Here is a 112861-nt window from a genome sequence, read left to right on the forward strand (position 1 = left end):
TGAAGCGTCTGTGAAAGCCTTTGCTACGCAATCCGATGGCTGTGCATCTCCACCCAACACTCATACTTCGAAAATCGGGTGCCGCTCACAGAGTCCGGGAGCGGGTTATCGATTATCGCGATTCCCCAGCGGGGGCACGCATCATGTCTTCAAGGCTTGTTTCGGGGCTTCTGCTACTGAGAGAAGCTCCGTCGGACGGCCTCACGTCCTCGAACAGTGCTAAGTCGGGAATGGCGGTTTCGCTGGCATCCCTCGACTTGGCCGCTTTTGGCGGCGTTTGGACTATAACAGCAATGTTTCGGTGCTTCAAATAACGGAAAATTGCTATCATCCGCGGATGACCAATACCCCCTCTCAGACCTCCGGCGTGCAGCTGCTCGAGGTCTCGCCGGAGCTTGCCGGCCAGCGCATCGACAATTTCCTCCGTACTCAGCTCAAGGGTGTGCCCAAGACGCTGATTTACCGCATCCTGCGCAAAGGCGAGGTACGTGTGAACAAGGGGCGGATCAAGCCCGAATACAAACTCCAGGCAGGTGACGTCGTTCGCGTGCCGCCGCTTCGGCTGGCGGAGCGGGACGAGCCGGTTCCGCTGGCGCAGGGACTGCTCGAGCGGCTGGAAACGGCGATCGTCTACGAAGACAAGGCACTGATCGTGCTGAACAAGCCTGCGGGGATCGCGGTGCATGGTGGCAGCGGTCTCAGCTTTGGTGTCATCGAAGCGCTGCGCCAGCTGCGCCCGGACGCAAAAGAGCTGGAATTGGTGCATCGCCTGGATCGGGATACGTCTGGGCTGCTGATGATTGCCAAGAAACGCAGCATGTTGCGCCATTTGCATCAGGCGCTGCGCGGAGACGGTGTCGACAAGCGCTACATGGCGCTGGTGCGTGGCCGCTGGGATACCGGCAAGAAGCAGGTAAATGCACCGCTGCTGAAAAATACCCTGCGCTCAGGCGAGCGGATGGTTGAGGTCACCGAGGAGGGCAAGGAGGCGCTGACGCTTTTCCGTGTGCTACGTCGTTTCGGTGACTTTGCCACGCTGGTCGAGGCTAAGCCGGTGACGGGACGTACTCATCAAATCCGTGTGCACGCGCGTCATGCCGGTCATGGCATCGCTGGCGACAGCAAATATGGCGATGAAGAATTCTCCAGAGTCATCCGTGAGCTGGGCGGCAAGCGTTTGTTTCTGCATGCTTATGCTTTGACGGTGCCCCTGCCGGGCGGCGGCGAACTGAGCCTGGAAGCGCCGGTCGATGATGCCTGGGTGCGAACGCTGGAGAGGCTTGGTGAATAGATACGATCTGTTGATCTTCGACTTGGATGGGACCTTGGTGGACTCGATCGGGCGTATCGTCGAGTCGATTTCCGTCGCTGCGGCGAACTGTAGCCTGCCCGCCCTCGTCGAAGACCTTATTAAGGGCATCATCGGACTCGGTTTGCCCGAGGCGATCGCTGCGCTGTATCCGCATGTGACGGATGCGAAGATTGTCGAGGCGTTTCGTCGTGCCTATGCCGATCATTATCTTCTACTGGAAGCTGAGCCATCGGTACTCTATCCGGGAGTCGCGCTGGCGTTGCAGCAGTTGCGCGAGCAAGGGCACCTGCTTGCCGTTGCGACTGGAAAAGGGCGGCGCGGGCTGGATAGGGTGCTAGCAGCTCAGGGTTGGAGCGATTTTTTCGATGTGACCCGCTGCGCGGACGAGACCGCGAGCAAGCCTGATCCGTTGATGACTCATGAGATTTTGGCGCACTGCGGCGTCCGTCCTGAGCGGGCCTTGATGATTGGGGACTCGTTGTTCGATCTCGAGATGGCCAGACGGGCAGGGGTAGACAGTGTCGCTGTTTCCTATGGCGCGCAAACCCTTGAGGTGTTGCAGACCTGTGCGCCGTGCATGTCCATTAATCATTTTTCGGAGCTCGGTGACTGGTTGCGCTCCACTGATACGGCTCTAGAGGTAGTTGAATATGTCGGATGAATGGAGAGCACCCGTGACCGAGGCTAAGGAACAGGAAGAGCGCAACAGCTGGAAGGTGCTGGAAAGGACGTTGCTTGCTGGTGTGCAGGAGCAGCGGCGGGCTCGACGCTGGGGGATATTCTTCAAGCTGTTGACCTTCACCTATTTATTTGGCGCGCTTTTGCTGTTCTCACCGTTGTTAAAGGTCGGTGACAGCAAGGGTGCGAGTGGTAGTCATACTGCGGTGATCAATGTGCGAGGAATGATTGCCGATGAGGAATCGGCGAGTGCGGACAATATTGTCGGGGCGCTGAGAGCGGCCTTCGAAGATTCCAGCACCAGAGGTGTAGTGTTGCGGATCAATAGCCCGGGCGGTAGTCCAGTGCAGTCTGGCTACATCTACGACGAGATTCGCCGGTTGCGTGGCGAATATCCTGCCGTCAAGGTCTATGCGGTGATTACCGATCTGGGCGCGTCGGGCGCCTACTACATCGCTAGCGCCGCGGATGAGATCTATGCGGACAAGTCGAGCCTGGTCGGCTCTATAGGAGTCACGGCGGCTACCTTCGGATTCGTCGAAACGATGAATAAGCTTGGAGTGGAGCGCCGGGTCTATACCTCGGGTGAGCACAAGGCATTTCTGGATCCATTCCAGCCTGAAAAGCCGGAGGAAACCGAGTTCTGGCGAGGTGTGCTGGGAACCACGCATCGCCAGTTCATCGAAAGCGTCAAGCGGGGGCGCGGAGATCGTTTGCAGGTCGATGAGCATCCCGAGCTGTTTTCAGGACTTATCTGGTCCGGTGAGCAGGCGCTGGAGCTGGGCCTGATCGATGGGCTTGGAAGCGCCAGCTACGTTGCGCGCGAGGTGATCGGCGAGGAGGAGCTGTTGGATTTCACCGTCAAGGATTCCGCTCTGGACCGTTTTACCAAGAAGCTGGGTGCCAGCGTCGGTTCACAGTTGGCCTTGTGGATGGGTTTCCAAGGCCCACAGCTGCGCTAACTGTCAGGGCACCTCTATTCCGGCCTTGTTGAGCATGTCGACCAGCCGGATCAGCGGAAGTCCGATTAGACTCGTGGCGTCGGGACCTTTCGTGGCTCTGAACAGGCTAACCCCCAGTCCTTCAGCCTTGAAGCTGCCTGCGCAGTCAAAAGGCTGTTCGGCTTGCAGGTAGCGCTCGATCCGTTGATCATTGAGCTCTCTGAAGTGCACCGTAAACGGCGTGCAGTCGACCTGGATGGCTCCGCTTCGGCTGTCCAATAGTGCCAATCCTGTCAAAAAGCTTACGCTTTTGCCGCTGCAGGCTCGCAGTTGCTGCTTTGCTCGTTCGAATGTGTGAGGTTTGCCAAGGATGCGTTGTTCCAGCACCGCGACCTGGTCGGAGCCGATGATCAAATGATCCGGGTAGGTGGCTGCCAAGGCTCGAGCCTTTTCACTGGCCAGCCGGCGCACCAGATGTTCGGGTAGCTCGCTTGGGTGTGCGGTTTCATCTATTTGCGGGGCGCTGCAGTCGAAAGTCAGCCGCAATCGTGAAAGCAGTTCGCGTCGATAGGGCGAGCTGGAGGCGAGAAGCAGGCGGCGCATTTTTCTTCCTTTATATGGGTGTCTGGTTGCCGGTCGGCTACGCTCGATTGTGGGATTGAATTCCTTTGACAGTCGAGGGGTGCATCCCTAGAATGCCGCGCTTATGTTGAAAGGACCAATACCACCGCACGTTGAACCGCGCAAGCTCGCTGACCGAGCGGCCACTCTGAAGGGTGAGCTGAAATTGTCGGAGCTGAAGCGGCTCGTCGATCCTCTCGAGGATGACAAAGGTGTGGTGCGCGCCAGTTTAGATTTCGGGCGCGACGAGCAGCACACAGTGGTGATTCACAGTGCGCTGGATGTTGAGGTCACGATGATTTGCCAGCGTTGTCTGGAGCCGGTTGTTCTGCCTATTCACAGCGAATGCGTCTACGCCGTGGTGAATGAAGGCGCGAGCAGTCAGCACCTGCCCAAGGGCTATGACGTGCTGGAAGTGGGAGAAGATCCTTTGGATCTGCTGGCGCTGGTTGAAGAGGAGCTTCTGCTTGCTCTTCCGATTGTTCCACTCCATGACCAAGAAGTTTGCCAGCCGCCGGTTGGGCCTGATGAGCCCGAGCCGAATGAGGACGAGGTATCGCGGTCCAACCCGTTCAGCGTACTGGCGCAGTTAAAGCGTGACCCAAACGTTTAGGAGTTGATCCAATGGCTGTTCAGCAGAACAAAAAATCTCGTTCCGCCCGTGACATGCGTCGCTCGCACGACGCGCTCGTGCCGAACGCCCTGTCCGTGGAAAAGAGCACCGGTGAAGTTCACCTGCGTCACCACGTTTCCCCGGAAGGTTTCTACCGTGGTCGTAAAGTGATCGACAAGGGCGCTGACGAGTAAATCTTGTCTGCTCCGATCATAGCGATCGATGCAATGGGTGGGGACTTCGGTCCCCACTGCATTGTTCCGGCCAGCCTCCAGTGCCTGGCTGAAATCCCCTCGCTGCACCTGGCCCTGGTTGGCCAATCTCCCGTTCTTGAAGAAATCATCGCTCGGCATCCGGCTGTGGATAGCGCTCGTCTGACGATTGTCAGCGCAGAAGAGGTGATTGGCATGGATGAACGCCCGACGCAGGCGTTGCGTGCCAAGCCGCGCTCTTCCATGCGTGTTGCGCTGGAGTTAGTGCGTGACGGTCATGCTCAGGCCTGTGTCAGCGCTGGCAATACGGGTGCGCTGATGGCGCTCGCCCGTCACGTATTGAAAACGCTGCCTGGTGTCGATCGTCCGGCCATGATGGCCGCGATACCCACGATCGAGGGTGTCTGCTTGTTGCTTGATCTTGGCGCGAATGTGGATTGCTCTGCCGAGCAGCTTTACCAGTTCGCGGTGATGGGGTCGGTTGCGGCAGAGGGTCTCGGTATTGAGCGTCCGCGGGTTTCGTTACTCAATGTCGGCACCGAAGACATCAAGGGCAACCAGCAGGTCAAAGCGGCTGCTGGGCTTCTGCAGCAAGCTGGCGATATCAACTATCGAGGCTTCATCGAGGGCGACGGGCTGTTTCGTGGAGAAACCGACGTGGCGGTGTGCGATGGCTTTGTTGGAAATATCCTGCTCAAGTCCAGCGAAGGATTGGCTCATATGGTTGCCTTGCGTGTTGAAGCGCTTTTCCGCCGCTCGTTGGTGTCACGTGCGGTGGGAGCGTTGGTGTTGCCATTGTTGCGGCAGTTGCGCGCCGATCTACGGCCGGCGCAGTACAACGGTGCAAGCTTTCTCGGGCTTCAAGGTATCGTGGTCAAGAGCCACGGTAGCGCGGGTGCGGAGGGATTCCGGTCGGCGATCCTGCGCGCGGCTCGGGACGTTCAGCATAATTTGCCGGAGCAGTTGCATAGTCGACTCGAGCACCTGCTCGTGACCAATCGGTCAATAAACGGCACTGGTGATGTGACCGCTGCCGGCAGCTCGCCATCCAACTGAAAATTCGGTGCGTCCCCGCGGCGTATTCATTCTGACGAACAACCACAAGAGAGCCGTTTTCATGTCCGCATCACTTGCATTCGTCTTTCCAGGCCAGGGATCTCAGGCCCTCGGTATGCTCGCCGAGCACGGCGCACAGCAGTCCCTGATCATCGATACCTTTGCCGAGGCCTCTTCGGTGCTTGGTTACGACCTCTGGGCGCTTTCTCAGCAGGGCCCGGAAGAGCATCTGAATCAGACCGACAAGACTCAGCCGGCCATTCTCACTGCCTCGATTGCCCTTTGGCGCTTGTGGTTGGCTGAGGGCGGCGCGAAGCCGGCATTCGTCGCCGGGCACAGTCTTGGCGAGTATTCAGCGTTGGTCGCGGCAGGTAGTTTGCCCTTCTCTGATGCGGTGAAACTCGTAGAGCTGCGCGGTCAGTTCATGCAGCAGGCTGTTCCGGCTGGCACCGGTGGTATGGCGGCGATACTTGGCCTGGAAGACGCGGATGTCCTGTCGGCTTGCAGCGAAGCTGCGCAGGGCGAGGTTGTTAGTGCGGTCAATTTCAATGCGCCGGGCCAGGTCGTGATCGCCGGCAGCGCCGCGGCTGTCGAGCGTGCTATTGACGCCTGCAAGACCAAAGGCGCTAAACGAGCGATGCCATTGCCGGTCAGCGTGCCGTCGCATTGCGACTTGATGCGTCCGGCAGCAGAGCGTTTTGCCGATTCCGTCACTGGGGCGGCCTGGCGGGCTCCGGAGATTCCATTGGTCCAGAATGTCAGCGCGGCGGTCGTTTCGGATCTCGATACGCTCAAGCGTGACCTGCTGGCCCAGCTCTACAGTCCGGTTCGCTGGGTCGAGACCGTTGTTGCGTTGAATGCGCAGGGCGTGACCGAGTTGGTCGAATGCGGCCCGGGCAAGGTGCTCTCCGGTCTTAACAAGCGGTGCGTCAAAGGCATCAATACTTACAATCTGGACACCCCGGAGGCTTTTGTTGCCGCTCGTGGCGCTCTGGTCTGAATAAGGAGACATCTATGAATCTGCAAGGCAAGGTTGCCCTGGTAACGGGCGCCAGTCGTGGTATCGGTCAGGCCATCGCGTTGGAGCTAGGTCGTCAGGGCGCTATCGTGATTGGCACGGCGACTTCTTCTGCCGGAGCTGAGCGCATCGCCGAGACGCTCAAGGAGAACGGCATCGAAGGTACCGGTCTGGTGCTGGATGTTTCCAGTGACGAGTCGGTTGCGGCCACGCTGGAGCATATCCAGCAGCATCTCGGTCAGCCGGCTATCCTGGTAAACAACGCCGGCATTACTCGTGACAATTTGATGCTGCGGATGAAAGACGATGAATGGCACGATGTCATCGATACGAATCTCAGCAGTCTCTATCGCCTGACCAAGGGGGTTTTGCGCGGTATGACCAAGGCGCGCTGGGGACGGATCATCAGTATTGGTTCCGTAGTAGGTGCGATGGGTAACGCCGGACAGGTAAACTACGCCGCGGCCAAGGCCGGACTCGAAGGTTTTAGTCGGGCACTGGCTCGTGAAGTCGGCTCGCGTGGCATCACGGTTAATGCCGTGGCGCCAGGTTTCATCGATACAGACATGACGCGTGAGCTGCCAGACGCTCAGCGTGACGCTTTGCTGGGGCAGATCCCGCTGGGTCGCCTTGGGCAGGCGGAAGAGATTGCCAAGGTCGTCGCTTTCCTTGCTTCTGACGGCGCTGCCTACGTTACCGGGGCCACGGTTCCGGTGAATGGCGGCATGTACATGAGCTAATGTGACGTCTAACGCAAGCATGCAGTCATAACGGTTGATTCGTTTCGTTATAAACTGCGGTTAGCTTATAGACAGAAGGTTGAAAGCAGGTTCATGCTTGCCCGCTTTCAGCTTGAAATGCGGAAAACGCTTTCTATACACTACCGCGCAGATCAGCTGCCTGATTTTTCCATAGGAGTGAAAACAAGGTATGAGCACCATCGAAGAACGCGTCAAGAAAATCGTTGCCGAGCAGCTTGGCGTCAAGGAAGAGGAAGTCACCAACAGCGCTTCCTTCGTCGAAGACCTGGGTGCCGACTCCCTTGATACCGTTGAGCTGGTCATGGCTCTGGAAGAGGAATTCGAGACCGAAATCCCGGACGAGCAAGCCGAGAAGATCACCACTGTTCAAGAAGCTATCGATTACATCAACGCCCACGCGCAGTAAGTTGTAATCCTGCTTCGAACCAGTAAGCCGCACTGCCTCTGAACGGGGCAGTGCGGCTTTTGTTTGAGATAGTTAAAATCGGCTGGTCGTGCACCTGTGCGATGCCTGATGGTTCGTCTTTCGTCCGTTGCGAACGTTGAAGAGCGGAGCGAGCCAAATATAGACGTAAGGAGAATTGCTGTGTCGCGTAGACGCGTCGTAATCACCGGGATGGGGATGCTATCACCGCTGGGTAACGATGTGCCAAGCAGCTGGCAGGGGATTCTCGCCGGCCGCAGTGGCATCGGCCCAATAGAACATATGGACCTTTCTGCCTATTCCACACGTTTTGGTGGATCGGTCAAGAACTTCGATGTCGAACAGTATCTGCCTGCAAAAGAAGCGCGCAAGCTCGACCTGTTCATCCAGTACGGTTTGGCAGCCAGCTTTCAAGCTGTACGTGATTCCGGACTGGAAGTTACCGATGCCAACCGTGAGCGCATCGGAGTTGCCATGGGCTCGGGAATCGGCGGCCTGACCAATATCGAAAACAGCTGCAAGGCCCTGTTTGAACAAGGCCCGCGACGAATTTCCCCATTTTTCGTGCCTGGCTCGATCATCAATATGGTTTCGGGTTTCCTATCGATCCATCTGGGTCTGCAGGGGCCCAATTATGCGATCGCCACGGCTTGCACTACCGGTTCGCATTGCATTGGCATGGCTGCACGCAATATCGCTTACGGCGAAGCCGACGTCATGGTTGCCGGTGGCTCGGAAATGGCCACCAGCGGTCTCGGCATTGGCGGATTCGCCGCAGCACGCGCGCTGTCCACTCGCAACGATGATCCGGCCGCAGCCAGTCGACCATGGGACAAGGACCGTGATGGCTTCGTATTGTCCGACGGCGCCGGCGCACTGGTGCTGGAAGAACTCGAACATGCCAAGGCACGCGGCGCGAAGATCTACGCCGAGCTGATCGGTTTCGGTATGAGCGCTGATGCCTTCCACATGACCTCGCCGCCGGATGATGGCGCTGGTGCTGCTCGCTGCATCCGAAACGCTATCCAGGATGCTCGGATCGATGCGGCTCAGGTGGACTACATTAACGCCCACGGCACTTCCACGCCGGCTGGCGACAAGGCCGAAGCCGCGGCGATCAAAACCGTGTTCGGCAGCCATGCTTATGAACTTTCGGTCAGTTCGACGAAATCAATGGTCGGTCATTTGCTAGGTGCCGCGGGCGCTGTCGAGGCGATTTTCAGCGTGCTCGCCCTTCGCGACCAGGTTGCGCCGCCAACCATCAACCTCGAAGAGCCAGATGACGGCTGCGACCTGGATTTCGTACCTCACGAAGCGAAGCAGAGAGCGATCGATATCGCTGTCTCCAACTCCTTTGGATTCGGTGGCACCAACGGCTCTCTGGTTTTCCGCCGGTTCGCCGAGTGACATTGAGCTGGGTAGACGGACAGCCTGCCAACGGGCTGCCCGTTCATGACCGCGGATTCGCATACGGTGACGGCCTGTTCGAAACCATAAAGGTAGTGAACGGGCGACCGGAGCTGCTCGATCGCCATCTGAATCGCCTCGGTCTCGGTTGCCAGCGTTTCGCTATCCCTCTTGATGTAGATGCTCTGCGTTCGCAGATCATGGCGTTCAGCGCCGTGCTGGAGACGGGTGTAGCCAAGCTGATTCTGACGCGCGGCGATGGTCAGCGGGGCTATGGTCCGCCGTTAGCCTGTCGGCCCCGGACAGTTCTGACAGGCGCGCCGCTGCCAGCCTACGCGCCAGAACACTCTACGGTGGGCGTGCGCCTGTATCCTTGTAAAACGCGTCTTGCCGAGCAGCCTGCTCTCGCTGGGCTGAAACATCTGAATCGCCTGGAGCAGGTACTGGCGCGCGCCGAATGGCATGACCCAGCTTTCGCCGAAGGATTGATGCGCGATACCTCTGGACGTATCGTCGAGGCTGTCTTCAGTAACCTGTTCATCGTTAAAACCGGCGTACTGCTGACGCCGTCGCTCGAGCGGTGTGGCGTGGCTGGCGTGATGCGTGAAGAGATTCTCGATCGAGCGCGACAGGCCGGAATGCCCCATCAAATCTGCGATCTCTCGCTCGAGCGACTGCTCGGTGCCGACGAAGTCTTCGTGTGCAACAGCCTGTATGGCATCTGGCCGGTGCGGCAGTTGGAAGCGAGCGTCTGGCCGGTAGGTCCGCTCACACGTAAACTTCAACGCCTGGTTGATGATCTGTCGAGTAATACGTGATTCGAAAACTGACTTTCGCATTCTTGGGCGCTGTGCTGGTCGCCGCGCTGGCGCTCGGCCTGGCTGCCTGGAAACTTCACGCCGCATTGGAGCAGCCATTGCAGCTCAGCGAAGCTCATACGCTGGAGGTCCGATCCGGTGATACGCCCAGTGGCTTGTTCCAAAGGCTGGAGCGAGAGGGAACGCTGAGCGACTCGTTCTGGCTGAGGCTGTACTGGCGGCTGAATCTTGCCGGGCAAACATTGCATAGCGGCGAGTATCGATTGCAATCAGCGATGACCGCGCGCGACATGATCGGACTGTGGCAGCGCGGCGAGGTTGTTCAATACGCCATGACGATCGTCGAGGGTTGGAGCTTCCGCCAGGTTCGCGTGGCGCTGGAGACAATGCCTACGATCCAACAAACGATCACAGGTCTGTCCGATGACGAAGTCATGGAGCGGCTCGGTCATCCCGGTATGCATCCTGAAGGACGCTTCTTCCCGGATACTTACAGTTTCACCCGTGGCGTAACCGACCTCGATTTGCTTAAGCGGGCCTTTACGCGCCTGGAAACCGTTCTGGCGCAAGAGTGGCAGCAGCGCAGCGAAGGTTTGCCTTATCAGGATCCGTACGAAGCATTGATCATGGCTTCGATCATCGAAAAGGAAACCGGTGTGCCATCGGAGCGCGGCGAGATTGCCGGTGTCTTCGTGCGCAGGCTGGAACGGGGTATGTTGCTGCAGACCGATCCTACCGTCATCTACGGTATGGGCGAGCGGTACAAAGGTCGGATTACCCGTAACGATCTGCGTAGGCCGACGCCTTATAACACCTATACCAACAGCGGGTTGCCGCCTACGCCGATTGCGATGGTCGGGCGCGAGGCCATTCATGCTGCGTTGCATCCGGTAGACGGCAAAAGTCTATATTTTGTCGCGCGTGGCGACGGTAGCCATGTTTTCAGCGAGTCGTTGAGCGAGCACAACCGTGCGGTGCGTGAATATCAGCTCAAGCGCCGCGCCGACTATCGCTCCAGTCCACCGCCGCAGCAAGCTCCGGCACCGACCGAGACTAACCAGTGACAGGACTCTTTATTACCCTGGAAGGGCCGGAAGGTGCGGGCAAGAGCACCAACCGTGACTATCTCGCTCAGTGTCTTCGCGAGCGTGGCCTCGATGTCGTACTGACCCGAGAACCCGGCGGGACGCCGCTGGCCGAGCGAATCCGGGACCTCCTTTTGACGCCTGCGGATGAGCAGATGTCCAGCGACACGGAGTTGCTTTTGGTGTTCGCGGCGCGAGCGCAGCATCTGGCTCAAGTCATTCGACCTGCGTTGGCGCGGGGCGCCATCGTGCTATGCGATCGGTTCACCGATGCCACCTATGCCTATCAAGGTGGAGGGCGTGGCCAGTCGGTTCAGCGCATCGAGCAGCTCGAGTATTTCGTGCAGGGCGATATGCGTCCGGACCTGACGTTGATCTTCGATCTACCTGTGGAGGTTGGGTTGAGCCGCGCCGCCGCGCGTGGGCGTCTCGATCGGTTCGAGCAGGAAGGGCTGGAGTTCTTCGAGGCCGTGCGTAGCGCTTATCTCGATCGCGCTCGCCAGGCTCCGCAACGCTATCGCGTGATCGATGCGGGGCAGCCATTATCCGCAGTGCAGCAGGATCTGGACGCACTGTTGCCTGAGCTGTTCGAGCGTGCCCGTGGCTGACGGCATCCTTCCCTGGCAGGCCGATCTGTGGCGCTTGCTCGCAGGCCGCCGGCAACATGCCCATGCTTACCTGTTGCACGGTCCGGCCGGCATCGGCAAGCGCGCACTGGCCGAACGCCTGATGGCACTCTTGCTGTGTCAACAGCCGGCGCCGAGCGGAGCCTGTGGACAGTGTAAGAGCTGCATGCTACTTGCCGCTCAAACCCATCCCGATCATTACATTCTGGAACCGGAGGAAGCTGACAAGGCGATTCGTGTCGATCAGGTCCGTCAACTGGTCGGATTTGTCAGCCAGACCGCGCAGCTCGGAGGGCGTAAGGTGGTGCTGCTCGAACCGGCCGAGGCGATGAATCTCAACGCTGCCAATGCGCTCCTCAAGAGTCTCGAAGAACCAGCAGGCAATACCGTGTTGCTGTTGATCAGTCATCAGCCCAGTCGATTGCTGCCGACGATCAAAAGTCGCTGCGTACAGCAGAGCTGCCCCTTGCCGGTCCGTCAGCAAAGCCTGGATTGGCTTGCAGGCAAGCTTCCGGAGCTGTCGGCGGCACAGCGCGAGGAGCTGTTGACGCTTGCGGCGGATTCGCCCCTGGCGGCGCTCAAGCTACACGCTGTAGGCGTGCTGGAGATGCGTGTGCAGGTGGTAGATGGGGTGAAGAAGCTGCTCAAACGGCAACAATCGCCCAGTCAGTTGGCCGAAGCCTGGAACCCGCTATCGCTGATCCTGTTGTTCGACTGGTTCTGTGAATGGGCCCACCTGATTCTGCGTTTTCAGATGACCGGCGATGAAGAAGAGCTTGGCGCCGCCGATATGCAGAAGGTCATTCAGTACCTGGCTCAGAAAACCGCACCCACCAAGCTGCTAGCATTGCAGGACTGGCTATTGGCCCATCGACAGAAAGTGCTAGGTAAAGCCAACCTCAACCGTGTCTTGCTTCTCGAAGCGCTCTTAGTGCAGTGGGCAAGCTTGTCCGGGCCAAGCTAGAATCCTTTGGAATAGTCGTTAGGGAATACCGCATGAGTCTGCCTGCAAACCTTGGTCCGCGTAACGGCATTCTGTCTCTGACGATCAAGGACAAGTCGGTGCTCTATGCCGCGTTCATGCCATTCATCAAGCATGGCGGGCTGTTCATCCCCTCCAACAAATCCTACAAGCTCGGCGACGAAGTGTTCATGCTGCTGAGTCTGATGGATGAGCCAGAAAAGATTCCGGTCGCCGGTAAGGTCGTGTGGATCACCCCCAAAGGCGCGCAGGGCAACCGGGCAGCCGGTATCGGCGTGCAATTCAACGAAGGTGATTCCACCGCTCGTAACAAGATCGAAACCTATCTGGCCGGCGCGATGAAGTCCGACCGACCGACACATACTATGTAAGCGAGCTCCAGCGCAGCCCTCTCTGAACGCTTGCAGCTTCTTTTCTTCTACAATGCACGCCGGTCATGGCTCGATGAGTAGCGTGTTCAATGCTGGTAGATTCCCACTGTCATCTCGATCGTCTCGATCTCACTGCGCATCAAGGCTCGCTTGATGCGGCCCTAGTCGCTGCGCGTGAGCGTGGCGTTGGCCACTTTCTCTGCATTGGCGTCAGTGCCGACAATACGGCGGCTGTAAAGGCTTTGGCAGAGCGTTACGGCGATGTCGACTGCTCGGTCGGTGTACATCCGCTGGACCTCGAGCCGGGTGCAGAGCCCGCGCTTGAATGGCTGCTGCACGAACTGGAGCACCCTCATGTCGTGGCCATCGGCGAGACCGGTCTGGATTATCACTACGAACCGGAAGCCGCTGCGCTCCAACGACAATCCTTTCGTCTTCACCTGGACGCGGCGAAGGCGAGCGGTAAGCCGGTGATCGTTCACACCCGTTCTGCCCGTGCCGACACACTGGTTCTGCTTGGCGAAGCGGCGTTGCCGCAAGCTGGTGTACTGCACTGCTTCACGGAGGACTGGGAGATGGCGAAGGCCGCGCTGGACCTTGGGTTCTATATCTCGCTGTCCGGGATCGTCACCTTCCGAAATGCCGATGCACTTCGCGACGTCGCTCGCCGCGTTCCCGCGGATCGCTTGCTGGTTGAGACGGACTCGCCTTATCTGGCTCCGATTCCCTACCGTGGTAAACCGAACCTTCCGCAGTACGTTCGCGAGGTTGCAGAGTTTCTCGCGCAGTTGCGTGGCGTCGATTTCGATGTCCTGGCCGAGCAGACCACGAGCAACTTCAAGCGGTTGTTTCCCTTGGCTCGAGTTCGGGGCTGACTAACGCCTATCAGGCGAAGCGATGCGCTTGTTTGAATCTCTCTATCTATGATGCCGTGTACAATTCGCGCCGCTTCGGTGCGCATGCCCATAGTCGGCATGCGGGCACGATGGTTCCGCTTGGCTCCGTAGCTCCACTCATCACGGGCCGCGCCGTTTCTCGTCACAGACCCAACAAGGTGACGCCATGTCCAGCGATTCGCTGCATACCGGGCCGCTTCAGCGCGGCCTAAAAAACCGGCACATCCAGCTCATCGCGCTTGGCGGCGCTATCGGCACGGGGCTTTTTCTGGGTTCGGCAGGCGTGCTTCGCAGTGCCGGTCCGTCGATGATTCTCGGCTACGCCATCGCTGGATTGATCGCCTTTCTGATCATGCGGCAGCTGGGCGAAATGATCGTCGAGGAGCCGGTCGCCGGGTCCTTCAGCCACTTTGCGCATAAGTATTGGGCACCCTACGCAGGCTTTCTTTCGGGCTGGAATTACTGGGTGCTCTATGTGCTGGTGGGGATGGCTGAGCTAACCGCGGTCGGTAAGTACGTGCAGTTCTGGTGGCCGGAAGTGCCGACCTGGGCCACGGCGGCGGCATTCTTCGTGCTGATCAACCTTATCAACCTGGTGAACGTGAAGGCCTTCGGTGAAACCGAGTTCTGGTTCGCGATCATCAAAGTCGGCGCCATCGTCGGCATGATTGCGCTGGGCCTCTATCTGTTGCTGAGCGGCAAAGGCGGCGAGCAGGCCAGCTTCAGCAACCTGTGGAGCCATGGCGGATTCTTTCCCAACGGCATCAGCGGCATGGTCATGGCGCTGGCGATCATCATGTTTTCCTTCGGCGGGCTTGAACTGGTCGGGATCACCGCTGCTGAAGCCTCGGATCCGAAAACCGTCATTCCCAAGGCCATCAATCAGGTTGTTTACCGCATCCTGATTTTCTACATCGGAGCGCTGAGTGTGCTGCTGGCGCTGTATCCCTGGGACAGCCTGCTAGAAACGCTGGGGGCCGCTGGCGATCCTTACAGCGGTAGCCCCTTCGTGCAGATCTTCTCGCTGATAGGTAGCGATACCGCCGCACATGTTCTCAATTTCGTGGTGCTGACAGCGGCGCTTTCGGTCTACAACAGCGGCGTCTACTGCAACAGCCGGATGCTTTATGGCCTGGCCGAGCAGGGCGATGCGCCCAAAGTGTTGATGACGGTGAATCGTCGTGGGGTGCCGGTGCTGGCGATCGCCTTCTCGGCGGCAGTGACCATGCTCTGCGTGTTGGTGAACTACTTGCTTCCCCAGAATGCGCTCGAACTGTTGATGTCGCTTGTGGTTGCGGCGCTGCTGATCAACTGGGCGATGATCAGTCTTGCCCATCTGAAATTCCGCAAGGCGATGACGGAGCAGGGCGTTCAGCCTTCGTTCAGGGCGTTCTGGTACCCGTTCAGCAACTACCTTTGTCTGGCGTTCGTCGCTCTGATCGCAGTCATCATGCTCTCGATGCCGGGGCTCCGTACGTCGATTATCGCCATTCCATTCTGGGCGCTATTCATCTGGGTCTGCTTTCAGCTTCGGCTTGTCAGTCGGCGCGCCAGGCATGGCTGAAGAAAGCCGTTCAGCTGACTATGCAAAAAAAACCCGGCCTCAAAAGGAGCCGGGTCAAGACCATTAGGAGTATGAGGTCACGTTCCTCGCTCCCTCAGCTGGCCGAGCATTGGGGGATTGCGCGGCCAGTGCTTGAAGTATTGGCCCTGATCGGCAACTTTGCAGGCGCGATTGATACCGTTCTTAAACGGATTTGGAATAGCTGCCTGTACCTTGATTGCGCTCACTTTGCGAGCAGGCCACGAATCACTGCCAGCGACTGCTCGATGACCTCCGGGCGCGTGTAGAAGTGTGGCGAAAGCCGTATCCCTCCGCCACGAAGCGCACAGACGATCTGCTCCGTCTTTAGGCGTTCGAACAACGCTTGATTGCCCCAACCATCGATTCTGAACGTCATGATGCCGGCGCGCCTTGCCGGATCGGCAGGACTCAGCAGCTCGATGCCAGGCATGGCCGAGAGCTCGTGCTGCAAATGGTCGATGCGTTCTGCTAGCGCCAAGCCCACTTCGTTCATACCGACTTCTTCGAGCAGGGACAGGCTGGCGTCCAGCGCCATGGCCCCCAGCAGGTTCGGGCTGCCGCATTCGAAGCGACGTGCGCTGCGGGCTGGCTGCCAATCGTTGCGCTCGTAGTCGCCAGCGTGTTCGAGCATGTGCCAGCCGTATTCATGAAGTTTCAGCTTGGCGCGCAGATCGCTGCGGCAGTAAAAGACGCCGAGCCCCTCGGGACCCAGAAGCCATTTGTGGCCATCGGCCATGGCGAAAGCGCAACGGTATTGCTGAACGTCGAACGGTAGGGCACCCAACTGTTGGATCGCATCGATACAGAACAGGACCCCGCGTTGCTCGCAGCCTTCGCCAAGGCGCGGCAAGTCAAGCCGCAATCCGCTGGCGTACTGCACGGCACTGATCGCCATCAGGCGCACCTTCGGACCGCAGGCGGCCAACAGGTCAGCCTCTGGATCGTCGCCCTTCAGGTTTACCTGGAGCACTTCGACACCCTGAGGTTTCAATGCCTCCCAGACCACGCGGTTGGATGGGAACTCTTCGTCACTGATAACGATCTGGTCGCCTGCCTTCCAGTCCAGACCGAATGCCACGAATGAAAGCGCCTCGGACGTGTTCTTGACCAACGCGATATCAGCCGATGACGGAGCGTTGAGCAACCTGGCCAGACGACCGCGCAGGCTGGTTTCGACCGCAAGCCATTGCGGATAGTCGCGCGCGCCCAGCGTTATGTTTTGTTGGGCGAAGGCGGTTACTGCATCGGCGGCTCGGCGTGGCCAGGGTGCGACAGCTGCATGATTCAGGTACCGCAAGCCTTCGATCTGAGGAAATTCGTCACTCAATGTGCTCATGGGAATGTTCCGTGCATTTTCTGACTGGATAGGCATAATCGTCTTCTTCTACTCTGAGCGGCAGCTTCTTATGCAAACTGAACCCCGGAAGGTCCGCGAATTCCGCCGTCGCGAGCAAGAGATTCTCGATACTGCGCTCCAGCTGTTCTTGGAGCAGGGAGAGGACAGCGTTACCGTCGAGATGATCGCCGACATGGTTGGCATCGGCAAAGGCACCATCTACAAGCATTTCAAATCCAAGGCCGAGATTTACCTGCGGCTTATGCTCGATTATGAGCGGGATCTGAATGAGCTTCTGCATGCGCCCAACCTGGATCAGGACAAAGAGGCGCTGTCGCGTGCCTATTTCGAGTTCCGCATGGGTGATCCGCAGCGTTATCGCTTGTTCGACCGCCTCGAGGAGAAAGTCGTCAAGGGTAATCAGGTTCCGGATATGGTCGAGGAGCTCCATCGCATTCGCGCCTCCAACTTCGAGCATCTGACCCAGCTGATCAAGGGGCGCATTTCCGAAGGCAAGCTGGAAGATGTGCCTCCTTATTTTCACTATTGCGCCGCCTGGGCGTTGGTGCATGGTGCGGTAGCGCTTTATCACTCGCCGTTCTGGAGCAATGTGCTGGAAGATCAGGAAGGTTTCTTCCAGTTCCTAATGGATATTGGTGTGCGTATGGGTAATAAGCGCAAGCGCGATTAGCCCACCGCGTCAGGTGAAAAGGCGGCCGGGCAAACAGAGCTGTAACCCGTTGAGCGCATCCCCATCCGCGATATCAAGTCGGTCGTTCCGGTTGAGGTGCGCTCTCCGAATGGCAGGCTTGCAACAAGCCTCTATCCCAACGACCGCAATCTAAACGCGGCGCGCTATTCGAGTGAAACCAGATATTCGACCAGCGTTCTAGCGCACGCTTCCATGCTCTCTTGCAAGATGACCTCGTAGCCGTGCGTGTTCTCGGTTGGAATCGCCAGGCAAGCGGCGCGGGGTGAGGATCCCGAACCGAGCACGGCACTGGCATCCGACGCGAACCCGGGCATTAAGGCAGGCTGTGGACAGTAACCGCAGCGTTCAGCCGCTTTAAGCAGGCCATCCGATACCTGCTTGGAGTAGTAGCCCTTCTCATCACCGGTCAGCACGATGGGGTCGAGCGCCAGGCGCGTATCGTACTCGGCGGCTATCGGCCCAACCTCAAGCGCGATGCACACCGAGCCAGGCAAGGTCCGGGCCGCATACTGCGCCCCGGAGTTGGTTTCTTCTTCATTGGTCGTCAGGACAATTAGCACGTCGCCGCGCAACTCATCTCGTCGCTCTGCCAGGCGTCTGGCGGCTACGAGCGCCGCAACGACAGGCGCTTGATCATCGAGGAAGTGAGCTGCAACGCAATCTCGTATTAGGAATGGCTTGCGCCAATGCTGGCTCAGTACCACCCGCGTGCCGGCGCGCACGCCCAGCTCGCCGAGTTCCGCCTTGCTGTAACGGGTAATCACATGCACGTCGGACCATTGCACGTCACCCTTGAGCACGTGCATCGACTGGCTCGATTCGCTCGTCCCGTGCATGGTGCCGAAGGACAGTGCGCCGGCAACCGTTTGTGTGTCTGCAAGAATATCCACCGGGCACATACCGAAGTTGACTGGAAACGCCCCGCCCAGCGCCACAACTCTCAAGCGACCGTCAGCGTCTATGCGTTTGACGACCATCGCAATCATCATCCTGATGCGCCATCACGCGCGTTGAAAGGCGCTCCGCTTCATCATGCTGAACGCCGACAGCCTTGATGCGGCCGATGAGGTTTGCTGCCGGATCCTGCCAGACCTCGTCGCAGCATTGTTCCAATTCGCGCCGGCAGATTTCCCTGACTTCTTCCTCCTGGCCTGCGGGGCCACGCGCAAGCAAGAGCTCCTCAAGCAGGGCCAGTTGTTCTTGATTGGTCATTAAGCCTCCCGATCCGTTTCGTCAGGCTTATGACTCGATCATTCGCCAGCCGTGCGATGGACTCGCCGCGCGCGGTTGATCGAGCCGCTTAACCCCATTGCAGTCTTTAAGCAATGGAACAGGTTACCGGGACGACCGCTGCGACTTTGACTCGACCGCAGCCGGCGTACTTGACTACGCTTGTTGCAGTTTCCCGGTGGGGCGCGGCTGTCGTCAGAACGACGTATAGCAAGCGCTCTTCGTTGAACTCGGGTTTTATAGTTGTTGCAATGCATTCGTTGTTTCGCTGCGGATATCGTCCGCCATCGAGCGCCAAGGGAGCATTTTCGACCGGGCAAGGCGATACTGTCGGCGCAAACCACAGCACCATGGCAAATCCGCTGCGCTATGCGTGGCGGGGTTGCCTTAGCTCTTGGTGGAACTGGCTCGTTTGCTGCATCGCTTTGCTATCCGCCGGTTTCCCGTCAGAGGCAGCAACGATGATGAAAATGTGGAGCCTTATCGCAGCCGTGTTCATATTGAGCGGATGCATGAAGGTCAGCGACATGGCCGAAGGTACTCGCTATCAACTGCGAGACGCAGGCATTCTCGATCACAGTAAAACGGTGAGGTCGGCATCTTGGCGTCTGCAGCCCGATTCGTTCATCTATATCGCTCAAGGACACTTCGTCCCGCCGGGCGATGCCTATCCACGGCCGAATGTGGTGGCCGAGGAAGCGTTCAAGGGCTTCGTCGAGTATTTCCCGCTTGTCCGTCGTGCCCCTGAACCTGCCGGGTTGGAAGAAGCGTTGAACCAGGCGGCCGCCGCAGGTGCCCATTACTTGCTATACACACGTTTTGCTGCTGCAGACGACCGCATCGGTAGTTTTGATGAGTTCAACGATCAGCGCGCTCTGGATCGTCTGGGTGTGGACACCAGCGTGATTCAGCTGATGCTCATCGAGACCGGCACTAGATACCTGGTCGATACGGCGCGTATTCGAAGTCGTGGCGGATTGTTGAACATTTATGACGCGACGCCACAGGTGCTGTTGGGGCCGCCTTTGCGCGACTATGCCCGGCGCCTGACAGGCCTTAGTCGCTGAGGAGTCGCTTATGAGCAATTCTGGGAAAGCTGCGGATCTGCTGGGCCAGATTCCGAAGGCCGAGAACAAGGGCCTGCCGCCGGTGCACCTGTGGAACCCGCCGTTCTGTGGCGACCTGGACATGCGAATAGCCCGTGACGGCAGCTGGTTCTACATGGGCACGCCGATCGGCAGGCCCGCGATGGTACGGCTGTTTTCCACAGTCATCCGGCGCGACGGCGATGATTACTTTCTGGTGACGCCGGTAGAAAAGGTTGGCATCAAGGTGGACGATGCGCCTTTCGTGGCGGTTGGGCTGGAAGTGGAGGGGAGTGGCGAGGCGCAGGTGCTTCGCTTCGTCACCAATGTCGGCGATGAAGCCGAAGCTGGGCCGGAGCATCCCATGCGCGTCGAACTTGACCCAGCGAGTCAAGAGCCGGCGCCTTATGTGCATGTGCGCGCCAATCTCGAAGCGCTGATTCATCGCAACGTCTTCTACCAGCTGGTGGAGCTGGCTGTGCAGCAAGAGATCGATGGTGCCGGTTGGCTGGGTGTCTGGAGTAGAGGTCAATTTTTCCCGATTGGTCGCGCAGAATAGTCAACGCGATCCTTAGGATTCACGCTTCGATCAGGCGAAGCAGCAGATACGAAAAAGGCTCCCGCGGGAGCCTTTCTTGTTTTTACATGTTGGGGTAGTTGGGCCCCCCGGTCCCTTCCGGCGCTACCCAGGTAATGTTCTGAGCAGGATCCTTGATGTCGCAGGTCTTGCAGTGCACGCAGTTCTGCGCATTGATCTGGAAGCGCTTGCTGCCATCGTCGTTGGCCACCACTTCATATACGCCTGCCGGGCAGTAGCGCTGCGCCGGTTCGTCGTACAGCGGCAGGTTCTTCTCGATCGGAATGCTCGGGTCGGTCAGCTTGAGGTGAACCGGCTGCTCCTCTTCATGGTTGGTGTTGGAGAGGAACACCGAGCTGAGCTTGTCAAAGCTGAGTTTGCCGTCTGGCTTGGGGTATTCGATCTTCTTCGATTCTGCTGCGGTCTTCAGGCATGCGTAATCCGGCTTGGTGTCATGCAGCGTGAACGGAATCTTGCCGCTGAAGATGTTCTGGTCGATGAAGTTGAACGCGCCGCCCTTGACTGCGCCCCACTTGTGAATCGCGGCGCCGAAGTTGCGGCTGGCGTACAGCTCCTGGTAGAGCCAGCTGGCCTTGAAGCCTTCTTCGTAGCCGGTCAGCTCGTCACCACCCTCGCGACCCGCGAACAAGGCGTCAGCTACCGCTTCTGCGGCCAGCATGCCGGACTTCATTGCGGTGTGGCTGCCCTTGATCTTGGCGAAGTTCAGTGTGCCGGCGTCGCAGCCGATCAGCGCGCCGCCGTTGAAGACCATCTTCGGCAAGCTGTTGATGCCGCCCTTGGCGATGGCGCGCGCACCATAGGAAACGCGTTTGCCGCCTTCGAGATACTGTTTGATGACCGGATGGTGCTTGTAGCGCTGAAATTCATCGAACGGGGAAAGGAATGGGTTGCTGTACGACAGGTCGACGATTAGGCCGACCACCACCTGGTTGTTTTCCAGGTGATAGAGGAAGGAGCCGCCAGTGTTCTCGTCGTCGAGCGGCCACCCTGCGGTATGCACGACCAGGCCCTGTTCGTGCTTGGCCGGGTCGATGTCCCACAGCTCCTTGATGCCGATTCCGTAATGTTGCGGATCGACATTGGCATTGAGCTGGAAACGATTGATCAGCTGTTTGCCGATGTGACCGCGGCAGCCTTCGGCAAACAGCGTGTATTTCGCGCGCAGTTCCATGCCGGGTGTATACATGCCTTCCTTCGGGTTGCCTTCACGGTCCACGCCGAGGTCACCGGTAAGAATGCCGCGAACCACGCCCTGTTCGTCGATGAGTGCTTCCTGGGCGGCAAAGCCTGGGTAGATTTCGACACCCAGATTCTCTGCCTGCTGGGCCAGCCAGCGGCAAAGGTTGCCGAGCGAAATGATGTAGTTGCCCTCGTTATGCATGGTCTTGGGGACCAATGCATTGGGCAGCTTGCGAGCCGCTTCGGCGCTCTTGAGCAGATAGATATCGTCGCGCTTGACCGGGGTGTTGAGCGGCGCTTCGAGTTCTTTCCAGTTAGGGAACAGTTCATTCAGTGCGCGCGGTTCGAACACGGCGCCAGACAGAATGTGGGCGCCTACTTCGGAACCCTTCTCGACGACGCAAACGCTGATTTCCTTTCCGGCATCAGCGGCTCGTTGTTTCAGTCGGCAGGCAGCGGACAGGCCCGCGGGGCCGGCACCGACGATGACTACGTCGAATTCCATGTATTCGCGTTCCATTGGCTATCTCCTACTCAAGGCTTGATTGTTCTATAGATGGAGGGCTGGATCGTGTCCCTGATCAAGCCGAGCTGGCGCATTATATATAGCCGCCGTAAAGGGTCCAATACAAACGTTTGTTTGAATTTTTCCCGAGCCTGTTTAGTATGGCGAAACTGAGGTTTATAGCTGGGTATATGCGTTATTGACCCCGGCTGTTGCCTGCAGTCAAGATACGGGCAGTTTGCGCTCGCCGAACAGTCCGATGGCCGATCGATGGCCCGGATCTCGAGCACGGCTCGGTTCGCCTCGGCGAAATTCTATTCACCGGAGAGTAACGAGGAATCCATGAAGATTCTTGTAGCTGTCAAACGAGTGGTCGATTACAACGTCAAGGTTCGCGTCAAGGCGGACAACTCCGGCGTCGACCTCGCCAACGTCAAGATGTCGATGAACCCCTTCTGCGAAATCGCCGTGGAAGAAGCCGTGCGCCTGAAAGAAAAGGGCGTGGCGAGCGAAATCGTCGTGGTTTCCATTGGTCCGACCGCTGCCCAGGAGCAGCTGCGCACCGCACTGGCACTGGGTGCCGATCGCGCTGTGCTGGTCGAGTCGACCGAAGAACTCAACTCCCTGGCCGTGGCCAAGCTGCTGAAAGCCGTCGTCGACAAGGAACAGCCGCAGCTGGTCATCCTTGGCAAGCAGGCTATCGACAGCGACAACAACCAGACCGGCCAGATGCTCGGCGCGCTGACGGGCTACGCCCAGGGCACCTTCGCCTCTAAGGTCGAAGTGGAAGGCGACAAGGTCAAGGTCGAGCGCGAAATCGATGGCGGCGCACAGACCGTTGCGCTGAACCTGCCGGCGATCGTCACCACCGACCTTCGCCTGAACGAGCCGCGCTACGCGTCGCTGCCGAACATCATGAAGGCCAAGAAGAAGCCGTTGGAAGTTCTGACTCCAGACGCGCTGGGTGTCGCTACCACCTCCACCGTGAAAACCCTGAAAGTCGAAGCGCCAGCTGCTCGTAGCGCGGGCATCAAGGTCAAGTCCGTGGCTGAACTGGTCGAGAAACTGAAGAACGAGGCGAAGGTAATCTAAATGACTATCCTGGTTATCGCTGAACACAACAACGCCGTTCTGGCTGCCGCGACCCTCAACACCGTTGCTGCTGCGAAAGCCATCGGTGGCGACATTCACGTACTGGTCGCGGGCTCAGGCTGTGGCGCCATCGGCGAAGCAGCTGCCAAAATCGAAGGCGTATCCAAGGTACTGGTCGCCGACGATGCGGCCTACGCCAATCAGCTGCCGGAAAACGTCGCGCCGCTGATCGCCGGTCTGGCAACCAATTACAGCCACGTCCTGGCTGCCGCCACCACCAACGGCAAGAACTTCCTGCCGCGTGTGGCCGCCCAGCTGGACGTCGATCAGATCTCGGAGATCATTGCCGTCGAGAGCGCCGATACCTTCAAGCGCCCGATCTATGCCGGTAACGCGATCGCCACCGTCCAGTCCAGCGCGCCGATCAAGGTGATCACCGTGCGTGCCACCGGTTTCGATCCGGTCAATGCCGAAGGTGGCTCCGCTGCCATCGAGCAGGTATCCGGCACTGGCGACAAGGGCATCTCCGCATTCGTGGGTGAAGAGCTGGCCAAGTCCGACCGTCCCGAGCTGACCGCCGCCAAGATCGTCGTTTCCGGCGGTCGCGGCATGGGCAACGGCGACAACTTCAAGCACCTGTACTCGCTGGCCGACAAGCTCGGCGCTGCCGTTGGCGCTTCGCGCGCAGCGGTCGATGCGGGTTTCGTGCCGAACGACATGCAGGTCGGCCAGACCGGCAAGATCGTCGCGCCGCAGCTGTACATCGCCGTGGGTATCTCCGGTGCCATTCAGCACCTGGCCGGTATGAAGGACTCCAAGGTGATCGTCGCGATCAACAAAGACGAAGAAGCGCCAATCTTCCAGGTCGCCGATTACGGCCTGGTGGGTGACTTGTTCGAGATCGTGCCGGAGCTCGAGCAGCTCGTTTAATCGAGCCGCCTCAAAAAAACCCGCTCTCGCAGCGGGTTTTTTGTGGGCGCTCGGCTGCGGCGGCCAGTGGTAACATCCGGCTTGGCGCCGGTGGCGCCTGTCCGAATTCGAATGACGAGGTTCTCCATGCGCTGTGCCGTTCAGTCCGCTTTGATCGCCTTGCTGCTGGCAGCGCCCTTTGCAGCGGGCGCGGCGGCTTCGAAGTGCGACCGGCTAATCGCGACCGGTGGCGCGGATAACCCGCCATTCCTGTGGCGCGACCCACAGAACCCCAAGCGTCTAGTGGGTGCGAACGCCGAGCTGCTGAAGAAGATCACCGACTCGCTCGATCTTAAACTCGAGGTTCTTTACACCGGCGATAGCGGCAAGGCGCTCGAGGAGGTTCGCAGCGGCCGCGTAGACCTGCTGGCCGATGCGGTGCTCAGTACGAAGGAACTGGCGCACCTGGACTTCATTTATCCCTCCATCACCGCCTTGGAAATGGCCGCTTGGGTACGCAACGAGCCGGGCTTTTTTTATTCCAGTCGTGAAGAGCTGAAGGGCCGGCCAGGTGCTTACGCCGCGACGACTCGCTTCGGTGGGGAATTCGAGTCGTATGCGAAAAACAACTTTCGCTTGAGTTCAGCTCCCAACCTGGCCGCAGCTGTAAAAAGGCTGTTGGCTGGCCAGGTCGATTACATATTGCATGAGCGCTACAGTGCCGTCGCACAAGCCGGGTCGCAGGGAATGCTGGACGACATGCAGCGGCTTGAGCCACCAGTCGACCGCCGCGGTATGCACTTCGCTGTAGCGCACGATTCGGCTTGCAACAGCCCTTGGCTGCGCGGACAGCTGGCGATAAAAATGACAGAATTGCGCGCCGCCGGAGTGCCGCAGCAGCTACTGGTAGAGAATCTCGAGCGGTGGAAGCAACGGCAACCGGCACCGTCAGGCGATTCGCAACGCTAGGAACGCTACTTTGACAAGATTTCTTCCATGCACGTTGGTGCTGTCGATGATGATCGGCTGTGCCAGCGATCCCGCACCCACCGAACAGCTGCGCCTGACCGAGCAAGCGTTGACCCAGGCCCGTTCAGTTGGCGCCTCGCAGGCGACTCCGGAATTCGTATTGGCCGAACAGTCACTGGCGGCTGCCGTCGCTGCGATGAAAGACGAAGATTATCGGGGAGCACGCCTGCACGCCGAAAAAGCTGAACTCGATGCTCGGCTGGCTGAGGCAAAGGTGCTTAACGATAAAAGCAAGCAAGAGCTGGTAGAGGTAAGCCGTCGTATCGAACGGCTACGTGAGCAGCTGAGGGCATCGCAGTGAAGCCTATTTTCCTCGCGCCTGTATTGTTGGCGTCCCTCGTCGGGCTCCAGGGTTGTGCCACGCAAGAATCGCAACAGCAGCTGGAGCAAGCGGCTGCCGCGTTCCAAAGCGTCAGTGAGGATCAACAAGTGCTTCAAGATGCTCCCAAAGACGTTATGCGCGCGGCCGAGTCGCTGGACAGAGCCAAGCGCTTTGCCGACTACTGGGGTAGCGCGGAGGATGTTAGCCACTACGCTTATCTCGCCGAGCGCTACAGCGAGATTGCTCGGCAGCACAGCGAGCAGTTGCAGCATCAGCGGCTCGCTACCCAGCAGGCCTTGGCATTAGAGCGTCTGCGCCAGGCTCTCCAGGAGGCTAAGCTGCTGGACCTGCAACAACAGGGTCGCTGGCTCGAAGATCAGATGTTCAGCCTGGCGACCGCCGAAACCGAGCGCGGCCTGGTAATGACCTTGGGCGATGTGCTGTTTAGGGCTAACAGTGCCGAGCTGGGTCCGTCGGCCAATCGTACCTTGCTTAAGGTCGTGCACTTTCTGCAGCTCAATCCCAAGCGCAAGATTCGAATCGAGGGATACACTGATAACAGGGGCGGTGCGGCTGAGAACCTCGCCTTGTCACAGGCACGCGCCCAATCAGTGGGTAATTTTCTACAGAGCCTGGGGATCGACGCAGCGCGCATGGAAATGGTCGGCTACGGCGAGCAGTATCGCGTCGCTGAGAACGCGTCGGCGCGCGGGCGGGCTCAGAACCGGCGTGTCGAGATCCTATTTTCGGACGAACAAGGGCAGCTGGGCCGCGCTCGTTGATCAATGGACGGCAAACGTAACTGACTGTGTCGGCGAGTTCGCCGGTAACTGTATTGGTTTCGCATAACAGTGTTGTACTACTGTTATGGTTCAGTTGCCGGAGCCGGACGAAATGACCAATCTGTTGCTTTATCAGCGCATCGCGCATCAGCTTGCCGAAGACATTCGGCGCGGTGTCTATCGCCCGGGCGAGCGCGTGCCCTCGGTGCGCAAGATGAGCATGCAGCTGAATGTCAGCCATGCGACGGTCCTGCAGGCCTATGCCAATCTTGAAGATCAGGGAATGATCCGGGCGCGTCCGCAATCAGGCTTCTACGTTCACCACACGCCGGCGCTGACCGCACCCACACCGGACATCGCGCAGGTCGAGCGGCCAACTCTGGTCACGCGCAGCAGCATCATCAATCAGGTTCTCAGCGAATCACGCCGCGACGGGCTTATTCCGCTGGGCGCCGCCGTGCCTCACGTGGACTACTTGCCGGCTCGCGCCCTGCATCAACAGCTCGCCAAGGTCACTCGCTTTCAGAGCCAGCGGGCGTTCAGCTATATGTTCAGCCCTGGTTACGAGCCGTTGCGCCGGCAAGTGGCTATTCGCATGCGCGACGCCGGCGTGGTCGTCGGGCCGGACGAAGTGGTGATCACCCACGGTTGTGTCGACGCGCTGCAGATGTCGTTGCGGGTGCTGACCAAACCGGGCGACCTGATCGCCGCCGAGTCGCCCAGCTATTACGGTTTGCTGCAGTTAGCCGACCTGCTCGGGCTCAAGGTCATCGAAATTCCCTGCGATCCAGATACCGGTCTCAGCCTGGAAGCGCTGCAGCTGGCCGCCAGCCAATGGCCAATCAAAGCCCTAGTCTTGACGGCGCGCCTGAGCAATCCGCTGGGAGGCAGCGTACCCGACGCGCGGCAGAAGCAATTGCTGAAACTGGCAGCGAGTTTCGACATCCAAATCGTTGAGGACGATATCTACGGCGAGCTGCTGTTTGATGCGGGATCGATCAAGGCGCTCAAATCCAATGATCGAGAGGGGCGAGTGATCTACTGCTCAAGCTTCTCCAAGACGATCTCGCCAGGTGTGCGCATCGGCTGGATCGTTCCCGGTCGTTATCGAGAAGAAATACAGCGCCTGCAGACGTTCAGCACGCATTCGGCCTGCAGCGTCACACAGATGGCGGTTTCGGCGTATCTGGAAAACGGTGGGTACGATCGCCATCTGCGATACATCCGCCATGAGTATCGTAAGAACCTGAGTGCCGTTCAGTTGGCGGTGCAGCGTTACTTTCCAGAGGGCACGCAAATGACGCGGCCAACCGGGGGGTTCATCCTTTGGGTCAGCCTGCCGGCTCGGGTCAATGCCAAGGAATTGCATCAGCAGGCTCTAAGGCGCGGAATCAGCATCGCGCCCGGCCTTATTTTCAGTAACACCGAGCAGTTCAATCACTGTGTGAGGCTCAATTGCGCATTGCCGTTGACGACCGAAGCGGAGCGGGCATTGAAGACCCTTGGCGAGCTGGCAGGGGAGCTATGTCGGCAGGTCAATGAACCGAACGGGTAGGGCGGGAACCTAGAGCAAGGCACGGCAAACCGGTGAGCTGTCGTGCACGCGTGTTTAACTGCGATAAATCGGTTGGTCGAGTGCCGTGGTTTTCACATCGTCTGGAAGGAGGACGTTGGCAGATGAAATGGTCGAGTTTGCTGCTTGCGCTGCTTTTTCTGGGCGCCTGCGATGGAGACGATCTACCGTCCCAGCCTGGTCCGCCGGCTGCGCCTGAGGTCCAGCCTTCGGTCGATCGGAGCGCCGCAACCGCGCCCGTGCAACGAGAAACTGATACCCCACCGAAAATCGAGATCGAACTCGAGCCTGTTACTGCGGGAGATCCCGAAGAGTTGCCATCCGAGCGAGTCGTGCCGGCAGCCGAATCGAAGCCCGTTTCGGCCGCGCCGAAGAAAAAGGTCGCGGTCGAGCAGATCGAGTTGCCCGAGCCGGAGCTGGATTTGAGTCTTCCCGAGGATTGGGCCGAGGAGCTCGAACCTGCCCAGGACGCAGAGGCCTTGAAGCTACTGCCGCCATTGTTCGAACCAGGCGAGGACTCACGCTCGGTGCAAATGAGCGGCAGTCTGTTGCCGGGGCTGGAACGCGACGACGCGCTGATCGACGGGGCCCAGATCAATTTCGAGCTCAAGCGCTGACCGGTCGGGCACCGTTACGCAGGGTTCCGACCTAGGGGCTCGGTCTCAACGCCGCTCAGCAGGGCACGGAAGTCCGTGGTCATGAGCGGATGGCTCATGTAGAAACCCTGCATTTCGCTGCACCCATTGGCGAGAAGTCGTTTCAATTGTTCCGAGGTTTCAACGCCTTCGGCCGTGACGCGCATGCGCAAGCCATGCCCGAGTTCGATGAGCGCCTTGACGATGGAATGATCCTCGATGGAGTGCTCCATGCCGGAAACGAAGCTGCCATCGATCTTGATGGTGTCGAACGGGTAGTTGCGCAGGTTGCTGAGCGAGGAATAGCCAGTACCGAAGTCATCCATGGCAAGCCTTACGCCAAGTGCTTTCAGCTCGCTGAGCACTGCCAGTGTGCGCTGGCTTTCCTGGAGCAGCGCTGTTTCGGTTACTTCGAGTTCGAGGCGATTGGCCGCAAGCCCGCTCTGCTCCAGCGCCGCTTGCACCACCTCAACCAGCTCTTCGTTGCGTAACTGTAAGGGCGACAGGTTGACTGAAACCATGATGTCGCCTGTCCAGCTCGCCGCTTCGATGCAGGCCTGACGCAGCACCCATTCACCAAGCGGATCTATCAGCCCGGTTTCTTCGGCCAGCGGAATGAAATGCTCGGGCAGCAGCAGGCCGTGAGCGGGATGCCTCCAGCGCAGCAGGGCCTCGGCGCCGATGATGCGCATGCCGTCGCCGAAATACCTAGGTTGGTAATGAACCTCGAACTGATCTTCGGAAATCGCCTGGCGAAGTTCGTCTTCCTGTCGGCGTCGCTCCAGCAATCGTTTATCCATCTCGCTTCCGTAGAACCGCCAGGTTCCTCGGCCACCCGCCTTGGCCTGATACAACGCGATATCCGCACAGCGCAGCAGCTCATTGGCTTGCGTCGCATCGGTAGGTGCTATCGCGATACCGATGCTGGCACCGATATGGATTTGTGTACGTTCATAGAAAAAGGGTTCGCTGATCGCATCGACGACGCGCGCGCAAAGCTGCTCGATGTCTTCGTTGTGCTGCAGGCGACTCATCACCATGACGAACTCGTCGCCGCCCAGGCGCGCGACCAGGTCGTCTGCCCTGATGCACTGCGTCAGGCGGCTGGATACGCCGGTCAGTACTTCGTCACCAGCGCTATGGCCCAATGTGTCGTTCACCGGTTTGAAGCGGTCCAGATCGATGTACAGGACGGTCAGTCGGGATGCGCTGGTGAGCGAAGCGAGTTTAGTATCCAGATAGTCGCGCAAGTGGTTTCGATTGGGCAGGCCGGTCAGTGCGTCGTGCTGCGAAAGGTACTGAACGCGTGCCTGAGCCCGGGTTTCCTCGGTGACATCACTGGCGGTGCCTCGGTAGCCCAACAGCTCGTCGTTTCGGTAGATCCCACGGGCGGATAGCCGGCAGTGGCGCTCGCAGGCATTCGCCGCCTGGTAACTGCAGCGCAATGGTGTCTTGTGCGGAGCGGCCAGCCAATCCTGCAGCGCCGCGTGATCAGTGATCAGAAGGTCGATCAAGGGTCGGCCAATCCAGGCGGCCGGATCGTGGCCGGTAATCTCCTCGAAACGCCGGGAAAGATACGTCAGACGGGCGTTCTGGTCGGTTTCCCAGATCCAGTCCGATGCAGCTTCCGCTACGTCGCGGAAGCGCTCTTCGCTGGCGGCCAGTGCGCTACGGCTTCTTGCAAGGCGCTCGTAGTTGGCGTCCATCATCCGTACGGTTTTCATCGCCTGACGCAGCAGCAACCAGGCAAGCAGACCAAGGCCAAGGGTGACCGCCGCGATCACCGGCAGGGTCATCCACAGCAGATACCGGCCAGGCCGGGATAGCGTCCACGTAAATGACAGGGGCGATCCATCAAGCGTCCGCAGGGCAAGCACTTCATCCTTGCTCCGGGCGGTTTTGCCGTTCAGGCGCAGGCCGTTGATCGCATAAGCCTGACCCAAGTCGAGCAATCTGTTTGGCTCCAACACATCGGCGAAAACCAGGATCGAGGCGGGATCGTCCATCTCCTCGACGTCGCTATCGCCGGATGTCATCACGGCGGCAGCCACCATGGCCGGGTGGCCTTCCGCCGATAGCATGCCAACGGCGGTCTCTTCCTGTTCCAGCGCTTCGCGGGCCTGGGCGAGCAACGCGTCGAGTCCGTTGCCTAGCCAGGCGCGCGCATCGATCCGCACCAGCTCTCCGCGAATGACCGAATAGGTCGTTTCACCGCTGGCGTCGATCACCAACACCGCCTCATAGCCGAAATCGTCGTACAGCGAAGGGCCGAGGTTTGCCTGCTCGTAGGCCCAGTTCAGATTGACCTCTTTGCTCAGGTTGGCGTAGGCGTCGCCCCAGAATCCATTGTCGGCGACATGGCGGGACATGCCATTCATCTGCGCCTCGAATGCTTTGCCAGCGAGAAAATGTTCCAGAGCCAGGGCGTCGTGATCGATGGTGCGGGCGATGTGTATCACCGCGATTGCTGCGGCTAGCAGGGCTGTGGCCAGCAGGCAGGCGATGCCGGGCAGAATCCGTCGGGAAAGCGACCTGCGCCTTCGGGCCGCCGGCTCCGAACGAAGAGAAAACTGATGCCATCGATGCTTCCTTCAAAGGAGGCAGACGGATTACTTGGATGAAGGCCTAAAGCCCCCTTTGACTGCCGGGCCAGTCGGCGTGATGGGTCGGGTGGGACATGACCGGCGGTTGGCTGTCGAGCAGGCGCTACCTGTTTCGCGCGTCTTCGGCATCCGCTTCGGCGTTGCGTTGGGCAATTCGTTGTTTCTGCTCTTCGGTGAGCGGGATCTTGCGGGCGCCGGCGCGCAGCATCAACAGCCCGCCAACGATCGTACCGAGCACCAGGGCCAGCAATAACCAGATATACCAAGGCATGTTCTACTCCTGAGACTACGAGGTTCATTTCACCTTACGTCACGAACCGTAGCTGCGCCATTGTGTGTATGAACTGCGCACCGAAGGCGGTCCGCTCGCGGCGCCTGGACGATGTTTTTTCTGCGACAATGCGCGCCGAAAATTTGCCGAGGAATCGCCATGACTTGCCAGACTCCCATCATCGTTGCGCTCGATTTTCCGTCCCGTGATGCTGCGCTGGCGCTGGCCGGCCAACTCGATCCGGCGCTTTGTCGCGTCAAGGTCGGCAAGGAGCTGTTCACCCGTTGTGGTCCACAAATAGTCGAAGCGCTGCAGACACAAGGATTCGAGGTGTTTCTCGATCTGAAATTCCATGACATCCCCAACACCACGGCGATGGCAGTCAAGGCGGCGGCGGAGCTGGGCGTGTGGATGGTCAATGTGCACTGTTCGGGTGGCCTGCGGATGATGGCGGCTTGCCGCGAAACCCTCGATAAGACGAAGGGGCGTGCGCCGTTGCTGATTGGCGTCACGGTACTAACCAGCATGGAACAGGCGGACCTCGCCGACATCGGCCTCGATCTGGCACCGCAGCAGCAGGTGTTGCGTCTGGCTGGTTTGGCGGCGGAGGCCGGGTTGGACGGGCTGGTATGTTCGGCTCAGGAAGCGCAGCCGCTCAAGGCGCGATTTGCCGGGTTGCAGCTGGTAACGCCTGGGATTCGTCCCGCTGGCAGCGCGGCGGACGATCAGCGACGCATTCTGACCCCCGCCGAGGCGATGGCAGCCGGCTCCGACTATCTGGTGATCGGCCGTCCTATTGCGCAGGCAGCCGATCCGGCCCAGGCGCTGGCCGCGGTGGTCGCCGAGCTGGCGTGACGATGAGCTGGCCGCCTAGCGCGGCCAGCCCATACGGCTTAGCTGACTTTCAGTACCAGCTTGCCGAAGTTGCCGCCGGTGAAAAGCTTCATCAGGGTGTCGGGGAAGGTTTCCAGACCCTCGACGATGTCTTCCTTGCTCTTCAGCTCACCGCTCTGCATCCAGCCCGCCATGTCCTGCATAGCCTCGGGATAACGCGACACGTAGTCCATCACCACCATGCCCTGCATGCGCGCACGGTTGACCAGCAAGGACAGGTAGTTGGCTGGTCCCTTGACCGCTTCCTTGTTGTTGTACTGGCTGATGGCGCCGCAAATCACGATGCGGGCGCCAACGGTGATACGCGTCAGCACCGCGTCGAGAATATTGCCGCCAACGTTGTCGAAGAATACGTCGACGCCCTTCGGGCAGGTGCGTTTCAGGCCAGCGGCGACGTCTTCACTCTTGTAGTCGATGGCGGCATCGAAACCGAGCTCCTCGGTAAGGAAGCGGCACTTATCGGCGCCGCCAGCGATGCCAACCACGTGACAACCTTTTATCTTCGCGATCTGCCCGGCCACGCTGCCCACCGCACCGGCGGCACCGGACAGCACCACGGTCTCGCCGGCTTTCGGTTCGCCCACCGCCAGCAGGCCGAAGTAAGCGGTCATGCCAGTCATGCCCAGCGCCGACAAGTAGCGCGGCAGCGGTGCCTGTTCCGGATCGACCTTGTAGAAACCTTTCGGCTCGCCCAGGAAGTAGTCCTGCACGCCCAGCGCGCCATTGACGTAATCGCCTTCGGCGAAATCTGGATGCTGCGAGGCGATCACCTTGCCCACGCCAAGCGCGCGCATCACTTCACCGATGCCGACCGGCGGAATATAGGATTTGGCATCGTTCATCCAGCCGCGCATGGCCGGGTCCAGCGACAGGTATTCCACCTTGACTAGAATTTGGTTCGCGCCGGGCTCGCTCACTGGCTTTTCAACGAATTCGAAGGTGTCGCGGGTTGGGGCGCCGATCGGGCGCTTGGCCAAGAGGAACTGGCGATTGGTCGTGTCCATGTAAACCTCGGTCTATGCAAAACCTTGGTTTAGCCCGCCGAGGCCGGCCGCGCAAGCAAGGCGGGAATCTTGGAATGCAGCGGCATCCGCCCGAGTGATATCGCCCTTGAGCGCTTAACCCGTATCTCGGATGGCGGTATAACCATGACCCGCGTTTGGCTTGCAGTCACTTTTGGACTCGGCACTTTATTTCAATCGAGCAAGGTATCTAGCATGAGCATGTCATTTTCCGGGCAGGTCGCTTTGGTAACCGGGGGTGCGGCAGGCATTGGCCGCGCGACGGCGCTGGCGTTCGCCGAGCAGGGGCTGAAGGTAGTGGTGGCGGATTTGGATGAGGTCGGCGGTGCGGCATGCGCCGAAGCCATTCGCGAAGCAGGCGGCGAGGCGGTATTCGTGCAGTGCGATGTCACTCGCGACGAGCAGGTCAAGGCGATGGTCGAGCAGGCAGTCACGATCTTCGGGCGCATCGACTATGCCTTCAACAACGCCGGGATCGAGATCGAGAAGGGCCGCCTGGCTGAAGGCAGCGAAGCCGAGTTCGACGCCATCATGGGCGTCAACGTCAAGGGCGTCTGGTTGTGCATGAAGCACCAGCTGCCGGTGATGTTGGCGCAGGGAGGTGGTGCCATCGTCAACACCGCATCGGTCGCCGGACTGGGCGCGGCGCCTAAGATGAGTATCTACGCGGCCTCTAAGCATGCGGTCATCGGACTGACGAAATCGGCGGCGATCGAGTATGCGAAGAAGCAGATCAGGGTCAACGCGGTCTGCCCGGCGGTGATCGATACCGATATGTTCCGTCGTGCCTACGAGGCGGACCCGCGCAAGGCGGAATTCGCGGCGGCGATGCATCCGGTTGGGCGGGTTGGCAAGGTTGAGGAAATTGCTGCGGCGGTACTTTATCTCTGCAGCGATGGTGCGGCGTTCACTACTGGCCATGCGTTGGCGGTGGATGGTGGGGCGACGGCTATCTAGGTTGTTGGTATCCGGGGTAGATGATGTGGGCTATTGATGCTGGGCTGGCGAGCACCCTGTGCTTGGATGAATGAAGGTTCAGGCGTTTAACGAGTTGCTTGATGGCTTGGTTTCGCCCTGCTGGGCGAGTCACTTTTTTCAGTCGCGAAAAAAGTAACCAAAAACGCTTGCCCCTGCATCCGGCCCTGCGCTTCGCTCCGGGTCCGTTCGCTCCATCGCTGCTCCAGGGGCCGGCTTACAAGGGCCATCCATGGCCCTTTAAGCCTTTCGCGGCATCCATGCCGCTCACCCCTTACGCAGCGATTGCGCTCACCCTCCTGACGGGGCGTTTGGTGTTGCCTGTGGTTCGTACTTAAAAAATCGAAGCCAAGGCGAGTTCGAGTCGAGTCTTAATCATCAAATTCAATCTCAACACCTCAGGCCCGTTTGTTAAGAATCACCAACGTCAGCCCCCCCGCAATCAACCCCCACAGCGCCGAGCCAATGCCGAACAGCGTCAGCCCCGACGCGGTGACCATGAAGGTAATCAGCGCCGCCTCGCGCTCGTGGGGCGTCTGCATGGCCTGAGCCAGACCACTGCCGATCGAGCCGAGCAACGCCAGCGCCGCGATCGACAGGACAAGGGCTGCCGGGAACGCCGCGAACAGCGCCGCCAGCGTAGCGCCGAACGTTCCGGCAATCCCGTAAAACACACCGCACCAGACAGCCGCTGTGTAGCGCCGTGACGGCTCTGGGTGCGCTTCCGGTCCGCTGCAGATCGCCATGGTGATGGCCGCTAGATGGACACCATGCGAGCCGAACGGGGCGAGCAGGACCGACGCGATACCCGTCACCGAAATCAGCGGCGAGGCCGGCACCTGATAACCCTCGGCACGCAGCACGGCTAGCCCCGGCATGTTCTGCGATGCCATGGCGATCACGAACAGCGGTATGCCGATGCTGAAAATGGCCGCGAAGGACAGTGTCGGCGTGGTCCACACCGGTACCGCGATTTCCAGGCTCAGATCGCTGAAGTCCAGCAGGCCCAGCACGCCGGCGAGCGCGCAGCCGACGATCAGCGCCGAGAGCACGGCGTAGCGCGGCACCAGACGTTTGGCCAGGAGGTAACTGAAGAACATGCTCAGCACCAGCGCAGGCTGAACGTTCACGGCGCGGAAGATTTCGCTGCCTATGTTGAACAGCACGCCGGCTAGCAACGCCGCTGCGAGCGAGGCGGGTACCTTGCGCATCAGCCGTTCGAAGCTGCCGGTGAGCCCACACAGCGCGATCAGCATCGACGCAAAGATGAAGGCACCAATCGCCTCGCTATAGGGAACGCCGGGCAGGCTGCTGATCAACAGCGCCGCGCCGGGTGTCGACCAGGCGACGACCACTGGCGTGCGATAGCGCAGCGACAGACCGACGCTGCATATCGCCATCCCGATCGACAGCGCCCAGATCCACGAGGAGATCTCCGCCCCGCTGAGCCCTGCTGCCTGCCCGGCCTGGAACATCAGGACCAGCGAACTGGTATAGCCGGTAAGCATGGCGATGAATCCCGCCACGACGGTTGAAGCCGAACTGTCGGCGAATGGGCGCGGTAGCGTGCGGGCAGCGTCCGGCATGGTTGCTCCTGTTGAAATGCATGAATTGCCTAGCCTATGGGCCTCGGTGATGCGCGTCACCGTACAGCCGGCAGGACGATCGGCGTTACAGATACAAGCCGATAAAAGCAGCCGCAAGCTGTAAGCCACAAGCTGCAAGAAAATAGCTTAACGAGCATGGGGTCGATGCTTCACTGGTTCGCTTGCAGCTTGCAGCTGCCCAAGCTGGCACCGATGTTGCTATTACCTCTGTACTTGCTGCGAAGCGTCAAAAACGCGGCTGTTGGAGGAATGATGAGTCAGGGTATCGAATTCAATCGCTTGATGCTGGAAATGCGGGCCATGCAGACCGATGCAATGGCGCGCTCCAAGCCCGTGACCGCTGCCCCTGAGGTTGGCGCTCCGAGCTTTTCCGACATGCTCGGCCAAGCCGTCAATAAAGTGAACGAAACCCAGCAAGCCTCCAGCCAGCTGGCCACTGCTTTCGAGATGGGGCAGGGCGGGATCGATCTGACTGAGGTCATGATCGCGTCGCAGAAAGCCAGTGTTTCCTTTCAGGCGATGACTCAGGTGCGTAACAAGCTGGTCCAGGCGTATCAAGACATCATGCAGATGCCGGTTTAAGGAAGGGTTTGAATAATGGCTGAAGTGCTTAGCAAGGTTCCGGTACCGGTCGATTCGGATGCTCCGAAGAAGCCGCTGCTTGGCCTGTCGTTCTTGGAAAACCTTTCCGACATGTCGATGTTGCGGCAGATCGGCCTGTTGGTCGGGCTGGCTGCGAGCGTCGCCATTGGTTTTGCCGTGGTGCTCTGGTCGCAGCAGCCGGACTACCGTCCGTTGCTCGGTAGCCTCGCCGGGATGGATGCCAACCAGGTGATGGAAACCCTCGCTGCCGCCGACATTGCCTACACCGTCGAGCCCAACTCCGGCGCCTTGCTGGTCAAGGCTGACGATCTCGCCCGCGCGCGGCTGAAGCTCGCTAGCGCTGGCGTTGCACCGACCGATAGCAATATCGGCTTCGAGATTCTCGACAAAGAACAGGGCCTCGGTACCAGCCAGTTCATGGAAGCCACACGCTACCGTCGTGGTCTGGAAGGCGAGCTGGCTCGCACCGTCTCCAGCCTGAACAACGTTAAAGCGGCGCGCGTGCACCTGGCGATTCCGAAGAGTTCGGTATTCGTGCGCGACGAGCGCAAGCCGAGCGCTTCCGTGCTGGTCGAACTCTATCCGGGCCGCAACCTCGAACCGAGTCAGGTGATGGCCATCATCAACCTCGTCGCTACCAGCGTGCCAGAGCTGACCAAGTCGCAAATTACCGTGGTGGATCAGAAGGGCAACCTGCTGTCCGACCAGCAGGGGCTGACCGAGCTGAGCATGGCCGGCAAGCAGTTCGACTACAGCCGTCGGATGGAAAGCCTCTACACCCAGCGCGTGCACAACATTCTGCAACCGGTGCTGGGCAGCGGTCGCTACAAGGCCGAAGTGTCTGCCGATGTCGATTTCAGTGCCGTCGAGTCGACGTCCGAAACCTTCAACCCGGACCAACCGGCGCTGCGCAGCGAGCAGAGCGTCACCGAACAGCGCCAGAGCAGCGTCGGACCGCAAGGCGTTCCGGGAGCACTGAGCAATCAACCGCCGGGCCCTGCCACCGCGCCGGAAAATGCCATGGCCGGACAGGCCGCAGCAGGTGCGGTGGCTCCAGGGCAACCTCTGCTGGACGCCAATGGTCAGCAGATCATGGACCCGGCGACCGGCCAGCCGATGCTGGCGCCGTATCCGGCGGACAAGCGCGAGCAAGCGACCCGCAACTACGAGCTGGACCGGTCCATCAGTTACACCAAGCAGCAGCAAGGTCGCCTGCGCCGCCTGTCGGTTGCGGTGGTACTCGACGACCAAGTAATGGTCACTGCTGAAGGGCAGGCTACTCGCGTGCCGCGGACCGCCGAAGAATTGGCGCGCTTCACTCGCCTGGTGCAGGACGCTGTTGGATTCGATGCCAGCCGTGGCGACAGCGTAAGCGTGATCAACGCACCCTTCGCTGCCGACTCGCTCGAAGAGACCTTCATCGACGTCCCGTTCTACTCGCAGCCGTGGTTCTGGGACATCGTCAAGCAAGTGCTTGGAGTACTGTTCATCCTGGTGCTGGTGTTCGGTGTGCTGCGGCCCGTACTGAACAACCTGACCAATGCTGGAAAGGGCAAGGAGCTTCAGCCTGTCGGTAGTGACGGCGAACTGGCTGACATGGACGGTCTGGATGGTGCGCTGAGCAATGATCGGGTCAGCCTGAGCGGGCCGCAGAGCATCATGCTGCCGAGCCCGACCGAGGGGTACGATGCGCAACTGAATGCCATCAAGAATCTGGTAGCAGAGGATCCGGGCCGGGTGGCTCAGGTCGTCAAAGAGTGGATCAACGAAGATGAGTGATGCTCGAGTTCCAGCCAAGCTGAACAAGGTCGATAAAGCCGCGATTCTGTTGCTCTCTCTGGGTGAAGCCGATGCCGCGCAGGTTCTGCGCCATCTCGGTCCTAAAGAGGTACAGAAGGTCGGCACCGCCATGGCGCAATTGCGCAACGTCCAGAAAAACCAGATAGAACAGGTGATGGGTGAGTTCGTCGAGATCGTTGGCGACCAGACCAGCCTGGGCGTCGGCTCCGACGGTTACATCCGCAAGATGCTCACCCAGGCGTTGGGCGAGGACAAGGCGGGCGGCCTGATCGATCGCATTCTGCTGGGCGGCAACACCAGTGGCCTGGACAGCCTGAAGTGGATGGAACCGCGCGCGGTCGCCGACGTGATCCGCTACGAGCACCCGCAGATCCAGGCGATCGTGGTGGCTTATCTTGACCCCGATCAGGCGGGCGAGGTGCTGTCGCATTTCGATCACAAGGTGCGGCTCGATATCGTCCTGCGCGTGTCGTCGCTCAACACTGTCCAGCCGGCGGCGCTGAAGGAGCTCAATCTGATTCTGGAGAAGCAGTTCTCCGGCAACTCCAACACCACCCGCGCGACGCTGGGCGGCGTCAAGCGCGCGGCGGACATCATGAACTACCTCGACAGCTCGGTCGAAGGCCAGCTGATGGACGCCATCCGCGATGTAGACGAAGATCTGTCGTCGCAGATCGAAGACCTGATGTTCGTCTTCGACAACCTGGCGGATGTCGATGACCGGGGCATCCAGGCGCTCATGCGTGAAGTATCCTCCGATGTGCTGGTCATGGCGCTCAAGGGCGCAGACGAAGCGATCAAGGAGAAGATCTTCAAGAACATGTCCAAGCGCGCGGGCGAACTGCTGCGCGACGACCTGGAGGCCAAGGGGCCGGTGCGCATCAGCGAAGTCGAGGGCGCCCAGAAGGAAATTCTCACCATTGCCCGCCGCATGGCCGAAGCCGGGGAAATCGTTCTCGGCGGCAAGGGCGGCGAAGAAATGATCTAGGTCTAAGCGAGCCGTATGTCCAAGGAAAATCCCAGCGATGTGATCCGCGCGAAGGACGTCAACCTCTTCGATCGCTGGGCCTTGCCGAGCTTCGATCCGCTAGGCAGTGAACCGGCGGAGCCGGAGGCGCTCGAGGAATCGGGTGCGGACCAGGACCTGTCGCACAGTGAGGACGTCCCGGTCGAGGAAGTCAAACCGCTGACGCTCGACGAACTTGAAGCGATTCGCCAGGAGGCCTACAACGAGGGCTTCAGCACGGGCGAGAAGGACGGCTTTCATGCCGGACAACTCAAGGCCCGGCAGGAAGCCGACGCGGCGTTGGCGCCCAAACTCGCCAGCCTAGAGCAGGTAATGGCGCAATTGCTCGAGCCCATCGCCGATCAGGATCGCAACCTCGAACACGCCATGGTCACGCTGATTTGTCAGCTGACGCGTGAGGTGATTCAGCGCGACCTGCTGATCGATTCCAGCCAGATTCGCCAAGTGCTTCGCGATGCGCTGAAGCTGCTGCCGATGGGCGCCAGCAACGTGCGTATCCACATCAATCCGCAGGACTTCGAGCTGGTCAAGGCGCTGCGCGAGCGCCACGAGGAAACCTGGCGGATCGTCGAAGACAGCGATCTGTTGCCCGGTGGTTGCCGGATCGAAACCGAGCAGAGCCGCATCGATGCCAGCGTCGAAACGCGGCTGAGCCAGGCGATCAAGCAGCTGTTCGAGCAGCAGCGGGAAAACGCCACCAGCCCGCCCGAAGCGGATCTGCACCTGGATCTGGACAGTTCAGATGCGCCTTGAACGAACCAGTTTCGCCAAACGCTTCGAGACCTACAGCGAAGCGATCAAGCTACCCAGCCAGCCGATCCTCGAGGGTCGGCTGTTGCGTATGGTCGGCCTGACGCTGGAGGCCGAAGGCCTGCGTGCCGCTGTTGGCAGCCGCTGTCTGGTGATCAACGATGACAGCTACCATCCGACCCAGGTCGAAGCCGAGGTCATGGGCTTTTCCGCCGGCAAACTCTATCTGATGCCGGTTGGCAGCCTGGCCGGCATCGCGCCTGGTGCGCGTGTCGTGCCGCTGGCCAATACCGGACGCCTGCCGATGGGCACTTCGATGCTGGGGCGCGTGCTCGATGGCGCCGGTCGCGCATTGGATGGCAAGGGCGGGATGAAGGCCGAGGACTGGGTGCCGATGGACGGCCCGGTGATCAACCCGCTCAAGCGCCACCCGATCAGCGAGCCGCTGGATGTCGGCATCCGCTGTATCAATGGCCTTTTGACGGTCGGGCGTGGGCAACGCCTTGGCTTGTTCGCCGGTACCGGTGTCGGTAAATCTGTGCTGCTGGGCATGATGACCCGCTTCACCGAGGCCGACATCATCGTCGTCGGCCTGATCGGCGAACGGGGCCGCGAGGTCAAGGAATTCATCGAGAACATCCTCACCGAAGAAAGCATCAAGCGCTCCGTGGTCGTCGCTTCGCCAGCGGATGACGCGCCGCTGATGCGCCTGCGCGCGGCCATGTATTGCACGCGCATCGCCGAATATTTCCGCGACAAGGGCAAGAACGTCCTGCTGCTGATGGATTCGCTGACCCGCTTCGCCCAGGCCCAACGGGAAATCGCGCTGGCTATCGGCGAGCCTCCAGCGACCAAGGGTTACCCGCCCTCGGTGTTCGCCAAACTGCCGAGTCTGGTGGAGCGCGCCGGGAACGCCGAGGCCGGCGGCGGTTCGATCACGGCGTTCTATACCGTGCTGTCCGAGGGTGATGACCAGCAGGACCCCATCGCCGACTCCGCGCGGGGCGTGCTCGATGGCCATATCGTGTTGTCGCGGCGGCTGGCCGAAGAGGGCCATTACCCGGCGATTGACATCGAAGCCTCCATCAGCCGGGTAATGCCGCAAGTGGTCAGCGCCGAACATGTGCGCAGTTCGCAGCGGTTCAAGCAATTGTGGTCGCGCTATCAGCAGAGCCGCGATCTGATCAGCGTGGGCGCGTACGTACCGGGCGGCGATCCGGAAACCGACCTGGCCATCGCGCGGCAGGCGGAGATGGTCCGCTATCTCCGGCAGGGCCTGGATGAGGCCGAACCTCTGGCGCAGAGTGAGGCAGCCCTGGTCAACGTCTTCAATCCCAAGGCCGCAGGCTAAATCTTGGCGACGAGTCGTGCCGCGCGGCTGGCGCCCGTGATCGACATGGCCGAACGGGCCGAGCGCGACGCCGCGGGGCAATTCGGCCATGGGCAGACCCAGCTGTCCCAGGCCGAAGCGAAGTTAGGCGAACTGCGCCAGTATTTCAGCGACTACCAACAGCAATGGATGAGCCAGGGTAGCCAGGGCGTATCCGGGCAATGGCTGGTCAATTATCAGCGGTTCCTTTCACAGCTCGAATCGGCGATTGCCCAGCAACAGCGCAGTGTCGACTGGCATCGCAACAATCTCGACAAGCTCCGCGAGCAGTGGCAGCAGCGACGTGCGCGGCTCGATGGGCTGCGCAAACTGGTCGATCGCTATATTCAGGAGGCGAGAACGGCGGCCGACAAGCGCGAGCAAAAGCTGCTCGACGAATTCTCGCAGCGGCTGGCAAGTCGACCCAGACAGCATTGACGCTTGCTGTGCCGGGGTTTGGGTGCTAAATCTTCATCAGTTTGTTTTCTGCAGTACGGCCAGCCCTAAAAGGCGCCGACGGATGCGCCTCGTTCGTCCGGCAAAAACACGGCTGCCACGTTTCCGCTTGGATCAGGAGTGCTACATGACCATCAGTTCACAGCTATCGGCAGATGGACAGGAGCTGACGATTACCATCCAGGGGCGCTTCGATTTCAACGCTCATCAAGCATTCCGCGATGCCTATCAGCGTGCTGATTGCACGCCCAAACGCTACGTGATCGACCTCGCTGGTGCGACCTACCTCGACAGTTCGGCCCTCGGGATGTTGCTGCTGCTGCGCGATCACGCCGGCAGCGATAAGGCCGATATCCGCCTGATCAACTGCAACCCAGATGTGCGAAAGGTCCTTTCGGTATCCAATTTCGAACAACTGTTCGCGATAGCGTGATGCCTCGCCGGCTTTCCATACTCATCGCCGAGGATGGCGCGGCCGATCGTATGCTGCTGGCCGCCATCGTCGGTCGTCAGGGGCATCGTGTAACTACGGCGTCCAACGGTGCCGAAGCGGTCCGACTGTTCGAGAGCGAACGGCCACAACTGGTACTGATGGACGCGCTGATGCCCGTGATGGACGGCTTCGAGGCTGCGCGGCAGATCAAACAGCTGGCCGGCAACGAGCTGGTGCCGATCATCTTCCTCACTTCGCTTACCGAGCATGAAGCGCTGGTGCGCTGCCTCGAAGCGGGGGGCGACGATTTTCTCGCCAAGCCCTACAACCCGGTCATCCTCGAAGCGAAGATCCAGGCCATGCACCGCCTGCGCAGGCTGCAGGCGACGGTGCTGGAGCAGCGCGATCTCATCGCGCGACGCAATCAGCAATTGCTCGACGAGCAACGCGCCGCCAAGGCGATCTTCGACAAGGTGGCGCATGCCGGTTGCCTGAGCGCACCCAATATCCGTTACCGACAGTCTCCGCGCGCGCTCTTCAATGGCGACCTGCTGCTCGCGGCGCATGCGCCTGCCGGCAGGATGTTCGTGTTGCTGGGCGACTTCACCGGACATGGTCTACCGGCCGCCATCGGTGCCATGCCGCTGGCCGAGACCTTTTACGGGATGACCGCCAAGGGCTATTCCAGTGGCGAAATTCTGTGCGAGCTCAACGCCAAGTTGAAGCTGATCCTGCCGGTGGAAATGTTCTGTTGTGCCGCCTTGCTGGATATCAACCTCAAGCAGGGCATGTTGCGCGTCTGGAACGGCGGGCTGCCGGATGGTTATCTGCTCAGGGCAGCGGAGGGCGAGCGGCTGCCGCTGCGCTCCAGGCATTTGCCGCTTGGCGTACTCGATGCGCTCCAATTCGATGACAGTTTCGAGACCTTGCCGCTGACGATCGGTGATCGTCTGCTGCTGATGTCCGATGGTGTGCTGGAGAGCACCAGCGCCGATGATGAATTGTTCGGCGAGCAGCGGCTGTTGGCGGTCATGGATGCCAACACCGAGCCCTCGGCCTTGTTGGATGAAATTCAGGCCGCGCTGCATGATTTCCACGGTCAAATACTTGACGACCTGAGCCTCGTCGAAGTGAACATGATCGAGGCGGAGGATGCCGTTGCGGCGCAATCGCCGGCTGTTTTCCCACTCGGCGCGCCAGAGTTGCGTGCGAGGGATTGGTCCGCCAGTTTCGAACTGCGCCCCAGCAGCTTGCGCGAGTACAACCCGCTGCCAATGACCATGCAGCTGCTGTTGCAGATATCACCCCTGCGTCACCGTGCCGGCACGATTTACACGGTGCTGACCGAGCTTTATGCCAATGCGCTGGAGCATGGCGTGCTGCTGCTCGATTCGTCCATGAAGTGCGACGCCGATGGTTTTGCCAACTACTATCAGGAACGCCAGCGGCGGCTGGGTGAGCTGACCGAAGGCTCGGTGTCCATCGAGCTGAGCGTCAAGTCCGAAGAGACCCGAGGCTATCTGCGCATTGCAGTGCGCGACAGCGGACCGGGATTCGATGTGCAGCGAGCGCTGGACCAGCAGTACTGTGCCGGATGTCTGGGCGGCCGAGGGCTGCGGATGATTCGTCAGATGAGTGAATGCTTCTACTGGGAGCCGGACGGCAAGGTTCTGAATGTCGAGTTCCATTGGGCCGCTCATGCATAATTCGCTGCTTTCCAGCCAGGAGCCTATCGATGGTCGATCATCTCGACACTAGCGTGCTGGCGACCCTTCAGGAGGTGATGGAGGCGGAATATCCGGTGCTACTGGATACCTTTCTGGTCGATTCGGAAGAGCGGCTGCGGTTGCTTCAGCAGGCCTGCCGCAGCGGTCAGGCGGAAAACCTGCGTCAGGCTGCCCACAGCTTCAAGGGCAGTTGCAGCAACATGGGCGCAGCGTTACTGGCGGATCTTTGTCGCCAGTTGGAAGAAGCGGCGCGGCTCGAACAGATCGATGAAAGCCCGCACTTGATCGAACGCATCGAGCGTGAATTCGCCATCGTACGGATTCTCTACCGAGCCGAACGCCAGCGCTACGGCGGGCTCGGCTGACTGGCGGGTTGCATTGGCGTGCACCTTCGGTGGCCGGGCTACCGATGTAGGCGCTTACAAAGCTTATGGCCTGGACTTTGCTTGAATAAACGCAATGTCATCATCCTGAGCGGAAGACCCATGGCCGTTTCCCCCGATCTATTGCTCAACATCAAGGCTCCCACGGCTGTCGCAAAGGCAGCGGGCGCGTCCCCTCAGGCCGCCCGCCAGCCCAGTCGGGACGAGCCTTCCAGCTTCGCCAACGTCTACGCCAAGGAGCGCCAGCCCAAGCCGATCGAACGTCAGGACTCTTCGGCAAAACCTGTCCGGGACAAGCCGGCTGGCGACAAGCCGAGTCAGGAAACCGCCGAAGCTGGCGGCAGCGAAAAGCCGACCGTGGCCGAAGCCGGCAACGAATTGCCTGCTGACGCCGAGATGGCCGATGACGCCCCGCAAGACGGCGAGGCCGAGCTTGATCCGTTGCTGTTGTTCGGCATGGGCGGGCAGGTGCCAGTCAGTGACGAATCGCTGGCCACGCAGCCGCCGACCGGCAGCGAGTTTCTGGCTGGGCTGGGGCTGGCTCAGGCCGGCGTAGAGTCCGCTGAAGCAGAGGCCGAGCCGGCTATGGTGGGCACGCGTGCCCTGGATATCCAGTCCGCTGCTCAGAAGAGTCCGTTCGCCAACGCCTTGATGCCGAATGAAGCCTCCGAGCAAACCCAGGAAACGCTCTCGGCGAGTCTGTTGGTGGGCGAGGAACTGACGGAAGAGTCCGACGAGCTCTCGCTGGAGGAAAGCTTCAGTGATCTGCTGGACAAGCTGGATGCGCCGAGGGAGAACCGCACGAGCGCCACCGATATGGCGGCCAACCGGCTCAACCCGCTGACCCAAGCGATTGCACAGCAGACCCAGGCTCAGCAGGCGCAGCGGCTGACGATGGTGCCAGGCCAGCCGGTGCAGATGCAGCAGTCAGGCTGGAGCGAAGCGGTGGTCGACAGGGTGATGTGGCTGTCGAGTCAGAACCTGAAGTCCGCTGAGATTCAGCTCGATCCCGCCGAGTTGGGTCGTATGGAGATCCGTATCGACATGAATAAGGATCAGACTCAGACACAGGTCACGTTCCTCAGCCCTCACGCTGGCGTGCGCGACGCATTGGAAGGACAGATGCAGCGCCTGCGGGATATGTTCGCGCAGCAAGGCATGACCATGGATGTGAATGTTTCCGACCAATCCAAGGGCTGGCAGGGCGACGGCGGCGATTCGCGCGGCCGGAGCGTAGCTGGCGTATCGGCTACCGGGGACGAGGAAATCGTTGGCGGCACGCTTGAAGTCAGCACGAGCCGTTCCGGTGGCGATCGCGGTCTGGTGGATTACTACGCCTGAGTGCGCAGTGATTGACCTAGGGAGCCGGGCTTCACGTCCGGCCCAAGACGTTGAACGCAAACGCTTCGCCCCGAGGTCGGACCCTCCCATAAAAACATGCTGCCCAGCCTCGCGCCAAACGCGGACTCCACGCTAACTATTCGTCTGCAAATTGACGAGGTCTTGTCGCAATCGTTTACGGCCCCCGCGTCCCTGTTCGATACTGGCACAGCAGTTGCTCGTAGCGCTTCGTTGCGAGTGAAATCACCTTGTGATGACGGATATTTGGCATGGCTAAGAAACAGGGACCCCCAGACGTACCGAGCCCGGCTTCGACCGGCGGCAAGGGAAAGCTCAAGCTGATTGTCCTGATCGTGCTCGGCCTGCTGCTGGCGGTCGGATTGTCGATCGGCGGTACCTTCTACTTCATGAGTCGGGGCGATACTGAAGCACAGCCGGAAGCCGCTTCGGATACGCCGACTGCACCGCTGCGTCAGCCAGCGATCTACGAAGTGTTGGCGCCGGCATTCATCGTCAATTTTTCCAACACCGGTGGCCGGCAGCGTTACATGCAGGTTAGCGTGGCGCTGATGTCGCGTGATCAGGCGGCACTCGACGCGCTGAAGGAACACATGCCGCTGTTGCGCAATCAACTGGTCATGCTGTTTTCCAGTCAGGAGTTCGCCAGCCTGGCTACACCGGTCGGGCAGGAGATGCTCCGGCAGCAGGCCACGGCCAGCGTCCAGGAGCTGGCACAGAAGGAAATCGGCAAACTTGCCATCGAGCAAGTGCTGTTCACCAACTTCGTATTGCAATAGGGGTCGTTGTAGATGGCTGTTCAAGACCTGCTTTCGCAAGACGAGATCGATGCGCTCCTGCATGGAGTCGACGACGGTCTGGTCGATACCGAAAGCGATTCCGAACCGGGCAGCATCAAGAGTTACGACCTGACCAGCCAGGATCGCATCGTCCGCGGGCGTATGCCCACGCTGGAGATGGTCAACGAGCGTTTTGCCCGCTACACCCGTATCAGCATGTTCAACCTGCTGCGCCGCTCGGCCGATGTGTCGGTCGGTGGCGTGCAGGTAATGAAATTCGGCGAGTACGTGCATTCGCTGTACGTACCGACCAGCCTCAATCTAGTGAAGATCAAGCCGTTGCGCGGCACCTCGCTGTTCATCCTCGACGCCAAGCTGGTGTTCAAGCTGGTGGACAACTTCTTCGGCGGCGACGGTCGCCACGCCAAGATCGAGGGTCGCGAATTCACGCCGACCGAGCTGCGCGTCGTGCGCATGGTGCTGGATCAGGCCTTTGTCGATCTGAAGGAAGCCTGGCATGCGGTGCTCGACGTCAACTTCGAATACGTGCATTCGGAGGTGAATCCAGCGCTGGCCAACATCGTCAGCCCGAGCGAAGTGGTGGTGGTGTCGACCTTCCACATCGAGCTCGAAAGCGGCGGTGGCGACTTCCATGTGACCATGCCGTACTCGATGATTGAACCGATCCGCGAAATGCTCGATGCCGGTTTTCAGTCGGATGTCAGCGATCAGGACGAGCGCTGGGTCAACGCCTTGCGCGAAGACGTTCTCGACGTGAACGTGCCGCTCAGCGCGACGGTGGTGCGGCGTCAGCTGAAGCTGCGCGACATTCTCAACATGCAACCGGGCGATGTGATTCCGGTGGAAATGCCCGAAGACATGATCATGCGCGCCAACGGGATGCCCGCCTTCAAGGTCAAGCTCGGCGCGCACAAGGGCAATCTGGCGCTGCAGGTGCTCGAGTCCGTCATGCGGCCCCGTTGATTAGCCTTGCAGGTATTTTTCAATAGCCCTGCTAAACATTTACCAGCCGGTCGAGGACTAACGATGGCAGACGAACACGAAAACACTTCCGCAGAAGAGCAGGCGCTTGCCGATGAATGGGCATCAGCGCTGGCCGAGGCGGGCGATGCCAATCAGGACGATATCGATGCGCTGCTGAATCAGGGGCCGGCCAAGGCTCCGGCACCGCCGCGCGCACCGCTCGAAGAGTTTGGCAGCGCTCCGAAGTCGGCCGCGACGGCAGGTCTCGATGGTCCGAACCTGGACGTAATCCTCGATATTCCGGTCTCCATATCCATGGAAGTCGGCAGCACCGAGATCAGCATTCGCAATCTGCTGCAGCTCAACCAGGGCTCGGTGGTGGAGCTCGACCGCCTGGCCGGTGAGCCGCTGGACGTGCTGGTCAACGGCACGCTGATCGCCCACGGCGAAGTAGTGGTGGTGAACGAGAAATTCGGCATTCGGCTTACGGACGTCATCAGTCCAAGCGAACGCATCAAGAAGTTGCGCTGAGATGAAAGCCCTGGTTTTCCTTTCGCTCGCGCTGGCATTGCCGGCAATGGCCGCCGAACCCGCGGCAAGCATGAGCAGCACGGGAATGGGCATGCAGATGACCAAGCTGCTGTTCGGCCTGTTGCTGGTGATCGGGCTGATTTTTCTGCTTGCCTGGCTGCTGCGACGGATGCAGCAGATCAATCCGCGCAGCAACCAAGCCATCAAGCTGATCTCCAGCCACGCCCTTGGGCCGCGTGAGCGCCTGGTGCTGGTACAGGTCGGTAGCGAGCAGGTCCTGCTCGGCCTGAGTGCCGGGCGCATCACGCCGCTGCATGTGCTGGAAGAACCGGTTCATCTGCCGGATGCCGAGCCGGCAAACCCCGAATTTGCCCAGCGCCTGATGGAATTGCTTGGCCGGGATCAGAAGGACAAACCCTGATGCTTCGATTGTTGCTGGCGGTCCTGCTGGTATTGGCCGCTCCTTTTGCTGTGGGGCAGGATGCCGGCGGCCTGATCACCCAGGGTGACAACCCGCTGTCGATCCCAGCCATCACACTGAGCACCGACGCCGAGGGGCAGCAGGAATATTCGGTCAGCCTGCAGATTCTGCTGATCATGACGGCGCTGAGCTTCATTCCGGCGTTCGTTATGCTGATGACCAGCTTCACGCGGATCATCATCGTCTTTTCCATCCTGCGCCAGGCGCTGGGCCTGCAACAGACGCCCTCGAACCAGATCCTCGTCGGTCTGACGATCTTTTTGACGCTGTTCATCATGGCGCCGGTATTCGAGCGGATAAACAACGAGGCGGTACAGCCTTATCTGAACGAGCAATTATCCGCACAGGATGCGATCGCACGGGCTGAGGTGCCGTTGAAGAACTTCATGCTGGCGCAGACTCGCGAAAGCGATCTGGAGCTGTTCGTACGGCTCTCGCGGCGCACCGACATCCAGTCACCGGATGCCGCTCCCCTGACGATTCTGGTACCGGCATTCGTGACTTCCGAGCTGAAAACCGCGTTCCAGATCGGCTTCATGATCTTCATTCCGTTTTTGATCATCGACATGGTAGTGGCCAGTGTGCTTATGGCGATGGGCATGATGATGCTGTCGCCACTGATTATCTCGTTGCCGTTCAAGATCATGCTGTTTGTGCTGATCGACGGCTGGGGTTTGATCATCGGCACGCTCGCCGGCAGTTTCGGCACGCTCTAGCGCGAGGAAAACGCCCATGACACCCGAAGTTGCGGTGGACCTGTTTCGCGAAGGCTTGTGGATGACGGCCATGATCGTCGGTGTGCTGGTGGTCCCGAGCTTGCTGGTGGGGCTGGTAGTGGCGATGTTCCAAGCCGCCACGCAGATCAACGAACAGACCCTGAGCTTCCTGCCGCGTCTATTGGTGATGCTGCTGACGCTCATCTGGGCTGGGCCGTGGCTGGTCAGGGAGCTGATGGAGTACACCCAAGGCCTGATCCAGAACATTCCGCTGATCATCGGCTAGTCGTGATGATTTCCGCCTGCGGGGTGCGCCCCGGTGCTTGAGCTCAGCGATGCGCAGATCGGCGCCTGGGTCGGGCAATTCCTGCTACCGCTGTTTCGCATCGCGGCGCTGCTGATGAGCATGCCGATCATCGGTACCCAACTGGTGCCGATGCGGGTGCGGCTTTACCTGGCGCTCGCCATTTCGATCGTGTTGGTTCCCGGGCTGCCGCCAGTGCCGGTGGTGGAGGCGCTGAGCGCGCAGGCATTGGTGCTGATTGCCGAACAGATTTTGATCGGGGTGATGCTGGGCTTCGTGCTGCAGCTGTTTTTTCAGCTGTTCATCGTCTCGGGGCAGCTGCTCGCCATGCAGATGGGGCTGGGTTTCGCGTCGATGGTTGACCCGGCCAATGGTGTTTCGGTGCCGGTGATCGGCCAATTCTTCAACATGCTGGTGATCCTGCTGTTCCTGGCGATGAACGGCCATCTGGTCGTGCTGGAAATCCTCACCGAAAGCTTCACCACTCTGCCGATCGGCGGCTGGCTGGTCGGCACCAATCATTTCTGGGAAGTGGCGGGCAAACTGGGCTGGGTGCTGGGGGCCGGACTGCTGCTGGTGCTGCCGGCGATCACCGCGCTGCTGGTGGTGAACCTGGCCTTCGGCCTGATGACCCGAGCGGCGCCGCAGTTGAACATCTTTTCGATCGGTTTCCCGCTGACTCTGGTGCTCGGCCTGATCGTGGTCTGGATCGGCATGGCCGATATCCTTGCGCAGTACCAGACCTTCGTCAGCGAGGCGTTGGGAATGCTTCGCGAACTGATCGGGCTACGCTGATGCCAATGTCTTGTTCACAGCTGCCGGAGGCCGCGCATGGCTGAGAGCGAAAGCGGTGCCGATAAAAGCGAGGAACCCACGGAGAAACGCCTCCGTGAATCCCGCGAAAAAGGTCAGCTTGCCCGTTCCCGTGAACTGAGCACCGTGGCGGTGACGCTGGGTGGCATCGGCGGTTTGCTGGCCTCTGGCGGCAGCCTGGCCGGTAGCCTGATGGCCATGATGCAAAGCAATTTCGAGCTCAGCCGCGAAACGCTGCTGGATGAGAGCGCCATGGTGCAACTGCTGATGAGCAGCGGGATGATTGCGCTGGAGGCCATCATGCCGCTGCTGATCGTGCTGCTGATCGTCTCCATCATTGGGCCGATCTCGTTGGGCGGCTGGTTGTTCTCGGGTAAGGCGATGGCGCCCAAGTTCAGCCGCATGAACCCCGGCCCCGGTCTAAAGCGGATGTTCTCGACCAAGGCGCTGGTCGAGCTGCTGAAGGCGCTGGGCAAGTTTCTCGTGGTGTTGCTGGTGGCGCTGGCGGTGCTCAACGCCTATCAGGACGACCTGCTGTCCATCGCCAAGCAGCCGCTGGATCTGGCCATCATGCACAGCGCCGAGGTGGTGGGCTGGTGCGCGCTGTGGATGGCTTGCGGTCTGATCCTGATCGCCGCGGTGGACGTGCCTTTTCAGCTCTGGGACAACAAGCAGAAGCTGATGATGACCAAGCAGGAAGTGCGCGACGAGTACAAAGACAGCGAAGGCAAACCCGAAGTCAAATCGCGGATACGCCAGCTGCAGCGCGATGCCGCTCAGCGCCGAATGATGCAGGCGGTGCCGGAAGCCGATGTGGTCATCACCAACCCGACCCACTTCGCCGTGGCGCTGAAATATGACGGCGACAAGGGCGGGGCGCCGATGTTGGTGGCCAAAGGCGGCGATTTCGTGGCCTTGAAGATTCGCGAGATCGCCAACGAGCATCAGGTGACGGTACTCGAGTCTCCGGCACTGGCGCGGGCGGTGTTCTATTCCACTGAACTTGACCAGGAAATCCCGGCGGGGCTCTATCTGGCTGTAGCGCAGGTATTGGCGTACGTCTATCAGCTACGCCAGTACCGTTCCGGCAAGGGCAAACGGCCGGATCCGCTGGGCAATCTGCCGATTCCGCCGGATTTGCGCCGAGATGAGTGAGCGGCTCGGAAGCCGCTCTCAGCTTGAAGCTTGGCAGAGTATGCCTCAGCCCCACTGCGCCTGAATCTGGTGGGCTGAAGCCCACCCTACGGCTTGGGCGCATTGGGTTAGTAAGTAGGTAGGGTGGGCTTCAGCCCACCGTAACGGAGTGCGCACCTGAACGCGGTGGGCTAAACGAAACCCACCCTTGCTTTGGAGCTTGGAGCTTGGAGCTTGGAGCCCAGCCCGTCTCTTCAGCCTCCAGCCTTTTTATTCGATCACCCCACAGGCAACCCGAGCGCCGCCGCCGCCAAGCGGCTGTGGATGGTCGGAGTGGTTGTCGCCGCCCTTGTGGACCATCAGCGCCAGGCCTTTGATGTCGCCAAGGCTTTTCAGGCGGGGCGCGAGAACCGGCTGGCTGGCCTTGCCATCACCGTCGACCATCAGCGCTGGGAGATCGCCCATATGGCCGTCGCCCCAGGGTTCGCCATGCTTGCCGGTGTTCTGCGGATCCCAATGACCACCCGCTGCGCCTGCCGCGACGGCTTCGCCGTCCTTGTCGGCCGGCCCGCAATTGCCTTTTGCATGAATATGGAAACCATGGGCGCCGGACTCCAGCCCCGACAGTTCGGGGCGGAACACCAGCCCGTACTGGCTGCTTTCGATCTTGACGGTGCCGACGGACTCGCCGACGCCTTGGGCTGTCACGGCCTTGACCGGCACGCTGAGGGTTTCGGCATGCAGGCCCATGGCCGTGCAGCCGGCAAGCGCCGCGATGATCCACTGTTTCATGGCAAAACTCCTGTTGAGGTGAATAAAGCGGCTGTGCCGCCAGTCGCAGCACCGTCAGCCATGCTTCGGGCTGGCGACGATGCTAGGAGTGAGACTGCCCAGCTCCCGGTCGGTTCGAATACCGCATGCCAGTCGGTATCGCCCTGACGGTGCGCGCCGCCCGAACCGAACTCAGTGGTCTTGAGCAAGTTGGACTCCTTCTTGCTATAGCCTCGGCAGGGCGCGCTTCGCGTCAATTCTTTGGTCTGCTTTGCCGGGGTCTACATTGGATCGCACGCAACTCATCAACATTCGCAATGGCCTGGCGGGCGCGGGTCGCGGCAATCTGGGCGTGCCGCTGCTGCTGCTCGTGATGATGGGCATGATGATGCTGTCGGTGCCGCCGTTCCTGCTGGATCTGCTGTTCACCTTCAACATCGCGCTTTCCATCGTCGTGCTGCTGGTCAGTGTCTATGCGTTGAGGCCGCTTGATTTTGCGGTGTTCCCGACGATCCTGCTGGTCGCCACCCTGATGCGATTGGCGCTGAACGTGGCCTCGACTCGGGTGGTGTTGATCAATGGCCACGAGGGTGGCTCCGCAGCTGGACACGTGATCGAGGCCTTCGGCAACGTGGTGATCGGCGGCAACTACGTGGTCGGTATCGTCGTCTTCGCGATCCTGATGATCATCAACTTCGTGGTGGTCACCAAGGGTGCCGGGCGGATTTCCGAGGTGAGCGCGCGCTTCACCCTCGACGCGATGCCCGGCAAGCAGATGGCGATCGACGCTGATCTGAACGCTGGACTGATTGATCAGAGCGAGGCCAAGAAGCGCCGCGTCGAAGTGGCTTCCGAGGCGGATTTCTATGGCTCGATGGACGGTGCCAGCAAGTTCGTGCGTGGCGACGCGATCGCTGGCCTGCTGATTCTGTTCATCAACCTCATCGGCGGCGTCGGTATCGGCATGGCGCAGCACGGTATGAGCTTCAGCGAGGCGGGTCAGGTTTACGCCTTGCTGACCATTGGTGACGGCCTCGTCGCGCAGATCCCTTCGCTGCTGCTATCGACCGCAGCCGCCATCATGGTGACTCGCGTGACCAGTTCCGAGGACATGGGTCAGCAAGTCAACCGGCAGATGTTCGCCTCGCCCAAGGCGCTGGCGGTGTCAGCCGGCATCATGATCGCCATGGGTTTGGTACCAGGCATGCCGCACATGTCATTCCTCGGCCTCGGCGCGGTTGCCGCGGGCGGCGCTTACTGGATCTGGCATCGCCAGAAGCAGGTCAAGCAGCAAACCGAGCAGGAAGAGCAGAAGCAGTTGGAAACGCTGCCTGCCCAGCGCGCGGCAGAAACCAAGGAACTGGGTTGGGATGATGTGACACCTGTCGATATGGTCGGCCTGGAGGTGGGTTACCGGCTGATTCCGCTGGTCGATCGCAACCAGGGTGGGCAGCTGTTGGCGCGAATCAAGGGTGTGCGCAAGAAGCTCTCGCAGGATCTCGGGTTCCTGATGCCATCGGTGCATATTCGCGACAACTTGGATCTGCTGCCTAACGCCTATCGTTTGACGCTGATGGGCGTGAGCCTGGCCGAAGCCGAGGTGTATCCGGATCGCGAGCTGGCGATCAATCCGGGGCAGGTTTTCGGGCCGCTCAACGGCATCGCCGCCAAAGACCCGGCGTTCGGCCTGGAGGCGGTGTGGATCGAGCCCGGCCAGCGCGATCAGGCGCAATCGCTCGGCTACACGGTGGTCGATGCCAGCACCGTGGTTGCGACCCACCTGAACCAGGTCCTGCACAAGCATGCCCACGAGTTGCTGGGGCATGAAGAGGTCCAGCAGCTGATGCAATTGCTGGCCAAGAGTTCGCCGAAGCTCGCCGAAGAGCTGGTGCCCGGGATGATTTCCCTGTCCACCCTGCTCAAGGTGCTGCAGGCGCTGTTGCAGGAGCAGGTGCCGGTACGCGATATCCGCACCATTGCCGAGGCCATCGCCAACGTCGCCGTCAAGAGTCAAGATCCCGCCGCCATGGTGGCTGCGGTACGGGTCGCGCTCTCTCGCGCAATCGTGCAAAACGTTGTGGGGCTTGAGCCGCAGCTGCCTGTGATCACGCTTGAGCCCAGGTTGGAACAGATATTGCTAAACAGTCTGCAGAAGGCCGGACAGGGCTCCGAAGATGGCATTCTCCTGGAGCCGGGAATGGCCGAAAAATTGCAGCGTTCCCTGGTAGAGGCGGCACAGCGTCAGGAAATGTTGGGTAAGCCGGCGATTCTGCTGGTGGCGGGTCCGGTCCGCGCGATGCTGTCGCGCTTCGCCCGGCTCGCGGTACCGAACATCCATGTCCTCGCCTACCAGGAAATACCGGATAACAAGCAGGTCACCATCGTTTCGACGGTGGGTCAGAATTAACCGAGGGTACAGGCCATGCAGGTCAAACGTTTCTTCGCAGCCGACATGCGTATCGCCATGAAAATGATTCGTGACGAGCTGGGCGCCGATGCCGTGATCACGGGCAACCGTCGTGTCGCGGGCGGCGTCGAGCTGACGGCCATGCTTGATTACCCGATGGAGCCCGCTGCGCCCAAGAAGCCGAACGCGGCCCTGGAAGCCGAGCTGCGCAAAACCCAGGCCCGTATCGCCAGCGTCCATGCCGAGCTGAGCGCGCCGTCGCGCAGTGCCGCCGGCCAGGATCGTCAACTGCTTGACGAGAAGCCGGCAGTGGTCGCTCAGCCGAAGCCGGTCGTTGTTGCCGCAGCGGCTGACTCGCGTGCGATGGAAGCCATGCAGTCCGAGCTTCAAGGCCTGCGTGAGCTGATCGAAATGCAGCTCGGCTCGATTGCCTGGGGCCACGAGCAGAACCGCCGTCCGCAACAAGCCAATCTCTGGCGCCGGCTGCAGCGTATCGGTCTGCCCGCCGACCTGTCGCGCGCCTTGCTGGAAAAGGTTGCCAATGTGTCCGAGCCGCGTCAGGCCTGGCGCATGGTGCTGGCGCACCTGGCCCAGGCGGTCAAGGTCACCAAGGTCGAGCCGCTGGAAGAGGGTGGCATCATTGCGCTGGTCGGTCCGGCCGGTGCCGGCAAGACCACCACGCTGGCGAAACTCGCGGCGCGCTATGTGCTCAAGCACGGCGCCCAGAGCATCGCCTTGGCGAGCATGGATAACTTCCGCATCGGTGCGCAGGAGCAGCTGAAGACACTGGGTCGCATCCTCGACGTGCCGGTCATTCAGATCGATCCCAGCCAGCCGCTGAGCAAGTCACTGGAGCCGCTGGCCCGCAAGCGCCTGATTCTTATCGATACCGCAGGGCTGCCGGCCAATGATCCGATGATGCGCGCGCAACTCGATACCTTGGCCGACCGCGGTATCAAATCGAAGAACTACCTGGTGCTGCCGGCTACCAGCCAGAGCCAGGTGCTCAAGGCGACCTGGCATCACTATCGCCGTTGTGGGCTGGCCGGCTGCATTCTGACTAAACTTGATGAGGCCGGTAGCCTGGGTGACGTGCTCGGCCTCACCATTAGCCAGCATCTGCCGATCGCGTACCTCACCGATGGGCCGCGCATCCCCGACGATCTGCAGCTGCCGCGCAGCCATCAGCTGGTCAGTCGCGCGGTGAGCCTGCAATCGGAGGAGAATCCCAGCGAGGAAACCATGGCCGACATGTTCTCCGGTCTGTACAACGGTTCTTCACGGAAGGTCGGATGAACGCTTTGCTCCGTGATACACACAAAGAAGACGCGTTCGGGCTGAACGCATCGAAGGCCCAAGGGCTCAAGCAAGATATAGGCGTGTGAAAATGGGTATGCATCCCGTACAGGTTATTGCAGTTACCGGCGGCAAGGGTGGCGTCGGCAAGACCAACGTGTCGGTCAATCTGGCGCTGGCCCTGGCCGATCTTGGTCGTCGGGTGGTGCTGCTCGATGCCGACCTTGGCTTGGCCAACGTCGACGTACTGCTGGGTTTGACCGCCAAGCGAACGCTGGCCGATGTCATTGCGGGCGAATGCGACCTGCGTGACGTATTGATTCAGGGGCCGGGTGGCATCCGCGTCGTGCCTGCGGCGTCCGGCACGCAAAGCATGGTGCAGCTGTCTACACTGCAGCATTCAGGGTTGATCCAGGCGTTCAGCGATCTCGGCAACGATATCGACGTGTTGATCATCGACACCGCAGCAGGCATTGGCGACGGCGTCGTGAGTTTCGTTCGTGCCGCGCAGGAGATTTTGCTGGTAGTGACGGATGAACCCACTTCGATCACCGACGCTTACGCGTTGATCAAGCTGCTCAATCGTGACTATGGCATCAGCCGTTTCCGTGTGTTGGCGAACATGGCACACGCGCCCCAGGAGGGCCGCAACCTGTTCGCCAAGCTGAGCAAGGTGACTGAGCGGTTCCTCGATGTAGCGTTGCAATATGTCGGCGCGGTTCCGTACGACGAGGCGGTACGCAAGGCGGTACAGAAACAGCGCGCCGTATATGAGGCCTATCCGCGAGCCAAATGCTCGCTGGCGATCAAGGCCATTGCGCAGAAGGTGGATACCTGGCCATTGCCGGCAACGCCGCGGGGCCATTTAGAGTTCTTTGTGGAGCGCCTCGTCAGGCCCGCCACAGAGCCTAACGACTGACCGCGGCTGGATTCGTTATGTATTACAGCAAAGCTCAGGCAAAAGATTCGCAATACCAGCTCATCGATCAGTACGCGCCGTTGGTCAAGCGCATCGCCTATCACTTGCTGGCGCGCTTGCCGGCCAGTGTGCAGGTCGATGACCTGATGCAGGCCGGCATGATCGGCTTGCTCGAGGCATCGAAGAAATACGACGCCGGAAAGGGTGCGAGCTTCGAAACCTACGCCGGTATCCGCATCCGCGGCGCCATGCTCGACGAGGTCCGCAAGGGCGACTGGGCGCCGCGTTCGGTGCACCGTAACTCACGTATGGTCAGCGATGCGATCCGGGCGATCGAAGCCAGAACGGGTCGCGACGCTAAAGATCAAGACGTTGCGGCCGAACTTAAATTGAGTCTCGATGAGTACTACGGCATTCTGGGCGACACTCTGGGCAGCCGCCTGTTCAGCTTCGATGATCTACTGCAGGAAGGCGAGCATGGAGAGTTTGGAGAAGATGCCGCCAGCGCCCATCCGGAACCGTCCCGCGATCTTGAAGACGAGCGTTTTCAACAGGCGCTGGCCGAGGCCATCGGCAGCTTGCCCGAACGTGAAAAGCTGGTGCTTTCGCTGTATTACGACGAAGAAATGAATTTGAAGGAAATCGGCCAGGTGCTAGGGGTCAGCGAGTCGCGGGTGAGTCAGTTGCACAGCCAGTGCGCGGCGCGTCTGCGGGCTCGCCTTGGCGAGTGGCGCGGGCGCTGATCGATTTGCAAAAAGCATTATAGGCCGCTTACGAGCTTCATTCATGAGGCCCGCAACAGACCGTGAGCAGGTTCTGGGGATTCGGGATTTACGGAGGTTTACTTGGACAAGAACATGAAAATCCTCATCGTCGATGATTTCTCGACCATGAGACGGATCATCAAGAACCTCTTGCGCGATCTGGGCTTTACCAATACTGCCGAAGCGGATGACGGCACCACCGCGCTGCCGATGCTCAAGAGCGGCGGGTTCGACTTCCTCGTGACCGACTGGAACATGCCCGGCATGAGCGGCATCGATCTGCTGCGTGCCGTCCGTGCCGACGAGCGCCTGAAGCACCTTCCGGTGTTGATGGTCACCGCCGAGGCGAAGCGCGACCAGATCATCGAGGCCGCGCAGGCGGGCGTAAACGGTTACGTGGTCAAGCCATTCACGGCTCAAGTGCTCAAAGAGAAGATCGAAAAGATCTTCGAGCGCGTCAACGGCTGAAGCAGTAACGCCGCGAGGGCACTATGACGCAAGCAGACCAAAGCCTGGCGGAGTTCGAAATGACTCTGAAGGCTCACGCACCCCAACTGATCGAGAGTTTGCAGCAGGGCCGCTTCGACGAAGCGGCACAGATGTTCAACGAGCTCAATCAGGCCCGTAATAACGGGCTTTACCAGGAAGTCGGCAAGCTGACCCGCGAGCTGCATAACGCCATCGTCAAGCTCGAGATGGATACCTGCGCTACAGGTGGCGATCCGTCACCCATTACCGACGCTACCGACCGCCTTTCCTATGTCGTGGAAATGACCGAAAAGGCCGCCAACCGCACCATGGATCTGGTCGAGGAGTCGGCGCCGCTGGTCAATTACGTTAGTTACGAAGCGCAAAGCCTGGTCGCCGACTGGCAGCGCTTCATGCGCAGGGACATGAACGCCGAGGAGTTCCGGGAGCTGGTTCGCCGTATCGACCAATATCTGCAGCGCTCCCTGAGCGACAGCAGCCAGCTGTCGCAGAATCTCAGCGAAATCATGCTGGCCCAGGACTTTCAGGACCTGACCGGTCAGGTGATCAAGCGGGTGACCCGCCTGATCACCGAGCTTGAAAGCAACCTGCTCAATCTCGTGTTAATGGCCGGCCAAGTCGACCGCGTGGTTGGTATTCAGCATGACCGCGAAGCCATGCGCGCCGAGCAGGAAAAGAAAAAACAGGAAAAAGAGCCTTCCCATGGTGAAGGTCCGCAGATGCATGCCGATATACGTGAGGATGTCGTATCCGGACAGGACGATGTCGATGATCTGCTTTCGAGCCTGGGCTTTTAGGGGAAGGTGAATATGAGCTTCGACGCCGATGAAGAAATCCTCCAGGACTTCCTGGTAGAGGCCGGCGAGATTCTCGAACTATTGTCAGAGCAGCTGGTGGAGCTGGAAAGCAGCCCCGATGACACCGCCTTGCTCAATGCGATTTTTCGCGGGTTCCATACGGTAAAAGGCGGTGCCGGCTTTCTCCAGCTACATGAGCTGGTCGAGTGTTGTCACATCGCTGAAAACGTCTTCGACATCCTGCGCAAGGGTGAGCGTCGCGTCGACTCGGAATTGATGGATGTCGTGCTGCAGGCATTGGATTCCGTCAATGAAATGTTTGCCCAGGTACGAGAGCGCACCACGGTAACTCCGGCTACTCCAGAGCTGCTGGCGGCGCTGACGCGTCTGGCCGAGCCGGCCGGGGACGAGGTTCAGGCGGCTCCAGTCGAGCCAGAACCCGAGCCAGAAGCCACGACGGCCGACAACGAATTCGAGCAGTTCCTTGGCGCATTGGAAAATTCCGCCGAGGCCTCGACCGCAAGCGTCAGCGATGAGATCACTGACGAAGAATTCGAATCCTTGCTCGATCAGCTGCATGGCAAGGGCCAGTTTGCGGTGGAGCCCATTCCAGCACCGGCCGCACCGGTCGCTGAAGCGCCTGTGAGCGACGAGATTACCGACGACGAATTCGAGGCCCTGCTCGACCAGCTGCACGGCAAGGGTCACTTCTCCGAGCCGGCTACCGCTGCGCCTGTCCAGCCGGTCGAGGCACAGGTCAAGCCTGCCGCAGCAGGCGGTGATGAAATCACCGACGACGAGTTCGAAGCCCTGCTGGATCAATTGCACGGCAAAGGTAAGTTCGAACCCGAAGCGGCGGCGCCTGTAACCGCCACACCTGCACCGGTCGCTCCTGTCGCTCCAGCATCCGCGGCCAAGGAAAGCACGCCCGCGAAATCCGCGCCTGCGGCTGCGCCAGGCAAAGCGGCCGCGACTTCGGCCAAAACGGACACGACAGCCAAAGCTGCTCCTGCACCCGAGAAACCAGCGAGCGAAGCCGAGACCACTGTGCGGGTCGATACCGCGCGGCTCGACGAGATCATGAACATGGTCGGCGAGCTTGTGCTGGTTCGTAACCGTCTGGTGCGCCTGGGCTCCAATAGCGGCGACGAAGCCATGGCCAAAGCTGTCTCCAATCTGGATGTGGTGACAGCCGATCTGCAGAGCGCCGTGATGAAGACGCGCATGCAGCCGATCAAGAAGGTCTTCGGACGTTTCCCGCGGCTGGTTCGGGATCTGGCCCGCAGCCTCAAGAAAGAGATCAACCTCGAGCTGGTCGGTGAAGAAACCGATCTGGACAAGAACCTCGTCGAGGCCCTGGCCGATCCGCTGGTGCACTTGGTGCGCAACGCCGTCGATCATGGTATCGAGACGCCGGAAGAGCGCGAAGCCGCCGGCAAGCCTCGCACCGGCAAGGTCGTGCTGTCGGCCGAGCAGGAAGGCGACCATATACTGCTGCTCATCACCGACGATGGCAAAGGAATGGACGCCGAGATTCTGCGTGCCAAGGCCGTAGAGAAAGGCTTGCTGGATAAGGATGCGGCCGACCGCCTGAACGATCTGGAATGCTACAACCTGATCTTCGCACCGGGCTTCTCCACCAAATCGGAGATATCCGACGTGTCCGGCCGCGGTGTCGGCATGGACGTGGTCAAGACCAAGATTTCCCAGCTCAACGGCACGGTCAACGTGTTTTCCGCCAAGGGCCAGGGCTCGCGCGTTGTCATCAAGGTACCGCTGACACTGGCGATCATGCCCACGCTCATGGTGATGCTCGGCAACCAGGCGTTCGCGTTCCCGCTGGTGAGCGTCAACGAAATATTCCACCTCGACCTGTCCCGCACCAACGTGGTGGACGGCCAGGAAGTGGTGATCGTGCGCGACAAGGCGCTGCCGCTGTTCTACCTCAAACGCTGGTTAGTGCGTGGCGCCGAGCAGGAGGAGCAGCGCGAGGGCCATGTGGTGATTCTGAACGTCGGCAATCAGAGCATCGGCTTCGTCGTCGATCAGCTGGTGGGCCAGGAGGAAGTGGTGATCAAGCCGTTGGGCAAGATGCTACAGGGCACACCGGGCATGTCCGGCGCGACCATCACCGGCGATGGCCGCATCGCCTTGATCCTCGATGTTCCGAGCATGCTCAAGCGTTACGCGCGCCGGATCTGATCAGTTCGCAGCGGTCCTGACGGGCCGCTATCGCTAGGAGCGTTTTAATGGCAGTCAAGGTCCTGGTGGTGGACGATTCCGGCTTCTTCCGCCGCCGTGTCTCGGAGATCCTTTCTTCCGATCCGAATATTCAAGTGATCGGAACCGCCACCAACGGGCGCGAAGCCATCGACAAGGCCATCGAACTGAAGCCCGACGTCATCACGATGGATTACGAGATGCCGATGATGGACGGCATCACCGCCGTGCGGCAGATCATGCAGCGCTGCCCGACGCCGGTTTTGATGTTCTCCTCGCTTACCCATGAAGGCGCCCGGGTAACCCTCGACGCGCTGGATGCGGGCGCGGTGGATTTCCTGCCGAAGAATTTCGAAGATATTTCTCGTAACCCAGAGAAGGTCAAGCGACTGCTGTGCGAGAAGGTCAACACGATATCGCGCAGCAACCGCCGCTATAGCAGCACCGCGGCAGCCGTAGCGCCGGCAGTTCGTCCTGTGGTTACCCCTGCGGGATTGGCCCCGGCGGCGCCACGCACCGCAGCCCCCGCACAGGCGTCAGCGGCGCCTCGACGCAAGGCGTATCGACTGGTCGCCATCGGTACCTCGACGGGCGGCCCGGTAGCGCTTCAGCGTGTTCTGACTCAGCTGCCTGCCGGCTTTCCGGCTCCCATCGTGTTGATTCAGCATATGCCGGCGGCCTTCACCAAGGCGTTTGCCGAGCGTCTGGACAAGCTCTGCAAGATCCGCGTCAAGGAAGCCGAAGACGGCGACCTGCTGCGTCCTGGACTGGCACTGTTGGCGCCGGGCGGCAAGCAGATGATGGTCGACGGACGCGGTGCGGTGCGCATCCTGCCCGGCGATGAGCGTCTGCACTATCGGCCCTGCGTGGACGTGACCTTCGGTTCCGCCGCAAAGGCGTTCAACGACAAGGTATTGGCGGTCGTGCTGACCGGCATGGGCGCCGATGGCCGGGAAGGCGCGCGCATGCTCAAGCAGAGTGGCAGCCAGGTGTGGACGCAGGACGAAGCCAGTTGCGTCATTTATGGCATGCCGATGGCGGTGGCCAAGGCCAACCTCAGCGACGCCGTTTATGGCCTCGATGACATCGGTCGCCATCTGAGCGAGGCCTGTATCTGATGGATGTACTCAGCCTGATCGGGCTGGTCCTCGCGTTCGTCGCCATCGTCGGGGGTAATTTTCTCGAAGGCGGTCACGTCTCGGCGTTGCTCAACGGTCCCGCCGCCCTGATCGTGCTGGGCGGTACGCTCGGCGCTGTGCTGCTGCAGACGCCGATGGCCGTGTTCATGCGGGCCATGTCGATCGTTGGCTGGATATTCTTCCCGCCGCGTGTCGACATGGCCCGTGGCATTAGCCTGGTCACAGGCTGGAGCGCCACGGCGCGTAAAGAAGGGCTGCTGGGCCTCGAACCGATCGCCGAAACCGAGTCCGACCCCTATGCCCGCAAGGGCTTACAGCTGCTGGTCGATGGCGCGGAGCCGGAAGTGATTCGCAGCATCCTCGAAGTCGATCTGTACACCCAGGAAACCCGCGATCTCCGTGCGGCGAAAGTGTTCGAAAGCATGGGCGGTTATTCGCCCACGGTAGGGATCATCGGAGCCGTAATGGGCCTGATCCACGTGATGGGCAATCTCGCCGACCCCAGCCAGCTAGGGAGTGGCATAGCTGTTGCATTCGTTGCCACCATCTACGGCGTCGCCTTTGCCAACCTGCTGGTTTTGCCGATGGGTAACAAGCTCAAGAGCGTGGTGCAGAAACACACCGCCTACCGCGAAATGTTGCTCGAAGGCGTTCTGTCGATTGCCGAAGGGGAGAACCCCCGCTCGATAGAAATGAAGCTGCAAGGCTTCATGGATTAGGGGCCGTTGATGTTTCGTACGCGGCGCACGACGAAACATCAACAGGCCCTAACGCCTACGGCGTGCAATTTCGCCGCCGCAACACGAGAATGAACATGGTAAACGCTCCGATCACAGCCACTCATCGCCACTACGCTACCGTTCCGATGATGCGTGTGGCTGTGCCTGACCGTTCGTATTCTTTGCGAGCGGCCTGACCATGGCCCGACGCAGAGCACATGAGGAGCCGGAGAACCACGAACGCTGGCTGGTTTCCTACGCGGATTTCATCACGCTGCTGTTCGCTTTCTTCGTGGTGATGTATTCGATCTCCTCGCTCAACGAGGGCAAATACAAGATCCTCTCCGATTCGCTCGTAGGCGTGTTCAATCAGGTCGACCGGGCGGTCAAGCCGATTCCGATCGGCGAAGAGCGGCCCCGCACTACTGAACCCGACGTCTCGCAAATAGACGAACCGCACTCGTCACAAGAGCCGATCGATTCGCTACAGAGCATCATGCAGAGCATGCAAGAGGCCTTTGCCGATCTGATCGACGCGAAACAACTCACCGTGCGCGGTAACGAACTCTGGGTAGAGATCGAGCTGAACTCCAGCCTGCTGTTCCCCAGCGGCGATGCATTGCCCAACGATCATGCGTTCGAATTGCTGGAAAAGGTTGCCGGGATTCTGGCGCCCTTTGATAACCCGATACATGTAGAAGGTTTTACCGACAACCTGCCGATCAGCACGAACAAGTTTCCAACCAACTGGGAGCTTTCCGCAGCGCGTGCGGGTAGTGTGGTGCGGATGCTCGCGGCCGATGGCGTCGATCCGTCGCGTCTGGCCGCGGTGGGCTACGGTGAGTTCCAGCCTATAGCTGACAACGCGACAGCGGAGGGCCGCGCGCGTAATCGCCGGGTGATACTGGTCATTTCCCGCAATCTCGATGTGCGGCGCAGCGTCAGCGGGGTAGGGAGTGGTAATGCCCGCGTTGCCGGGGTGGTGCAGCACTCTGGCACACAATCTGCTTCCAGTGAGAATCGTTAGGTGCCGCTTGCGGTGTCGTCAATTCTCCGTCGTCGGTTATGCCGACACGGCCTTTCCCGGTCTGGTTCGATCCGGATGGAAAACGAGTTATGAGAGTCTGGGCTGTAGCCAATCAAAAAGGCGGAGTGGGTAAAACCACCACCTCCATCGCACTCGCCGGATTGCTGGCCGATTCCGGCAAGCGGGTCGTAGCGCTGGATCTCGATCCTCATGGCTCGATGACGAGCTATTTCGGTCATGATCCCGATAATCTCGAGCACAGCGTCTTCGATCTGTTCCAGCACCAGGGTGCCGTGCCGGAAGGGCTGCCGTGGCAGTTGCTATTGCCAACGAGTCACGAGCGGATTTCTCTGTTGCCGTCGAGCACGGTACTGGCAACCCTGGAGCGCCAGTCACCGGGCCAGAATGGTCTTGGTCTGGTCGTTGCCAAGAGCCTTTCGCAGCTGTGGCAGGATTTCGATTACGCCATCATCGACAGCCCGCCGCTGCTTGGTGTGCTGATGGTCAACGCGCTGGCGGCCAGTCAGCAGCTTGTCATTCCGGTGCAGACGGAATTCCTGGCCATGAAGGGCCTGGAACGGATGGTCAGCACGCTCGCGATGATCAATCGCTCGCGCCGGCAGGCGTTGCCCTACACCATCGTGCCGACCATGTTCGACAGGCGTACCCAGGCATCGATGAATACCCTGAAGGTGCTGCGCAATAACTATCAGGCTAATCTCTGGCAGGCATACATCCCGATCGACACGCGCCTGCGCGATGCCAGTCGCGCCGGTGTGACGCCTTCGCAGCATGACCCCAACAGTCGAGGAGTCATTGCCTACCGCGCGCTGCTCAAAACTCTGCTAGCCGCGCAGGCTTCTCCGCAGGTTGCTTGAAGACGACGTACGGCCCGATCACGGTTCAAGTTCGCCGTGGTCGTTGCCGATAGCCTATCCAGTTGGTTCGCACGAGTTGGTTTCATGAGCCGTACCCTTCTTAAAGAAAGCCGATCACAACAGACGCTGCAGTCCTATCTCGACGCACTGCTGCAGGATGCCGTCATGGAGTTGACCGAGTCGGTCAGCCCCGACGAATTCCAGGCTGCAGTGCTCGAAGAGCAGCAACGCGACGTCCAGCGGGTGGTTCCGCTGCGGCAGGTCGTGCCCGAGCCTGAGCCGATTCCCGTGCTTGCGCCTGTGGCAGCCAAGCCGGAAGCCTTGCTTGAGCTGCCGCCTGAAACGCCGGCTGAAAAGGCGCCGGTACTGGTCGAACCGATTGCGGATATCAAATTGCAGGCGCACCTGCCCGGTGGCCCGCCGGCACAGGGCGGGCAGCCGGAGTGGGGCGAGGAGCCCTTCGAATGCTTGCTGTTCGATGTGGCCGGCCTAACCTTAGCGGTGCCTTTGGTCAGCCTCGGTTCCATCTATCCGCTGGCCGGTCAGGATCTGACGCCGTTGTTTGGCCAGCCCGCTTGGTTTCTCGGCATTTTGCCAAGTCAGGCCGGCAATCTGAAGGTTCTCGACACGGCGCGCTGGGTCATGGCCGACCGCTATCGCGACGATTTTCGCGAAGGGCTTCAGTATGTGATTTCGGTGCAGGGATACGAATGGGGGCTGGCGGTGCATCAGGTCAGCCGCTCGATTCGCCTGGACCCGAGGGAGGTCAAATGGCGCTCGCAGCGCACTCAACGGCCATGGTTGGCCGGAACGGTGATTGATCATATGTGCGCGCTGGTGGATGTGGCCGCGCTTGCTGAACTGATCGCTAGCGGTGCGACCCGTCATCTTAAGGGCGTACCGTCGTAGACAAATTGAACAACCAGGGGCGCGCGTGCAACCCTGAGTAACCGATAGAATCGACCGCCACAGCGGTATATGAAGAGGTGGGACTATGAAGATGACTTCCGCACAGGGTTCCGATGATCCGGTTCTGCAGTGGGTAACCTTCCGTCTGGACAACGAGACCTATGGCATCAATGTCATGCAGGTTCAAGAGGTGTTGCGTTATACCGAGATTGCACCGGTGCCGGGCGCGCCGAGCTATGTGCTCGGCATCATCAACCTGCGGGGCAACGTGGTCACGGTGATCGATACGCGTCAGCGCTTCGGTCTCGACACGGCACCTGTTTCCGACAACACCCGCATCGTCATCATCGAGGCGGATCGCCAGGTGGTCGGGATTCTGGTCGACAGCGTGGCTGAGGTGGTCTATCTGCGCCAGTCGGAGATCGAAACCGCGCCCAACGTCGGCAACGACGAGTCGGCCAAGTTCATTCAGGGTGTCTGCAACAAGAACAACGAGCTGCTGATTCTGGTCGAGCTGGACAAGATGATGAGTGAAGAAGAATGGGCGGATCTTGAGAGCATCTGACACATGATGGCGTCGCTGGTCGCGGCAGTCGTCGTGCTTGCTCTATGCTGCCTGGCACTGCTGGGCTGCTGCATCTGGCTGTTCCGTCGCCAGCGGCAGCAAGCCCAGTTGCAAGCGCGTGAAGACGCCGCTCGCGACAAACGCATCAAGGAACTTGCCGCACGTCTGGATACCTACCTCGATGGCAGCGTGCGCATTGGCAAGAATCTGCACGAACTGTCACGGGTCGTTGCGCCGTTGCCGGAAAGGCTCACTCAGCTCGAACAGCGCGATCCGAACAACTTCACCTTTTCCCAGGCCGCCAAGCTGATTGGCATGGGTGCCAGCGACGATGATCTGACGCAGTCCTGCGGGCTGTCCCAGTCGGAAGCCGAACTGATGCGCAAGCTGTACCAGGCGCGACGCAAGCCGAACTAGGCGCTATCGGCGTTTTGTCGCTAGCCGCGTTGCTGCGCCAAAATTATCGTAGGGCCGAACTTGTTCGGCCTTCTCGAATCTGTTGCCGAGTAAATTCGGCCCCACTGACTTGAACGTTCCCAAAAGAGTTTCTCTCGTAGTTCAGCCGTTGGCCGAAACGGGAGAGGCCCTTGGTTCTGCCCCCCCCATCCGTCGTTGCGGTTGCGTGACGAATGTCCGCAGCATTGAACGATATGATCATTGCTTCCTCCAAATCAGGACAGGGCTCTGCCATGTCCGCTGCAGGCCCATGCCTAGAAGGGCGAGGAGGATGTGATGCTGCGCATTCTGATGCTGTGTCTGCTGGTCGCACCGACGTCGCTATGGGCGGCGGAAGCGCCGGTAGAGGTTGAAGGGGCGATGACCGTCAACGTGTTCCAGGCCAGGCAGCTGCATGAGCTGGGGGCGGTGTTCATCGACGTGCGTCCGACCCGTGAATGGGGCTGGGGACATGTCGAGGGCGCGGTGCATATGGATCTGGCTCGCGAATTTCTCGGGCTGGCGCATACCGATTGGCCTAGAACCGTGCCGCTGGTGGTCTATTGCGACAGCGAAGTCTGCCCGGCCAGCGCCGAGGCGGTTCGTCTCGCGGTCGCCTGGGGTTACGAGCAGGTGTTCTATTTCCGAGAAGGCTATTTCGCCTGGGTGCTGGCGGACTTCCCACAGGAGAAGAGCGGCTTCAGCGGCATCACGACGCTCAACGCTCAGGCCCATTGAGCAGCGGAACGTCTGGTGAATGCCGTTGCTCGGCAAAGCCGGGCGGGCATTTGCCCTTCAGGTACCAGGCGAACGCGATGATTTCGGCGATGGTGCGATAAAGCGCCTCGGGTATCGCATCGCCCAATTCCAGACGCGCCAGTAGTTTCACCAGCTCGGCATTTTCATAGATCGGTACTTCATGCTCACGGGCGATCGCCAGTATCGCTTCGGCCAGCTCATCGTCGCCCTTGGCCGAGAGCGTGGGCGTGTTGGCACCATCGTAGGTGAGCGCGATGGCCTGTCGCGGTGTGTGGGCAGTCATGCGGTTTCATCCACGAAGCGTTGATCGAGAGTGGTTCGCGGGCCTTGCGGTGGCGTTCCCTGGCGGCAGGCCAGTTCACTGACAGACAGCCCCGCTGTGACGAGACGCTGCCGCAGGTGATCCAGCTCCGCCGAGATCAGCGCGGCCGTACCGTTGCGTTCGGCCCATATCTGACTCGACAGGCTGCCCTGCAGCAACTGCGCCTGCACCTGTATCAGGCCCAGGGGCGCCACATCGAAGGCTAGTTCGACTTTCCAGAGGGTTTCCGGTTTCTCCTTGCGGTTTTGCGCGGGTTCGTCTTCACGCTGGAACTTCACCTGTAGCGGGACGATGTCGCGCTGATCCCGCATCGGAATTTCGACTTGCCAGGTGGTGACCTGAACGCCGTCCGGGTTGGTCTGGGTCTGAGCCAGACTGGACAGCTGATGGGTCTGAAGCCGCGATACCGCGGCCGCGGCGAGTTTCAGCAGCAACTCCAGGTCAGCTTCCTCGTCGGCGTTTGGCGCCAATCGGCTCGGCAATGGAAAGTTTTGCGCTTGCTGGCGTGCGTTGGGTTGTCCAAGGGCGCCCAGTGCATTGCGAGCGAAAGCCGGCAACGCCTGTCCGAACGCTCCCCCGGCCTGCATGGCCTGCGGAGCGCCGCCCGGTAGCCCCGGCAATTGGGCGATCAGGCGGAGCAAGGCGGCTTTCATGTCGGTCGGCAGGTCGTCCGCCTGGCCGCTCAATAAACTGGATTCGAGAAATACGCCGCTGCGCGCCAGCGCCTGCGCCAGCGTTTTTGCGTCGCTAAGTTGCTGCATGTCCGGAACCAGACCGAGTAAACGCTCGGCCGCGCCGCGCAATTGATCGGGCAATGCGGAGCTGGACGTGAGCGCGCCAAAAAGCCCTTCAATGGAACCTTGGCGGCTATGTTGCGCAGTCAACTGCTGGCCCAGCGCCAACTGATCGAGACGCCCACTCAGCGGCATGAACGACAAGGACTGGTCGCCCTGGACTCGGGCTGTTATCAAGCTCCCCGGCGCAAGGGGCATGGCCGATTCGACGTTCAGCTTCTGCCCGGCAAGAGGGGAGTTGAGCAGGCTGATCACGACCTTGAACAGGGTTTTGCCGTCCTGCTGTATCTGCTGACTAGCCGTCACCTTTCCCTGCACGACGGTGCCCAGCGGAAGTTGGTCGAGGTCGATAGTGCTCAGCGGCTGACGGTTGCCGGGTTGCAGCGCGGCAATCAGACGGGTGTCGGACAACGCTGTAACGAGCATGGCCGCTCCAGGCGCGGCCGCTCTGGCACTGCTGGTTTCGACGGTTGCTTGCCGGCCGTTCTCCAACGTCAGGCGCAGCGTTAGCTGAAAGCTTTGCAGCGCTTCCTTAATGCGGACGACCTCGGCCTCGGCACTTTCCCCCGCAACGAGCAGTCCCTGCATCGGTTGCAGCAGTTTCAACGCCATCTCGGCCGGCGAGGCCGTCGGGCGAGACGGGCCGGAGGCGGGGATCGCCGGGGTACTTTTGATCTCGGTCATTTTTACTTAAATGCTCTTACAACCTTTCGCCTTTGTGGCCTTCGGTGCCGGGGCTCGGCATGTATAATCCGGCCGCCCGACCTGCTCTCGCTGTAGCGGCCGGGCTTCTTCCATCTTGAGGGTAGCCCTAGCGTGTCCAGTCCCTTTCTAGAAACTGTGGCGCTTTCCTGCGAGCGGGACTGGCGTCTGCTGTTCGAGAGGTTAGACCTACGGATCGCCAAAGGGGAAATGTTGCAGATCGCCGGCCCCAACGGCAGTGGCAAGACCAGTCTGCTGCGGCTGCTGTCCGGGCTGATGCAGCCAACTGCGGGGAAGGTGCTACTCAACGGTCACGACCTCGAAAGCCAGCGCGGCGAACTGGCCCGCAACCTGTTATGGATTGGCCACGCGGCGGGTATCAAAGGACTTCTCAGCGCGGAGGAAAACCTGACCTGGTTATGCGCGCTGCACCAACCTGCGACCCGCGATGCGATCTGGCAAGCCCTTGATGCGGTCGGGCTGCGCGGCTTCGAAGACGTGCCCTGCCATACGCTTTCCGCTGGTCAGCAGCGCCGTGTCGGTCTGGCGCGGCTGTACTTGTCGCCGCCGCCCTTATGGATACTCGATGAACCCTTCACCGCGCTCGACAAGCATGGCGTGGCGCAGCTCGAGAAGCATCTGGCGACCCATTGTGAGCAGGGTGGCATGGTCGTGCTGACCACCCATCATTCGCTCGTCGTAAAACCTGCGAGTTTCCGGGAAATCGATCTAGGGCAGCGGGCCGCATGAGTAGTGTGTTCACCCTGCTATTGGCTCGCGAATCTCGACTGCTGTTTCGTCGGCCGGCTGAGCTGGCCAATCCCCTGGTGTTCTTCGCGATCGTCATCGCTTTGTTTCCCTTGGCCGTCGGCCCCGAGTCGCAATTGCTGCAAACGATCTCGCCCGGATTGATCTGGGTGGCGGCTCTATTAGCTGTGCTTCTCTCGCTGGACGGCCTGTTTCGCAGCGATTTCGAAGACGGTTCGCTCGAGCAGTGGGTCGTTTCGCCGCACCCTCTGGCTCTTCTTGTGCTCGCCAAGGTGCTGGCACACTGGCTGTTTTCCGGTCTGGCTCTGGTTCTGCTAGCACCTTTACTGGGACTCATGCTGGGCATGCCGGTCAGCGCGCTTCCGGTGCTGCTGGTCTCGCTTCTGTTAGGCACGCCGGTGCTCAGCCTGTTGGGCGCAGTCGGGGCGGCGTTGACTGTCGGCCTTAAGCGTGGAGGCTTGTTGTTGGCGCTACTCATTCTTCCGCTCTATATCCCCGTGCTGATTCTGGGCAGTGGGGCTCTGCAAGCGGCGTTGCAGGGACTGCCTGCGCTCGGTCACCTACTATGGCTTTCCAGCCTGACTGCACTGGCAGTCACGCTGACTCCCTTTGCAATAGCCGCTGGCCTGAAAATCAGCGTCGGTGAATGACGGGTTGCACGATGTATTTTTCCAGTATTGATGCGCGAATTGCCGATGCGAGACGACCGGCTTCGATGAGTTTACTGATTGCGAACAAATGGGTGCTGGCCTCTTTCGAGGCAGTATCGGCAGACGCCGTGGAAGTGAGGCGGGTTCTATGAACTGGACATGGTTCCACAAGCTGGGTTCGCCCAAATGGTTCTATGAAATCAGCAGCCGCTGGATGCCGTGGCTGGCCTGGGCGTCGCTGATTCTGATCAGCGTAGGAGTAGTCTGGGGCCTGGCGTTTGCGCCGCAGGACTACCAGCAGGGCAACAGCTTCCGGATCATCTATATCCACGTGCCAGCTGCATTTCTGGCCCAATCAATCTACGTGATGATGGCGGTGGCCGGTGTCGTTGGGCTGGTGTGGAAGATGAAGCTGACCGACGTCGCCTTGCAGCAGGCCGCGCCCATCGGTGCCTGGATGACGTTCATCGCGCTGCTGACCGGTGCGGTATGGGGCAAGCCGACCTGGGGCGCCTGGTGGGTATGGGACGCACGGCTGACCTCGATGCTGATTCTGCTGTTTCTGTACTTCGGCATCATCGCCCTGGGCCAGGCGATCACCAACCGCGACAGCGCGGCGAAGGCTTGTGCGGTGCTCGCTATCGTCGGGGTGGTCAATATCCCGATCATCAAATACTCGGTGGAGTGGTGGAACACCCTGCATCAGCCAGCGACCTTCACCGTGACGGAGAAGCCAGCCATGCCAATGGAAATGTGGCTGCCGCTGCTGGTCATGGTCTTGGGTTTCTACTGCTTCTTCACGCTGGTGCTGTTGATGCGCATGCGCCTGGAGGTGCTGCGCCGTGAGTCGCGAAGCAGCTGGGTCAAGGCCGAGGTGAGCGCGCTGGTGGGCAAGCCATGAACTTCTCGTCGTTTTCCGAATTCATCGCCATGGGGAATCATGGCCTGTATGTATGGACGTCGTACGGCATCAGCCTGACTGTCCTGATCCTGAACGTGGCGCTGCCAATGATGGCGCGCCGACGTTATCTGCAAGACGAGGCGCGCCGTTTGCGCCGGGAGGAGATGAAGTGAATCCTGTGCGCAAAAAGCGTCTGTTCATCGTGCTGGCCATTCTGGCCGGTGTGGGCATCGCGGTGGCGCTGGCGCTGACCGCTCTGCAAGAGAACATCAACCTCTTCTATACGCCAACGCAGATCGCCGCGGGCGAAGCCCCGGAAGGCACGCGGATTCGTGCTGGCGGTCTGGTCGAGGCCGGCTCGGTGACACGCAGCAGCGATTCGCTCACCGTCTCCTTCCGTGTTACCGATAACAACGAAACGGTCACCATCCAGTATCAAGGCATCCTTCCCGATCTGTTCCGTGAAGGGCAAGGCATCGTCGCCCTTGGGCGGGTCAATGCCGATGGCGTTCTGATTGCTGACGAGGTACTGGCCAAGCACGACGAAAACTACATGCCGCCGGAAGTCAGCCAGGCGCTGGAGAAGAGCGGGATGATGAAGCATTACGAAGGCGACAAGCAGGAGTATGCGAAATGATCCCTGAGCTCGGCCATCTGGCAATGATTCTGGCGCTGTGCCTGGCTGTCGTGCAGGGCACGCTTCCGCTTATCGGCGCCTGGCGGGGCGATCGTCAGTGGATGGGGCTGGCACAACCGGCGGCCTGGGGGCAGTTCAGTTTTCTGGCATTTTCCTTTGCCTGCCTCACCTACGCGTTCATGGTGGATGATTTCTCCGTCGCCTATGTCGCGCAGAACTCCAATAGCGCCTTACCCTGGTATTACAAATTCAGCGCCGTTTGGGGCGCTCATGAGGGCTCGCTACTGCTGTGGGCTTTCATCCTGGCAGGCTGGACCTTCGCGGTAGCGATCTTTTCACGGCAACTACCGGAGGACATGCTGGCCCGGGTACTCGGCATCATGGGGCTGATCAGCATCGGTTTCCTGCTGTTCCTGATCGTTACTTCCAATCCATTCGAGCGCCTGCTGCCGCAAGCTCCGATGGATGGCCGTGATCTCAATCCGCTGCTTCAGGACTTCGGCCTCATCGTCCACCCGCCGATGCTCTACATGGGCTACGTCGGTTTCTCGGTGGCCTTTGCGTTCGCCATTGCCGCGCTGCTCGGTGGCCGGCTGGATGCCGCCTGGGCGCGCTGGTCGCGTCCCTGGACCCTGATCGCCTGGGCCTTTCTGGGCGCCGGCATCGCGCTGGGTTCTTGGTGGGCCTATTACGAATTGGGCTGGGGCGGCTGGTGGTTCTGGGATCCGGTGGAAAACGCATCCTTCATGCCCTGGCTGGTAGGGACCGCATTGATCCATTCGCTGGCCGTGACGGAAAAGCGTGGCGTCTTCAAAAGCTGGACGGTGCTGCTCGCGATTGCCGCTTTCTCGCTCAGCCTGCTGGGCACGTTCCTAGTCCGCTCTGGCGTACTAACTTCGGTTCATGCCTTCGCCACCGATCCGGAGCGTGGCGTTTTCATTCTTGCGTTTCTGCTGTTGGTCGTAGGCGGCTCGCTGACTCTCTTCGCCCTGCGTGCACCAGTGGTGAAGAGCCAGGTCGGCTTCGGCCTGTGGTCGCGTGAGACGCTACTGCTGGTCAATAACCTGCTGCTGGTGGTCGCCACGGCCATGATTCTGCTGGGAACGCTGTATCCGCTGCTGCTCGATGCGCTGTCGGACACCAAACTCTCGGTCGGGCCGCCCTATTTCAACGCGATGTTCCTGCCGCTGGTCGGCGCACTGATGCTCGCGCTTGGCGTGGGCGTGCTGGTGCGCTGGAAGGACACCCCGGTGAAGTGGCTGATGAGCATGCTGACACCGGTACTGATCACCAGCGCCGTGCTTGGCGGCTTGGGCTCGATGCTGTTCGGGGACTTCCATTGGGCGGTGCTGGCGGTCTGTCTGCTGGCCGCTTGGGTGGTTACCGCCGGGGTACGCGACATTCTCGACAAGACCCGCCATAAGGGTCTGCTGAAGGGCGTGCGGAGCCTGGCGCCCAGCTACTGGGGCATGCAGCTAGCGCACCTCGGGCTGGCGGTCTGCGCAATAGGGGTGGTGCTCACGAGCCAGCAGAGCGACGAGCGCGACCTGCGTCTCGCACCCGGCGAATCGCTGGAGCTGGGCGGTTACAGCTTTGTCTTCGAAGGTGCCGAGCATTTCGAAGGCCCCAACTACACGTCCGACAAGGGCACCATTCGCGTCTTCGATGGCGACAAGCAGGTCGCGACCCTGCATCCCGAGAAGCGGCTCTACACCGTGCAGCAGATGCCGATGACCGAGGCGGGCATCGATGCAGGTTTCACTCGTGATCTCTATGTGGCTCTTGGCGAGCCTCTGGAAAACGGCGCCTGGGCGGTGCGGGTGCACATCAAGCCGTTCGTTCGCTGGATCTGGCTGGGCGCTTTGATGATGTCCCTGGGTGGTGTGCTCTCGGTCACTGACAAGCGTTACCGAGTGAAAGTCAGAACGCGTGTCCGCGAGACGCTCGGTTTGGCCCAGCAAGGAGCCTGAGATGAGAAGATTACTGATGTTGCTGCCGCTGGCGATCTTTCTGGTGGTAGCGGGATTCCTCTACAAGGGGCTTTACCTCGATCCCAAAGATATTGGCTCGACCATGATCGGAAAGCCGCTGCCGTCGTTTTCCCTGCCATCGCTCGAAGAGCCGCAGCGGCTGGTCAGCGCTGAAGATATCAAGGGCAAACCGGCGCTGGTCAACGTCTGGGCAACCTGGTGTCCGACCTGCAAGGCTGAACACGAGATGCTCAACAAGCTGGCGGCGCAGGGTGTCCTGGTGTACGGAATCAACTACAAGGACAACGGTGATGCGGCTCGCGACTGGCTGCAGATGTTCGGTAATCCGTACGGCTTCAACGTCGAGGACCCAGAGGGGAGCCTGGGCTTCGATCTGGGCGTCTATGGCGCTCCGGAAACCTTTGTCGTCGACAAGCGGGGCATCATTCGCGACAAGCTCGTAGGCGCCATTGACGAACGCATCTGGACCGAAAGGCTCGGGCCGCTCTATCAGGCACTGGTGAACGAGCAATGATCCGCTTCCTCGCTACCGCTTTGCTGGGCCTTCTGCTCAGCCTCGCTGCCCATGGCGCAATCGATACCTATGAATTCAAGAGCGAGGCCGACCGGGAGCGATACCGTACGCTGATCGAGGAGCTGCGCTGCCCCAAGTGCCAGAACCAGAACATCGCCGACTCCAACGCGCCCATAGCTATGGATCTGCGCCGGGAGATCTACCGCATGCTGGATGAAGGGCAGAGCAACGAACAGATCGTCGACTACCTCGTCGCTCGTTATGGCGACTTCGTGCGCTACAAGCCGCCTGTCAATGCCAAGACACTCGTGCTCTGGTACGGCCCGATCGCTTTACTGGCGCTGGGGTTCGTCGTGCTGGCAATCATTCTGATACGCCGCCGCCGAGGCGCAGCCAGCCAGGCGTCGAATACACTTTCCGAGGCCGAACGCACGCGCCTCGCCACGTTGCTGGATAAAAAAGAACCATGATCGATTTCTGGATAGGTGCGGGCCTGCTATTGCTGGCCGCCCTGGCGTTCCTGCTGCTCCCGGTATTACGGGGGCGTCGCTTACAGGCAGAAGAGGACCGAACGGCGCTAAACGTCGCGCTCTACCAGGAGCGGCTCGGTGAGCTGACCGCACAGCAAACGGCCGGAACCCTTACGTTGGAGCAGTATGAGATGGGCCGCGCCGATGCGGCGCGGGAACTACTCGACGACACCGAGGGTAGTGATGCACATCGCAGCAGCAACCTGGGCAGGGCCGTTCCGCTGATTGTGGCCATCCTGGTGCCCTTATTTGGCTATGGCCTGTATATGCAATGGGGTGCGAGCGACAAGCTGCAACTGACGCGGGAGTTCGCGGTGCAGCCTGGAAGTATCGAAGAGATGACCGCGAGGCTGGAACGCGCGGTCAAGGCACAGCCCGAGTCCTCCGAGGCGTGGTATTTCCTAGCCAGAACCTACATGAGCCAGGAGCGTCCGGCCGATGCGGCGGCGGCTTATGAGCAGGTCGTCAATCTGGCCGGACGCCAGCCTGAACTGCTGGGACAGTGGGCGCAGGCGCTCTATTTCGCAGAAAATCGTCAGTGGACGCCGCGCATGCAGCAGCTCACCGATGAGGCCTTGCAGGCAGACCCTCATGAGGTCACCAGCCTTGGCCTGCTCGGCATCGCCGCTTATGAAAACGAGCGGTTCGATGAAGCAATAGGCTTCTGGGAACGACTGGTGGCAACCTTGCCTGCCGAGGACCCCTCGCGCGAGGCCATCCAGGGTGGCATCGCCCGAGCGCAAGAGCAACTGGGCGAGACGGCCTCCGGCAGTGTGGCGAAACCCACTGGCGAGCCGGTTGCAGCTACCGGCGTAGCCCTGAGGGTCGATGTGCAGCTGGGCGCGGCACTTGCAGGCGAAGTCCAGCCCACTGATACGGTATTCGTCTTTGCTCGTGCGGTTTCCGGCCCGCCGATGCCGCTGGCGGTGAAGCGCCTGACGGTGGCCGATCTACCGGCTACCGTCAGTTTGTCCGACGCCGATGCAATGACTCCGCAGCTTCGCTTGTCCAACTTCGAGCAGGTCAGGTTGTTCGCTCGCATCTCCCGGGATGGAGACGCGACTCGGGGCGAATGGCAAGGCAGCAGTGAACCGTTGACGTTGCACAACGAAGACGCGATTGAACTGACTATCGATCAACCGGAAGCGCCTTGACGTAGAGGCGCTCGAGAGGGCAGGGCTAATGGTGAGGGGTTCGGTTTCGGCAGGTTTTTCTATCCTGCCTCGAATGGGCGCTGTAACGATGCTGGCGCTGCTGCTAGGCGCTTGTGCTGGTAATCCGTATCAGGCTTCGGAACCAGCACCGGCACCGACTCCGCCGGCGTCCGAGCCTCGCGGGCCGGTCATAAACCCACCCCCCGTACGTACGCCACCTGCACCGCGTCCACCCGCCACGCAAAAAAGCCATCCTCGTTACGCACCGCCGCCTCATGCCCCTGCGCATTGGGACAATCGCCTGGGTGTCTATGTCGTGGAGGGGCGGAACATGTTCTATCGCGAGCGGCTTTACTACCGTTGGGATGGTGACTGGTATTGCGCCGGTCGTCCCGATGGCCCTTGGGAGCCGGTCGCGCCCCCCAGCGTCCCTACAGGATTACGCAGCCTGCATTGATCGTTTTTAACCGGTCGTGCTAAAGGTCGATCGAAAACTGCCGATACAGGCTTGAGTCGCAGTAGACTCCCGAGCGGCCTTGCAGGCTCGCCCTTGTAACCAGTTCATCCGGAGCGGATCCATGAGTGCAGCAGTCAAACGTCTTGAGGAAACCGGCAACGCCTTGCGCGATGCGATGGTGCAGCAGGACTGGACCGCCATCAGCGTCCTGGATCTGCAATGCCGGCAGGTCGTTGAAGCTGCGATGATTGAAGCCCGCGAGAATGAGGCTGCGATTCGTCAGCGTCTGGAAGAGCTGGTGAGCCTCTATCGTGAACTGGTCACGACTTGTCAGTCCGAGCAGCGTCGCGTCGCTGATGAGCTCATTCAGCTCAATCAATCCAAACACGGTGCAAACGTCTACAAGCTGTTTGGCTGATTTCGCGCGCTTGGATCTACAAGCCGTTAGGGTGATGCCTTGCTGTATTCGCAGGCCCAGGTCCGCGTACCGCCGAATGCTCCTGCCGACCAAGTCTCGCATTGCCGCTGAGGCAGCAAATCCCTTCCGTTGTGCCAGATCTGGCGCACAGGATCGATAGGTATTAGCCGATCCTGTGCGCGCTCCATTCCTTCCGTTCCCCACGAAAAATACGACGTTTTTCCTGCTCTTTGTCGTTGAGCTACGTCATAAATTTGACTCCGGGCGTTTTTTTTAATTAACTACCTCCCATCTGCCGAGACGTAGTCGTTTCTGCCGGAGACGAGCGCAGGCCTCCTATCAGCCTCTAGAGCTATAAACAAGATGTGGCGTGAAACCAAGATTTTGTTGATAGACGACGACAAGGATCGTCGCCGGGATTTGGCGGTCATTCTCAGCTTTTTGAGTGAAGACCATATCGCTTGCGCTAGCAGCGAATGGAAAGCCGCCGTCGATGCGCTGGAATCGAGCCGCGCCGTGCTGGGCGTCCTGCTGGGTGCGGTGTCGGCCAAGGGCGGCGCGGTCGAACTGCTCAAACAGATCAGCAAGTGGGACGAGAACCTTCCGCTCATACTGATTGGCGAGCCCGCCCCGGCGGATTGGCCTGATGAGATCCGTCGTCGGGTGCTGACCAGCCTTGAAATGCCGCCGAGCTACAACAAATTGCTCGATTCGCTTCATAGGGCTCAGGTCTATCGGGAAATGTATGACCAGGCGAAGGCGCGCGGACGACAGCGCGAGCCCAACCTGTTTCGCAGCCTGGTAGGCACCAGCCGCGCGGTGCAGCATGTCCGGCAGATGATGCAGCAGGTCGCCGATACCGAAGCGAGCGTATTGATCCTCGGTGAGTCGGGAACTGGCAAAGAGGTCGTTGCACGCAACCTGCATTACCATTCCAAGCGCCGCGGCGGGCCTTTCGTGCCCGTCAACTGTGGAGCGATTCCAGCTGAACTGCTGGAAAGCGAGCTGTTCGGCCATGAAAAAGGCGCGTTTACGGGGGCGATCACCTCCCGTGCCGGTCGTTTTGAACTCGCTGAAGGCGGAACTCTGTTCCTCGACGAGATTGGTGACATGCCGTTGCCAATGCAGGTCAAGCTGTTGCGGGTTCTGCAGGAGCGCACCTTCGAGCGTGTGGGCAGCAATCGCACCCAGAATGCCGACGTACGCATCATCGCAGCGACCCACAAGGATCTGGAGAAGATGATCGTGGACGGCAGTTTCCGTGAGGATCTGTATTACCGTCTCAATGTGTTCCCCATCGAAATGGCACCTCTGCGCGAGCGTATCGAGGACATTCCGTTGCTGATGAACGAGCTCATCTCGCGTATGGAGCACGAGAAGCGCGGCTCCATCCGTTTCAATTCGGCGGCCATCATGTCGCTTTGTCGTCATGACTGGCCTGGCAACGTGCGAGAGCTGGCGAACCTGGTCGAGCGTATGGCAATCATGCATCCGTACGGCGTGATCGGCGTTATGGAGTTGCCGAAGAAGTTCCGCCATGTGGATGATGACGACGAGCAATACGTGGTCGACTTGCAAGACGAAATAGAGGCACGCGCGACTATCAACACCCCCCTTGTCGCAGCCGGGACGCAGGCCATGTTGCCCATCGAGGGTCTCGATCTAAAGGAGTACCTGGGCAATCTCGAGCAGGGCCTCATCCAGCAGGCCCTTGAGGACGCTGGCGGCGTCGTGGCACGTGCCGCTGAGCGCTTGCGTATCAGACGGACGACGCTGGTCGAGAAGATGCGCAAGTACGGTATGAATCGACGCGAAGACGATCTCGACGAGTAAACCTGTTTACACCGCCGCCGTTCTGGCGGCGTAACGCCTGCCTTTCTCCGCCTTCTGGGCATGATCCTTGCTGCTAGTCATTTCACCGACCATCTTTTTGACGGATACGCGTGCCAGTGACCTCAGCATTCTCTTCATCGGCTCCCCGACGACCGGCCGAAACGACCGCGAGCGAAGAGCTTGAGCAATCGCTCGAGTTGTTTACCCGCATGTCCGGCCGGTTGGGCGAATCCCAGCAGCTGCTGCAGATGCGCGTAGCCGAGTTGAAGGATCAGCTGGCTGAAACCAGCGCGCAGCGCCGACGTGAATTCGACGAGAAGGAGCGTTTGGCCAACCGGCTGCAGAGTCTGCTGGATCTATTGCCCGGCGGCGTCATCGTGATCGATGCGCAGGGCGTGGTTCGAGAAGCCAATCCAGTTGCCCAGGAGCTTCTCGGCGAGCCGCTGGAAGGTGCGCTCTGGCGCGAAGTGATCGCCCGCAGCTTCGCCCCACGCAGGGACGATGGTCATGAAATTTCATTGAAGGATGGGCGTCGCGTGTCCATCGCCACGCGCTCGTTGAACGGCGAGCCAGGCCAGCTGGTATTGCTGACCGATCTGACCGAGACGCGGCGGTTGCAGGAGCAATTGGCGCGCCATGAGCGTTTGTCTGCGCTGGGGCGGATGGTGGCATCGCTTGCTCATCAGATTCGCACACCGCTTTCCACGGCGCTGCTTTATGCAAGCCATCTGGAGCAGGGTGGGCTGACTGTCGAGCATCAGCAGCGCTTTGCCGGACGTCTGAAGGACCGGCTGCACGAGCTGGAGCATCAAGTTCGCGACATGCTGGTTTTCGCTCGGGGCGATCTGCCGCTGGAGGACCGCCTGACCCCAGCCGAGTTGCTCGCATCGCTGCGTGCGGCGGCCGAGGCGCGAGTGGGCGATATCGCCATACGTTGGCAATGCGATGCGCACTTAGGTGCGCTGCTGTGCAACCGCGACACGCTGGTCGGTGCATTGCTCAATCTGATCGAGAATGCGCTTCAGGCTACCGGCAACGACCGCCGGCTAAAGGTGCATCTCTACGCTCGGGCTTCAGCGCTGCGCATCAGTATCAGCGACAACGGTTCGGGCCTCGACGCCACGACTCTGGCACTCCTCGGCGAGCCCTTCTTCACCACGAAGGCGACCGGGACCGGGTTGGGACTGGCGGTGGTCAAATCAGTAGCGCGGGCGCATTCCGGTTCGCTCGAGCTGCGCTCGCGGCCGGGTCGAGGTACCTGCGCCACCTTGCAACTGCCGCTGCTTGCAGTGCTATCACCGGCAATTTCGGAGTGAGGCCCATGGCTGCGAAGATTCTATTGGTCGAAGACGACCGCGCATTGCGTGAGGCGCTGGGCGATACCCTCGAACTCGGCGGCTATGCCTACCGCGCGGTCGAGAGCGCCGAAGCCGCGTTGCAGGTACTAGAGCAAGAAAGTTTTGGCTTGGTCGTCAGCGATGTGAACATGCCCGGTATGGACGGTCACGCATTGCAGGCTCTGATTCGTCAGCGATACCCCCAGGTGCCGGTCTTGCTGATGACAGCATACGGAGCCGTCGAACGCGCAGTCGAGGCGATGCGTCAGGGGGCTGTTGACTATCTGGTCAAACCATTTGAGCCGAGGATGTTGCTTGGGCTGGTTGCTCGGCACGCGTGCGGCCAGCTGGGCACGTTCGACCAACAGGGGCCCGTCGCCGTCGAACCGGCGAGCCGGCAGCTGCTGGCACTGGCCGCCCGTGTCGCTCAGAGCGACTCGACGGTGCTGATTTCCGGTGAATCCGGAACTGGCAAAGAGGTGTTGGCCCGCTACATCCATCAGCAATCGGCACGTGCGAACAAGCCCTTCATCGCGATCAACTGCGCGGCGATACCGGACAACATGCTCGAGGCGACGCTGTTCGGCCACGAGAAGGGCGCCTTCACCGGTGCCATCGCAACTCAGCCGGGAAAATTCGAGCAGGCCGACGGCGGCACGCTGCTGCTCGATGAGATTTCCGAAATGCCGCTGGGGCTTCAGGCCAAGTTGCTGCGCGTGTTGCAGGAGCGCGAGGTCGAGCGTGTCGGTGGTCGCAAGCCAATTGTCCTAGACATTCGTATCGTCGCCACCACCAATCGTGAGCTGGCTGACGAGGTGCGCGGCGGGCGTTTCCGTGAAGACCTGTTCTATCGCCTTTCCGTGTTTCCGCTCGCTTGGCCCGCGCTACGCGAGCGACCTGGGGACATCGTACCGCTTGCCGAGCGATTGCTTGCCCAGCACGCCGTGAAGATGCGCCAAGCAAACGTCCGCCTCACGGCCGAGGCGCGTCAAAATCTGCTCAGTCATCCTTGGCCCGGCAATGTTCGTGAGCTGGACAACGCCATTCAACGCGCCTTGATCCTACAGCAGGGCGGTCTGATTCGGCCGGAAGACCTGTGCCTGACTGCCGTGGCCGGATCTGCCTCGCGAGCGCCGATCACGGCATTTGATGCCGTTCCGTCGATGCCGGCAGCCGTAGCGCCGCAAGTGCCGACCGAGGCGGCTGGCGCGCTGGGAGAAGATCTGCGTCGTCGCGAGTTCGAGCTGATCATCGATACCTTGCGCGCCGAGCGTGGCCGCCGCAAGGAGACGGCTGACCGTCTGGGCATCAGCGCGCGGACACTGCGCTACAAACTTGCCCAGATGCGTGACGCCGGCATGGACCTGGATGCCGCCTTGTATGCCAGCTGAAAACCCTTGAACGTTCGGTGCGGTTGGCTCTGATAAGCTCGACCGTCGATGCTCATGAGGGTTTGGATATGAATGAAGGGTTCTGGCAGCGGCGCTGGGCGCGCAACGAGATCGGCTTTCATTTGAACGAGGTCAATCCTTATCTGCGCCGTCACTGGCCGGGTATGCAATTGGCTGAAGGTGCCCGCGTGCTAGTGCCGTTGTGCGGTAAGAGTCTCGATATGCCTTGGTTGGTCGCGCAGGGTTTTGCAGTGCTCGGCGTCGAGCTGAGCGAACGTGCCGTGGAAGATTTTTTTGCCGAACAAGGCCTGGCCGCTGAAGTCAGCACCCGTGGTGAGTTCAAGGTGTATCGTGCCGGCGCGCTGGAAATCCGCTGTGGCGATTTCTTTGCCCTGAGCAGTAGCGATGTTGCTGATTGCGACGGGCTCTATGACCGTGCTGCGCTGATCGCATTGCCGGCGGCCATGCGCCAGCGCTATGTCGAACATCTGGCGAGCATTCTTGCGCCGAGCTGCCAGGGTTTGCTGATCACCCTGGATTACGAGCAGGAGCAGATGTCCGGTCCGCCTTTCGCGGTGAGTGACGCCGAAGTCCGGCGCTCCCTGGGCGCGCGTTGGGACATCGAGCTGCTGGAGCGGGCGAACGTGCTGGATGGCAATTGGAAGTTTCTTCAGCGCGGTTTGTCGCGTCTGGAGGAGAACTGTTATCGACTCGGTGCGCGGCGGTAGGGTGTTTGCAAGGCCTGCATAGCGGAGATGCCACGTTGCAGGCTCGCGATCAGCTCATGATTTCCTTCGCATCACTGATTGCTTTGCAGCTGGCGAATGAACACGTCGGCCTCATCTATTGCCCGCTGCATGTCGGCCAGTAACTGATCGACGTTCCCCTCCAGCGTGCGGTATTCCCCCTGCAGTGCACCGATGGCACGGGCGTTGAGGTTGTGCTTGAGAAACAGCACCTGATCGCGCAGCACGTCGAGCACGGGGTCGATGCGCTTTTCTGCCGCCTTCATGCGTTGCAGCAGCACCCGATAGTCTTTCTGGGTGCGCTCCAGGTCCTTGGCGCTGGCAGCCTTCAGGCTCGCATTGTTGTACTCACCGAGTTCTTGTTTCCACTCCTTGAACAGTGCATTGGCGACGTCCTCGACCGCCTCGATCCTGTTTCGCACATCGCGCGCGCTGCTCTCGCTGGCTTCGAATTCACTATTGAGCGCCTCGTAGCGCTCTTCCAGCTCGCCACCTTGAACCTGCACCACGCTGCGATAGCGCTCCAGGGCGTCCTTGAATTGTTCCTTGGCCTGTTGCTGGGAATCACGGGCATCTTCAACGCGGTCCACCAGGATGTCGCGCTTGTGCAACCCGACCTTTTCCATTGCCGAGTAATAGGCGCTCTGGCAGCCGGCCAAAGCGAGCAGAATGAAGCTGAGTAGCATGAAGTGGCGCATGAGGAATGTCCTTGTTCAGTTAATGCGCTTGCTTCGACAGGCATGCCGCCGCTACGTGCAAGATCGGGACGAAAAAAGGTGGCCAGTACCTTTGACGCATGAGCCGCGGCAATGCTTGTGATGCTGTAGAAAGCCGGGCCTCGGGGTGATGTTTGGCTTTGATGTTGACAGGGAATCTGCTTTCGCCGCGGGGCGCGCCTCCTACGATAAGCGGATCGGCGTGGGCGGCAGCATTGTGCTTTTGATTTTGGGAGGCCCGCCTCGGGGCGAAGCGTTGACGTTTCGCGGTTCGAGGGCGGCCTAACACCCGCCCTTGTCCCGCCGCGCCCGGTTAGCCGCGCTGACGCAGGGCTTCGATACGATCTTCCAGCGATGGGTGAGTCATCAGCAGTCCGGCGAGGCCGTTACGCAGAGCACCGTTGATGCTGAAGGCCTTGAGGCTGTCTGGCATGTCTACCGGCACGCCCTGTTCCGCACGCAGACGCTGCAGGGCGCCGATCATGGCGGAAGTGCCGGCCAGCTGTGCGCCGGCCTCGTCGGCGCGGAACTCACGTTTGCGCGAGAACCACATGACGATGATGCTGGCGAGGATGCCCAGTACCAGTTCGGCGAAGATGGTGGCGACGAAGTAGCCGATACCGTGGCCGTCTTCGTTCTTGAGAATCGCCTTGTCGACGAAGTTACCGAAGATCCGCGCGAAGAACATGACGAAGGTGTTCACCACGCCCTGAATCAACGCGAGTGTGACCATGTCGCCGTTGGCCACGTGTCCGATCTCATGTGCCAGTACCGCCTTCACCTCGTCGGGCGAGAAGCGCTCCAGCAATCCCTGGCTGACCGCTACCAGCGCGTCGTTCTTGTTCCAGCCGGTGGCGAAGGCGTTGGCTTCGTACGCGGGGAAAATACCCACTTCAGGCATTTTGATGCCGGCGTCGCGGGAAAGCTGTTCGACGGTTTGCAGCAACCATTGTTCATGGCGGGTGCGAGGCTGGCTGATGATCTCGGTGCGGGTACTCATCTTCGCCATCCACTTGGAAATGAACAGCGAAATAAGTGCTCCAGCGAAGCCGAATACCGCACAGAAAGCCAGCAGGCTGCCGTAGTTCTGACCCGTATAGCGATCTACCCCGAGTAGCTTCAGGGTGACGCTGGCAACGACCAGTACAGCCAGGTTGGTGGCCAGAAACAAGAAAATGCGCATCATGTTGCGGCAAACTCCAAGGGGAACAATAAGGAACGATAGGCTATATAAGGTGCCGGTCGGCGCTATTCAACCGAGCGACTATTTCAAGCTATGTCGCCTATGGTGCGGGTGCGCTCAGGGTCAGCTGGAGAGTGAACAGCCGACGGGTCAGGCGCGCCAGTCGTTCGCCATGACCGTCGCGTAGTGCCAGGCGCAGTTGGTGAGCCAGGCTCGTGTGCACCCGGTGCACGCTCGGAGGTAGCGTTTCGCTCGCCTGCGCGACGTCGGGAACGGCACTGGTCAAGCGCAGGAAGGCCTTTTCGGTAAGCACCGCCTGGTCGATAGCCAGGAACTGAATGTTGCTTTCGAAGCGTAAATAGCCTTCCTCGGCCAACCACAGCAGTGCTGCGAGGCAGCTTTGGTGTCGCTTGCTGGGCAGGCCGAATTCGTCGGGCTCTTCATGGCCGATCAGGTCTTCCACGTACAGCGTGATCTTGCGCGGAAAGGCTTGGTAAAGCATCAATAGCCCGGCCGCGGCATCTCGCTGGAAGTCGTCGATCTGCAGATCCATGCAGCTACTGGCTGTAGGTCTTTAGGAAACTACCGATGCGACCGATCGCCTGTTCCAGATCATCGACCCGCGGTAGCGTGACCACGCGGAAATGATCCGGCCAAGGCCAGTTGAAGGCGGTGCCCTGAACGATCAGCAGCTTCTCGGACAACAGCAGGTCGAGTACGAACTTCTCATCATTGTGGATCGGGCAGATCTTCGGATCGATGCGGGGGAAGGCATAGAGCGCACCCATCGGTTTTACGCAGCTAACGCCGGGGATGTCGTTGAGCAATTCCCAGGTGCGGTTGCGCTGCTCGAGCAGCCGGCCCGGCGGCAGCACCAGGTCGTTGATGCTCTGATACCCGCCCAGGGCCGTCTGGATGGCGTGCTGTGAAGGCACGTTGGCGCACAGGCGCATGTTGGCGAGGATGTCGATGCCCTCGATGTAGCTCTGCGCCTTGTGCTTGGGCCCCGTGATCACGACCCAGCCGGAGCGGAAACCAGCGATCCGGTAGGACTTGGACAGTCCATTGAAGGTCAGGCAAAGCACGTCCGGCGCCAGCGATGCCGTGCAAATATGCACAGCATCGTCATAGAGAATCTTGTCGTAGATTTCATCGGAGAACAGCACCAGCTTGTGCTGACGCGCCAGTTCAACCATGCCTTCCAGCACTTCCTTCGGATAGACCGCGCCGGTCGGGTTGTTCGGGTTGATCAGCACCAGTGCTTTGGTGTTCGGCGTGATCTTGGCCTTGATATCCGCCAGATCCGGCCACCAGTTGGCCTGCTCGTCGCAGAGGTAGTGCACCGGTTTGCCGCCCGCCAAGCTCACGGCGGCCGTCCACAATGGATAATCCGGAGCCGGAATCAGTACCTCGTCACCGTTGTTGAGCAGTGCCTGCATGGACATCACGATCAGCTCGGATACGCCGTTACCGAGGTAAATGTCTTCGATGGTCACGCCTTCTACCTGCTTCTGCTGGTAGTACTGCATGATGGCCTTGCGTGCGCTGAACAGACCTTTGGAATCACTGTAACCTTGCGCGGTGGGCAGGTTGCGGATCACGTCCTGAAGGATTTCTTCGGGGGCTTCGAAACCGAACGGCGCCGGATTGCCGATGTTCAGCTTGAGGATGCGATGACCTTCCTCTTCCAGTCGTTTGGCGTGCTTGAGCACCGGCCCGCGGATGTCATAGCAGACATTGGCGAGCTTGTTCGATTTGCTGACCTGCATGATCCTGAGTGTCCCGAAGTGAAGACGTGCCCGGCTCTCGATGGCTGGCGACGTTTGGCATGAACCCGGGCGCCTTGGCAGCCTGAAACCCCGCTGCCAGACTAGGCGTCTAAGAGCAACGCATCATACGTGCGGCCCGATCACCGGAAAAGGTACAGATCCGCCTTTTTTGAAATCACGAGGTGTACCGATGGACAAGCTTGAAAAACCGCTTGAAACCTGGCGTGAAGAGCTCTCCGACGAGCAATTTCAGGTCTGCCGGCTCGGTGCGACTGAGCGCCCCTTTACCGGTAAGTACAACGACACCAAAACCCCCGGCATCTATCATTGCGCCTGTTGCGATGCGCCGCTGTTCGACTCGGACGCCAAGTTCTCTTCTGGCTGCGGCTGGCCGAGCTATTTCCAGCCGGTCAGCGATACGGCCATCACCAGCCTCGACGATTTCAGCCACGGTATGCATCGTATCGAGGTCAAGTGCGCTCGCTGCGATGCTCATCTGGGGCATGTATTTCCTGACGGACCGGCGCCGACCGGCATGCGTTATTGCATCAATTCCGCTTCGCTCGATCACAAGCCGCGCGACGCCTGACGGCCTTCGCAATGCCTTACCGGGACACCATCATGCGCGATCCGCTGTTTGAGATTCCCTGCGTCACTATTGACGGCAATGAGACCACCCTGGCCGATTTCGGTGGCAAGGTTCTGCTGGTGGTCAATACGGCCAGTCAGTGCGGCTTCACACCCCAGTACAAAGGGTTGGAGGCGCTTTGGAAGCAATATCGTCAACAGGGATTGTTGGTGCTCGGGTTTCCCTGTGATCAGTTTGGTCATCAAGAACCGGGTGACGAGGCGCAGATCGCTACCTTCTGCGAGCGGAACTTCGGCGTCAGCTTCCCGCTATTCGCCAAGGTGCGGGTTAATGGCGGTGATGCCCATCCGCTGTTCGTGCAATTGAAGAAGCGCGCACCCGGCCTGCTCGGCAGCAAGGCGATCAAGTGGAATTTCACAAAGTTTCTCATCGCAGACGAGGGCCGGTGGGTGGAGCGGTTCTCGTCGCGCACGGCTCCGGAGGCGCTCGCAGCGCGCATCGAAGCCCACCTGTAGCGTTTTCTGGCAATGCCTGCCCGTAGAATATTTCTGGAGTCGTTGAATGGATGCCGAGCTGAAAGCTTTTTTGCAGCGCGCCGATGCGCTGATGACGCGCCTGGAGCCCCTGCTGCCGGCGCCGCGTGCGCCAGTCGATTGGAACAGCAGCCTGGCGGCACGCTGGCATCGTGAAGGGCAGGGCGGTTATTTGCAGCCGCTGAAGGTGTCGCTGGATCTGAATCTGGCTGATCTGATCGGCATCGACCGGCAGCGCGAGCTGCTGGCGAATAATACCCGCCAGTTTGTGTCCGGCCTGCCGGCAAATCACGTACTGCTTTGGGGCGCGCGCGGGACCGGTAAGTCTTCGTTGATCCGGGCACTGCTGGCCGAGCATGCGCCGGCAGGTCTGCGCCTCATTGAAATCGAGCGGGATCATCTGGCTGACCTGCCTAAAGTGGTCGAGCAGCTCGTCGGCCAGCCTCAGCATTTCGTGGTGTTCTGCGACGACCTGTCATTCGAGGCGGGTGAGGGCGACTACCGCGTGCTGAAAAGTGTGCTGGACGGCTCCCTGGAGCGAGCGCCGGAAAATGTGCTGCTGTATGCCACGTCGAATCGTCGGCATCTGGTCCCTGAGCGCCAGAGCGATAACGAGAACTGGCAGATGATCGACGGCGAACTGCATCCCAACGAGGCGGTGGAAGACAAGATCGCCCTGTCGGACCGCTTCGGACTCTGGCTTTCGTTCTATCCCTTCAGTCAGGAACATTATTTGAACGTGGTGCGGCACTGGATCGGCTCGCTGGCTGAGCAGGCCGGCCTCACCTGGAGCTGGGATGAGGCGCTGGAGAAAGATGCGATTCGCTGGGCCACGGCACGCGGTAACCGCAACGGTCGTTGCGCCTATCAGTTTGCGCGGCAGTGGGTAGGGATTCGTCTGCTTTGAAGACAAGCGCTGGGTCTAGCTGCAGCGGATGTGCTTGGCTTTGTTCTAGTCTAGGCTGAAAGGTTGTTTCGCCGCCAGGGCGCGCCTCCCACGGATCCGGCATCCAGCTGCTCTTGTAGGAGGGCCGCCCCCGGCGCGAATGCTTTTGGCTTCGGGACAGGATGAATCAATCCGGCTGCTTCGCCTTCTTACCTATCTCGATGAGCTTTGCCGTCATGCGCTGCTCGCCCGGTAGCACGCTTTCAACCGAAGCAAGCCCTTTCATTCGGGTGAAGTGAGCGGCCAGCGCCGGCCAGCGATTGGCGTCGATCAGTTCGCCGCCATGCTCCATGTTGATCAGCTGGCAGGCGAAAGCGAGGTCCGCTATCGAAAGCTGGTCGCCGACAAAGTACGTTCTTTCGCCGAGTTGACGCTCGAGATAGTCGAAGTGCGGCGGTAGCTTTTCGTTCAGAGCGGCCTGCACCTTGACTTCGTTACAGGTGTGGCCGGAACTGGGCTTCAGCACACGGTTGCGGAAAACCCCAAAGGTCGTCAGGGGCGCTAGTTCGTAGTCGGCGTACTTCTCCAGCCAGCGGATCTGCGCACGTTCTATCGCGCTGTTACCGTACAGCCGAACGGTCTGTTCGAACGTTTCTTCGAGGTACTGGCAGATTACGCTGGAGTCGGCGAGGCTGAGTTCGCCATCTTTTAAGGCTGGAATACGGCCGAGCGGGTTGAGCTGCAGATACCACTCGGGCGGTGTGAATGGCATGACGACTTCTAGCTGGTAATCCAGACCCTTTTCCAGCAGGCAAAGACGTGCCTTGCGAACGAATGGTGACAGTGGGGCACCGAACAAGGTCAGGGACATTGATTTTCTCCGCGGCAGGACAGGCGCGGCAGTGCCAGTGAGCGGATGAGTATTAAGTTGCGAAGCAACGGAGCACGATGCATTCGCCTCTCAAGTCATTTTTCGCACCCGTCCGGACCTGCGCCTAGTAGATGTTGTTCTTCTTCCAGTCATCTTCGCTTTCAAAGTTCTTCAAACCTTCGGTCAGCTCGCTGGGTTCGTCAAGCTTCGGTTGTTGCTGAGTCTGCTCGAGCTTGTTGGCATGGGTGTAGCTCGCTTCGAGCTGCGCCAGTTGGGATTGGAATTCGGCAGGGTTGGGTTGCTTGCGGACGTGCTGAATGCCGCGTTCGAATGCGAGACGTGCCTTGTGGGGACTACCTTGCTTCAAGGCCTCCTGGCCGACGTTGGTGAAATATTCAATATGCAACATCACCGTCATGTGCTGGATGTGCTGGATCCAGCGTTTGGCTGCAGCCGTATCGAGCTGGTTCTGCTTGTTGGCCCAGACGATCAGAGCGTACAAATCTTCCAGCCGGAGGCGAATTTCTTTCACCTGGGCTTCTGTGGCCACTTTAACTGGCGCATTCGGCACTTCGATCTCGTCAGCCTTGGCGGCAGCGCTGCGCAGCGCATCAACCCGCGCACTGACGGTGCTGTTCTTCTTGTCCAGCTGTAACAGTCGTTCGCCTAGATGCAATTCCAGTCGCGTCAGCGTTAACTTGAGCGCTGGCGTCATCATCTGGGCTGGCAGGCTGTCGGAGAGATTGGCGCAGCGCCGCATGCGATCACTGAGATCGGCTCGGATGCGCGCTTTTTCCAGATTGTTCTTTTCGACGATCTGGTTAATCACGCCAATGGCTATCAATATGAACAGGCCAGCAACGACCAATCCTGCAATCAGAACCGGGGACACGGGGCGCACCTCTCTAACCGGGCGGTTTCTGCCGAGTGTAGAGCGTTAGATGGCAAGCTGATAGCTCAAAAGCAGCTTCAATTAATCGACCCTTAAAAAATTTCAGCAAGGCGCTTGACGGCCCTATGCGAGCTCCATAGAATGCGCGCCACTTGCAGCGTGAAGCACATCGCAAACGCTGAAAGCCGGAATGAAAGCGATAAGCTTCCGGGCTGCGTCCCCTTCGTCTAGTGGCCTAGGACACCGCCCTTTCACGGCGGTAACAGGGGTTCGAGTCCCCTAGGGGACGCCATTTTTGTTGTAGATGTAACGCGGGAATAGCTCAGTTGGTAGAGCACGACCTTGCCAAGGTCGGGGTCGCGAGTTCGAGTCTCGTTTCCCGCTCCAAATAAGCTGCGAAAGGCCAAGGCTAATCGCAAGCACAAAAAAAGCGACCTAGAGTCGCTTTTTTTGTGTCTGTAATTCCTGTCCGTCGGCACGCTCGGATGCCGACACCTCTGTCGAGCAATCGCTCAAGCTCGGCGCGTGCCCACCACCCTTCGAATAGCCGGCCAAACTCACCGAGCCCGTTACGGTCCTATCCCATAGACGCTCGTCTTGCTTCGTACGCAGTGGGGGCCGCTTGGTAGAACGACCGCTCGGTCGCCCCTTCGTCAGTTACGACCGGCGAAAATTTCGATAATCGGGGCTTTCATCATGGCAAGCACTCAAAGCGCCGCAGCCACGCTGCGCTCGGCATGGATTGCTCATGCACAGGCAAACCCCATCGTCGCATTGGGGCTTATCGGTACGGTTCTGGTTGTGTTGATACTGCTGGGCGCCAGTGCTTACGGCGCATTTCAGAACGGCGATGAAAGCAATATCCGCTATGCGCTGCTCGGCGGCACGGCAGGCTTCGCGGCGACGGCACTGGGTGCGCTGATGGCGATTGCGCTGGGCAATATTTCCACGCGCACCCAGGACAGCATGCTTGGCTTCGCCGCCGGCATGATGCTCGCGGCCAGTTCGTTTTCCTTGATCCTTCCGGGCCTCGCGGCAGCACGGGATCTGTTCGACAGCGGCCCAGCGGCCGCATTGACTGTAGTGGTGGGCCTCGGCTTTGGCGTGCTGTTGATGCTCGGGCTGGATTATTTCACGCCCCACGAGCATGAGGCCGCCGGTGCCTTCGGGCCTCATCACCAGCGCATGAGTCGGGTCTGGCTGTTCGTGTTTGCGATCATCCTGCACAACATTCCGGAAGGCATGGCGATAGGCGTGAGCTTCGCCAAGGGCGATCTGGAGGTTGGTTTGCCGCTCACCAGCGCCATCGCCATCCAAGACATTCCCGAAGGGCTGGCTGTTGCGCTGGCTTTGCGCACCACCGGCTTGTCCGCCTGGCGGGCGATACTGGTCGCTGCGGCTTCAGGCCTGATGGAGCCTCTCGGCGCCCTGGTGGGTTTGGGAATTTCCAGCGGTTTGGCCGTCGCTTACCCGGTCAGCCTCGGCTTGGCTGCCGGCGCGATGATCTTCGTGGTATCGCATGAAGTGATTCCCGAAACTCACCGTCATGGTCATCAGACGCCGGCAACGGTCGGCTTGATGGGTGGTTTCGCGGTGATGATGTTTCTGGATACCGCGCTGGGCTAGGAAGCATCGAGCTGCCGGTTACCGATATATCGCTGCGCCGTCTCTGATGACGGCGCAAGTCTAATCAAAGTTGCTCGAGCAGTCGCCGCGCGGCTTCCTGGCCGCTGAGCCAAGCGCCTTCGACTCGGCCCGATAGACACCAGTCGCCACAGGCATACAGGCCCAGGTGGGTATCGGCCAGGGCACCCCACTCATGCGACTGGTTGGGACGTGCGTAGAGCCAGCGATGAGCAAGCGTGAATTGCGGTGCAGGCACGACGCAGTCGATCAGTTCGGCAAACGCGCCGTGCAGATGCTCGATCACTGATTCCTTGGGCATGTCAACGTGTTGTCGGCTCCAGGCGCTACTCGCGTGCAATACCCAGGTATCGAGATGCTCGTCGCGTCCGGGTCTGCTGTGATGGCGGGCCAGCCAGTCAAGGGCATCGTCCTGAACGAAACAGGCGTCGACGCTGGTTTCGAGCGGCTTGGCGAAGCTCAGGGCAACGGACCAGGTCGGTTCCATGGCAACGCTGGCGGCGACGGCGGCCAGCTTCGGCGCCGCAGCCAGCAATGCACTGGCCTGAGGGGCGGGGATGGCGATGACCACCTGACTGAATGGGCCATGGTTGTTTCCCTCGGCATCCACCAGTGTCCAGTATTCCTCGCCTCGGAAAACATCCGTCACGCGGCAGGAAAGCTTGACCGGCAGCTCGCCAAGCAACCCGGCGGCAATTGCATCCATACGCGGAATGCCGACCCAGCGCAGCTGCTCGTCGGCGGATGGAGACAGTTGGCCGTTACGCGACTGGAAAAGGTTGGGTGACCACTCGGCAGCCCAGCCCTCGGCTTGCCATTGATGGACGGTCTCGGTGAAACGACGATCGCGGGCGGTGAAATATTGGGTGCCAAGATCGAGATGGCCGGCGTCGCTGCGTTTGCTGGTCATGCGTCCGCCGAGTCCGCGGCCTTTGTCGAACAGCTGGATAGACTGCCCGGCTGCACGCAATGCCTGCGCTGCGGAGAGCCCTGCGATGCCGGTACCGACGATGGCGATGGGAGCTTTGCTCATGCTTACCTCTTTCGATAGCGCCGCCAGTCTCCGCTGCGCGACAACTGCGCTGGTTCGTTCGGTCCTGGTGCCGTTTGAAGAGCAAAACGGCGATGCTGATGCCTTCCCTATCCTCAAACAGACCGTAGGTTTTGCCTAGGGGTTCGGATCGTTGACGGGCGTGCTACGTGCATATTTCCTTGCGGACTGACGAGCGGTGGGACAGCGAGTAAGCCGCGGTTGTGCTTTTAGACTGGGCCCGCTCGTGAAGCATCTTGTCATCGGTTTTGCTGGCCATCGGCACTTCGTTCGTCGATAAGCCGAGCCTGCAGCGTCATCGACGTGACGCGACGTCGCTATTTGGTAGGCTCGTTAAAGCCCGACGAGTCAATGCGTTAGCGCGTAAAGGGATTGGTTGTAAGTTGGGAATAAGCCGGTACAATGGCGCCGCTCGCCGCCAGGCGGGTTTCGTTATGGTGGGCCCTGCCGGTCCCCTCGCAACGATCAGCCGTGAACCCGGTCAGGCCCGGAAGGGAGCAGCCGCAGCGGTGACATTGTGTGCCGGGGTGTGGCTGGTAGGGTTCACCTCCATAACGACGATTTCCTTCCCCTTTTCTATCGTTCGATTGCACCGACCTCTTTGGGAGATTCTGCGAATCTGCGTGCCCGCTTGTTTCTCATGATCGCTGGCGGACGGCGGTCGAAAGCCTGTAGCTTCGCCCCGAGGTTGGGCTTCCTGCAAAGGCAGCAAACTCGCGCTAACTATCATAGGAGACGCGCCCCTGTGGCGAATACGCGTCGCAGGCCTGCCGAAAAGCCTAAAGCTTCGCCCCCGACTCCTGCAAAGGCAGCCGGCGCGCACCGATAATCGTAGGAGGCGCGCCCTCGCGGCGAATGCAGGCCGCAGGCCTGCCGTAATCTGTATTCTTCGCGAGTATTCATCCAGGCACGAATACGTGGCATCCCTCGTTCAAGGAGTATTTGGTTTGTCGGTCAAAGCAAGCTGGGACATCTTCTGCGTGGTCGTCGATAACTACGGCGACATCGGCGTGACCTGGCGTCTGGCGCGGCAGCTGGTTGCCGAGCATGGCCAGCGGGTGCGTTTGTGGGTCGACGATCTCGATACTTTCGCCCGGCTCTGTCCGGGTTGCAGCGCCACGGCAAGCCAGCAATGGCATGAAGGTGTCGACGTGCGGCACTGGCTGCCCGAATGGACCGGCGCCGAGCCCGCGGACGTGGTGATCGAGGCGTTCGCCTGCCAGCTGCCCGTCGCCTATATCGAGGCGATGGCCAACAGCGAGCGCCGCATTCTCTGGCTCAATCTGGAATACCTGAGCGCCGAGGACTGGGTGGTCGGCTGTCATGCGCTGCCTTCGATGCAGCCCGATGGCCTGCAGAAGTACTTCTTCTTCCCGGGATTCGAGCAGGGTACTGGTGGCCTGATTCGCGAAAGTGACCTGATGGCACGAAGGGAAGCATTCCAGCGCGATCCGACGTTGCGCGAGGCTTTTCTGCAGAGCCTGGATTTTACGGTGGAACCCGGCGCGCGATTGGTCTCGCTGTTCGCTTACGAAAACCACGCCGTTGCGGGATGGCTCGATGCATTGGCGGTAGATACGCGCCCAACGCAACTGATGGTTCCGGAAGGCCGGGTCCTCGGCGACGTCGCACGCTGGCTAGGGGTAGAGCAGCTTCGAGCCGGTGTTCGCCATAGCCGTGGTGAGCTGCAGATCGCTGTGCTGCCATTCATGACTCAGAACGAGTACGACATGTTGTTGTGGTGCTGCGACTTCAATGCCGTGCGCGGCGAGGAATCGTTCATCCGCGCACAGTGGGCCGGGCGGCCATTGGTCTGGCACATCTATCCACAGGAGGAAGATGCGCACTGGGTCAAGCTCAACGCCTTCCTCGAACTCTATCTGTGCGACCTGGCGCCAGCGGCCGCCGCCGCGCTCAAGAACTTCTGGCATGCCTGGAACAAGGGCGAGGGGAGCGGGGCGGCCTGGTCCGACTTGCTCCGTCACGAGGTCGAGCTGATAGCCCATGCCGAACGCTGGACGCACAAGCAGGTTGCCAACGGCGATCTAGCTGGAAAGCTGGTGTTTTTTTACACAGATTGGCTATGATACGCGGCCTGTTTTGTCTCTAATCCCATCGGATATTCGTATGAAAACCGCACAAGAGTTCCGTGCCGGCCAGGTGGCCATCATCAACGGCGCACCCTGGGTCATCCAGAAAGCCGAGTTCAACAAGTCCGGCCGTAACAGTGCCGTGGTCAAGATGAAGCTGAAGAACCTGCTCAATGGTTCCGCTACCGAGACCGTATACAAGGCCGACGACAAACTTGAGCCGGTGATTCTCGAGCGCAAGGAAGTTACCTATTCCTACTTCGCTGACCCGCTCTACGTCTTCATGGATGAAGAGTTCAACCAGTACGAAATCGAAAAAGACGACTTGGAAGGCGTGATGACCTTCATCGAAGACGGCATGACCGACGTCTGCGAAGCTGTCTTCTACAACGACAAGGTAATCTCGGTCGAACTGCCGACCACCATCGTTCGTGAAATCGTCTACACCGAGCCGTCCGTACGTGGCGACACCTCCGGCAAGGTCATGAAGACTGCCCGCCTGAAGAACGGTGCAGAGCTGCAGGTTTCCGCCTTCTGCGAAATCGGCGACTCGATCGAGATCGATACCCGTACCGGCGAGTACAAATCCCGCGTCAAGGCCTGACCTTCGCAGGATGCAAAAAGCCCGGCAGACGCCGGGCTTTTTTGTGGCTGAGCGAACGGGAAGGGAGGATGCCAGCGCGTTTATCATTCAGCCTGAGACCTGTCCCGTTTCGTCACGACCGCACGGAACCGGTTTCGCAGGACGTAGGGCCGAACTTGTTTGGCTTTGCAATCCGCAGCCGAATGAATTCGGCCCTACAGGTTCGATATCCAGCAAAGCTCCGCGGCTTCAGCAGCGAATGAAGCTAGAAGCTCAGTTCGCCCAGAGCCAGCCAACCATCAGATAGCAAAGGCCGGTTACCAGGAACACACCAAAGATGTTCAGGGCGAAACCGGCCTTGATCATCGACTGAATGGTGACTTGACCGGTGCCGAACACGATGGCATTCGGCGGGGTCGCCACCGGCATCATGAAGGCACAGCTGGCGGCGATAGCGGCGGGAATCGCCAGCATTTCCGGTGGCAAGCCCTGTGCGACGGCCAGTGCTCCGAGTAGCGGCAGGAAGGCGGCCGCGGTAGCGGTATTGGAGGTGATCTCGGTGAGGAAGGTAATTACCAACGCAACCAGGCCGATCATCAGGATCAGTGGCAGCATACCGAAGCCCTGTAGGCTTTCAGCAATCCACTCGGCGAGTCCCGAAGCGCCGATCACACCGGCCAGCGACAAGCCGCCGCCGAACAGCAACAGAACCCCCCACGGGACTTTGTTGGCGGTATCCCAGTCCATCAGGAACACCCGGTTCTTCATGTCGACCGGGATGAGGAACAGGATCAGCGCCGCGGCGATGGCGATGCTGGTGTCGTTGACGCCATCGATGTACTGGACCAGAAACGGCTGGAAAATCCACGCCGCCGCCGCCAGGCCGAATACCACGGCAACCATTTTCTCTGGCTTGGACATGGGGCCGAGCGTGGCCATTTCCTGTTCCAGCATGGCACGGCTGTCCCCGCCGACCAGTTTGAAGCCGCCACGGGTCAGCCACCACCAGATGAACAGCAGCATGCCGACGCTGACCGGTACGCCCAACAGCATCCACTGACCAAAGCCGATATGCACGTCGTAGCTGTCGCGTAGAAACGCGGCGAGAAGGGCGTTCGGTGGCGTGCCGATCAGAGTCGCGATGCCGCCGACGCTTGCGGCATAGGCGATACCCAGCAACAAGGCGGTGGCGAAGCGTGTGCCTTCTTTTTCTTCGCTGCCTTCGACGAGCAGGGCAATCACGGAAATGCCGATGGGCAGCATCATGATGCTGGTGGCGGTGTTGCTCACCCACATACTGATGAAGGCCGTTGCGATCATGAATCCCGCAATCTGCCGGCTGGGCGCGTTGCCGACGGCCAGCAGCGTAGCCAACGCGATGCGCTTATGCAGGTTCCAGCGCTGCATGGCCAGCCCCAGCAGAAAGCCGCCGAAGAAAAGAAAGATTGTTGGGTTGGCATAAGGCGCGGTCGCTTTCCCCAGCGTATCGATACCCAGCAAGGGAATCAGCAGGATGGGCAGCAGCGAGGTGGCCGGGATCGGGATGGCCTCGGTTGCCCACCAGACGGCCATTAGTGCCGCCATGCCGACGGTTAACCAAGCTATGTCCGAGAGCCCGGCAGGCGGGTCGGTCAGGATGCAAAGCAACAAGAGCAGCGGCCCGAGAAAAAGGCCGATAGAGGCCGCCAAGGCCGCTCCTTTATTCTCTGGTGAATCGGTCATAAAGGTTTCCTCTGTCGATGACCCGGCTGCGAGAGGGCGTAGGAAATCCGGATCAAATACAGCGCAAGTCTATCGCGATTAATTAGCAAGCGAATTAGTAGTTGTCGTAATGATTAGTTTGCTAATTAGTTTGAGGGCGCTTGCTGAGCGATCACGATTGGCTACCGCGTTACGGATTTAGACAGCACTGCATGGTGTGGTGCTGGCCTCTTGTCGACTCGCGCAAGCAGATGCGGGTGTGTCAATGGCGTAGGGTGGGCTTCAGCCCACCGACGCGTTAGTAATTGGTGGGCTGAAGCCCACCCTACAACTGAAGCCCGCTCTACAACCGGAGCGCCGCCGACCCAAGCCAAGCTCCGCTAGGCGCTATCAGCTCGGCCGCACCTGCTTCAGCGTCTCGGCAATCATGAACGCCATTTCCAGCGATTGATCGGCGTTGAGCCGAGGGTCGCAGTGGGTGTGATAGCGATCAGAAAGACCATCCTCGGTGATCGGCCGCGACCCGCCGATGCATTCGGTGACGTTCTGCCCGGTCATCTCGATATGAATGCCGCCCGGGTAGCTGCCCTCGGCGCGGTGCACGTCGAAGAACTGCCGCACCTCGGCGAGAACCCGTGCGAAATCCCGCGTCTTGTAGCCGCTGGACGCCTTCATGGTGTTGCCGTGCATCGGGTCCGAACTCCACAGCACCTGGCGGCCTTCGGCCTGCACCGTCTGAATCAGGCGTGGCAGGCCTTCTTCGACCTTGTCGGCGCCCATTCGTACGATCAGGTTCAGGCGGCCCGGATCGTTGTCCGGGTTGAGGATGTCGATCAGGCGGATCAGCTCCTCGCCGTCCATGCTCGGTCCGACTTTCACCCCGATCGGGTTGCCCACGCCGCGCAGGAACTCAACATGAGCACCGTCCAGCTGCCGCGTGCGGTCGCCAATCCAGAGCATATGCGCGGAGCAGTCATACCAGCCGCCGTTGAGGCTGTCCTGCCGAACGAACGCCTGCTCGTAATTAAGCAGCAGGGCTTCATGTGCGGTGAAGAAATTGGTCTCGCGCAACTGAGGTGCGTTATCCATCCCACAGGCGCGCATGAATCTCAGCGCCTGATCGATCCGTTCACCTAGTTGGTGATATTTCTCCGCCATTTGCGAGTTGGCTATGAAGTCGAGATTCCACTGATGCACCTGATGCAGATCGGCGAAACCGCCCTGGGCGAAGGCGCGCAATAGGTTCAGGCTGGACGTGGACTGATGATAGGCCTGCAGCAACCGCTCCGGATCCGGCACACGGCTTTTCTCGTCGAAACCGATGCCATTGACGATGTCGCCGCGGTAAGCGGGCAGGGTGACGCCATCGATGGTCTCGTTGCCAGACGAGCGTGGCTTCGCAAACTGTCCGGCCATGCGCCCGACCTTGATCACCGGACAGCCCGCAGCGAAGGTCATGACCACCGCCATCTGGAGCAGTACCTTGAAGGTGTCGCGGATTTTCGGTGCGGAAAACTCGGCAAAGCTTTCCGCGCAATCCCCACCCTGCAGAAGGAATGCGCGGCCTTGGGTCACCTCGGCGAACTGCCGACGCAGCTCCCGTGCCTCGCCGGCGAATACCAGCGGCGGCAGGCTCGCCAGCGTCGCCTCTACGCGCTGGAGATGCTCGGCGTCAGGATAGTCGGGCTGCTGCTGGATGGGTTTATGTCTCCAGCTGGTGGGGCTCCAGGTGTGGCTCATCGGATTGATTCCTGCGCAAAAGTGCGCGGATTTTACCTGATGCGCTGCGCCGTCGCTGATAGCCCTTGCCAATCGGGCTGCTAAGATGCGCCGACCGGTTTGGAGTGAGCGCAATGGACAAGCAGGAAGTATTGCTGGCCGAAGTACATGACGCTTTTGGCTTGATCCGTGTGCTGGAAGTAGGGGATTACAGGTTTCTGGAATTCGGCGCGGCGGTCGAGCAAAGCTGTGTGTTCACGCGAGACCCCAGCTGGTTGGAGTATGACTACACGCGCGCCATGCTGATGGGTGGCCTGATGCACGCACAGCCCGAGACCGCCCTGTTTCTCGGTCTCGGCGCGGGGACGCTAACTCAAGCGTGCCTCGAATTCCTGCCGCTCGAAGACGTCGAGGCCATTGAGCTGCGCCCGGATGTGCCGGAGTTGGCGATGCGCTATCTGGGCCTGCAGAACGACTCGCGGCTCTACATACGCATCGGCGACGCGGTAGAGCTGCTCGACTCGGCCGAGACCGCCGATATGATATTCGTCGATCTCTACACCGATGTGGGCCCGGCTGCGGCGCATCTGGCGTGGCGCTTTCTCGAGCGCTGTCAGCAAAAGCTGAACCCAGGCGGTTGGCTGATCATCAATCAGTGGGGCACCGACGAAGACAAACCGCTCGGTGCTGCTCTGCTGCGCGGCTTGTTCCACCGCCATTATTGGGAGTGCCCGGTGAAGGAGGGCAATGTCGTCCTGTTCGTTCCCGCTGATCTGGAACAGATGCTCGACATAGCGGCCCTGCGCGAGCGCGCCGCGACCCTGGCACCGCGTCTTGGTTATTCACTGGATTCATTGATCGATGCGCTACGACCAGCCAGTTAAAGGCAGGGTGCCGCAGCCCCGCGCCGCTTTCGTAGGAGGCGCCCCGCGGCGAATGCCGACCTTCGGTCAGCTCAAAAATTAAACGTTTCGTCCCAAGGTCGGGCCTTGTATGGTTTCCACGCAAGTCCTAAAAGGGACTTGTCAGGGTGGAGGGGGCAAACGGGCCTTCCGGCCTTTCGGCACGGACTGTGGGAGATTTAGCCCCCGCCCTTCTCATCAAAGCGCCGATAGAGAATCCATCGGCGGAGCCTAGCCGCTCATGACCGACGAAATGTTGCAAGCCAGCGTTCGATGAGCCCTGACAAGTGAAATTACCTTAGCTTGGAGGACCAGTCATGGCAAAGCCCATTGAGTCAATCATGGTCGGTATCGATGTCAGCAAGGCCGAGCTGGTCATTGCCCGTAGTGATTCGAAGAGTCTGGAGAGGATTACCAACACACCACGAGCCATCAGCCGCTGGCTGAAGACGCTGCCTTGCGGGACTCAGCTAGCGTTCGAGGCCACAGGCGCCTATCACCGCACCTTGGCGTCGCTGGCGCATCAGGTTGGCTTTGCGCTCTATCTGCTCGATGGTTATCGGCTCAACCGGTATCGCGATGGCATTGGTAATCGCGCCAAGACCGACCCGGCTGATGCCCGGTTGATCCTGCGCTACCTGAGCAAGGAACTGAGCGAGCTCAAGCCCTGGGTGCCACCTCACGAGGCGTTTTATCGCATCCAGAGCCTGCTGCGACGCCGGGCTTCGCTTGTGCATACCCGTGTTGCCCTGGCCCAGAGCCTGAGCGATGTGCCCGAACTCAAGAGCGCGTCCAAGCGCCTGAGCAACAACATCAAGGACATCGAAAGATTGATCGAGCGCCGCCTCACAGAGGCCATGGCTGAAGTCGGCTGGGGGGCGGATGCCCAGCGCTGCAAGGCCATTGAAGGTATTGGAGAACTCACCTGCGCAGCGCTGGCCAATACGTTCCACCGAGGTGAATTCAAGAGCAGTGATGCCTTCATTGCCTACTTGGGCATGGACGTTAGGGTACGAGACTCAGGCAAGCAGGTTGGCCGCCGGAAGCTGACCAAGAAAGGGGATCCAGAAATGCGACGCCTCTTGTATAACGCCGCGATGTCGGCCCGTCGAACAAAGGCTTGGGCTGGTCAATATGAAACCTATCTCAGCCAGGGACTGAAGACGACCCAGGCCTTGGTTAAGCTCGCCAGGAAGCTGGCCCGAATTGCCTTCGCCCTGATGAAAAATCAATCAACATATCGACCGAAAATGCCAGTTACTTGTTGTGCCGCACCATAGAATCTCCCACAAAAGCAAAGGCTATGTCTGGATTAGCAGTTGCCAATCGGTTCCGGGAAGGCTCCGAGCTTTGTAGGGTAGGCCGGGCGGCGTTCCGCTTTAGCCCACGCTGACCACGTTGGTGCGCTGAAACGGAACGCCGCCGGCCCTGTGTTCTCATTTTGTCTGTAGGACCGGTTTCATTCGGCCGCATCCGCACAAAGGCCGAACAAGTTCGGCCCTACGAGCCTCGGGGCCGACCCTACGGACCTTTGCACCAACCCCAACACTTGACGCAGACTTAGCCAAAGCAAAACGCAGTCGCTTGCCGAGTCGCCACGAACTTAACCCACAAGACAAAATGCGCGCACAGCTTCACAGAATTCCGGTATAGTACGCGCCGGCTGAAACCCAGCCTGCGTTCAGGTACTGCAACACACGAAGCGCTGCTTCGGCTGCTGTCCGCTTCTCGCGGCTGTCCTAGACGATTCATCATTCAATACGTTTTCGCAAACCCCGCCGACCAGGCTGCCAGGGTGACCTTCGGGTTTTGCATGGCATGCGCAGCTTCGGAACATGGGTCTTTGCGGAGCATCAGGAAAAGACCCATGACCCAGGAAATCGGCGGCTTTGCCGCACTCGGTATTCATCCCTCTGTACTCGCTGCCGTCATCGCGGTGGGCTACGAAGAGCCTTCGGCGATCCAGAGCCAGGCTATCCCGGTAATTCTCGGCGGCCACGACATGATCGGCCAGGCCCAGACCGGTACCGGCAAGACCGCAGCCTTCGCGCTGCCCATTCTGTCCAAAATCGATCCGGCCAAGCGTGAGCCGCAGGCGCTGATCCTCGCGCCAACCCGCGAGCTGGCCCTGCAGGTCGCCACCGCGTTCGAAACCTATTCCAAGCAGATGCCCGGCGTTGGCGTTGTCGCCGTCTACGGCGGCGCCCCTATGGGCCCGCAGCTCAAGGCCATCCGCCAAGGTGCGCAGATCATCGTTGCCACCCCAGGCCGTTTGGTCGACCACCTGAGCCGCAATAGCACACTGCTTTCGACCATTCAGTATCTGGTGCTCGACGAAGCCGACGAAATGCTCAAGCTGGGCTTCATGGATGACCTTGAAGTCATTTTCGAAGCCATGCCGGAAAGCCGTCAGAGCGTATTGTTCTCCGCGACCCTGCCACACTCCATCCGCGCAATCGCCGAGAAGCACCTGCGCGAGCCGCAACACATCAAGGTCGCTACCAAGACCCAGACTGTCGCCCGCATCGAGCAGGCGCATCTGATGGTTCATGCTGATCAGAAGATCCCGGCCGTGCTGCGCTTGCTGGAAGTCGAAGATTTCGACGCACTGATCGCCTTCGTACGTACCAAGCAGGCCACTCTTGATCTGGCCGCTGCGCTGGAAGCCAAGGGCTACAAGGCCGCTGCTCTGAACGGCGACATCGCTCAGAACCAGCGTGAGCGCGTTATCGAATCGCTCAAGGACGGCCGTCTGGACATCGTCGTTGCTACTGACGTTGCCGCTCGCGGTCTCGACGTGGCGCGCATCACCCATGTATTCAACGTGGACATGCCCTACGATCCGGAGTCCTACGTGCACCGTATCGGCCGTACAGGCCGTGCCGGCCGGGAAGGGCGCGCACTGCTGCTGGTCACCCCGCGTGAACGCCGCATGCTGCAAGTCATCGAGCGCGTCACCAACCAGAAGGTTGCCGAAGCCCGTCTGCCCAACGCCCAGCAGGTGTTGGATGCGCGCATCAAGAAACTTACCAACAGCCTGTCGCCGCTGGTTGCTGATGCTGAAGCCAGCCATGGCGAACTGCTCGACAAGCTGGTTGCCGACATCGGCTGCAGCCCGCGCGCCCTAGCCGCTGCGCTGCTGCGCAAGGCCACCAATGGTCAGGCGCTGACCCTGGCCGAAGTGGAAAAAGAGCAGCCGCTGGTCCCGACCAGCGCTCCTCGCGAACGCTCCGATCGTCCAGAGCGTAGCGGTGATCGCGAGCGCCGTGCCCCGATTCCGCTGGCCGAAGGCCGCGCCCGCTGCCGTACCCCGCTGGGTGCCCGCGACGGCATCGCCGCACGCAACCTGCTCGGCGCCATCCTCAACGAAGGCGGCCTGGCCCGCGAAGCCATCGGCCGTATTCAGGTACGTGACAGCTTCAGCCTGGTCGAACTGCCGGAAGAAGGCCTGGAGCGTCTGCTCGGCAAACTCAAGGACACACGCGTGGGTGGCAAACAGCTCAAGCTGCGTCGCTATCGCGAGGATTGATCGTCCTTAGATGACAAAAAGGGTGGGCTTAATAGCCCACCCTTTTTCGTTTCAGCGACTCGTACCGTTTTTGGCGAACACACGCCCCAAAAGCTTCGCCCCGAGGTCGGGCTTCCTACGGAAAGCACGTGCTCCGACACTGCTTGTAGGAGGCGCTCCTCCGCGGCGAACGCGCACCCTATGTCAGCTCAAAAGCAAAAAGCATCGCCCCGAGGCCGGGCCTCGCACGCAAAACTTAAGTCCAAGATCGCACCGTTTCGTAGGGGGCCGCCTGGCGGCGAATGCAGGTCGTAGGCCTGCCAAATCCCGGCCATCCCTATCAAACCCTCCAAAACCTGACCCAAACGTCCAGGCTGTTCAAACTCTGAGCAACATGCTACAAACGAACGCAACCCAAATGATCTAGCCGCTTGAAAACGAAGGGAAAACCATGACCAAGTCGGAGTTGATCGAGCGTATCGTCACCCAACAAGGGCTGCTTTCGTCCAAGGATGTGGAACTGGCAATCAAAACCATGCTTGAGCAGATGGCTCAAGCACTGGCAACCGGAGACCGTATCGAAATCCGAGGCTTCGGCAGTTTCTCTCTCCATTACCGCGCCCCGCGCGTCGGCCGTAACCCCAAGACTGGCCAATCCGTCCCGCTCGATGGCAAGTTCGTCCCGCATTTCAAACCGGGGAAGGAGTTGCGTGATCGTGTTAACGAGGACGAATGAACAGGTCTTCATTGGTGAAGTAATCGCGTCACGTTGCTCTCAGTCAGCATCGTAAAAGCACTTCGTCGAAAAGTTCCTCGGACAATCCTTTATTTTTAAGTCCGCACTTGGTGTGAGGGTAAGCGCGTGGCAGAATGCCGCCGTTTTTGAGACGCCTCTCACATTGCCAGGTTAAAGGAACTAACCGATGACATATCCGCAAATCACTCACCACGGAGCCGTCAACGGCGTGACCGGCTCGTGCCATGAACTACATGCCGATGCGGCCAACAGCTACCTGATCGATTGTGGCCTGTTCCAGGGTGCCGATGTTTCCAGTGACGGAAGAGCAGGGCAGGGTAGCCTGGAAATTGATTTCCCGCTGGGTACCGTGCGGGCACTGATCGCAACGCATGTTCACATCGATCACGTTGGCCGAATCCCATATCTGCTCGCCGCTGGATTCGAAGGTCCGATTCTCTGCAGCGAACCCTCCGCCAAGTTGTTGCCTATCGTGCTGGAGGATGCGTTCAAGCTCGGCGTCAGCCGCGACCAGAAGCAGGTTGAGCGCTATATAAAGCTGATCGAGCAACGCATCATCGCCTTGCCCTACAACACGTGGTTCAACTTGCGCGACGCAGACGATCTTGTTTGCCGTATCCGCTTGCAGCGAGCTGGGCATATCCTCGGTTCGGCGTATGTCGAGTTTGATCTGACTTATCCGAAAACTGGCGAAAAGAAGCGGGTTGTATTTTCCGGTGACCTTGGTGCGCCACATGCACCGTTATTGCCGGCGCCCAAGCCACCTCACTGCGCGGATATTCTCGTTATCGAAAGTACCTACGGCAATCGCCAACACGAGAACCGCCGCACCCGGCGGCAGCGCCTGGAGCGTGTTATCGAGCAAGCGCTCGAAGACAACGGCACAGTGCTGATCCCTGCGTTCAGCATAGGCCGAACCCAAGAATTGCTATATGAGCTAGAAGAGATCATCCATCTCGCACAAACCAAGTCTCCTCTCCGTTCTGGGGAGAGGGCTAGGGCGAGGGGACATGACGGCAGCGCTCAGACGTCTAATGTAGAAGCCAACTGGCCCGAACTCCCAATCATCCTTGACTCCCCCCTAGCCAGCCGCTTCACTGCAGCCTATCGACAACTGCAGCCCTTCTGGAATCAAGAGGCGCTCAAGCGTGTACAATCCGGCCGCCGTCCACTGGGCTTCGAGCAATTGATAACAGTCGATAGCCATAGCGCACACATGCGCATGGTCGAGCACCTTACACATACCGCTCGTCCGGCAGTCGTAATTGCTGGTAATGGCATGTGCTCAAGTGGCCGTATCGTCAATTACTTGAAAGCCATGCTGGGCGATAAAAGGCACAACGTCTTGTTCGTCGGCTATCAAGCGGCAGGCACGCCAGGTCGGGCGATTCAGGCCTATGGCCCGACTGGTGGCTATGTCGATCTCGATAGTGAACGTTTCGATATACGGGCAGGTATTGCAACCATTGGCGGTTATTCGGCGCATGCCGATCAGGATGGCTTAGTCAGGTTTGTAACCGGGATGCGGAGAAAGCCATCCCATATTCGCATCGTTCACGGTGAACAAAAGGCGAAACAGGCATTAGCCGAAAGGCTTGATGCTTTCTATCAAGGCAAGCAACAAGCGTTGCAGCTCACAATCCCGCAGTAAGGCGTTGCGCCGACTCAAACTATGGATACGGTATGACAGTCAAAACCCTCTGTGTGTTCGGCACACGTCCCGAAGCAATCAAAATGGCGCCCTTGGCTCTTTCATTGAGCGCAGACGCGCGTTTCGATGCCAAGGTTTGCGTAACTGGCCAACATCGCCAGATGCTCGACCAGGTGCTTGAATTATTTGAGCTCGAACCAGACTTCGACCTGAATATCATGAAGCCCGGCCAAGACCTTACCGACGTCACTAGCGCCATCCTGCAAGGTATGAAGCGAGTCTTCGCAGAATTCAAACCCGACGTTGTGCTGGTTCATGGCGATACCGCCACTACTTTCGCTACCACGGTAGCGGCTTATTACCATCAAATATCTGTCGCTCATGTCGAGGCAGGGTTGCGCACCGGCAATATTTATTCGCCATGGCCGGAAGAGGGGAATCGCAAGTTGACGGGAGCATTGGCTGCCATCCACTTCGCCCCAACCGAAACCTCTCGTCAGAATCTGCTGCGTGAAGGCATCACAAGCGGCATCGAAGTTACCGGCAATACGGTCATCGATGCGCTCCTGCAGGTCGTTGCAAAACTCGACAAAGACACCGAGTTGCAGCAGCGTTTTCAGGAGCAGTTCGCCTTCTTGCGTGCAGATAGCCGCCTAGTGCTAGTCACCGGACACCGCCGTGAGAGCTTTGGTGGCGGCTTCGAGCGTATCTGCCAAGCATTGGCAGATACGGCAAAGGCCTTTCCTGATGTTGAGATCGTCTATCCCGTTCACCTGAATCCGAATGTAAGAGAGCCTGTAAACCGCCTTCTTGCTGGCATCGACAATATTCACTTAATCGAACCGTTGGACTACCTGCCGTTTGTTTATCTAATGAACCGCTCTTACCTGATTCTCACCGACTCAGGTGGCATACAAGAAGAAGCCCCCTCGCTGGGCAAGCCTGTCCTCGTGATGCGTGACACTACCGAGCGCCCAGAAGCAGTAGAGGCCGGCACCGTGAAACTGGTCGGCACTCAGGTAGAAGCGCTGACGAGCAATCTCAGAAAGCTTCTGACTGACGACGAGGCTTACCGTGAAATGAGCTTCGCCCACAACCCCTACGGCGATGGCCTCGCGTGCGCACGCATTCTCGAAACACTTTCGCAACTCAAGAAGAACTGAAAATGAACTTTGAAACTATCTCTGTCATTGGTCTTGGCTATATTGGGCTGCCGACCGCAGCGGTTTTCGCTGCCCGCAAGAAAAAAGTCATCGGTGTCGATGTAAACGAACACGCGGTTACGACCATTAACCGCGGCGAGATTCACATCGTCGAGCCTGATCTGGATATGGTCGTGCACGCCGCCGTCACTGAGGGTTATCTTCGCGCTACTACCAAGCCGGAGCCTGCCGACGCCTTTCTGATCGCCGTGCCCACGCCATTCAAGGGCGATCATGAGCCGGACCTTTCTTACATCGAATCTGCCAGCAAGGCCATTGCGCCAGTGCTGAAGAAAGGGGATCTGGTCATTCTGGAGTCCACCTCACCCGTAGGTGCGACCGAGCAGATGGCTGCTTGGTTGGCTGAGGCTCGGCCGGATCTGAGTTTTCCGCAGACGCAAGGCGAAAATTCAGATGTGCGCATCGCTCACTGTCCCGAGCGTGTCTTACCTGGCCACGTACTGCGTGAGCTGGTCGAGAACGACCGCATTATTGGGGGATTGACCGCCAAATGCTCCGCAGCTGCCGCCGCGCTCTACAAGACCTTTGTGGAGGGCGAATGCATCATTACGAACGCCCGCACAGCCGAGATGTGCAAGCTCACCGAAAACAGCTTCCGTGACGTCAATATCGCATTTGCCAATGAGCTCTCCATCATCTGCGAAAAACTCGAAATTAACGTCTGGGAGCTGATCCGCCTCGCGAACCGTCATCCACGGGTGAATATCCTCCAACCTGGGCCCGGCGTAGGCGGCCATTGTATCGCGGTTGATCCGTGGTTCATCGTGGCGCAATCACCAAGAGAAGCCCGGTTGATCCGCACCGCACGCGTCGTCAACGACAGCAAGCCGGATCTGGTAGTCGAGCAGATATCACAACATGCAAAAGCACGTAGCAACGATACCGTCTACTGCCTGGGCGCCGCATTTAAGCCGGATATCGACGACCTTCGTGAAAGCCCGTCCATGGGAATCATTCGCCGCCTGCTCGCTGCCGGTTTTACAGTCAAGCTCGTCGAACCCAACATTCAGGAGCTTCCGTCCGGTCTCGATAGTGGGCGCTGCAGCCTGGTCGGCTTCGAGGAATGCCTCGCCGAAGAAGGTAATGCCCTCGTTGCGATCCTCGTAGCCCATAAACAGTTTAAAGACTCCGAGCAGCTCAAGAGCAAAGCCTGTTTGGACTTCTGCGGCGTATTGAATCAAGGGCTCTAATGATGGCAACCACTTTGCACGAACATCCGTTTAACGGCGAGCAACAACAGGGCAAAGTGGTTGCTTTGTCTATCGGAACCAAGCACTACAGTATCTATTTGCCTAACGCCGATATTGACTACATACAGAAAAAGATAAGCACCGAACTCCAGCCTTATGAGCTGGAAATGCTCCAGGACATACAGGCAAACGTATCCGCAGGGGACTTGGTGCTGGACGTTGGCGCGAACATCGGTAATCACACTCTTTATCTCGCCGCGATAGCAGAATGCAAAGTAGTCAGCTTTGAGCCCAATTCCTCGCTGATCGAGGCAATGCGTCGCAGCGTGGAAATCAATCAATTAAGTGAGCGCGTGACGCTGATGCCCTATGGAGTAGGGCATACGGCAGGTAAAGGACACTTCGCCGCGCTAATGGAAGAGAACCTCGGCGGGCAGAGCATCGAAGTAGGCGAGGGCGATATTCGTATCGTTGCGCTCGATGAGCTTGAACTACCTGGGCGCGTGAGGTTGATCAAGGTCGATGTGGAGGGCATGGAGCTGCCAGTGCTGGAAGGCGCTGTAGGATTGATAGAAAAAGACCGGCCGCTTATCTATGTCGAGTGCATAAATGCGGACCACTACAAAACCATTTCCACTTGGATGGAAAGCCACGGTTACGTGTACTGGGATACATTTAACGCCACTCCGACACATCTCTTCCGGCCAGCAGAGAGCGTTTCGCTCGACATGCGCCTCGCACGGCTTCAACACCATGACGTTCTAGCGAACTACCAGAACGCACAGCTGCTGAAAACAACGCGTGACAACCTTGCCAACGCCAACCAGAAGTATCGTGAAGCCTGCCAGCGAATCGATGTATTGAAGGAGCAGCTTCACAGCAGTGACACGCGCCAACAAGAGCTAAAGGTGAAGTTGAGCGAGCGGCAGCAGGAACTTGAAGCGGCCCGGCAGGATGTCGAACAGATGCGCCAGCGCCTGCATCAGGCAGAGCGGGAATACACCGCAAGACTCGATGAACTCGCGTCGACAATGACAGACATCGCTGCCGAGAAGGCCCGAGGGCGGGCGCATGAACAGGAACTCGGGGCGCAACTCGCCGAGGCCAGACGGGCGCTGGAGTCCGAGCGCGCTCGTAGCAGCCTGCTGGAAAAAAATCTAGCCGAGCGTGAGCAACTGGCTACGCAGCAGGTCGCAGAGCTAGCCGTGCATCGCGAGCACAGTGCCGAGCTGCGCGCCGCTTATGACGCGCTCAGCGAAGAGCTGGAACGATTCAAGGCTCAATATGACGAAGAGCTGCGCAACGGGCAGTCCATCCGGGAGCTCCTGGAGGCTACCCAGGAGCACGGACTGGAGAGCCGGCGCCAACTGGAAAATGTACAGGACGCCTGGAACAGCGAACGCAAGGTGTTCATCGAGCAGGTTTCGCTTCTCAATCAACGGGTGGATACCAAAGCCGGTTTATTGCAGCAGCGCGAGCATGGCGTAGCGTTGTTAGAAGCCGAGCTCGAGCAGGAAAGAGAGCAGCACGAGAAGCTGATTCAGGAGCACAGGAGCACAACAGTCCATATCGAAACGATCGAGCAGCAGCTTGTCAACGAACAGACGGCCAAAAAAGCGCTGGAAAGCGTATTGGCCAGCACTGAAACACATGCGGCGCAGCTACAAGCAAGGCTCGATGAGTTTCAAGCGAACGACCGACAACATGAGCTGAAGGAACGAGTTTCCCTCTTGGAAGCAGAGTTAGACCGCTCCAGAGAGGATGCAAAAAGAGCATGTGGGGAACTCGTTGCGGCTCACGAGCAGCAGCTCACTGAAGAGCAGGTGGCCAAAAAAGCGCTGGAAAGCGTATTGGCCAGCACTGAAACACATGCGGCGCAGCTACAAGACAGACTCGACGAACTTCAGGCAAACAACAAACAAGAAGAATTGAACGCAAAGATCGCCTTGCTGGAACTGGAGCTGGACCGCGTCACGGGGGAGGGGAACAAATTGCGGGAAGAATTGATAGCAGGGCACAAACAAAGCGAAGAGCAACGCCGTAATGGCCACGAGGCGGAACTGGCGGAGCTGCGTCGAGCGCTGGAGCAGCAACAGGCTCAGATCAAGTCCCTGACGCAGGAGCTCAGCAAGGAAAGTGACAAGCGCCGAGTCGCCGAGCAGAGATTGATCCAGGCGCGCGCCAGCATGACCTATCAGCTCGGCTATCAACTAAAGAACGCCAGATCGCTCGGCGGTTTAGTGCGCCTCCCAATTTCATTAGCTCGGTTGTATCGGCAGGCAAACAAGCAGCGCCAATCTCGCGCCCGCCAGCCTGCCACGATCGAAGCGCCGAAGGTTTTCGAGCATGCACCCGCCGATAGGCCAGTCGAACCAGAAGTGCTCGCCGATGCCAGGCAGTCCGCCGCTTTGCTGCCGCAGCGCATGGCGCAAGGTCAGCTCAAGATCGCCTGCATCATGGATGATTTCACCTTCGGCTCCTATCAGCCCGAAGCGCAGCTACAACAGCTCACGCCGACAGCCTGGCAGGCAGAACTCGAAGATTTCCAGCCAGAGCTGCTGTTCATCGAGTCCGCCTGGCGTGGCAAGGATGAACTTTGGGGTAGCAAGGTAGGCCACAACGCCAGCGAATTGCAGCAGATCGTGCGCTGGTGCAAGACGCGCGGCACCCCCACGATGTTCTGGAACAAGGAAGACCCGGTTCATTTCGAAACCTTCCTGACCACGGCCAAGCAGTTCGACTTCGTGTTCACCACCGACATGGACTGCATCCATCGTTACAAAGCCGCATTGGGGCATGACCGCGTCTATTTCCTGCCGTTCGCCTGCCAGCCCAGTGTCCACAACCCCATCGAACTCTACGAGCGCAAGGATGCCTTCTGCTTTGCCGGTGCTTACTATGCGCGTTATCCCGAGCGGACGCGGGATCTAGGCAACTTCGTCGCGAAGCTGCCCGAATTCCGCCCCGTGGAAATCTATGACCGCAACTACGGCAAGAACGACCCCAACTACCAATTCCCGGCTGAATATCAGCCATTCATTGTCGGCACGCTGCCCTTCTCGGAAATCGATCGGGCCTACAAGGGCTATCGCTACGCGATCAACCTGAACTCCATCAAGCAATCGCAGACCATGTTCGCCCGCCGCGTGTATGAGCTGCTGGGCTGCAATACCGTCACCGTCAGCAACTACTCACGTGGCGTACGCCTGATGTTTGGTGACCTGGTCATCACCACCGACAGCGGCGAAGAAATGGTGCGCCGACTGCAAGCGCTGGCGGGTGATGAAGAGAGTAGCGGCAAGCTGCGTCTGGCCGCCCTGCGCAAGGTCATGCTTGAGCACACCTATGAGCAGCGCCTGAACTACATCGTGGCCAAGGTGAGCGGTACATCAGTAGCCAATCCGCTGCCTGATGTAGCCGTCCTCGGCTACGCGCGTAGCGAGGAGCATCTGCAAGCCGTCCTTGCTAACTTCCAACGGCAAACCCACACGAGCAGCATTCTCTACCTGGTCTTGGGGCGCAAGGTTCAGCAGCCCACCGGAAAAGACACGCGTGTTCATTTCCTTCGTCGCAAGGAGCTCGAAGGCAAGTGTATCGGCGACGTGATTGGCAATGCGGAGCTCCTGGCCGGCATGGTTGCCGATGATTACTACGGCCCCAACTACCTGCTGGATATGGCCATTGCCACGCGCTATAGCAGCGCGAATGCCTTTGGCAAGGTAACACGCTACAACTACGTAGAAACCGGTATCGAATTGCTGGAGCCAGGCCGCGCCTACCACAACGCTGGCTCACTGCAGCTGCGCAGTACCGTAGTGCGTGCCCAGCTTTTAGCCGCGTTCGACTGCTTCGATTGGTGCCGAGCTTTGTCGAGTAGCCGCTATGGCGAAGGCTCGTTACTGGCGGTCGACCCCTTCAATTATTGCCAGGGTGGTGCTGCGGCCGAAATGGATGCAGTTCATCAGCGCGTCGACGACCTTTCGCTGGACACCGGCTTCACCATCGAAGAGCTGCAGGCACGCGCGGAACGCATCGCTCCAGCCGAACAAGGTGCGATTGATGTACCGGAAATACGCCTCCAGCAACTGCAGGAAACCTTCGGGCCTTGCAAAAGCAGCAACGTCTCCTTTCAGATGGAGGAGCACGGCTGGCTGGTAACTTCCACGCTGGAGGATGGCAAGCATGAGTATATCTACGCCGCACGGGACCTGACGCCTGAGGAGCTGGGTGGCAAGGAGCAGCTGAAGTTCTTCCTCGATGTAACCCCCGGGTTGAATCTTCAATTGGTCATGCTTTTCCTCGATGCGCAGAAACAGCGTATCAGCCACGTGATCAAACATGCCAACCGCAACAAGGTGGTGGATGTACCGCCAGAAACTGCTTTCATCCGCATGGGCTGGCGCGTATACCAAGGCGGCTGCGCGGAAATCAAAGGCCTGCTGCTCGGCCACAAGGATCTGCAGCCCGCTGAAATGCTGGGCCAGGCAGAGCACTTGCTGATCACCAACCACTACCCCAGTTATGAGGATCTCTACCGCAACGGCTTCGTCCATAGCCGGGTGGCAGCCTATCGCGAGCGTGGCGTGAATGTGGACGTGTTCAGGCTGCGTAAAGACGACGCAGCGACATATCATGAGTTTGAAAATATAGACGTGATTACGGGCTCCCAGTCCACGCTCAGGAAATTGTTGGACTCAGGTCGTTATCGAAACGTACTGGTGCATTTCCTTGATCCTGATATGTGGGAAGT

At 59.9% G+C, this 112861-nt stretch carries 110 protein-coding genes, 2 tRNA genes, 1 other RNA gene and 1 pseudogene (1 of these 114 running past the window's edge); 94 read left to right on the forward strand and 20 right to left on the reverse strand.

Annotated features, from left to right (window positions below):
• Positions 1–337 precede the first annotated feature (337 nt).
• From rluC to NA647_RS02180, 3 genes are read left to right on the forward strand one after another with little or no spacing between them, the layout of a single operon-like run.
• The gene (gene rluC, locus NA647_RS02170; protein WP_256056199.1) at positions 338–1291 is read left to right on the forward strand and encodes a 23S rRNA pseudouridine(955/2504/2580) synthase RluC; all 954 of its coding nucleotides are present in this window, start codon (positions 338–340) and stop codon (positions 1289–1291) included.
• Complete coding sequence (locus NA647_RS02175; RefSeq protein WP_256056200.1) at positions 1284–1973, forward strand: HAD-IA family hydrolase; 690 nt, start codon at positions 1284–1286, stop codon at positions 1971–1973. Before rluC ends, NA647_RS02175 begins: the two co-directional genes overlap by 8 nt.
• Positions 1963–2952: a S49 family peptidase gene (locus tag NA647_RS02180; protein ID WP_256056201.1), complete on the forward strand. Its 990-nt coding sequence runs from the start codon at positions 1963–1965 to the stop codon at positions 2950–2952. The genes NA647_RS02175 and NA647_RS02180 overlap by 11 nt, the downstream gene beginning before the upstream one ends.
• Before the next feature lie 3 nt (positions 2953–2955).
• Here NA647_RS02180 and NA647_RS02185 read toward each other — a convergent pair whose 3' ends face one another.
• Positions 2956–3534: a Maf family protein gene (locus tag NA647_RS02185; protein WP_256056202.1), complete on the reverse strand. Its 579-nt coding sequence runs from the start codon at positions 3532–3534 to the stop codon at positions 2956–2958.
• Positions 3535–3637: 103 nt separating this feature from the next.
• Here NA647_RS02185 and NA647_RS02190 point away from each other — a divergent pair, with 103 nt between their 5' ends.
• The 14 genes from NA647_RS02190 to NA647_RS02255 all read left to right on the forward strand — a co-directional run bounded on the left by NA647_RS02190 (position 3638) and on the right by NA647_RS02255 (position 15385).
• Positions 3638–4165 (forward strand): YceD family protein, encoded by a 528-nt coding sequence (locus NA647_RS02190; protein WP_256056203.1) that lies wholly within the window; start codon positions 3638–3640, stop codon positions 4163–4165.
• A gap of 11 nt (positions 4166–4176) precedes the next feature.
• Positions 4177–4359, forward strand: coding sequence for a 50S ribosomal protein L32 (gene rpmF / locus NA647_RS02195; protein WP_037021568.1), 183 nt, complete (start codon positions 4177–4179; stop codon positions 4357–4359).
• 3 nt (positions 4360–4362) lie between these two features.
• Complete coding sequence (gene plsX / locus NA647_RS02200; protein ID WP_256056204.1) at positions 4363–5433, forward strand: phosphate acyltransferase PlsX; 1071 nt, start codon at positions 4363–4365, stop codon at positions 5431–5433.
• A 61-nt stretch (positions 5434–5494) separates the two neighbouring features.
• Positions 5495–6433 carry an ACP S-malonyltransferase gene (gene fabD / locus NA647_RS02205; protein WP_256056205.1) on the forward strand — a complete coding sequence of 313 codons (939 nt, stop codon included), beginning with the start codon at positions 5495–5497 and terminating at the stop codon, positions 6431–6433.
• A 14-nt stretch (positions 6434–6447) separates the two neighbouring features.
• Entirely contained in the window at positions 6448–7191 is a 744-nt protein-coding gene (gene fabG / locus NA647_RS02210; RefSeq protein ID WP_256056206.1) for a 3-oxoacyl-ACP reductase FabG, read from the forward strand.
• A 190-nt stretch (positions 7192–7381) separates the two neighbouring features.
• Positions 7382–7618 carry an acyl carrier protein gene (gene acpP, locus NA647_RS02215; protein WP_003283670.1) on the forward strand — a complete coding sequence of 79 codons (237 nt, stop codon included), beginning with the start codon at positions 7382–7384 and terminating at the stop codon, positions 7616–7618.
• 180 nt (positions 7619–7798) lie between these two features.
• Entirely contained in the window at positions 7799–9043 is a 1245-nt protein-coding gene (fabF, locus tag NA647_RS02220) for a beta-ketoacyl-ACP synthase II (RefSeq protein ID WP_256056207.1), read from the forward strand.
• Between the two features lie 2 nt (positions 9044–9045).
• On the forward strand, positions 9046–9861 hold the full coding sequence (pabC, locus tag NA647_RS02225; protein ID WP_256056208.1) for an aminodeoxychorismate lyase: 816 nt from the start codon (positions 9046–9048) through the stop codon (positions 9859–9861).
• On the forward strand, positions 9858–10925 hold the full coding sequence (gene mltG, locus NA647_RS02230) for an endolytic transglycosylase MltG (protein ID WP_256056209.1): 1068 nt from the start codon (positions 9858–9860) through the stop codon (positions 10923–10925). Before pabC ends, mltG begins: the two co-directional genes overlap by 4 nt.
• A complete protein-coding gene (tmk, locus tag NA647_RS02235; protein ID WP_256056210.1) occupies positions 10922–11554 on the forward strand; it encodes a dTMP kinase in 633 nt (210 codons plus the stop codon). The genes mltG and tmk overlap by 4 nt, the downstream gene beginning before the upstream one ends.
• A complete protein-coding gene (locus NA647_RS02240; RefSeq protein WP_256056211.1) occupies positions 11547–12536 on the forward strand; it encodes a DNA polymerase III subunit delta' in 990 nt (329 codons plus the stop codon). The genes tmk and NA647_RS02240 overlap by 8 nt, the downstream gene beginning before the upstream one ends.
• A gap of 32 nt (positions 12537–12568) precedes the next feature.
• Complete coding sequence (locus NA647_RS02245) at positions 12569–12925, forward strand: PilZ domain-containing protein (protein ID WP_256056213.1); 357 nt, start codon at positions 12569–12571, stop codon at positions 12923–12925.
• An 89-nt stretch (positions 12926–13014) separates the two neighbouring features.
• Complete coding sequence (locus tag NA647_RS02250) at positions 13015–13800, forward strand: TatD family hydrolase (protein ID WP_256056214.1); 786 nt, start codon at positions 13015–13017, stop codon at positions 13798–13800.
• A 187-nt stretch (positions 13801–13987) separates the two neighbouring features.
• On the forward strand, positions 13988–15385 hold the full coding sequence (locus tag NA647_RS02255; protein ID WP_256056215.1) for an amino acid permease: 1398 nt from the start codon (positions 13988–13990) through the stop codon (positions 15383–15385).
• A 223-nt stretch (positions 15386–15608) separates the two neighbouring features.
• On the opposite strand, the gene NA647_RS02260 is transcribed toward NA647_RS02255, so the two are convergent.
• Positions 15609–16742 (reverse strand): aminotransferase class V-fold PLP-dependent enzyme, encoded by a 1134-nt coding sequence (locus tag NA647_RS02260; protein WP_256056216.1) that lies wholly within the window; start codon positions 16740–16742, stop codon positions 15609–15611.
• 70 nt (positions 16743–16812) lie between these two features.
• Here NA647_RS02260 and NA647_RS02265 point away from each other — a divergent pair, with 70 nt between their 5' ends.
• Positions 16813–17433, forward strand: coding sequence for a TetR/AcrR family transcriptional regulator (locus NA647_RS02265; protein WP_181100806.1), 621 nt, complete (start codon positions 16813–16815; stop codon positions 17431–17433).
• A 164-nt stretch (positions 17434–17597) separates the two neighbouring features.
• Here NA647_RS02265 and NA647_RS02270 read toward each other — a convergent pair.
• A pseudogene (locus NA647_RS02270) lies at positions 17598–18666 on the reverse strand (M42 family peptidase).
• Between the two features lie 479 nt (positions 18667–19145).
• On the opposite strand from NA647_RS02270, the gene NA647_RS02275 reads away from it, so the two are divergent.
• Both NA647_RS02275 and NA647_RS02280 read left to right on the forward strand, forming a co-directional pair.
• The gene (locus tag NA647_RS02275) at positions 19146–19751 is read left to right on the forward strand and encodes a DUF4823 domain-containing protein (protein WP_423836452.1); all 606 of its coding nucleotides are present in this window, start codon (positions 19146–19148) and stop codon (positions 19749–19751) included.
• A gap of 10 nt (positions 19752–19761) precedes the next feature.
• Positions 19762–20328, forward strand: coding sequence for a DUF1285 domain-containing protein (locus NA647_RS02280; protein ID WP_256056217.1), 567 nt, complete (start codon positions 19762–19764; stop codon positions 20326–20328).
• A gap of 82 nt (positions 20329–20410) precedes the next feature.
• Here the strand turns inward: NA647_RS02280 and NA647_RS02285 are convergent, their stop codons facing one another.
• Positions 20411–22066 carry an electron transfer flavoprotein-ubiquinone oxidoreductase gene (locus tag NA647_RS02285; RefSeq protein WP_256056218.1) on the reverse strand — a complete coding sequence of 552 codons (1656 nt, stop codon included), beginning with the start codon at positions 22064–22066 and terminating at the stop codon, positions 20411–20413.
• A gap of 327 nt (positions 22067–22393) precedes the next feature.
• Here NA647_RS02285 and NA647_RS02290 point away from each other — a divergent pair, with 327 nt between their 5' ends.
• The 7 genes from NA647_RS02290 (at position 22394) to NA647_RS02320 (ending at position 28375) form a co-directional block, all read left to right on the forward strand.
• Positions 22394–23143, forward strand: coding sequence for an electron transfer flavoprotein subunit beta/FixA family protein (locus NA647_RS02290; protein ID WP_256056219.1), 750 nt, complete (start codon positions 22394–22396; stop codon positions 23141–23143).
• On the forward strand, positions 23144–24073 hold the full coding sequence (locus NA647_RS02295; protein WP_256056220.1) for an electron transfer flavoprotein subunit alpha/FixB family protein: 930 nt from the start codon (positions 23144–23146) through the stop codon (positions 24071–24073).
• Between the two features lie 126 nt (positions 24074–24199).
• Positions 24200–25021: a substrate-binding periplasmic protein gene (locus tag NA647_RS02300; protein ID WP_256056221.1), complete on the forward strand. Its 822-nt coding sequence runs from the start codon at positions 24200–24202 to the stop codon at positions 25019–25021.
• Between the two features lie 49 nt (positions 25022–25070).
• The gene (locus NA647_RS02305) at positions 25071–25382 is read left to right on the forward strand and encodes a DUF4398 domain-containing protein (protein ID WP_256056314.1); all 312 of its coding nucleotides are present in this window, start codon (positions 25071–25073) and stop codon (positions 25380–25382) included.
• On the forward strand, positions 25373–26185 hold the full coding sequence (locus tag NA647_RS02310) for an OmpA family protein (RefSeq protein ID WP_423836456.1): 813 nt from the start codon (positions 25373–25375) through the stop codon (positions 26183–26185). The genes NA647_RS02305 and NA647_RS02310 overlap by 10 nt, the downstream gene beginning before the upstream one ends.
• 112 nt (positions 26186–26297) lie before the next feature.
• A complete protein-coding gene (locus NA647_RS02315; RefSeq protein WP_256056223.1) occupies positions 26298–27740 on the forward strand; it encodes a PLP-dependent aminotransferase family protein in 1443 nt (480 codons plus the stop codon).
• A 122-nt stretch (positions 27741–27862) separates the two neighbouring features.
• Complete coding sequence (locus tag NA647_RS02320; protein WP_256056224.1) at positions 27863–28375, forward strand: hypothetical protein; 513 nt, start codon at positions 27863–27865, stop codon at positions 28373–28375.
• A 14-nt stretch (positions 28376–28389) separates the two neighbouring features.
• Here the strand turns inward: NA647_RS02320 and NA647_RS02325 are convergent, their stop codons facing one another.
• Both NA647_RS02325 and NA647_RS02330 read right to left on the reverse strand, forming a co-directional pair.
• Complete coding sequence (locus NA647_RS02325; RefSeq protein ID WP_336604944.1) at positions 28390–30852, reverse strand: bifunctional diguanylate cyclase/phosphodiesterase; 2463 nt, start codon at positions 30850–30852, stop codon at positions 28390–28392.
• 247 nt (positions 30853–31099) lie between these two features.
• Positions 31100–31267 carry a DUF2897 family protein gene (locus tag NA647_RS02330; protein WP_131650080.1) on the reverse strand — a complete coding sequence of 56 codons (168 nt, stop codon included), beginning with the start codon at positions 31265–31267 and terminating at the stop codon, positions 31100–31102.
• 159 nt (positions 31268–31426) lie between these two features.
• Here NA647_RS02330 and pyrF point away from each other — a divergent pair, with 159 nt between their 5' ends.
• Positions 31427–32122 (forward strand): orotidine-5'-phosphate decarboxylase, encoded by a 696-nt coding sequence (gene pyrF, locus NA647_RS02335; protein WP_256056225.1) that lies wholly within the window; start codon positions 31427–31429, stop codon positions 32120–32122.
• Between the two features lie 38 nt (positions 32123–32160).
• Here the strand turns inward: pyrF and NA647_RS02340 are convergent, their stop codons facing one another.
• A complete protein-coding gene (locus NA647_RS02340) occupies positions 32161–33165 on the reverse strand; it encodes an NADP-dependent oxidoreductase (protein ID WP_256056227.1) in 1005 nt (334 codons plus the stop codon).
• Positions 33166–33378: 213 nt separating this feature from the next.
• Here NA647_RS02340 and NA647_RS02345 point away from each other — a divergent pair, with 213 nt between their 5' ends.
• Entirely contained in the window at positions 33379–34140 is a 762-nt protein-coding gene (locus NA647_RS02345; protein WP_256056228.1) for an SDR family oxidoreductase, read from the forward strand.
• A 416-nt stretch (positions 34141–34556) separates the two neighbouring features.
• Here NA647_RS02345 and NA647_RS02350 read toward each other — a convergent pair whose 3' ends face one another.
• Positions 34557–35744: a benzoate/H(+) symporter BenE family transporter gene (locus NA647_RS02350; protein WP_256056229.1), complete on the reverse strand. Its 1188-nt coding sequence runs from the start codon at positions 35742–35744 to the stop codon at positions 34557–34559.
• A 273-nt stretch (positions 35745–36017) separates the two neighbouring features.
• On the opposite strand from NA647_RS02350, the gene fliE reads away from it, so the two are divergent.
• The 18 genes from fliE (at position 36018) to flhB (ending at position 51435) form a co-directional block, all read left to right on the forward strand.
• Entirely contained in the window at positions 36018–36347 is a 330-nt protein-coding gene (fliE, locus tag NA647_RS02355) for a flagellar hook-basal body complex protein FliE (protein WP_256056230.1), read from the forward strand.
• Between the two features lie 15 nt (positions 36348–36362).
• Complete coding sequence (fliF, locus tag NA647_RS02360) at positions 36363–38147, forward strand: flagellar basal-body MS-ring/collar protein FliF (protein WP_256056231.1); 1785 nt, start codon at positions 36363–36365, stop codon at positions 38145–38147.
• The gene (fliG, locus tag NA647_RS02365; RefSeq protein WP_131650088.1) at positions 38140–39156 is read left to right on the forward strand and encodes a flagellar motor switch protein FliG; all 1017 of its coding nucleotides are present in this window, start codon (positions 38140–38142) and stop codon (positions 39154–39156) included. Before fliF ends, fliG begins: the two co-directional genes overlap by 8 nt.
• Positions 39157–39171: 15 nt before the next feature.
• The gene (fliH, locus tag NA647_RS02370) at positions 39172–39948 is read left to right on the forward strand and encodes a flagellar assembly protein FliH (protein ID WP_256056232.1); all 777 of its coding nucleotides are present in this window, start codon (positions 39172–39174) and stop codon (positions 39946–39948) included.
• Positions 39938–41296, forward strand: coding sequence for a flagellar protein export ATPase FliI (fliI, locus tag NA647_RS02375; RefSeq protein ID WP_256056233.1), 1359 nt, complete (start codon positions 39938–39940; stop codon positions 41294–41296). Before fliH ends, fliI begins: the two co-directional genes overlap by 11 nt.
• A gap of 3 nt (positions 41297–41299) precedes the next feature.
• Positions 41300–41752, forward strand: coding sequence for a flagellar export protein FliJ (gene fliJ / locus NA647_RS02380; RefSeq protein ID WP_256056234.1), 453 nt, complete (start codon positions 41300–41302; stop codon positions 41750–41752).
• A 145-nt stretch (positions 41753–41897) separates the two neighbouring features.
• Positions 41898–42203 carry an STAS domain-containing protein gene (locus NA647_RS02385; RefSeq protein WP_181100843.1) on the forward strand — a complete coding sequence of 102 codons (306 nt, stop codon included), beginning with the start codon at positions 41898–41900 and terminating at the stop codon, positions 42201–42203.
• A complete protein-coding gene (locus tag NA647_RS02390) occupies positions 42203–43909 on the forward strand; it encodes an ATP-binding SpoIIE family protein phosphatase (RefSeq protein WP_256056235.1) in 1707 nt (568 codons plus the stop codon). Before NA647_RS02385 ends, NA647_RS02390 begins: the two co-directional genes overlap by 1 nt.
• 29 nt (positions 43910–43938) lie before the next feature.
• Positions 43939–44295 (forward strand): Hpt domain-containing protein, encoded by a 357-nt coding sequence (locus NA647_RS02395; protein ID WP_256047138.1) that lies wholly within the window; start codon positions 43939–43941, stop codon positions 44293–44295.
• Positions 44296–44415: 120 nt separating this feature from the next.
• Positions 44416–45654, forward strand: coding sequence for a flagellar hook-length control protein FliK (locus NA647_RS02400; protein ID WP_256056236.1), 1239 nt, complete (start codon positions 44416–44418; stop codon positions 45652–45654).
• 269 nt (positions 45655–45923) lie between these two features.
• Entirely contained in the window at positions 45924–46451 is a 528-nt protein-coding gene (gene fliL / locus NA647_RS02405; protein WP_256056237.1) for a flagellar basal body-associated protein FliL, read from the forward strand.
• A gap of 12 nt (positions 46452–46463) precedes the next feature.
• Entirely contained in the window at positions 46464–47435 is a 972-nt protein-coding gene (fliM, locus tag NA647_RS02410) for a flagellar motor switch protein FliM (protein WP_256047136.1), read from the forward strand.
• Positions 47436–47498: 63 nt separating this feature from the next.
• Positions 47499–47966, forward strand: a complete 468-nt coding sequence (gene fliN / locus NA647_RS02415; protein ID WP_256047135.1) for a flagellar motor switch protein FliN — start codon at positions 47499–47501, stop codon at positions 47964–47966.
• Between the two features lies 1 nt (position 47967).
• Positions 47968–48387, forward strand: coding sequence for a flagellar biosynthetic protein FliO (gene fliO / locus NA647_RS02420; protein ID WP_256056239.1), 420 nt, complete (start codon positions 47968–47970; stop codon positions 48385–48387).
• Positions 48387–49163, forward strand: a complete 777-nt coding sequence (gene fliP / locus NA647_RS02425; RefSeq protein WP_131650100.1) for a flagellar type III secretion system pore protein FliP — start codon at positions 48387–48389, stop codon at positions 49161–49163. Before fliO ends, fliP begins: the two co-directional genes overlap by 1 nt.
• A 16-nt stretch (positions 49164–49179) precedes the next feature.
• Positions 49180–49449 carry a flagellar biosynthesis protein FliQ gene (gene fliQ / locus NA647_RS02430; RefSeq protein WP_131650101.1) on the forward strand — a complete coding sequence of 90 codons (270 nt, stop codon included), beginning with the start codon at positions 49180–49182 and terminating at the stop codon, positions 49447–49449.
• A 33-nt stretch (positions 49450–49482) separates the two neighbouring features.
• Positions 49483–50262: a flagellar biosynthetic protein FliR gene (gene fliR, locus NA647_RS02435; RefSeq protein ID WP_131650102.1), complete on the forward strand. Its 780-nt coding sequence runs from the start codon at positions 49483–49485 to the stop codon at positions 50260–50262.
• 36 nt (positions 50263–50298) lie between these two features.
• A complete protein-coding gene (gene flhB / locus NA647_RS02440; protein ID WP_256047133.1) occupies positions 50299–51435 on the forward strand; it encodes a flagellar biosynthesis protein FlhB in 1137 nt (378 codons plus the stop codon).
• A 249-nt stretch (positions 51436–51684) separates the two neighbouring features.
• On the opposite strand, the gene sodC is transcribed toward flhB, so the two are convergent.
• Positions 51685–52206 (reverse strand): superoxide dismutase [Cu-Zn] SodC, encoded by a 522-nt coding sequence (gene sodC / locus NA647_RS02445; RefSeq protein ID WP_256047132.1) that lies wholly within the window; start codon positions 52204–52206, stop codon positions 51685–51687.
• A gap of 265 nt (positions 52207–52471) precedes the next feature.
• Between sodC and flhA the strand changes: the two genes are divergently transcribed.
• The 15 genes from flhA (at position 52472) to NA647_RS02520 (ending at position 67487) form a co-directional block, all read left to right on the forward strand.
• Entirely contained in the window at positions 52472–54592 is a 2121-nt protein-coding gene (gene flhA, locus NA647_RS02450; RefSeq protein WP_256047131.1) for a flagellar biosynthesis protein FlhA, read from the forward strand.
• A 15-nt stretch (positions 54593–54607) separates the two neighbouring features.
• Positions 54608–55888 carry a flagellar biosynthesis protein FlhF gene (flhF, locus tag NA647_RS02455; protein ID WP_256056240.1) on the forward strand — a complete coding sequence of 427 codons (1281 nt, stop codon included), beginning with the start codon at positions 54608–54610 and terminating at the stop codon, positions 55886–55888.
• 91 nt (positions 55889–55979) lie between these two features.
• A complete protein-coding gene (fleN, locus tag NA647_RS02460; protein WP_131650107.1) occupies positions 55980–56807 on the forward strand; it encodes a flagellar synthesis regulator FleN in 828 nt (275 codons plus the stop codon).
• Positions 56804–57550 carry an RNA polymerase sigma factor FliA gene (gene fliA / locus NA647_RS02465; RefSeq protein WP_256056316.1) on the forward strand — a complete coding sequence of 249 codons (747 nt, stop codon included), beginning with the start codon at positions 56804–56806 and terminating at the stop codon, positions 57548–57550. The genes fleN and fliA overlap by 4 nt, the downstream gene beginning before the upstream one ends.
• 114 nt (positions 57551–57664) lie before the next feature.
• A complete protein-coding gene (locus NA647_RS02470; protein WP_177493042.1) occupies positions 57665–58039 on the forward strand; it encodes a chemotaxis response regulator CheY in 375 nt (124 codons plus the stop codon).
• Positions 58040–58062: 23 nt separating this feature from the next.
• Positions 58063–58857, forward strand: a complete 795-nt coding sequence (locus tag NA647_RS02475) for a protein phosphatase CheZ (RefSeq protein ID WP_256056241.1) — start codon at positions 58063–58065, stop codon at positions 58855–58857.
• Positions 58858–58869: 12 nt separating this feature from the next.
• Entirely contained in the window at positions 58870–61059 is a 2190-nt protein-coding gene (locus tag NA647_RS02480; RefSeq protein ID WP_256056242.1) for a chemotaxis protein CheA, read from the forward strand.
• Positions 61060–61106: 47 nt separating this feature from the next.
• The gene (locus tag NA647_RS02485) at positions 61107–62195 is read left to right on the forward strand and encodes a protein-glutamate methylesterase/protein-glutamine glutaminase (RefSeq protein WP_256056243.1); all 1089 of its coding nucleotides are present in this window, start codon (positions 61107–61109) and stop codon (positions 62193–62195) included.
• A complete protein-coding gene (locus NA647_RS02490; protein ID WP_256047126.1) occupies positions 62195–62935 on the forward strand; it encodes a flagellar motor protein in 741 nt (246 codons plus the stop codon). Before NA647_RS02485 ends, NA647_RS02490 begins: the two co-directional genes overlap by 1 nt.
• A 199-nt stretch (positions 62936–63134) precedes the next feature.
• Positions 63135–63962: a flagellar motor protein MotD gene (motD, locus tag NA647_RS02495; RefSeq protein ID WP_256056244.1), complete on the forward strand. Its 828-nt coding sequence runs from the start codon at positions 63135–63137 to the stop codon at positions 63960–63962.
• Positions 63963–64051: 89 nt separating this feature from the next.
• On the forward strand, positions 64052–64840 hold the full coding sequence (locus tag NA647_RS02500) for a ParA family protein (protein WP_131650115.1): 789 nt from the start codon (positions 64052–64054) through the stop codon (positions 64838–64840).
• 84 nt (positions 64841–64924) lie between these two features.
• Positions 64925–65749: a CheW domain-containing protein gene (locus NA647_RS02505; RefSeq protein ID WP_256056245.1), complete on the forward strand. Its 825-nt coding sequence runs from the start codon at positions 64925–64927 to the stop codon at positions 65747–65749.
• Positions 65750–65834: 85 nt separating this feature from the next.
• Positions 65835–66314 carry a chemotaxis protein CheW gene (locus NA647_RS02510; protein WP_181100870.1) on the forward strand — a complete coding sequence of 160 codons (480 nt, stop codon included), beginning with the start codon at positions 65835–65837 and terminating at the stop codon, positions 66312–66314.
• 3 nt (positions 66315–66317) lie between these two features.
• Positions 66318–66731 (forward strand): DUF2802 domain-containing protein, encoded by a 414-nt coding sequence (locus NA647_RS02515; RefSeq protein WP_256056246.1) that lies wholly within the window; start codon positions 66318–66320, stop codon positions 66729–66731.
• A gap of 315 nt (positions 66732–67046) precedes the next feature.
• Positions 67047–67487 carry a rhodanese-like domain-containing protein gene (locus NA647_RS02520; RefSeq protein WP_256056247.1) on the forward strand — a complete coding sequence of 147 codons (441 nt, stop codon included), beginning with the start codon at positions 67047–67049 and terminating at the stop codon, positions 67485–67487.
• On the opposite strand, the gene NA647_RS02525 is transcribed toward NA647_RS02520, so the two are convergent.
• Together NA647_RS02525 and NA647_RS02530 are read right to left on the reverse strand one after the other, a co-directional pair.
• Positions 67468–67791, reverse strand: coding sequence for an EscU/YscU/HrcU family type III secretion system export apparatus switch protein (locus NA647_RS02525; protein WP_256047120.1), 324 nt, complete (start codon positions 67789–67791; stop codon positions 67468–67470). The genes NA647_RS02520 and NA647_RS02525 overlap by 20 nt on opposite strands.
• The gene (locus NA647_RS02530) at positions 67788–69308 is read right to left on the reverse strand and encodes a flagellar hook-length control protein FliK (protein ID WP_256056248.1); all 1521 of its coding nucleotides are present in this window, start codon (positions 69306–69308) and stop codon (positions 67788–67790) included. The genes NA647_RS02525 and NA647_RS02530 overlap by 4 nt, the downstream gene beginning before the upstream one ends.
• Positions 69309–69440: 132 nt before the next feature.
• Between NA647_RS02530 and ccmA the strand changes: the two genes are divergently transcribed.
• The 15 genes from ccmA (at position 69441) to NA647_RS02605 (ending at position 82635) form a co-directional block, all read left to right on the forward strand.
• The gene (gene ccmA / locus NA647_RS02535) at positions 69441–70076 is read left to right on the forward strand and encodes a cytochrome c biogenesis heme-transporting ATPase CcmA (protein ID WP_256056249.1); all 636 of its coding nucleotides are present in this window, start codon (positions 69441–69443) and stop codon (positions 70074–70076) included.
• Positions 70073–70744 carry a heme exporter protein CcmB gene (ccmB, locus tag NA647_RS02540; RefSeq protein ID WP_256056250.1) on the forward strand — a complete coding sequence of 224 codons (672 nt, stop codon included), beginning with the start codon at positions 70073–70075 and terminating at the stop codon, positions 70742–70744. Before ccmA ends, ccmB begins: the two co-directional genes overlap by 4 nt.
• 148 nt (positions 70745–70892) lie before the next feature.
• The gene (locus tag NA647_RS02545) at positions 70893–71645 is read left to right on the forward strand and encodes a heme ABC transporter permease (RefSeq protein ID WP_256056251.1); all 753 of its coding nucleotides are present in this window, start codon (positions 70893–70895) and stop codon (positions 71643–71645) included.
• On the forward strand, positions 71642–71818 hold the full coding sequence (ccmD, locus tag NA647_RS02550; RefSeq protein WP_256047114.1) for a heme exporter protein CcmD: 177 nt from the start codon (positions 71642–71644) through the stop codon (positions 71816–71818). The genes NA647_RS02545 and ccmD overlap by 4 nt, the downstream gene beginning before the upstream one ends.
• Positions 71815–72282: a cytochrome c maturation protein CcmE gene (gene ccmE, locus NA647_RS02555; RefSeq protein ID WP_131650126.1), complete on the forward strand. Its 468-nt coding sequence runs from the start codon at positions 71815–71817 to the stop codon at positions 72280–72282. Before ccmD ends, ccmE begins: the two co-directional genes overlap by 4 nt.
• Positions 72279–74252, forward strand: a complete 1974-nt coding sequence (locus tag NA647_RS02560) for a heme lyase CcmF/NrfE family subunit (RefSeq protein ID WP_256056252.1) — start codon at positions 72279–72281, stop codon at positions 74250–74252. The genes ccmE and NA647_RS02560 overlap by 4 nt, the downstream gene beginning before the upstream one ends.
• A 1-nt stretch (position 74253) precedes the next feature.
• A complete protein-coding gene (locus NA647_RS02565) occupies positions 74254–74787 on the forward strand; it encodes a DsbE family thiol:disulfide interchange protein (RefSeq protein WP_256056254.1) in 534 nt (177 codons plus the stop codon).
• Positions 74784–75257, forward strand: coding sequence for a cytochrome c-type biogenesis protein (locus tag NA647_RS02570; protein WP_256047110.1), 474 nt, complete (start codon positions 74784–74786; stop codon positions 75255–75257). Before NA647_RS02565 ends, NA647_RS02570 begins: the two co-directional genes overlap by 4 nt.
• Positions 75254–76471 (forward strand): c-type cytochrome biogenesis protein CcmI, encoded by a 1218-nt coding sequence (gene ccmI, locus NA647_RS02575; protein ID WP_256056255.1) that lies wholly within the window; start codon positions 75254–75256, stop codon positions 76469–76471. The genes NA647_RS02570 and ccmI overlap by 4 nt, the downstream gene beginning before the upstream one ends.
• A gap of 73 nt (positions 76472–76544) precedes the next feature.
• On the forward strand, positions 76545–76928 hold the full coding sequence (locus NA647_RS02580) for a hypothetical protein (RefSeq protein ID WP_256056256.1): 384 nt from the start codon (positions 76545–76547) through the stop codon (positions 76926–76928).
• A gap of 121 nt (positions 76929–77049) precedes the next feature.
• The gene (locus tag NA647_RS02585; protein ID WP_256056257.1) at positions 77050–77346 is read left to right on the forward strand and encodes a flagellar protein FliT; all 297 of its coding nucleotides are present in this window, start codon (positions 77050–77052) and stop codon (positions 77344–77346) included.
• 363 nt (positions 77347–77709) lie between these two features.
• On the forward strand, positions 77710–79179 hold the full coding sequence (locus tag NA647_RS02590) for a sigma-54 dependent transcriptional regulator (protein ID WP_256056258.1): 1470 nt from the start codon (positions 77710–77712) through the stop codon (positions 79177–79179).
• Between the two features lie 116 nt (positions 79180–79295).
• Positions 79296–80495 carry a sensor histidine kinase gene (locus tag NA647_RS02595; RefSeq protein ID WP_423836453.1) on the forward strand — a complete coding sequence of 400 codons (1200 nt, stop codon included), beginning with the start codon at positions 79296–79298 and terminating at the stop codon, positions 80493–80495.
• A gap of 5 nt (positions 80496–80500) precedes the next feature.
• Complete coding sequence (locus NA647_RS02600) at positions 80501–81907, forward strand: sigma-54-dependent transcriptional regulator (RefSeq protein WP_256056260.1); 1407 nt, start codon at positions 80501–80503, stop codon at positions 81905–81907.
• A gap of 68 nt (positions 81908–81975) precedes the next feature.
• Positions 81976–82635 carry a thiopurine S-methyltransferase gene (locus tag NA647_RS02605; protein WP_256056261.1) on the forward strand — a complete coding sequence of 220 codons (660 nt, stop codon included), beginning with the start codon at positions 81976–81978 and terminating at the stop codon, positions 82633–82635.
• A 71-nt stretch (positions 82636–82706) separates the two neighbouring features.
• Here the strand turns inward: NA647_RS02605 and NA647_RS02610 are convergent, their stop codons facing one another.
• From NA647_RS02610 to NA647_RS02625, 4 genes are all read right to left on the reverse strand, one after another.
• The gene (locus NA647_RS02610) at positions 82707–83351 is read right to left on the reverse strand and encodes a DUF2959 domain-containing protein (protein WP_256056262.1); all 645 of its coding nucleotides are present in this window, start codon (positions 83349–83351) and stop codon (positions 82707–82709) included.
• A 331-nt stretch (positions 83352–83682) separates the two neighbouring features.
• The gene (htpX, locus tag NA647_RS02615; protein WP_131650137.1) at positions 83683–84555 is read right to left on the reverse strand and encodes a protease HtpX; all 873 of its coding nucleotides are present in this window, start codon (positions 84553–84555) and stop codon (positions 83683–83685) included.
• Between the two features lie 97 nt (positions 84556–84652).
• Positions 84653–85105 carry a hypothetical protein gene (locus NA647_RS02620; protein WP_256056263.1) on the reverse strand — a complete coding sequence of 151 codons (453 nt, stop codon included), beginning with the start codon at positions 85103–85105 and terminating at the stop codon, positions 84653–84655.
• A 4-nt stretch (positions 85106–85109) separates the two neighbouring features.
• On the reverse strand, positions 85110–86321 hold the full coding sequence (locus NA647_RS02625; RefSeq protein WP_256056264.1) for a pyridoxal phosphate-dependent aminotransferase: 1212 nt from the start codon (positions 86319–86321) through the stop codon (positions 85110–85112).
• Positions 86322–86511: 190 nt separating this feature from the next.
• Between NA647_RS02625 and msrB the strand changes: the two genes are divergently transcribed.
• From msrB to NA647_RS02640, 3 genes are read left to right on the forward strand one after another with little or no spacing between them, the layout of a single operon-like run.
• Positions 86512–86910, forward strand: a complete 399-nt coding sequence (gene msrB, locus NA647_RS02630) for a peptide-methionine (R)-S-oxide reductase MsrB (RefSeq protein ID WP_256056265.1) — start codon at positions 86512–86514, stop codon at positions 86908–86910.
• A gap of 32 nt (positions 86911–86942) precedes the next feature.
• Entirely contained in the window at positions 86943–87425 is a 483-nt protein-coding gene (locus NA647_RS02635; RefSeq protein WP_256056266.1) for a glutathione peroxidase, read from the forward strand.
• Positions 87426–87471: 46 nt separating this feature from the next.
• Positions 87472–88350 carry an ATP-binding protein gene (locus NA647_RS02640; protein WP_256056267.1) on the forward strand — a complete coding sequence of 293 codons (879 nt, stop codon included), beginning with the start codon at positions 87472–87474 and terminating at the stop codon, positions 88348–88350.
• 166 nt (positions 88351–88516) lie between these two features.
• Here the strand turns inward: NA647_RS02640 and NA647_RS02645 are convergent, their stop codons facing one another.
• Positions 88517–89200, reverse strand: a complete 684-nt coding sequence (locus NA647_RS02645; protein ID WP_256056268.1) for a glutathione S-transferase family protein — start codon at positions 89198–89200, stop codon at positions 88517–88519.
• A gap of 124 nt (positions 89201–89324) precedes the next feature.
• The gene (locus tag NA647_RS02650; RefSeq protein ID WP_256056269.1) at positions 89325–90092 is read right to left on the reverse strand and encodes a hypothetical protein; all 768 of its coding nucleotides are present in this window, start codon (positions 90090–90092) and stop codon (positions 89325–89327) included.
• Between the two features lie 216 nt (positions 90093–90308).
• Between NA647_RS02650 and NA647_RS02655 the strand changes: the two genes are divergently transcribed.
• The 3 genes from NA647_RS02655 to NA647_RS02665 all read left to right on the forward strand — a co-directional run bounded on the left by NA647_RS02655 (position 90309) and on the right by NA647_RS02665 (position 91718).
• A tRNA-Glu gene (locus tag NA647_RS02655) sits at positions 90309–90384 on the forward strand.
• Between the two features lie 19 nt (positions 90385–90403).
• Positions 90404–90479 (forward strand) — tRNA-Gly (locus NA647_RS02660).
• Between the two features lie 309 nt (positions 90480–90788).
• A complete protein-coding gene (locus NA647_RS02665) occupies positions 90789–91718 on the forward strand; it encodes a ZIP family metal transporter (RefSeq protein WP_256056270.1) in 930 nt (309 codons plus the stop codon).
• 64 nt (positions 91719–91782) lie between these two features.
• Here NA647_RS02665 and NA647_RS02670 read toward each other — a convergent pair whose 3' ends face one another.
• Positions 91783–92769: an NAD(P)/FAD-dependent oxidoreductase gene (locus NA647_RS02670; RefSeq protein WP_256056271.1), complete on the reverse strand. Its 987-nt coding sequence runs from the start codon at positions 92767–92769 to the stop codon at positions 91783–91785.
• Positions 92770–93232: 463 nt separating this feature from the next.
• On the opposite strand from NA647_RS02670, the gene ffs reads away from it, so the two are divergent.
• The 3 genes from ffs (at position 93233) to efp (ending at position 95481) form a co-directional block, all read left to right on the forward strand.
• Positions 93233–93329, forward strand: an RNA gene (gene ffs, locus NA647_RS02675) — signal recognition particle sRNA small type.
• 405 nt (positions 93330–93734) lie between these two features.
• On the forward strand, positions 93735–94874 hold the full coding sequence (earP, locus tag NA647_RS02680; RefSeq protein WP_256056272.1) for an elongation factor P maturation arginine rhamnosyltransferase EarP: 1140 nt from the start codon (positions 93735–93737) through the stop codon (positions 94872–94874).
• 40 nt (positions 94875–94914) lie between these two features.
• Positions 94915–95481, forward strand: a complete 567-nt coding sequence (gene efp / locus NA647_RS02685; protein WP_003296422.1) for an elongation factor P — start codon at positions 94915–94917, stop codon at positions 95479–95481.
• A 252-nt stretch (positions 95482–95733) separates the two neighbouring features.
• On the opposite strand, the gene NA647_RS02690 is transcribed toward efp, so the two are convergent.
• Both NA647_RS02690 and NA647_RS02695 read right to left on the reverse strand, forming a co-directional pair.
• Positions 95734–97182: an SLC13 family permease gene (locus NA647_RS02690; RefSeq protein ID WP_256056273.1), complete on the reverse strand. Its 1449-nt coding sequence runs from the start codon at positions 97180–97182 to the stop codon at positions 95734–95736.
• Positions 97183–97551: 369 nt separating this feature from the next.
• Complete coding sequence (locus NA647_RS02695) at positions 97552–98901, reverse strand: class II 3-deoxy-7-phosphoheptulonate synthase (protein ID WP_256056274.1); 1350 nt, start codon at positions 98899–98901, stop codon at positions 97552–97554.
• A 113-nt stretch (positions 98902–99014) separates the two neighbouring features.
• Between NA647_RS02695 and NA647_RS02700 the strand changes: the two genes are divergently transcribed.
• The 8 genes from NA647_RS02700 to NA647_RS02735 all read left to right on the forward strand — a co-directional run.
• Positions 99015–99764: a spermidine synthase gene (locus NA647_RS02700; RefSeq protein WP_256056275.1), complete on the forward strand. Its 750-nt coding sequence runs from the start codon at positions 99015–99017 to the stop codon at positions 99762–99764.
• Between the two features lie 335 nt (positions 99765–100099).
• On the forward strand, positions 100100–101062 hold the full coding sequence (locus NA647_RS02705) for an IS110 family transposase (RefSeq protein ID WP_256056276.1): 963 nt from the start codon (positions 100100–100102) through the stop codon (positions 101060–101062).
• A 587-nt stretch (positions 101063–101649) separates the two neighbouring features.
• Positions 101650–103311 (forward strand): DEAD/DEAH box helicase, encoded by a 1662-nt coding sequence (locus NA647_RS02710; protein ID WP_272889516.1) that lies wholly within the window; start codon positions 101650–101652, stop codon positions 103309–103311.
• Positions 103312–103741: 430 nt separating this feature from the next.
• The gene (gene ihfB / locus NA647_RS02715) at positions 103742–104026 is read left to right on the forward strand and encodes an integration host factor subunit beta (protein WP_019340642.1); all 285 of its coding nucleotides are present in this window, start codon (positions 103742–103744) and stop codon (positions 104024–104026) included.
• A 187-nt stretch (positions 104027–104213) separates the two neighbouring features.
• Positions 104214–105698 (forward strand): MBL fold metallo-hydrolase RNA specificity domain-containing protein, encoded by a 1485-nt coding sequence (locus tag NA647_RS02720; protein ID WP_256056277.1) that lies wholly within the window; start codon positions 104214–104216, stop codon positions 105696–105698.
• A 32-nt stretch (positions 105699–105730) separates the two neighbouring features.
• Entirely contained in the window at positions 105731–106861 is a 1131-nt protein-coding gene (gene wecB / locus NA647_RS02725; RefSeq protein ID WP_256056278.1) for a non-hydrolyzing UDP-N-acetylglucosamine 2-epimerase, read from the forward strand.
• 2 nt (positions 106862–106863) lie between these two features.
• Complete coding sequence (gene wecC / locus NA647_RS02730) at positions 106864–108111, forward strand: UDP-N-acetyl-D-mannosamine dehydrogenase (RefSeq protein WP_256056279.1); 1248 nt, start codon at positions 106864–106866, stop codon at positions 108109–108111.
• A protein-coding gene (locus NA647_RS02735) for an FkbM family methyltransferase (RefSeq protein WP_256056280.1) crosses the window boundary here: on the forward strand, positions 108111–112861 show its 5' portion. The gene runs 856 nt beyond the window's last position; the window shows 4751 of its 5607 coding nt (coding positions 1–4751); the start codon lies at positions 108111–108113; its stop codon lies beyond the right edge, outside the window. Before wecC ends, NA647_RS02735 begins: the two co-directional genes overlap by 1 nt.

The sequence above is a fragment of the Stutzerimonas stutzeri genome (assembly GCF_024448985.1).
GTDB lineage: Bacteria > Pseudomonadota > Gammaproteobacteria > Pseudomonadales > Pseudomonadaceae > Stutzerimonas > Stutzerimonas stutzeri_AP.

Excerpts from the sequence above, each read along its gene's own strand:
- rluC (WP_256056199.1), top strand. The coding sequence starts at position 338 with ATGACCAATACCCCCTCTCAGACCTCCGGCGTGCAGCTGCTCGAGGTC.
- NA647_RS02180 (WP_256056201.1), top strand. The coding sequence starts at position 1,963 with ATGTCGGATGAATGGAGAGCACCCGTGACCGAGGCTAAGGAACAGGAA.
- NA647_RS02185 (WP_256056202.1), bottom strand. The coding sequence starts at position 3,534 with ATGCGCCGCCTGCTTCTCGCCTCCAGCTCGCCCTATCGACGCGAACTG.
- NA647_RS02190 (WP_256056203.1), top strand. The coding sequence starts at position 3,638 with ATGTTGAAAGGACCAATACCACCGCACGTTGAACCGCGCAAGCTCGCT.
- rpmF (WP_037021568.1), top strand. The coding sequence starts at position 4,177 with ATGGCTGTTCAGCAGAACAAAAAATCTCGTTCCGCCCGTGACATGCGT.
- fabD (WP_256056205.1), top strand. The coding sequence starts at position 5,495 with ATGTCCGCATCACTTGCATTCGTCTTTCCAGGCCAGGGATCTCAGGCC.
- fabG (WP_256056206.1), top strand. The coding sequence starts at position 6,448 with ATGAATCTGCAAGGCAAGGTTGCCCTGGTAACGGGCGCCAGTCGTGGT.
- acpP (WP_003283670.1), top strand. The coding sequence starts at position 7,382 with ATGAGCACCATCGAAGAACGCGTCAAGAAAATCGTTGCCGAGCAGCTT.
- NA647_RS02245 (WP_256056213.1), top strand. The coding sequence starts at position 12,569 with ATGAGTCTGCCTGCAAACCTTGGTCCGCGTAACGGCATTCTGTCTCTG.
- NA647_RS02250 (WP_256056214.1), top strand. The coding sequence starts at position 13,015 with ATGCTGGTAGATTCCCACTGTCATCTCGATCGTCTCGATCTCACTGCG.
- NA647_RS02255 (WP_256056215.1), top strand. The coding sequence starts at position 13,988 with ATGTCCAGCGATTCGCTGCATACCGGGCCGCTTCAGCGCGGCCTAAAA.
- NA647_RS02260 (WP_256056216.1), bottom strand. The coding sequence starts at position 16,742 with ATGAGCACATTGAGTGACGAATTTCCTCAGATCGAAGGCTTGCGGTAC.
- NA647_RS02265 (WP_181100806.1), top strand. The coding sequence starts at position 16,813 with ATGCAAACTGAACCCCGGAAGGTCCGCGAATTCCGCCGTCGCGAGCAA.
- NA647_RS02275 (WP_423836452.1), top strand. The coding sequence starts at position 19,146 with ATGATGAAAATGTGGAGCCTTATCGCAGCCGTGTTCATATTGAGCGGA.
- NA647_RS02280 (WP_256056217.1), top strand. The coding sequence starts at position 19,762 with ATGAGCAATTCTGGGAAAGCTGCGGATCTGCTGGGCCAGATTCCGAAG.
- NA647_RS02285 (WP_256056218.1), bottom strand. The coding sequence starts at position 22,066 with ATGGAACGCGAATACATGGAATTCGACGTAGTCATCGTCGGTGCCGGC.
- NA647_RS02290 (WP_256056219.1), top strand. The coding sequence starts at position 22,394 with ATGAAGATTCTTGTAGCTGTCAAACGAGTGGTCGATTACAACGTCAAG.
- NA647_RS02295 (WP_256056220.1), top strand. The coding sequence starts at position 23,144 with ATGACTATCCTGGTTATCGCTGAACACAACAACGCCGTTCTGGCTGCC.
- NA647_RS02300 (WP_256056221.1), top strand. The coding sequence starts at position 24,200 with ATGCGCTGTGCCGTTCAGTCCGCTTTGATCGCCTTGCTGCTGGCAGCG.
- NA647_RS02305 (WP_256056314.1), top strand. The coding sequence starts at position 25,071 with ATGATCGGCTGTGCCAGCGATCCCGCACCCACCGAACAGCTGCGCCTG.
- NA647_RS02315 (WP_256056223.1), top strand. The coding sequence starts at position 26,298 with ATGACCAATCTGTTGCTTTATCAGCGCATCGCGCATCAGCTTGCCGAA.
- NA647_RS02320 (WP_256056224.1), top strand. The coding sequence starts at position 27,863 with ATGAAATGGTCGAGTTTGCTGCTTGCGCTGCTTTTTCTGGGCGCCTGC.
- NA647_RS02330 (WP_131650080.1), bottom strand. The coding sequence starts at position 31,267 with ATGCCTTGGTATATCTGGTTATTGCTGGCCCTGGTGCTCGGTACGATC.
- pyrF (WP_256056225.1), top strand. The coding sequence starts at position 31,427 with ATGACTTGCCAGACTCCCATCATCGTTGCGCTCGATTTTCCGTCCCGT.
- NA647_RS02340 (WP_256056227.1), bottom strand. The coding sequence starts at position 33,165 with ATGGACACGACCAATCGCCAGTTCCTCTTGGCCAAGCGCCCGATCGGC.
- NA647_RS02345 (WP_256056228.1), top strand. The coding sequence starts at position 33,379 with ATGAGCATGTCATTTTCCGGGCAGGTCGCTTTGGTAACCGGGGGTGCG.
- NA647_RS02350 (WP_256056229.1), bottom strand. The coding sequence starts at position 35,744 with ATGCCGGACGCTGCCCGCACGCTACCGCGCCCATTCGCCGACAGTTCG.
- fliE (WP_256056230.1), top strand. The coding sequence starts at position 36,018 with ATGAGTCAGGGTATCGAATTCAATCGCTTGATGCTGGAAATGCGGGCC.
- fliF (WP_256056231.1), top strand. The coding sequence starts at position 36,363 with ATGGCTGAAGTGCTTAGCAAGGTTCCGGTACCGGTCGATTCGGATGCT.
- fliG (WP_131650088.1), top strand. The coding sequence starts at position 38,140 with ATGAGTGATGCTCGAGTTCCAGCCAAGCTGAACAAGGTCGATAAAGCC.
- fliH (WP_256056232.1), top strand. The coding sequence starts at position 39,172 with ATGTCCAAGGAAAATCCCAGCGATGTGATCCGCGCGAAGGACGTCAAC.
- fliI (WP_256056233.1), top strand. The coding sequence starts at position 39,938 with ATGCGCCTTGAACGAACCAGTTTCGCCAAACGCTTCGAGACCTACAGC.
- NA647_RS02385 (WP_181100843.1), top strand. The coding sequence starts at position 41,898 with ATGACCATCAGTTCACAGCTATCGGCAGATGGACAGGAGCTGACGATT.
- NA647_RS02390 (WP_256056235.1), top strand. The coding sequence starts at position 42,203 with ATGCCTCGCCGGCTTTCCATACTCATCGCCGAGGATGGCGCGGCCGAT.
- NA647_RS02395 (WP_256047138.1), top strand. The coding sequence starts at position 43,939 with ATGGTCGATCATCTCGACACTAGCGTGCTGGCGACCCTTCAGGAGGTG.
- NA647_RS02400 (WP_256056236.1), top strand. The coding sequence starts at position 44,416 with ATGGCCGTTTCCCCCGATCTATTGCTCAACATCAAGGCTCCCACGGCT.
- fliL (WP_256056237.1), top strand. The coding sequence starts at position 45,924 with ATGGCTAAGAAACAGGGACCCCCAGACGTACCGAGCCCGGCTTCGACC.
- fliM (WP_256047136.1), top strand. The coding sequence starts at position 46,464 with ATGGCTGTTCAAGACCTGCTTTCGCAAGACGAGATCGATGCGCTCCTG.
- fliN (WP_256047135.1), top strand. The coding sequence starts at position 47,499 with ATGGCAGACGAACACGAAAACACTTCCGCAGAAGAGCAGGCGCTTGCC.
- fliO (WP_256056239.1), top strand. The coding sequence starts at position 47,968 with ATGAAAGCCCTGGTTTTCCTTTCGCTCGCGCTGGCATTGCCGGCAATG.
- fliP (WP_131650100.1), top strand. The coding sequence starts at position 48,387 with ATGCTTCGATTGTTGCTGGCGGTCCTGCTGGTATTGGCCGCTCCTTTT.
- fliQ (WP_131650101.1), top strand. The coding sequence starts at position 49,180 with ATGACACCCGAAGTTGCGGTGGACCTGTTTCGCGAAGGCTTGTGGATG.
- flhB (WP_256047133.1), top strand. The coding sequence starts at position 50,299 with ATGGCTGAGAGCGAAAGCGGTGCCGATAAAAGCGAGGAACCCACGGAG.
- sodC (WP_256047132.1), bottom strand. The coding sequence starts at position 52,206 with ATGAAACAGTGGATCATCGCGGCGCTTGCCGGCTGCACGGCCATGGGC.
- flhF (WP_256056240.1), top strand. The coding sequence starts at position 54,608 with ATGCAGGTCAAACGTTTCTTCGCAGCCGACATGCGTATCGCCATGAAA.
- fleN (WP_131650107.1), top strand. The coding sequence starts at position 55,980 with ATGGGTATGCATCCCGTACAGGTTATTGCAGTTACCGGCGGCAAGGGT.
- NA647_RS02470 (WP_177493042.1), top strand. The coding sequence starts at position 57,665 with ATGAAAATCCTCATCGTCGATGATTTCTCGACCATGAGACGGATCATC.
- NA647_RS02475 (WP_256056241.1), top strand. The coding sequence starts at position 58,063 with ATGACGCAAGCAGACCAAAGCCTGGCGGAGTTCGAAATGACTCTGAAG.
- NA647_RS02480 (WP_256056242.1), top strand. The coding sequence starts at position 58,870 with ATGAGCTTCGACGCCGATGAAGAAATCCTCCAGGACTTCCTGGTAGAG.
- NA647_RS02485 (WP_256056243.1), top strand. The coding sequence starts at position 61,107 with ATGGCAGTCAAGGTCCTGGTGGTGGACGATTCCGGCTTCTTCCGCCGC.
- NA647_RS02490 (WP_256047126.1), top strand. The coding sequence starts at position 62,195 with ATGGATGTACTCAGCCTGATCGGGCTGGTCCTCGCGTTCGTCGCCATC.
- motD (WP_256056244.1), top strand. The coding sequence starts at position 63,135 with ATGGCCCGACGCAGAGCACATGAGGAGCCGGAGAACCACGAACGCTGG.
- NA647_RS02500 (WP_131650115.1), top strand. The coding sequence starts at position 64,052 with ATGAGAGTCTGGGCTGTAGCCAATCAAAAAGGCGGAGTGGGTAAAACC.
- NA647_RS02505 (WP_256056245.1), top strand. The coding sequence starts at position 64,925 with ATGAGCCGTACCCTTCTTAAAGAAAGCCGATCACAACAGACGCTGCAG.
- NA647_RS02510 (WP_181100870.1), top strand. The coding sequence starts at position 65,835 with ATGAAGATGACTTCCGCACAGGGTTCCGATGATCCGGTTCTGCAGTGG.
- NA647_RS02515 (WP_256056246.1), top strand. The coding sequence starts at position 66,318 with ATGATGGCGTCGCTGGTCGCGGCAGTCGTCGTGCTTGCTCTATGCTGC.
- NA647_RS02520 (WP_256056247.1), top strand. The coding sequence starts at position 67,047 with ATGCTGCGCATTCTGATGCTGTGTCTGCTGGTCGCACCGACGTCGCTA.
- NA647_RS02525 (WP_256047120.1), bottom strand. The coding sequence starts at position 67,791 with ATGACTGCCCACACACCGCGACAGGCCATCGCGCTCACCTACGATGGT.
- NA647_RS02530 (WP_256056248.1), bottom strand. The coding sequence starts at position 69,308 with ATGACCGAGATCAAAAGTACCCCGGCGATCCCCGCCTCCGGCCCGTCT.
- ccmB (WP_256056250.1), top strand. The coding sequence starts at position 70,073 with ATGAGTAGTGTGTTCACCCTGCTATTGGCTCGCGAATCTCGACTGCTG.
- NA647_RS02545 (WP_256056251.1), top strand. The coding sequence starts at position 70,893 with ATGAACTGGACATGGTTCCACAAGCTGGGTTCGCCCAAATGGTTCTAT.
- ccmD (WP_256047114.1), top strand. The coding sequence starts at position 71,642 with ATGAACTTCTCGTCGTTTTCCGAATTCATCGCCATGGGGAATCATGGC.
- NA647_RS02560 (WP_256056252.1), top strand. The coding sequence starts at position 72,279 with ATGATCCCTGAGCTCGGCCATCTGGCAATGATTCTGGCGCTGTGCCTG.
- NA647_RS02565 (WP_256056254.1), top strand. The coding sequence starts at position 74,254 with ATGAGAAGATTACTGATGTTGCTGCCGCTGGCGATCTTTCTGGTGGTA.
- NA647_RS02570 (WP_256047110.1), top strand. The coding sequence starts at position 74,784 with ATGATCCGCTTCCTCGCTACCGCTTTGCTGGGCCTTCTGCTCAGCCTC.
- ccmI (WP_256056255.1), top strand. The coding sequence starts at position 75,254 with ATGATCGATTTCTGGATAGGTGCGGGCCTGCTATTGCTGGCCGCCCTG.
- NA647_RS02580 (WP_256056256.1), top strand. The coding sequence starts at position 76,545 with ATGGGCGCTGTAACGATGCTGGCGCTGCTGCTAGGCGCTTGTGCTGGT.
- NA647_RS02585 (WP_256056257.1), top strand. The coding sequence starts at position 77,050 with ATGAGTGCAGCAGTCAAACGTCTTGAGGAAACCGGCAACGCCTTGCGC.
- NA647_RS02590 (WP_256056258.1), top strand. The coding sequence starts at position 77,710 with ATGTGGCGTGAAACCAAGATTTTGTTGATAGACGACGACAAGGATCGT.
- NA647_RS02600 (WP_256056260.1), top strand. The coding sequence starts at position 80,501 with ATGGCTGCGAAGATTCTATTGGTCGAAGACGACCGCGCATTGCGTGAG.
- NA647_RS02605 (WP_256056261.1), top strand. The coding sequence starts at position 81,976 with ATGAATGAAGGGTTCTGGCAGCGGCGCTGGGCGCGCAACGAGATCGGC.
- NA647_RS02610 (WP_256056262.1), bottom strand. The coding sequence starts at position 83,351 with ATGCGCCACTTCATGCTACTCAGCTTCATTCTGCTCGCTTTGGCCGGC.
- htpX (WP_131650137.1), bottom strand. The coding sequence starts at position 84,555 with ATGATGCGCATTTTCTTGTTTCTGGCCACCAACCTGGCTGTACTGGTC.
- NA647_RS02620 (WP_256056263.1), bottom strand. The coding sequence starts at position 85,105 with ATGGATCTGCAGATCGACGACTTCCAGCGAGATGCCGCGGCCGGGCTA.
- NA647_RS02625 (WP_256056264.1), bottom strand. The coding sequence starts at position 86,321 with ATGCAGGTCAGCAAATCGAACAAGCTCGCCAATGTCTGCTATGACATC.
- msrB (WP_256056265.1), top strand. The coding sequence starts at position 86,512 with ATGGACAAGCTTGAAAAACCGCTTGAAACCTGGCGTGAAGAGCTCTCC.
- NA647_RS02635 (WP_256056266.1), top strand. The coding sequence starts at position 86,943 with ATGCGCGATCCGCTGTTTGAGATTCCCTGCGTCACTATTGACGGCAAT.
- NA647_RS02640 (WP_256056267.1), top strand. The coding sequence starts at position 87,472 with ATGGATGCCGAGCTGAAAGCTTTTTTGCAGCGCGCCGATGCGCTGATG.
- NA647_RS02645 (WP_256056268.1), bottom strand. The coding sequence starts at position 89,200 with ATGTCCCTGACCTTGTTCGGTGCCCCACTGTCACCATTCGTTCGCAAG.
- NA647_RS02665 (WP_256056270.1), top strand. The coding sequence starts at position 90,789 with ATGGCAAGCACTCAAAGCGCCGCAGCCACGCTGCGCTCGGCATGGATT.
- NA647_RS02670 (WP_256056271.1), bottom strand. The coding sequence starts at position 92,769 with ATGAGCAAAGCTCCCATCGCCATCGTCGGTACCGGCATCGCAGGGCTC.
- efp (WP_003296422.1), top strand. The coding sequence starts at position 94,915 with ATGAAAACCGCACAAGAGTTCCGTGCCGGCCAGGTGGCCATCATCAAC.
- NA647_RS02690 (WP_256056273.1), bottom strand. The coding sequence starts at position 97,182 with ATGACCGATTCACCAGAGAATAAAGGAGCGGCCTTGGCGGCCTCTATC.
- NA647_RS02695 (WP_256056274.1), bottom strand. The coding sequence starts at position 98,901 with ATGAGCCACACCTGGAGCCCCACCAGCTGGAGACATAAACCCATCCAG.
- NA647_RS02700 (WP_256056275.1), top strand. The coding sequence starts at position 99,015 with ATGGACAAGCAGGAAGTATTGCTGGCCGAAGTACATGACGCTTTTGGC.
- NA647_RS02705 (WP_256056276.1), top strand. The coding sequence starts at position 100,100 with ATGGCAAAGCCCATTGAGTCAATCATGGTCGGTATCGATGTCAGCAAG.
- NA647_RS02710 (WP_272889516.1), top strand. The coding sequence starts at position 101,650 with ATGACCCAGGAAATCGGCGGCTTTGCCGCACTCGGTATTCATCCCTCT.
- ihfB (WP_019340642.1), top strand. The coding sequence starts at position 103,742 with ATGACCAAGTCGGAGTTGATCGAGCGTATCGTCACCCAACAAGGGCTG.
- NA647_RS02720 (WP_256056277.1), top strand. The coding sequence starts at position 104,214 with ATGACATATCCGCAAATCACTCACCACGGAGCCGTCAACGGCGTGACC.
- wecB (WP_256056278.1), top strand. The coding sequence starts at position 105,731 with ATGACAGTCAAAACCCTCTGTGTGTTCGGCACACGTCCCGAAGCAATC.
- wecC (WP_256056279.1), top strand. The coding sequence starts at position 106,864 with ATGAACTTTGAAACTATCTCTGTCATTGGTCTTGGCTATATTGGGCTG.